The following is a 115,343-nucleotide window of genomic DNA, read 5'->3' as shown; positions in this document are numbered from 1 at the left end:
GGTCCCGCGCGGGCCGACGGACGCCCCCCGCCGGTGGACGGCGGGCGGGTGGTGGGGGAGTGGCCGCGGTGGTGCACCGCCGCGGCCACTCCCGCGCCCCCGAGGACGCGGGGGACGACGGTACCGTTCCGCACGGTCGGCACCTTGAGGGGGACCGGGCTCCCCCTCCCCGACGGAAACCCGGATGCGGGTGCCGGACGGGCACCCCTAGGCTGCGCTCGCGGGGAGCGCCACGCGCCGTATCGACCGTCAGCGGATCGGAGACACCCGGGAATGACCAGTCGACTGTTCGCGATCTGCTTCAACGCGACCCGGCCGCGGGACCTGGCGCGGTTCTGGTCCGGCGTCCTGGGCCGGGAGCTGACCCACGGTCCGGACGGCGATGTCGCGCTCCTGCCCCCGGACTCCGCCGGGTTCCGCATCCGCTTCCTGCCGGGCCAGGAGCCGAAGGCCGGCCGGAACCGGGCGCACTTCGACCTCACGAGCGCCTCCCACGAGGATCAGCGGCGGACGGTGGCCAGGGCGCTCGAACTCGGTGGGAGACACATCGATGTGGGCCAACTCCCGGAAGACGGCCATGTGGTGCTCGCCGATCCGGACGGCAACGAGTTCTGTGTGATCGAGCCCGGCAACAAGTTCCTCGCCGGCACCGGCTTCATCGGAGCGCTGGCCTGCGACGGTACGGAGGAGGTCGGTCGCTTCTGGAGCGAGGCGCTGCGGTGGCCGCTGGTCTGGGACCAGGACCAGGAGACCGCGATCCAGTCGCCGGACGGCGGCACGAAGATCACCTGGGGTGGTCCTCCGGTGGCGCCGAAGACGGGCACGAACAGGCTCCACTTCGAGCTGTCGCTCCCCGCCGACGCCGACTGGGAGGCGGAGACGGACCGTCTGATCTCACTCGGTGCGAAGCGCACCGGCATCGGCCCGGGCGACAGCGGCCGGGAACTGATGCTCGACCCCGACGGCAACGAGTTCTTCGTGCGAAGGCCCCGGTAGCGGTTCTTCCGACGGGTGGGCCGTCGCCGGGTGGGTGGTGAGTCCGGGTGGACTGTCGCCGGGCGCGCGGTGGCTCCGGCCGGCCCGGACCGACCCGGCCGAAGAACACCGGCGCCGAACCCGGCCGAGGCCGCCGGCGGCTTTGGCCGAGACGCTCCCGGCGGGTTCAGGACAGGCGGCCCACGTGGGCCAGGGCCTGCTTGAGGAGCGCGCCGTGACCGCCCGGCATCTCGTCGAGGACGACGGACGTCGACGCCTCCTCCGGGCTGAACCAGACCAGGTCGAGGGCATCCTGCCGGGGACGGCAGTCACCGGTGACCGGGACGATGTAGGCCAGCGACACCGCGTGCTGGCGCGGGTCGTGGAACGGCGTGATCCCCTGCGTCGGGAAGTACTCGGCGACGGTGAAGGGCTGCAGCGAGGTGGGGATGCGGGGCAGTGCCACCGGTCCGAGGTCCTTCTCCAGATGACGCAGCAGGGCGTCGCGCACCCGCTCGTGGTGCAGCACGCGGCCGGAGACGAGGGTGCGGCTGACCGTTCCGTCCGGCCCGATGCGCAGCAGCAGCCCGATGCTGGTGACTTCGCCGTTGTCGTCGACGCGCACCGGAACGGCCTCGACGTACAGGATCGGCATACGGGCCCGCGCCATCTCGAGCTCGTCGCTGGTCAGCCAGCCGGGCGTGGTCTCGGTCATGTCAGACATTGGCTGATCATACTTTCAACCCCTTCGGATTTGGGTGCTCCGCCCGACGCGACACGGGGAACGATGTCTCCTCCGTGGAGCGGTCGTCCGTACCGTCGCGAGGGCTTGTCCCGGGTGAATGCATGAATCACCATGGCGCGTGATGAGTAATGAATTGAACCAGGATCTCGTGGTCGGCCTGGACGCGGGAGGCACTCGTACCCGCGCCGTACTGGCGTCCGCCGCGACCGGAGGCACCCTGGGCGAGGCCGCGGCGGGACCGGGCAACGCCCTGACGGTTCCGCTGCCGCAGCTCACCGACCATCTCGCCGAGGCCATCGGGCGGTCGGTTCCGGAGCGGGCACGCGGCAGGGTCGTGGCCGTGGTCGGAGGCTTCGCGGGTGCCGCGGGTGCCGGTGGTTCCGCGGACTTCGCGGACTTCGCCGACAGGGACCCGGGGCGGCTGAACGCCCTCGCGGCCCTGACCGAGGCGCTGCGGCGGCTGGGCATCGCGGCGCGGACGGTCGGTGTGAGCAGCGACATCGAGGCGGCCTTCGCCTCCGCGCCGGGAGCGCCCGCCGACGGACTGGCCCTGGTCGCCGGCACCGGAGCGGGCGCGACCCGTATCGTCGGTCGCCGCTGCGCGACCACGGTGGACGGTGACGGCTGGCTGCTCGGTGACGAGGGCAGCGGGTTCTGGATCGGACGCGGAGCGGTGCGCGCGGCCCTGCGCATGGCGGACGGGCGCGGCGGCCCCACGACGCTGGCCCGGGCGGTCGGCCTGGCCCTGGGGCTTCCCCCCGATCTCCTGGAGGGGGCCGAAGGGGTCGCAGGGGCTGAGCGGGCCGCCGAGGTCGGAGAGGTCGGAGAGGCCGGAAAGGCCGGCGGAGCCGTGGGGGTCGGGCGGCCCGAGGGCGTCGCCGCACGGTGGTCCGGGGCGCGGCGCGAGGCCTACCGCATGCGGCTGCTGCCCACCGTGATGGCACAGCCACCGGTCGCACTCGCCCGGCTCGCTCCGCTGGTGGCCGAGGCGGCTCGCGACAAGGACCCGGTCGCGGAGGCGATCCTGCGCGAGGCGGTGGACCATCTGGCGGCGGCTGTCCGCGCGTTGGGTCCCCGCCCGGGTGAACGGATCGTCGTCACGGGCGGGTTGCTCGGCCCCGACGGTCCGCTGACATCACCACTGACCCGGCGGCTGGAGGACATGGGGCTGACGGTCGACCGGGTGGCGGACGGCTGCCGGGGCGCGGTGGCCCTGGCCCGGCTCGGCCACGCCGGCCCGCGACACCCTGCCGGGACCGCCTGACCGCCCGCCCCCCCGACCGTCTTTCCGACGGACCGCGCGCGGCCCCGGCAGGGACACGCGGGCCGGACGCCCGCGGACGCGCGGCGCCGGAGAGCTCAGCGGGTGCGGCGGGACGTGACCGCGTGCTGTCCGGCGATGTGACCGGTCAACGTCAGCGAAGCACTGGCCCGTGTGTACGACAGCTGCGCGACCCGTACGTACAGGCAGTCGATGAGCACCAGCACGGAGTGGCGGGCACCGATGCTGCCGGTGCGGAAGCTGGTCTCGGACGAGGCGGAGATCAGTCGGACGTCCGCGGCGCGGGCGAGCGGCGAGCGCGGGTCCGCGGTGATCGCCACGGTGGTCGCGCCGCGCTCGCCGGCGAGTTCGAAGGGCTCGATGGTCTCGCGGGTCGACCCGGAGTGCGAGATGCCGATGGCGACGTCGGCCGGGGTGAGCAGGGCCGCGGAGGTGGCCGCGGCGTGCACCTCGTTCCAGCCGCGCACCGCGCAGCCGATGCGGAAGAGACGGACCTCGGTCTCCAGTGCCACCGCGCCGCTTCCGCCGACGCCGTACACGTCGACACGGCGGGCGCGCGCCACCGCCTGGGCCGCGCGCTCCAGCGCGTCGAGGTCGATCCGGTCGATGGTCTGCTGGACCGCGCGCAGGTCCGCGCTGCCGACCACGGCGACGACCCGTTCGAGGTCGTCGTCGGGGGAGATGTCCGAGCCGATCTCGGCGGTGCCCCAGTCCGAGACCTCGCCGCGGCCGCGCTCCCTGGCCAGCGCGATCAGCAGGTGCTGGTAGGAGTCGAGCCCGACGGCCCGGCAGAACCGGGTGACGGTCGCCTGCGAGGTGCCGGTACGGCGGCCCAGTTCGGCGGCCGAGCAGTGGGTGACGGCGGCCGGGTCCTCGAGGATCAGCTCGCCGACCTTTCGCAACGAGCCGGTCAGTCGCGGCAGTTCGGTGCGGATCAGTGCGGTGACATCCGTCGGGGGCAGTCCGTTGCCGGCGCCGGTCCGTTCCATGCTCTACCCGATCTCCTCGGCTCTGCGTACGTCCCGGCACCTTCGGGACGCTTCGGGCCGTGAATGTATCAGCCATCATCCGGTCGACGGCTTGAATCGCTGGACCGAGGGGGCTCGAGAGGAGGTAGGGTTCATTCATTCATGGGTGATGGATGGAAGTGGTGGTTCGATCCACCGGTGAGGAGTGCCACGTGTCCGCAGGGTCCGTCAGCGCCGACAGCTTCGCGCGCGAGAGCCGTGCCGTCCTCGACGGCATCACCGCGTCCGCCCGCGACGACGTGCGGCGTGCCGCCGGACTGATCGCGGACTGCGTACGCGCGGACGGCGTCGTCCAGGCGTTCGGCACCGGGCACTCCCAGGCCCTCGTGCTCGAAATCGCGGGCCGCGCCGGGGGATTGGTGCCGACCAACCGGTTGAGCATCGCCGATCTGGTGCTGTACGGCGGGGAGCGGCCCGAGGTCCTCGCCGACCCGCTCCTGGAGCGCGAGTCCGGTGTCGCCGCCCGGATCTACGCCCTCGTGGAGCCGCGGCCCGAGGACCTCTTCGTCATCGTCTCCAACTCGGGCGTGAACAACGTGGTCGTGGAGATGGCCCTGCACGCCAAGGAGCGGGGGCACCGCGTCCTGGCCGTCACCTCGCTGGCCCACACCCGGGCGGTGCCGGCCTCGCACCCGAGCGGACGGAAGCTGGCCGACGTCGCCGACGTGGTCCTGGACAACGCCGCGCCGCGGGGCGACGCGCTGCTCGAACTCCCGGGCGGTGGCGCCGTCTGCGCGCTGTCCACGCTGACCGGGGTGATGCTCGTGCAGATGGCCGTCGCGGAGTCCGCCGCGCTTCTGCTCGCCGCCGGTGTCAGGCCACCGGTCTACGTGTCGGCGAACGTCCCCGGGGGCTTCGAGGGCAACCTCGTGCTGGAGGAACGCTACGCGGGACGCATCCGCCGCACCGCGAGCTGAGTCGCGCCGCCGCATTCCGCGTCCCGCACCCGAACGGGCCCCTCGGCAGGGGGAATTCGCATCAGTAGGGAAGGATTCGCCCCGAAGGTGTCCGCCGGTCGATCTCCATCTTGACCTCGCGGCCGGAGGTGGGGCGGCGGACGGTACGAATGCGGATCTGGCGGTTCATTGCGCCTCCTTGGACTCGTACGACCGGCTTCCGCGCCGCCCGGCTCGGGCGCCGCGGAGTCATCTGCCCCAGCCCTGGAGGAACAGGCGCGTGCCTCAGGGTCACCGCCGGGAAAGAGGGTCTCTCCCGGCCGGCACGGCCCGGTGCGTCGCCGTGCTCTTCGGAGTTACCCCGTTCCGCGTTCGCATATTCCGTCGTCATGCCTCCGGCGAACTCGGTTGCCACGGCCCGCTGGTCGCGGGGACCCGGGCAGCGCGCTCCGGCACGACCCGAAGGCAGCGAAGGAATCGGCGGACGGACGGGTGTGAGGGCAGACGGGGGGAAGGGGAGGACGGTGGAAGGGGTGGACTGGTGAACGAAGACGCCGCCGGGCGTACTTCGCTCTCGGCCGGCTGATCCACGCGGGTGCGCGTCCGTCCTGGACGGCAGGTCCGTCGCGGTGGATCCGCCGACTCCGGGCCTCCGCGACCGGTTTCGCGGACTCGGACCGGCCGGGGCCCGGTTCACGGGCTCCCACGGCTGGGTCGCGGCCGGTGAGGTGCACGGTTACGGGCACACCCGGAGCGCTGACGCGTCGCTCGTCGGGCGGGCCGACCGTGACGACCTCCATCGTGGCGGTGCCGGCCGGTCCGGCCGTGCGCCGCCCCTCGCGTCCATCCTCCGCCCGTCCGGGCCGCGCCGCCATCCGGGCCGGGGGCGCCCCCGCCGAGGGTTAACCCTCGAATGCTCCGGTCATGCATGACATGGCTGCGTCAAGCTGCCATCCTTCCTCCACCTGCCGGACGGGCCCCCACGGCCTGCGCAGGGGCCCCGCACCGCACTGCTCAGCTCGTCCCGGGCAGCACATCCCGTCTGCCCGGGCTGTCACCGGTCGTCCCCGCGGCCGCAGCAGTAGGAGTACGAGTGAGACGAATTCCCCGTCAGGCGGCCGCAGCCGGAGCACTCGCGGCCACCGCCGCGTTGCTGGCCGTCGGCATACAGACGGTTCCGGCGGTCGCCAAGGCCGCCGCCCCCCACCCCAGCCCGTTGCGCAGCGGAGGGCTGGAGGCGAAGCTCACCCCCGCCCAGCACGCGGCCCTGCTGAAGAGCGCGGCGCAGCGGACCACGGCGACCGCCGGCACCCTCGGCCTCGGGGCCAAGGAGAAGCTGGTCGTCAGGGACGTCGTCAAGGACCAGGACGGCACGGTGCACACCCGTTACGAGCGCACCTACGCCGGGCTGCCGGTGCTGGGCGGTGACGTGGTCGTGCACACCCCGCCGGCCTCGCTGGCCGCCGGCACGGTCAGCAGCACCTTCAACAACAAGCGCGTCATCAAGGTCGCCTCGACCGCCGCGACCTTCAGCAAGTCGGCCGCCGCCGGCAAGGCACTGAAGGCCGCCAGGTCCCTGGCCGCCGAGAAGGCCACCACCGACAGCGCGCGCAAGGTGATCTGGGCCGGCAACGGCACCCCGAAGCTTGCCTGGGAGACCGTGATCGGGGGACTCCAGGACGACGGCACCCCGAGCCAGTTGCACGTCATCACCGACGCCACCACCGGCAACGAGCTCTACCGCTACCAGGCCGTCAAGACCGGTACCGGCAACACCCAGTACAGCGGCACCGTCACCCTGAACACCAACCTGTCCGGGTCGACCTACCAGCTGTACGACACCACGCGCGGTGGCCACAAGACGTACAGCCTCAACAACGGCACGTCGGGCACGGGCACGCTGATGACCGACGCCGACGACACGTGGGGCACCGGTTCGGGGTCCAACACCCAGACCGCCGGCGCCGACGCCGCCTACGGCGCCCAGATGACCTGGGACTTCTACAAGAACACGTTCGGCCGCAGCGGCATCAAGAACGACGGCGTCGCCGCCTACTCGCGCGTCCACTACAGCACGGCGTACGTCAACGCCTTCTGGGACGACAGCTGCTTCTGCATGACGTACGGCGACGGCTCGGGCAGCACCCACGCGCTCACCTCGCTGGACGTGGCCGGCCACGAGATGAGCCACGGTGTCACCTCCAACACCGCGGGCCTCAACTACACCGGCGAGTCCGGCGGCCTCAACGAGGCGACCTCCGACATCTTCGGAACCGGCGTCGAGTTCTACGCCAACAACGCCTCCGACCCCGGTGACTACCTCATCGGCGAGAAGATCAACATCAACGGCGACGGCACGCCGCTGCGTTACATGGACAAGCCGAGCAAGGACGGCGGTTCCGCGGACAGTTGGTACTCCGGTGTCGGCAACCTGGACGTGCACTACTCCTCGGGTCCGGCGAACCACATGTTCTACCTGCTCTCGGAGGGCAGCGGCACCAAGGTGATCAACGGTGTCACCTACAACAGCACCACGTCCGACGGTGTCGCCGTCGCGGGCATCGGCCGGGCCGCCGCGCTGCAGATCTGGTACAAGGCGCTGACGACGTACATGACGTCCAGCACCAACTACGCCGGGGCCCGTACCGCCGCGCTCAACGCCGCGACCGCGCTGTACGGCGCCAACTCCACCCAGTACGCGGGGGTGGCGAACGCCTTCGCGGGCATCGCCGTCGGCGGACACGTCACCCCGCCGTCGAACGGTGTGACCGTCACCAACCCGGGCAGTCAGTCCTCCACCGTCGGCACCGCGGTGAGCCTGCAGGTCTCCGCGAGCAGCACCAACAGCGGTTCGCTGAGCTACGCCGCGACCGGTCTGCCCACCGGCCTGTCGATCAACAGCTCCACCGGCGCGATCACCGGGACACCGACCACGGCCGGCACCTACAGCACCACTGTCACGGTCACGGACAGCACCGGCGCGACCGGCTCGGCGTCCTTCACCTGGACGGTGTCCTCGGGCGGCGGGGGCACCTGCTCCTCGGCGCAGCTGCTCGGCAACCCGGGCTTCGAGTCGGGCAACACCACCTGGACCGCCTCCAGCGGCGTCATCACGAACGACACCGGTGAGGCCGCGCACGCCGGTTCCTACAAGGCCTGGCTCGACGGCTACGGCTCCACCCACACCGACACCCTCTCCCAGTCGGTGACGATCCCCGCCGGCTGCAAGGCCTCCTTCACCTTCTACCTGCACATCGACACCGCGGAGACCACCACCAGCACCGCCTACGACAAGCTGACGGTCACCGCCGGATCGACGACCCTGGCGTCGTACTCGAACCTCAACAAGGCCACCGGGTACGCGCAGAAGACCTTCGACCTGTCCTCGTTCGCCGGCTCCACCGTCACGCTGAAGTTCAGCGGCGTGGAGGACTCCTCGCTCCAGACCAGCTTCGTCGTCGACGACACCGCCGTCACGACCAGCTGACCGGCACCGTCCGACCGATCCGGCACCAGCGCTGACGTGGGCCACCCCTCCGGGTGGCCCACGTTCGTGCACCCGCCCCGCGTTCCCCGCCGGGGCGCGGGAGGGTCGCGGGTTCCGCGGGCCCGTGCTTTCCAAGGCACGGGCGGCGGGCTATAGTCAAAAACTAGCGGTGCTAATTAATGGTTGATCTCGTCGTCCCGGTGTCCGTCAGGAGTCCTGTCGTGCGTCCTGTCCACTTCGCGGCGGCCCGCCGCACCCCCCTCGGCAAACTGCGCGGCGCCCTGTCCGGGGTACGGCCCGACGACCTCGCCGCGACCGTGATCCGCGGTCTGCTCGCCGACGTGCCCGCGCTCGATCCGGCCCGGATCGACGACGTGTACTGGGGTGCCGCCAACCAGGCGGGCGAGGACAACCGCAACGTCGCCCGCATGGCCGTTCTCCTCGCCGGCCTGCCCGAGACCGTGCCCGGCGCGACCGTCAACCGGCTGTGCGCCTCGGGCCTCGAAGCCGTCACCACGGCGGCCCGCGCCATCGCCGCCGGCGAGGCCGACATCGTGCTCGCGGGCGGCTCCGAGTCCATGAGCCGGGCCCCCTTCGTCCTGCCCCGCCCCGACGAGGCACTGCCGCACCGCATCGAGACCGTCGACACCCGGCTCGGCTGGCGGCTGGTCAACCCGGCGATGAGGGAACTGCACGGACTCCTGTCGATGGGGGAGACCGCCGAGGAGGTCGCCTCCCGGTACGGGATCTCCCGCGAGCGCCAGGACGCGTTCGCGCTGCGCAGCCACCAACGTGCCGCGGACGCCCGCAAGAACGGCCACTTCGACGGTGAACTGCTCCCCGTCGAACGTCCCGACGGCGTGCTCGTCGACACCGACGAATGCGTACGCGAGGACACCTCGCTGGAGAAGCTGTCCCGCCTCAAGCCGGTCTTCCGCACGGGCGGCACGGTCACCGCGGGCAACGCGTCGCCCATGAACGACGGAGCGGCCGGACTGCTCCTGGTCGGCGAAGAGGCACTGAACGATCTCGGCCTCGAGTCACTGGGCCGGTATGTCGCCGGCGCCTCGGCGGGCGTCGACCCGGACGTCATGGGCATCGGGCCGGTCCCCGCCACGAACAAGGCCCTGGCCCGGGTCGGCTGGAGCGTCGGCGACCTCGACGAGGCCGAGTTCAACGAGGCGTTCGCGGCCCAGGCCCTCGCCTGCGTGGACCGGCTCGGCATCGACCCGGAGCGGGTGAACCCCACCGGCGGCGCCATCGCGCTCGGCCACCCCCTCGGATGCTCCGGCGCCCGGATCCTCACCACCCTGCTGCACCGGATGCGCCGCACCGGCTCCGGGCGCGGCCTGGCCACGATGTGCGTCGGAGTCGGCCAGGGCAGCGCGATCCTGGTCGAGCGGTCCTGACCCCGTCCGTACGAGCGCCCGCCGCCCCCGGCACCGTGACCGGGGGTGACCCGGCCCGCGCGGTGATCACCTGACGGGACGCTCCTTACGGGGACGAGATGCGTGGGCATAGCATCGGTCCCCGCATGAACACGATGACGCTCTGGCACATATCCGGCTGGGAATTCGCCGCCCTCGCCGCCGCGGCACTGCTCGTCGGCTTCTCGAAGACCGCCGTCAGCGGAGCCAACACGGTCAGCCTGGCGATCTTCGCCGCCGTGCTGCCCGCCCGCGCCTCGACCGGCGTGCTGCTCCCCCTCCTCATCGTCGGGGACGTGCTGGCCGTACTGACCTACCGGCGGCACGCCCACTGGCCCACGCTGTGGCGGCTGTTCCCGGCGGTCGCCGCCGGGGTCGTCCTCGGCACGCTGTTCCTGGTGTGGGCAGACGACGGGATGGTAAGGACCTCGATCGGCGCGATCCTGCTGCTGATGGCGGCGGTGACGCTCTGGCGCCGCCGGGCCGCCACGCGGGAGGACGATCCGGAGGCGGTCGTGACCCGGTCCGGCCGGATCAAGGCACGCTCCTACGGCGTGCTCGGCGGGTTCACCACGATGGTCGCCAACGCGGGCGGCCCCGTGATGTCGATGTACCTGCTGTCCGCGGGCTTCCGCAAACTCGGCTTCCTCGGCACCTCGGCCTTCTTCTTCCTGATCGTCAACACGTCCAAGGTGCCCTTCAGCGTGGGCCTCGGACTCATCGACGGACACTCCCTGCTCCTCGACGCGGCGCTCGCGGTCTTCGTCGTACCCGGCGCGTTCCTCGGCAGGTGGGCCGTGCACCGCATCAACCAGCTGCTCTTCGAACGGCTCGTGATCGCGGCGACGGTGGTGGGCGGGGTGCAGCTGCTGCTGCGCTGACCACCTCTCGTAGGCTCGACGCCATGTCCCCCCACGTCCTGGTCCTCGGCGGCACCACCGAGGCACGCCGGCTCGCCGCCGAACTGGCGGGCCGCCCCGGCGTGCGGGTGACCACGTCCCTCGCGGGGCGCGTGTCCAGGCCGGGCGCGCTCGCTGGGGACGTACGCGTCGGCGGGTTCGGCGGCGCGGACGGGCTGGCCCGGTGGCTGCGCGAGCAGCGGGTGGACGCCGTCGTCGACGCCACGCACCCCTTCGCCACCGGCATCACCGAGAACGCCGCCCGGGCCGCCGCCGCCACCGGAGTTCCGGCGGTCGTCCTGCGCCGCCCCGGCTGGCGGCCCGGCCCCGACGACCGGTGGCACTTCGCCACCTCCCTCACCGAGGCCGCCGCGCTCCTCCCGCCGCTGGGCAGGCGGGTCTTCCTCACCACCGGGCGCCTCGGTCTCGGGGCCTTCGCGCATCTCGCCGGACTCCATTTCCTCGCCCGGTCGGTGGAGGCGCCGGAGCCGCCGCTGCCACCGGACACCGAGGTGCTCCTCGCCCGCGGCCCGTTCACGGTGGACGGCGAACGGACCCTGCTGCGCGCACACCGCGTCGACGTCCTGGTGACGAAGGACAGCGGGGGCGAGGCGACGGCCGCCAAGCTCACCGCCGCTCGCGCACTGGGCCTGCCCGTGGTCGTCGTGCGACGGCCGCCGCTCCCGGACGGCGTGGCCGCGGTACCGGATGTGGTGTCGGCCCTGGCCCGCCTGGACTTCGGCGTCCTCTGACGCGGGGCGCGGACCGACTCGACGACCTGAGCGGGCGCGCGGCCCACTACCAGGGGCGCGGACCCCGGGTGCGTACGCGACGAGCCGCTCGGCGACATGTGACGGAGGACCTGCCCGGGGGCGCGTACGGGACGACTCGTCCGACGACATGCCCCGCCGGGCGGTCTGTGGGTGCGGCACGCCCCGCGCGACGGTCTCCGCGCGGTGGTAGCGCGTACGGGGCGATTCCGCGCGGCGCTACCCACGAGCCGGGCGTCTCGGTCCGGCGGCACGTACGTGCGGGACGCCCCGCCCGCGGCACGGACCTGTCGTGCGTGCCTGGCCGTACGGGCCCGCGGCACGGGCCCGCGGTACGGGAGCTGTCGTGCCTGCCTGCCGTACGGGCCGGGCGTGCGCGGCCTTTCCTCGGACGCCCGCGCTTGCCCGCGCGGCGGCGCGGCGGCGCGGCGGAGGCGTGCCCTACCCCCGCGGCCGCCTGCGCAGCAGATACGTGTCCATGATCCAGCCCTTGCGCTCGCGCGCCTCGGCCCGCAGCCGTTCGATCCGGGGCGCCGCCTCCGCTATCGGGCCGGAGGCGAGGATCTCGTCGGGTGTGCCGATGTACGCGCCCCAGTAGATGTCGATGTCCTCGTCGGCGTACCGGCGGAAGGCCTGGTGGGCGTCGAGCATGACGACCACGTCGTCGACACCTTCGGGAAAGGCCTCCGCCAGACGCCTGCCCGTCGTGATCTGGACGGGCCCGGCCACCCGGTTGAGCCCCGTGCGGTGCCGGGCGACGAGCGCGGAGACGCTGCTGATGCCGGGCACGACGTCGTACGTGAACGCCACCGCGCCCCGGTCCAGGATCTCCTCCAGGATCCCGAGCGTGCTGTCGTACAACGCGGGATCGCCCCAGACCAGGAACGCGCCGCTCTCGTCCTCGCCCAGCTCCTCGGCGATGAGCCGCTGGTAGATGTCCGCGCGGGCGCTGCGCCAGTCCCCGACGGCGGGGGAGTAGGCGGCGCCGTCGGCGGCCCGGTCACGGTCCGGGTCGCGTGCCTCCACCAGGCGGTACGCCCCGTCGGACAGATGGGCGTCGAGGATGTCACGGCGCAGCTGGACGAGGTCCGACTTCGCCTCGCCCTTGCCCAGGACGAAGAACACGTCCGTGCTCCGCAGCGCCTTGACCGCCTGGAGGGTGAGCTGGTCGGGGTCGCCCGCGCCGATGCCGATGACATGAATCTTTCGCACCCCCCGAGTCTGCCGCACGCCACCGTCCGGGGACGCACCGCGTCCGCCCGGGGTCCGCGCACCGGCCGGACCGAGACGCCGGACGGTTCCTCAGCGGGTGCTCCCGCGCAGCCGGGGCGCCCAGTCCCCGGCACTGACCGCGGCACCGTCACTCTCCACGACGGAAGCCAGCTCCCTTGCCCACGAGGCGAGTTCGACGAGATCGAGCTCATGGGGACGGGCTCGGCCGGTCGCACCGGACCGCCACTCGTCGACGGCTTTGGCCCCGCGCCGCAGCAGCCGGGCACCGCCCGTCGCGTTGCCGCGGGCCGCGTGCGTGAGGCCCACCGCGAGCTGGGCCAGGCCCCGCCAGAGCGTGCGCTCGTCCTCGGGGCCCGCCTTCCAGGCGTCCTCGAAGACCTCGTGCGCGTGGAAGGGCCGCCCCGCGTCCAGCAGCGCCTGCGCCTCGGTCACCGTGCTCCCGGGATCACGCACGACGCCCTCCGGCTGACGTTCGACGCCGTCGGCGCCGTACGGCAGAGGGCGGCCCAGCCCGTCCCGTGGCCGGGCGTTGCGCGCCCTGCCCTCGGTGTCCCGATCCCGCCCGGTGTTCCGCCGATTTCCGGATGTCCCGCTCATACCCCGATTGTCGCTCGCTCCGTGCCCTCTTCGGAGCAGCCCCCGCTGTGGGGTAAAGTTCTGTTCGCACGATCCTGCGGGGCATCGCGGGGGAAACGCATCGGGACGTGGCGCAGCTTGGTAGCGCACTTGACTGGGGGTCAAGGGGTCGCAGGTTCAAATCCTGTCGTCCCGACGGTGCGAAGGGTCTTCACGGGCGACAGCCTGTGAGGGCCCTTTTTCATGCGTCCGGGACGAGGGGAGCCGGTGAGTTCCCGTTCCGCGAGAGCCTCGGGCGGCGGGACGCTTCGAGCGTGGTCGAAAGAAGTTCCCTGTCCGGAGCCGGACTTGCAAGGTTGCCCTGCGGGACCGGCGGGACGCGCGGCCCCGTCCGGTGAGCACACCGGGACTCCACCACGGGGAAGGACAGCATGACCATGAGGATGAGGACCAGGGCGTCGGTCACGGCGGGTGTCGGGGCGTTCGCCGCCGGACTGCTGCTGACCGGCGCGGCCGGGGCGCAGGCCGCGGCGGCGGGACTGCCGTACGCCGTCACACCCTACGTGAACGTCAATGTACGCTCCGGCCCGTCGAGCCAGACCGGTATCACCGGGCACGTCACCGCGGGGGACCCGCGCGGTGCGTCCTGCTGGACCCACGGCGAGACCATCCGCGACAACGGCTATGTCAACGACGTGTGGGTGCGGCTGGCCGAAGGCTATGTGAGTGCCGTGTACCTCAAGGGCGACCAGTACGGCGGCCTGCCCGCGTCGGCCACCTGCTGACCGGACGCGGGGCCCGGCTCCGTCCGGAGCCGGGCCCCGCGCCATGCCGGACCGGGTCACGGCTCCCCGTCCCGGCCCGCCGACCCCCATCCGACCGACCCCGGTCCGCCCCCACACCGTTCCGAGCCGCTGCCGCTGCCGCTGCCGCTGCCGCTGCCGCTGCCGCTGCCTCGGCATTCGCATTCGCTGGACGCACGCCACGCTCCAGGATCTTCCGGGCCCGGGTGACGGGCCCTACCTGGACGTTCGCGGACGGCCCCCTCCCCGCCGCCACCTGAGAGCCGGCCGGCACGGACGCACGCGGCCGGGCCGGCGTGCCGCGCCCCCGCGGGCATCGTGCGCACCCCTGGGCGCTCACGCGGGGCGCACATCTGCCTCGGCCGCGCGTCCGCCGGCCGACTCCGCCGGCCCTGCGCCTTGATCCGGCCGGTGTCCACACCCGCGCCGGCGCCCGGCCTCTTCCCCCCCGGCGCACCTCCCCGACGTCAGGTGTCCGCGCGTACCGCCGGAACACCACCGGCGACGCGCCCACCGAACCCCTGCGTGGGGCCGGGCCGTTGCGTGGGAGGGTGTCGTGGGTGTTCATGTGCGCCGGGGCGACACTTCGGAGAGGCTCCCGCTCGCGAGCGGCTCAAGGTGCCTGAGGATCTCTCACCGGGTAGAGATCGCACCTGGGCCACGGGTTGGGAGTCGCGGATCAGAATGATGGTGGGATGCCACAGGGCGCGAGCCCTGCGAGCGAGGGCTCCGGCCTGCCGGAGCACGGTGGTGGTGCTCCGGGGGTCCCCGGCGACCGCACCGGACCGGACGCTCGGTCGGCACACCTCGGACATTCCTCCCCGGCCGGCGGACGGGGCACGCGCGTCGCACGCGGCCCCGCTCCCCATGGCGCGCACGGCCCCGCCCGGAGCCTCTGGCGTGTCCCCGCTCCTCGTGTCGCGCACCGGCCGGCCCGCGATGCCGTCCGGCCGCTCGCCACCCGCGTCGCGTGCCCACGACAACCTGCGCCATACGACCCGGAGTGCCCCAATGATCACACCCCCGCGCGCGGTGCGCGATCGCATCCTCTCCCTGTCGCCCACGGAACTGCCCTCCTACGTATCCGACTTGGCGGCACTGCGCGCCCACGCCGCGTCCGTCAGAGCCGCTCTGCCCGACCGCGTCGAGATGTACTACGCGGTCCAGGCCAACGGGGAACCGGAGATCCTGGCCGAACTCGGCCCGTACGTCGACGGTTACAAGGTCTCCTCCGGAGTCGAACTGGACCACGTCGCCGAGTCGGGCGTGGACCGCCCGCGGGACTTCGGCGGCACGGAGAAGACCCCGACGGAGCTGGCGGACGCGCTGGAGCGGGGCGTGACCCGCTTCCACGTCGAGAGCGAGTACGAGCTGTACATGCTGGCCGGGCTGGCCCAGCGGCACGCTCCGGGCCGTCGGGTCGCGGTGCTGCCGCGGTTCGACCTCCCGGTGCCCGGCGGCCTTCTCACGGAGGACGGCGGCGCGTGCGCCACCACCTCCGGCCTGGACCCCGCCCGGGCCGACATCATCGTCGGGCTGCTCACCGACGGCAGCTATCCGAGCCTCGAACTGCGCGGTGTCCACGCGCACTTGGCGAACGGCGTGCACGCCGGGGAACACCTGGCGCTGGCCGAGTCCGTCGTCGCCTGGACCGTGGAACTGGCCGCCCGGAACGGACTTCGGCTCGCCGAGGTGGACATCGGGGGCGGCATGGCGGTGGACTACGACCGCCCGGAACGCCGCTTCGACTGGGACGCCTACGGCAAGGGTCTCGCCCGACTCGCCGCAGCCCACCCGGAGTTGACGCTGCGGATCGAGCCCGGCCGTGCGCTGACCGCGTACTGCGGCTGGTACGCGAGCGAGGTGCTGGACGTCGAGCACGGTTCCAGCGAGGACTTCGCCGTCATCCGCGGCGGCGCCGTCCACCTGCGCACCCCCGCCACCGGGCGGCACGATCAGCCCTGGTCCGTTCTCGAAGTGGAGCCGTGGCCGTATTCCTGGCCGCGGCCCGTGGTGCGCCGGGAGCGCGCCACCCTCACCGGCCAGCTGAACACGTCGCAGGACGTCCTGGTCCGCGGCGTCCGGGCGCAGGGCCTGCGAGCCGGTGACCGGGTGGTGTTCTCCCTCGCGGGCGCCTACATCTCGCCTGCCCCGCACCGGGCCCACGACCGCTATCCGGAGCCCCGCTTCCACTTCCTGGACGCGGGCGCGGACGGCGACCGGTCGCGATGACCGCGCGAGGGAACACCAGGAGTTGCCGTCCGGAGCGAGGCGGCGCATCCTCGGACACGCCTGGCAGGATCGTGTGCCGGACCAGGAGAGTGGCATGACCGTCGAACCGACCGACCGCAAGACCGACCTCGGGACCGATGCCCGGGCCGACCTCAGGGCCGGCTTCGGGACTGACCCCGGAACCGGCCTCGAGGCGGACTTCAGGGCCATGGGGGCCGGCTTCGGGGCCGGTGTCACCGATGCCGTGCCCGCGGCCGGGGAGAGCCCGGCCCAGACGTTCACCGAGGCCTACGATCCCCTCCCGGCAAGGGAGTTCGGCGTCCCGGCCCCCTTCCCGCGGGCCCGCTTCGACCTCGTACGGGAGCAGGTATGAGCGCCATGGACACCCCGCTCGACTTCTCGTACGAGACCCGGCCGGGCCGGGTCGTCTTCCGGCCCGGCGCCGCCGTGTCCGCGACCCCCGGCGAGGTCGCCCGGCTCGGTCTGCACAGGGTGCTGGTGGTCTGCGGCGGCCGGGGCGAGACCGCCGCCCGGGCGGTCGCCGACGCGCTGGGCGGTCAGTGCGCGGGGGTGCACGCCGAGGCCCGGATGCACGTACCCGCCGAGGTCGCCACCCGAGCGGTCGAGGTGGCCCGCGAGATACGCGCCGACGGCTGTGTGGCGGTCGGCGGCGGCTCGGCGATCGGCCTCGGCAAGGCGATCGCGCTGCGCACCGGACTGCCGCTGATCGCCGTGCCGTCCACCTACTCGGGCTCCGAGATGACCCCGGTGTGGGGCCTGACCGAGGACGGCGCCAAGCGCACCGGCCGTGACCTCGCCGTCCAGCCCCGAAGCGTCGTCTACGACCCCGAGCTCACCCTCGGACTTCCCGTCCCCCTCTCTGTGACCAGCGGTTTCAACGCCCTCGCGCACGCCGTCGAAGCGCTGTACGCGCCGGACACCTCGCCTCTCGTCCAGCTCATGGCCGAGGAGGGAGTCCGGGCGATGACAGGTGTCCTGCCGACCGTGGCCGCCGCCCCCGGGGACCTCGACGCGCGGAGCCGCGCCCTGTACGCGGCGTGGCTGTGCGGTGCCTGCCTCGGCGCCACCACCATGGGCCTGCACCACAAGCTGTGCCATGTCCTCGGCGGCACCTTCGACCTGCCGCACGCCGAGACGCACACCGTCGTCCTGCCCTACGTCCTCGCCTACAACGCGTCCGCCGCGCCCCGGGCGATCGCCACCCTGTCCCGGGCGCTCGGTACGGACGACGTCCCACGCGCCCTGCGGGAACTCGCGCGAGGCCTGGGCGCGCCGCACACTCTCGCCGAACTCGGCCTGAAAGAAGCCGACTTGGCGGTGGCCGCGGCACAGGCCGCCGGCCAGGCGTACCCGAACCCGCGCGAGGTCACCCCGCACGGCGTGCTGGGCCTGCTGACGGCGGCGTACGAGGGCTGGGAACCACGCGTCGGCTCCTGAGGCCTGAGGCCTGAGGCGCGGCGCGAGAGTCCCGCCCGCGTCGCGACGCCCGGCACGGCCGCCGGGTGGACGAGGGGTGGACGACGGGACGTGCGCGACACGCTCCAGGAGGCATCGCTCCGCCCGCGACCCCACGACCCCACGACCCCACGACTCCACGTCGACGCACGCGCCCCGCCCACCGCCTTGTCCGGGCCTCGCGCGCCTTCTCGCACAGGCCCCGCGCGCCTCCTCGCGCGGTCCGGGCGCCCCCTGCCCGGGACGCACGCGCGGGCCGGGCTATCCTTGCGCCGAACCGGACACGGGGTGCCCCGCACGAGGGCTGAGATCACACCCGTCGAACCTGAACCAGTTAGGACTGGCGGAGGGATGTCTCATGTCGTTGCCGTATGCCCGTGGTGAAGTGGCCGTCGGAGGTCCGCAGGGCGTTTTCGACGGGCGGATGCCCGAGGCCCCGGGGGACCTGCGCGTCGAGGCGCGCGGCATCGCCCCGGTGCCGGAGGACCACCGTTACGGCGGCCCCGGCCGCCTGTTCACCGTGTGGTTCGCCCCCAATCTGACGATGACCGGGGTCTTCACCGGCACCGTCGGCGTCGCGCTCGGTCTGGACTTCTCCACCGCGCTGACCGCCGTCGTGCTGGGCACCCTGCTGGGCGCGGTGCCGACGGCGTACCTCGGCACCTGGGGCAGTCAGACCGGCGCCGGTCAACTGCCGCTCGCCCGGCTCGCGTTCGGACGGGCCGTGCTGGTGCCGGGCGCGCTGCAGTGGCTGTCCTCGATCGCCTGGGACGCGCTGATCGGTCTGTTCGGCGGGGACGCGCTGGCCCAGCTCTGCGGCTGGCCGTTCTGGCTGGGCGTGCTCGTCATGATGGGTGCCCAGGGAGCGCTCGGCGCCCTCGGGTACGAGGTGATCCACCGGCTGCAGACCGTGATGACCTTCGCCCTCGCCGCCGCCTTCGCCGCGCTGACGGTGAAGCTCCTGAACGGCACCCACCCCGCTGCCGCCGCCTCCGCGCACGGTGCCGACCGCGCCGGGGCGTTCGTCCTGACCTGCACCATCGCCCTCAGCCTGGCGCTCTCCTGGGCCCCTTACGCCAGCGACTTCAGCCGCTATCTGCCGCGCACGGCATCCCGGCCGCGCATGTTCTGGTGCACGCTCGCCGGAATCAGCGTGTCCTTCGTGGCCGTCCAGGCGCTCGGCCTGTGGGGCGCCTCCGTCTTCACCGACCAGACCGCCCGCGGCGTCGACACCCTGCTCGGCGGCGGTGTCCTCGGCGCGTTCGGACTGCTCGCCGTGGCCCTGGCCGCGCTGAGCAGCAACGCCATGAACGACTACAGCGGGTCGCTCGCCCTGCAGACCATGGGCGTACGCCTGCCGCGCCCGGCCGCCGCCGCGCTGGCGGCCGTCCTCGGCTTCCCGCTCGTGCTGTGGATGCACGCCGCCGACACCACGACCCGGTTCCAGAACGTGCTGCTGCTCGTCGGTTACTGGATTCCCGGGTTCGTGGCGATCGTCGCCGTCGACTGGCTCGTCCGGGCCAGGGCGCGCGTCGGCGCGCCGGTCGACCTGTCCGCCGAGAGCGCCCGTCCGCAGCCGTGGTGGCCCGCGCTGGTGGCGTTCGTCGGCGCCTTCGCGGCGGCGGTCCCGTTCATGAGCACCAGCCTGTACGTCGGTCCGGTCGCCCGGGCCCTGCACGGAGCGGACCTCGCCTACGGGGTGGCGTTCCTCGCGGCCCTCGTGGTGTACGCCCCACTGCGGCTGCGCCGCTGACGACGTCCGCCACCGGGCACGGCGCCACGGGCCCTGTCGCCGTGCGTAGGCGCTCACCCGTCTCGTCCCGCCGTTCTCGCGTCATCCGCCTCGTCCCATCCGTCTCGTCCCGTACGGAGCGAACCCGCCATGTCCTCGAACACTCCCGCCGTCCCGCCCCGCGTCCTGACCGTCGCCGGATCGGACTCGGGCGGCGGCGCCGGCATCCAGGCCGACCTGAAGACCATGCTGGCGCTCGGCGCGCACGGGATGAGCGTGCTGACCGCGGTCACCGCGCAGAACTCGCTCGGCGTGCAGGGAGCCTGGGAGCTTCCGGCGGAGGCGGTGCGCGCGCAGTTCCGCAGCGTCGTGGACGACATCGGGGTGCAGGCGGTGAAGACCGGCATGCTCGGCTCATCGCTGCTCGTCGAGACCGTCGCCGAGCTGCTGTCGGACGTCGCCGCGCCCGTGGTGGTGGATCCGGTGAGCGTCTCCAAGCACGGTGACCGGCTGCTGGCCGACGACGCGCTGGACGCCGTACGGACCGCGCTGCTGCCGGTCGCGACGGTGGCGACGCCGAACCTCGACGAGACCGCCGAACTCACCGGGATCGAGGTGACGGGGGAGCGGGACATGCGCCGGGCCGCGGAACGGCTGCTGTCCTACGGCCCCCGCTGGGTCCTCGTGAAGGGCGGCCATCTGCCCGGCGAGGCCGTCGACCTGCTGACCGACGGCACCGAACAGCTCTGGCTGCGGGCGCCGCGCCACGACAACCGGCACACCCACGGCACCGGCTGCACCCTGGCCTCGGCCATCGCGGTGGAGCTGGCGCGGGGGAGCGCGGTGCCGGAGGCGGTGCGGCGGGCGAAGGAGTACGTCACGGGTGCGATCGCGGCGGGCTTCCCGCTCGGCTCCGGACTCGGACCGGTGGACCACGGGTGGCGCTGGCGGGCGGGGCGCTGAACCCCCCCCTCGGGGGCCGGGGTCCCACCCGGTCGGGGTCTCCGCCGATCCGGGGTCCCAGTCGGTCCGGGGCCCTACCCGATTCAGGGCTCATGCGGTCCGTTGCCGTCCGGGGCCGGGGCGCCACGAGTCCGTGGTCGTACGGAGCCCGTGGCCACGGAGCCTGTGGCCACGGAGTCCGTGGTCCTATCGGGTTCCCACGGTGCGCAGTGTCGCCAGGACCAGTGCGCGGGCGACGGCCACCGTCTCCGCGAGGGACACGTGCTCGTCGGGGCCGTGGGCCAGACGGACGTCCCCGGGACCGTACTGGAGGGTCGGGATGCCCGCCCCGGCGTAGAGCCGCAGGTCGCTCCCGTAGGGGGCGCCCCGCTCCCGGGCCGCGGGCGCTCCGGTGACGTCGGCGTGCGCGCTGCCGACCGTCTCGCGCAGTGGATGGCCGGCCGGGAGCCGGCCGCTGGCGAACTGGCCACCGGGCCACGAGACGACCGCGGGATGTCCGCGCAACCACGGATCGGCCGCGCACGCCCGCGCCACACAGCGTTCGAACGCGGCGCGTGCCTCGGCCGGGTCCTCGCCGAGCCGCAGCCCGAGCCGTCCGTCGGCGACCAGCAGCCCCGGCACGCTGCTGGCCCAGTCCCCGGCCTGGAGCATCCCGACGGAGACGGTGTACGGGAAGGGGTATTCGGCCATCAGGGGATCAGGCGTCTCGCTGCGGACGGCCTCCAGCCGGGCCAGCGCGGCGGCGATCGGCGCGTAGGCGTCGATGGCGCTCACCCCGGCGTCACGGGTGCCGGCGTGCGTGGACCGGCCCGGCACGGTGATACGGAAGGTCAGGGCGCCGGCGTTCGCGGTGACCAGCGTGCCGCCGGTCGGCTCGCTGATGACGCAGGCGTCGCCGGTGTGGCCACGGCGCAGGGTCCCGAAGGCCCCGATCCCGCCGTCCTCCTCGCCGACCACGAAGTGGCCCGCGACGCTGCCGCGCAGCCGTACCCCGCACGCCCGGATCGCGGCGAGCGCCGCGACGTTGGCGACGACACCGGCCTTCATGTCACAGGCGCCCCGGCCGTGCACGACGTCCCCGCGGACACTCGGTACGAACGGGGCGCCCGCCCACTGCGCGAGGTCGCCGGGCGGCACGACGTCCACATGACCCTGGAGGATCATCGTCGGACCGTCCTCGTCGCCGGGCAGCGTCGCGACGAGCCCCCACGCCTCGTCGCGCGGCACCTCCATGCCGGGGAAGCCGGGCTCGGCGCGCAGCGCGGGCAGATCCATCGACCAGAGGTCGATGTCCAGGCCCGACCGGCCGAGGTCCCGCGCCAGACGGTGCTGCAGCTCGGACTCGGCCGCGCTTCCCGTCACGCTCGGCACGGCCAGGGTGTCGAGCAGCATCGTGGCGACGGCCGTCTCGTCGACGGCCTCCAGGGCGGCGGATTCCTCGGCACTGAGCACTGCGCGCATGCCACACGCTCCTTTCGCGGGTGGATGACGAGGGGGGCGTGAGGATGCTACGAACAGCCCCGGTACGCAAACAATCGCCGTTCGTTTCCTTCTGGGATCGATTTCTTGTGAAGAATGTCCCTGCGTGGTGATTTCTTGCGCGGAGAAAGGGTGTGCGGCATGGCCATGGACGCCATCGACGAGGCCATCGTGCAGTGCGTGCTGCGCGACGCGCGCAGTACCTACGCGGAGATCGGCCGCGCCGCCGGGCTCTCGGCGCCCGCGGCGAAGCGGCGCCTGGACCGACTGGTGGCCGACGGCACGGTCCGCGGTTTCACCGCGCTCGTCGACACCCAGGCGCTGGGCTGGCGGACCGAGGCCTTCGCCGAGGTGTACTGCAAGGGCAACCCGACCCCCGCGGAACTGCGGCGCGACCTGGAGGCCGTACCCGAGGTGGTCGAGGCCTACACGGTCTCCGGGGCCGCGGACGCGATCGTGCACCTGATGGCCCTGGACATCCCGCACCTGGAACGCGCCATCCAGCGGGTGCGCGAGGCCAGGGTCATCGAGCGGACGGAGAGCGTGATCGTGCTGTCCGGGCTGATCAACCGGCCGCGCGTCTGACCGGCGGTGCCGGGCCGCCCGGCACGGTCGCGCATTAAATCGAACACGTGATTGAATTCGGCGCATGGCGTACCCACACTCCTCCGACGGGCCGGCGACGGCGCGCGGTGAACGAACGAGACATCGGGCCGGGATGCAGGCCGGGGCCGGAGAGGCGAGGCTGGAATCATGTCCGAACCGCTGCCAGTGATCGTGTCCCCGCCGGCGCCGACGGGTGGCCGCCGGGTCCGTGTGCACGGAGAGAGCCTCGGGTTGGCCTACAACCTGGACGACCTGTCCGAGTTCCTGCGGCGTGCGGGGCTCGACGTCGACCCGCTGACCATCGCGGTGTCCCCGCTCATCGACTGGCGGGGGATCGGCCCGGAGTACTGGGGGCCCGAGACCGGGAGGTGAGGGCGGCCGGAGGGGCGCGGCTCCCTCTCCGGCCGGAGCGTGACCGGCGCGCCCGTTCGGTACGAATGTGTGATGCCGCGTCAAGTGTGCTTGTGCGCGGGTGAGTTGGGGAGAGCGTCGCGACCGCCTTCGAGGGGGCGGCGTGGCGCACATCACCCTTGAGGGGTGCGGAAGGTGAAGCGCGCCTTCGGGTCTTCATGGCATGCTCACATCCAGTTACTCGCTGGTAACTTCTTGCCGCCCCCACCCCCTCAGGACTGATCTTGCGTATCCGCAAGCGGCCCTTGCGTGCCGTCATGCCCGCGCTCGCCGCATCCGCCCTCCTCCTCGCCACCGGCTGCTCCGCGGGCTCCGGCCCGCGCGCCTCCTCCGCCCCCGGACGTGTCCCGGAGGCCACGGCCTCCACCGCCGAGTCCGCGCACGGCGGCGGCCCCCTCGCCGTCGCCGCCGGACCCGCGGCCACCTCGACGGCGGTCGCGCGGCCCGGTACGGCCGGCGGCGAGGCCCACAAGTCCGCGCTCACGGTGACGTCGTACGACAGCCGTACCCGACGCGCCGTCATATCCCCAGCGCACAAGGGGAATCCGTCCGCGTCGCCCGCTCCAGGAGGGACGCCGGCGCCGGGCCGTACCGCCGTCGGTGACGTCATCGCCAGCGCCCCCGCGCCCGGCGCTCCCGACGGACTGCTCGCCGAGGTCACCGAGGTGATCGGCGAGAAGCCCGACGGCACCGAGGTCCGGACCGCGCCGACGACGCTGGACGCGCTGCTCGGCGACGGTGAGGCGAAGGGCACCGTCCCCGTCGATCCCGCCTCCTTCGACGTCGAGCGGCTGCTGCCCGGCGTCAAGGTCTCCTGGGCGCGGACCGGAGACGTGCACGCGGGCCCCGAGGGCGCGAAGGTCCCCCTCGGCAGCCTGCGGGTCGACGTCGCCACGCAGGTCGCCACGGCCGAGGGCGCGCCGGCCTCCGCGGCGGCGACCCTGTCCGGCTTCGTCCAGGTCAAGCCCGAGGTCGACTTCTCCTACGGCGGCAGGTCCACCGCGGCGGGCCCCGGAACCGCCCACCTCGGTGTCCTCGGCGACTGGACCTCGCGGTGGGCGCTCAAGGGACGCGCCGCCGCCTCCGCCCAGCCCGTCCGGCTGCCGTTCGCGAAGCTGCACGCCGACCCCGTCCTCCAGGTGGGCCCGGTCCCCGTCGTCGTGAACCTCGACCTGACCTGCTACTTCCAGATCAGCGGCGACGGCAGGGTCACCGTCGACATCGAGCAGGACCTCAAGGGCGACTTCGACGCGGGCGGTACCTACGACGCGGCCACGGGCTGGACCCCGGTCGACGAGTCGCACATGGCGAGCACCCCGGTGCGCGCCCGGGTCACGACCGACGGAGGGGTGAAGGCCGCCCTCGGCGCACAGGCCACGGTCGGTCTGTACGGAGCCGTGGGCGTCACCGCCGACCTGGCTCCCTATCTGCGCGGCGAGGCCGCGGGCACCGTCGACGTCACCTCCCCGTCCCACTCCGGCACGAAGGCCGACGTCGGGACGACGGGTACCTGGAGTGTCTACGGCGGGCTCGATCTGAGCGGGACCCTGCGGATCCAGCTGTCCGTCTTCGGCACCCCGGTCCTCCAGCGGGGTATTCCGCTGGGCACGCTGCACCGGGAGTGGAGGCTCGCCGGCAGCCCGGTGTGACAACCGCTGTCTCGGTGGCCCGCCGTCTCGGTGGCCCGTGACCGGTGGCGCGTGGCCGGTGGTCCGTGGCCTGCGGGGCACGGGGGCGGGTGGTGCGTGGCCTGCGGGGCACGGGGGCGGTGGTGCGTGGGACCCGGGGCGGCGGTCCGTGGGTGGTGGTCCGTGCGCCCGGGCGACGAATCGCCGGCCGCCGCGCGCCGCGGCCGGCCCGGACGTACCGCCCCGCCGACCGTCGCGTGTGCGGGGCCGCCCCCGCACGTGCGGTAGGGTTTACCTGCACGATCACGCGGGATCACCGCGGGTGAACAGCATCGGGACGTGGCGCAGCTTGGTAGCGCACTTGACTGGGGGTCAAGGGGTCGCAGGTTCAAATCCTGTCGTCCCGACGGTGCGAAGGGTCTTCACGGACGATGGTCCGTGAGGGCCCTTCTTCGTGTACGCGGGCCCTCCCCGGGAGTCGGACGAAGCGGCGTGTCGCGCGTCGCACCGCTCGGTAGGCTGCCGGGCATGCGGATCTCGGTCTCCTCGGACATGGACGAACCCGTTGCCCGTTCCCTGGTCGCGGAGCTGCGCGGCCGAGGCCACGAGGTCACGACGCACGGGGCACTGCACCCCGGCCGGGACCCGCGATGGGCGGTGTGCTCGGAGGCGGCCGCCCGCGAGGTGGCCGAGGGGACCGCGGACCAGGCGGTCGTGTGCTGCTGGACCGGCACGGGCGCGTCGATCGCCGCGAACAAGGTGGCGGGCGTCCGGGCAGCCCTGTGCACGGACGCGTACACGGCGGACGGCGCACGCCGTTGGAACGACGCGAACGTACTGGCGCTGAGCCTGCGCCTGACATCCGGACCGTTGCTCAAGGAGATCCTCGACGCCTGGTTCGCCGCCTCGGCCGGCGAGGACGCCGACGACCGGGAGAACGTGGCGCACATCCGACGGCTCGACCTCGGCGGAACGGGTCCCTGACCCACCCGGCCGAACCCCCGGACACACGGGAGGCGGGGCGGCCCGCAATCCCCTCCGCCCCGCCCTCCCGAGGGTCCCGGGCCCTCGCGAGTGTCGCGGGCCCTCGCGGGTATCGCGGATCCCCGCCGTCGTCAGCGCCGGTCCAGCAGCGTCGCGAGCACCTCCCGCAGCGTCGCGCCGGGATCGGCCACCGGGCCCTCGGACCGCCAGGCGACGAACCCGTCGGGGCGGACCAGCACCGCACCGTCCGCGGTGACGCCGTGCACCTGGGCCCAGTCCGTGCCGTCCGCGGGGGACAGCTCCGCGCCGGGTCCGCCGCCGATCCGGTACGAGTCGAGGGGCACCGACAGCCGCGCCGCGACGTCCTTCGCCGCCGCGTGCCAGCCGGCGCCGCCGTCCGCCGAGCTCAGGAGCACCAGGGACCGCTCGTACAGGTCGAGGGTGGAGATCCGGTCGCCGGAACGCTCCAGCCACATGTGCGGTGACCGGCTGCCCGGCTCGCCCTTCAGCCGCATCCCGTCCGGCACGATCGGCAGCGTCGGATCGGCGCCCAGGACCGCGCCGCGCGGATAGCGGTAGCTCAGCGCCACGTTGAGGATGCCGCGGCCGGGACCGCCTTGACCGCCCGAACCGTTCGGGCCGCCTGAACCATTCGGACGGCCGGGACCGTTCGGGCGGCCGGAACCGCTCGGACGGCCGGGATCCCCGGGATCCCCGGGACCGCCGGGACCCCCGGGACCGCCGGCCCCAGGGGCGGGCGTGTATCCGGGGTGGCTGTGCTCGACCGAACGTGACGAGGCGCGCGCGCTCGTCGCCTCCGCGACCGGACGGCGCTCCGCGTCGTAGGACTCCAGCAGCCCGCGGCCCGCCCAGCCGCCCAGAACCGCGGCCAGCTTCCAGGCGAGGTTGTGCGCGTCCTGGATACCGGTGTTGGAGCCGAACGCCCCGGTGGGGGACATCTCGTGGGCCGAGTCACCCGCGAGGAGCACCCGTCCGTCCAGGTACCGCTCGGCGACCCGTTCGGCCGCGTGCCAGGCGGCCCGGCCGGTGATCTCCACGTCGAGACCCCGTACGCCGGTGGCCCGCCGGATGTGCTCCGCGCACCGCTCGTCGGTGAACTCCTCCAGCGTCTCCCCGCGTTCGGGATGCCAGGGAGCGTGGAACACCCAGTGCTCCTTGTTGTCGACCGGCAGCAGCGCCCCGTCGGCCTCCGGGCCGTTCAGGTAGCAGACGATGAAGCGCCGGTCGCCGACGGCGTCCGCGAGGCGCCGGGAGGTGAAGGTGACGCTCACGTTGTGGAACAGGTCGCCCGGGCCGCTCTGCCCGATGCCGAGCTGCTCGCGGACGGGGCTGCGCGGGCCGTCCGCGGCCACGAGATAGTCGGCCCTGACCGTGCTGTGCTCGCCCGTCGCACGGCTCTTGAGCCGCGCGGTCACCCCCTCGGCGTCCTGCTCGAACGACAGCAGTTCCGTGGAGTACCGCAGATCTCCGCCCAGCTCCCGGGCGCACTCCAGCAGCACCGGCTCCAGGTCGTTCTGGCTGCACAGACACCACTTGCCCGGGCTGAAACGCGCCAGCCCGCCGCCGGGGTCGATGTCCTTGAGCAGCCATTCGCCCGCTTCGCCCACCAGGGTCGGTGCCTGCAGGATGCCGTGGTTCTCCGCCAGGACGGACGCGGCCCGCTCGATGCGCCGCTGCACCCCGGCCACCCTGAACAGCTCCATCGTACGAACGTTGTTGCCGCGCCCGCGCGGATGGATCGACGTACCCGAGTGACGCTCGACGAGCAGGTGCGGAACACCGAGGCGCCCGAGGAACAGCGAGGTGGACAGGCCCACCAGTGAGCCGCCGACGACGAGGACCGGCGTCCGGTGACCGACCTCGCCGGCCTCTTTCCATGGGTTCATTGATTGCCTCCAGCGTCACCCGCGAGGTGAGTCAGGAATGGGATGCAGGTTCCATGCCCTTTGAGGACCTGATCGCGCGCCCGGGGCACCCGGATGACACGCAGTTCACTCGTCCGCCCCGTGGGGCTCGCGCGTATCGGACGTCCCGTCAACGATCGGCTCATGGCGACCCCGGCCTTTCGGTCACGGCGGTCGTTCCCGACCTTCCGTGAAGAATGAGGAGAGGTGTGCCGGATGACCAGCTCGGGACGTATCTCGCAATCGGCGTTCGACGGTTCCAGGCTGCGGGTGATCCTGCTGCTCGATCTGTACGAAGGAGCCCAGCAGGAGTTCCTCGACGCCTACGAACACATGTGCAACCAGGTCGCGTCCGTCCCCGGTCACATCAGCGACCAGCTCTGCCAGTCGATCGAGAACCCCTCGCAGTGGCTCATCACCAGTGAGTGGGAGAGCGCCCCGCCCTTCCTCGCCTGGGTGAACAGCGAGGAACACGTCGAGACCGTCAGGCCGATGCACAGCTGCGTCCGGGACACCCGGTCGATGCGCTACAGCGTCCTGCGGGAGACCCACCCCAACCAGCAGCAGGCGGCGCCCAAGGCCGCCAAGGCCGTCAAGGCGGCCCAGCAGGTGCAGGCCCGCGTGGGCGAGGGGGTGGCTCGCCACGCCCTCACCTTCACCGTCAAGCCGGGCTCGGAGTCGAAGGTCGCCGAGATCCTGGCCGGGTACGAGGCGCCCCAGGCCCGGGTCGACGACACCACGCGCCTGCGCCGCACCTCGCTCTTCATGCACGGCAACCGCGTCGTGCGAGCGGTCGAGGTGGAGGGCGACCTCCTCGTGGCCCTGCGTCACGTGGCACGCCAGCCCGGGGTACGGGCGGTCGAGGAGGCCATCAACCCGTACCTGGAGCAGGACCGGAACCTGGGCGACGAGGACTCGGCACGGGTCTTCTTCACCCGCGCGGCCCTGCCGGCCGTGCACCACGTGGTGGCGGACCGGCCGGAACCCGCCGGCCTGCGCCGGCACGCGCTGTACTACCCGGCCAAGCGCGGCCAGGGGATGGAGCTCGCCCGGCTGCTCTCCCATCAGGACGAGGCCGCGGCCGCCGACCCCAACGGGACGGTCTACGGGAGCACCGTCTTCCAGCGCGACGACATCGTGGTGCGCCTGATCGACATCACGGGCGAAGTCGACGCCGACCCCCTCGCGTCGCTCGGCATCGAGGGCGCCGGCAAGGCCGGAGAGCTCGAGCGGCTGCTCGACGGTCCCGCGATCGGCGTCGAGGGCTCCCTGGAGACGGAACGCAACGCCAACCGTCTCCTGTCGCACGCCGACATGATGCCCGTCACCGACCGCACCGCGGCGCACTCCTGACGGACGGCCGCGGTCCCCAGGCCCGCGGCCGCCCCACCGCACGCCACTTCCACAGTCGGAGGTATCAAGAATGATCCAGAAGCATCCACGCATCGTGGACCTGAGCGAGACGGAACCCAACCGCAGGCGCGGAGGCGACATCCGGGCCATGCTCACCCCCGCCACCGCGGGTTCCACCAGTGGGTTCATGGGCCTGGCCATCATCCAGCCCGGTGAGCGCATCGGCGAGCACTACCACCCGTACTCCGAGGAGTTCGTGTACGTCGTCGCCGGCGCGCTCGAGGTGGACCTGGACGGCGAGGCGCACGCGCTCCGGCCGGACCAGGGACTCCTGATCCCGATCAACATGCGCCACCGCTTCCGCAACGTCGGTGACACCGAGGCCCGCATGGTCTTCCACCTGGGCCCGCTCGCGCCCCGCCCGAGCCTCGGTCACGTCGACACGGAGGTGACCGACGGCCACGGGCCCACGCCTGAGTTCGTCGCCGCCGGGACGGACCTGTCCGCGCCTGACCACGGACGGCCGTCCGAGCGAAGTGGGGCCATAAAGTGACCCGGCGGGTGGCCGTCACCGGTATCGGTGTGGTCGCTCCGGGCGGCACCGGAGCGACGGCGTTCTGGGACCTCCTCGCCAACGGCCGTACCGCGACCCGCGGCATCACGCTGTTCGACCCGGCGGGCCTGCGCTCGCGCATAGCCGCCGAATGCGACTTCGACCCCCTCGCCCACGGTCTCGACCCGGAGCTGAGCCGGCACGCGGACCGGTACATCCAGTTCGCCGCGGTCGCGGCCGACGAGGCCGTACGCGACTCGGGACTCGACACCGACAGGGAGGACCCCTGGCGTGTCGGTGTCTCGCTCGGCAGCGCCGTCGGCGGTACCACCCGCCTGGAACACGACTACGTCAAGGTCAGCGCGGGCGGTCGACGGTGGGACGTGGACCACCGCGAGGCCGATCCACAACTGCACCTGGCGTTCTCGCCCAGCACGCTCGCCTCGGTGGTCGCCGAGCGGTTCGGCGCACAGGGCCCGGTGCAGACCGTCTCCACCGGCTGCACCTCCGGACTCGACGCCGTCGGCTACGCCTTCCACACGATCGAGGAGGGCAGGGCGGACGTCTGCATCGCCGGGGCGTCCGACTCACCCATATCCCCGATCACCATGGCCTGCTTCGACGCCATCAAGGCGACGTCGCCCGACAACGACGACCCGGAACACGCCTCCCGGCCCTTCGACGCCCATCGCAACGGCTTCGTCATGGGCGAGGGCGCGGCGGTACTCGTCCTGGAGGAGTACGAGCACGCCCGGGCCCGCGGGGCGCACATCTACTGCGAGATCGGCGGCTACGCCACCTACGGCAACGCCTACCACATGACCGGTCTGACCAGCGAGGGCCGCGAGATGGCCCGGGCGATCGACACCACGCTCGACCAGGCGCGACTCGATCCGACACTGATCGACTACGTCAACGCCCACGGCTCGGGCACCCGGCAGAACGACCGCCACGAGACCGCCGCGGTCAAGCGGTCGCTGGGCGCCCACGCGTACAAGACGCCCATGAGCTCCATCAAGTCCATGGTGGGGCACTCGCTGGGCGCGATCGGCGCGATCGAGGTCGTCGCCTGCGTCCTCGCCCTGAAGCACCAGGTCGTGCCGCCCACCGCGAACTACGAAACTCCCGACCCCGAGTGCGACCTGGACTACGTTCCGCGCACCGCACGCCCCCGGAAGCTGAACAACGTGCTCTCCGTGGGCAGCGGATTCGGCGGTTTCCAGTCCGCGGTGCTCCTGACCGGGCCGGGTGGGAGGAACCCATGACCAGTCTGCGCACCCAGCGCCCCCGGCACGCGGCCATCACCGGAATCGGTGTGATCGCGCCCAACGGAATGCGAGCCGACGCGTACTGGAAGTCCATCAGGGAGGGGGTCGGCGTTCTGGACCGGATCACCCGCGAGGGATGCGAGCACCTGCCGCTCCGCATCGCGGGCGAGGTCCGTTCCTTCGACGCCGCCTCCCTCATCGAGGAGCGCTTCCTCGTCCAGACGGACCGCTTCAGTCACTTCGCCATGGCCGCGACCGTCCTCGCCCTGGACGACGCCGGCCTCGGCCACGGGGACCCCGCGGAGCCGTACAACATCGGCGTGGTCACCGCGGCCGGCTCCGGAGGCGGCGAGTTCGGACAGCGGGAACTCCAGAAACTGTGGGGCCAGGGATCCCGGTACGTCGGCCCGTACCAGTCCATCGCCTGGTTCTACGCCGCCAGCACCGGCCAGATCTCCATCCGGGGCGGCTTCAAGGGGCCGTGCGGAGTGGTCGCGAGCGACGAGGCGGGCGGCCTGGACTCCGTCGCGCACGCCGCCCGCGGGGTACGGCGCGGCACCGGCACGGTTCTCGCCGGGTCCGCCGAGGCCCCCCTCGCCCCGTACTCGATGGTGTGCCAGCTCGGCTACCCCGAGATCAGCACCGTCGACGACCCCGAGCGCGCCTACCGGCCCTTCACCGAGGGGGCCTGCGGGTTCGCGCCCGCGGAGGGCGGCGCGATGCTCGTCGTGGAGGAGGCGGACCGTGCCCGCGACCGCGGTGCCGCGATCCGGGCCACCGTGGCAGGACACGGCGCCACCTTCACCGGGGCCTCCCGCTGGGAGCGGTCCCGGGAGGGACTCGCCCAGGCCATCCGGGTCGCCCTCGACGAGGCGGGCTGCGCCCCGCAGGAGATCGACGTCGTGTTCGCCGACGCCCTGGGCGTACCGGAGGCGGACCGCGCCGAAGCCCTGGCCATCGCCGACGCCCTGGGGGCGCACGGCACCCGGGTGCCCGTCACGGCGCCCAAGACCGGGATCGGGCGTGCCTACTGCGCGGCACCCGTGCTGGACACCGCGGCCGCGGTGCTCGCCATGGAGAACGGCCAGGTGCCCCCCACCCCCAACGTGTTCGACATCTGCCACGACCTCGACCTGGTGATGTCCAGCGCTCGCCCCGCCGAGCTGAACACGGCCCTGGTCCTCAGCCGGGGACTCATGGGATCCAACGCGGCGCTGGTCGTGCGCCGCGGCGGCGACTCCGCCCGATAGGACCGGGCGGGAAGGAGAACACAGATGATCATCGAAGTGACCGTCGACGAACTGGCCAAGCTGATGAAGAAGGCCGCCGGGGTCACCGTCGACCCCCAGCAGCTGCACCACGCGTCGGACTCCCCGTTCGGCACCCTCGGCCTCGACTCGCTGGGCCTGCTCGGCATCGTCGGCGAGCTGGAGAACCGGTACAGCAAGCCGCTGCCGCCCGACGCGGAGCGTTGCAAGACGCCCCGCGAGTTCCTCGACCTCGTCAACAGCACCCTCAAGACTGGAGCCTGAAGTGGCAGGACACACCGAGAACAGCATCACCATCGACGCCCCTCTCGATCTGGTCTGGGACATGACCAACGACATCGAGAACTGGCCTCAGCTGTTCAGCGAGTACGCGTCCCTGGAGGTGCTGTCCCGTGACGGCGACACCACGAGCTTCCGCCTGACCATGCACCCGGACGAGAACGGGAAGGTCTGGAGCTGGGTGTCGGAGCGGACCGTGGACCGCGTCGCGCGGACCGTACGGGCCCGCCGCGTCGAGACCGGCCCCTTCGCCCACATGGACATCCGGTGGGAGTACAAGGAGACCCCGGACGGCACCCACATGCACTGGGTGCAGGACTTCGCGATGAAGCCCGAGGCCCCGGTCGACGACGCCTGGATGACGGACAACATCAACCGCAACTCCCGCGTCCAGATGGCCCTGATCCGGGACCGCATCGAGCAGGTCGCCCGCGACCGCCGCAACGCGCCCGCCGTACCGGGCTGATCACCGGACCACCAGGAAGGACCCCCGATGCATCACGCCCTGATCGTCGCCAGGATGGCGCCCGACTCGGCACCCGCGATCGCCGACGTGTTCGCCGCCTCCGACCGCGGTGAACTGCCGCACCTGATCGGCGTCAACAGGCGCAGCCTCTTCCAGTTCGGTGACGTGTACATGCACCTCATCGAGTCCGACAAGGACCCCGCGCCCGCCATCGCGAAGGTGGTCGGGCACCCGGAGTTCCGCAGCGTCAGCGAGGAACTGTCGGCGTACGTCAGCGCGTACGACCCGCAGACGTGGCGCAGCCCCAAGGACGCCATGGCGCGCTGCTTCTACCGCTGGGAGCGCGCCGCCGCCTCCTGACCGGGCGCCGGGACACAACCCGAGGCCGCCGGATCCGCGTTCGCGGAGCCGGCGGCCTCGGGTTTGCGGGGCCGGCCGGTTCGGGGCCGGCCCGGGGCGCCTCGACGGGTCAGGCCGGGACGGTGCACTCGAACGCGTGGAGATACGCGTTGACCGGGCGGACCTCGCCGATGACCAGGCCGGCGGCCGTCAGCCGGTCGGCCATGCTCCGCCGGGTGTGCTTCGCGCCGCCGACGTTGAGGAGCAGCAGCAGGTCCATGGAGGTCGTGAACTTCATCGACGGGGTGTCGTCCACGAGGTTCTCGATGACGACGACACGGGCACCGGGCCGCGCCGCCTTCCGGACGTTCGCCAGCGCCCGACGGGTGCTGTCGTCGTCCCACTCCAGGATGTTCTTGATGATGTACACGTCCGCCTGGACCGGGATGTCCTCGCGGCAGTCACCGGGCACGATGCGCACCCGGTCGGCCAGCGAACCGCCCTCGCGCAGGCGCGCGTCGGCGTTCTCCACCACGCCCGGCAGGTCGAGCAGGGTGCCGTGCATCCCGGGGTGCTTCTCCAGCAGGCTGGCCACGACCTGGCCCTGACCGCCTCCGATGTCGGCGACCGAGGACACCCCGCCGAGGTCGAGCAGGGCCGCGACGTCCCGCGCCGACTGCTCGCTGGACGTCGTCATGGCCCGGTTGAAGACGTAGGCGGACTCGGGCGCCTCCTCGTTGAGGTACTCGAAGAACTCCCTTTCGTACACGTCCTCGAAGACGTTGCGGCCGGAGCGCACCGCCTCGTCGAGCTTGGGCCAGACGTTCCACGTCCAGGGCTCGGTGCACCACAGGGCGATGTAGCGCAGGCTGTGCGGATCGTCCTCGCGCAGCAGCCGGGACATCTCCGTGTGGGCGAAGGCGCCGTCCGGTTGCTCCACGAAGACGCCCTGGCAGGACAGGGCGCGCAGCAGCCGGCGCAGGGTCTGCGGCTGGGTCTTGACCGCCGCCGCCAGATCCTCGACGCTCATCGGCGTCTCTTCCAGGGCGTCGGCCACGCCCAGGCGGGCGGCGGCGCGTACGGCCGCGGCGCACGCCGCTCCGAAGACGAGTTCCCTCAGCCGCATGGGCGGCGGGGGAGCCTGTTCGGCAGTCGTCATCTGGTGCCTCGCTTCTTCTGTCGTGCCGGGTGAGGGGTGGGGGAGTGAGGGTCGGTCAGCACTTGCCGGCGGGCTCGGAGACCTGGCAGAGGTTGTGGCGGAAGACGTTGCCCGTGCCGGCGGCGTCCCGGTCGGCCAGGTCGGCCGGGCCGTTGCCCAGCACCAGGTTGTCGCGGATCTCGTCGCCGCGGTTGGCGGCGCCGACGAAGCTCTTGAACAGCACGATGCCGCCCGACATGGGGGAGGTGCCCACGTTGTCCAGGACCTTGTTCCCCGTCACGAGGGTGTCCTCGGTGCCGGTGAGGACGATGCCCGAGCCCTGCAGGGTGGGCAGCCGGGGCGTCTTGGGGCAGGACCTGTTGTTGGCGTGGACGTAGTTCCCGCTCACGGTCAGTGCCCCGGCGTGCGGCTTGTTCTCGTCGCCCACGACGAACACGGCGGCGCAGTTGCCGGTCGCCTCGTTGTGGTCGACGGTGAGGTTGCGCAGACGGCGCACGGTGACACCGATCCGGTTGCCGATCAGCCGGTTGTGACTGATGACCGTCCCCCGGGTGTCCCGGGCGCCCTCCTCGGTGGCGACCGTGTTGGCGACGAACAGGCCGGCGTCGCCGTTGCCCCGGGCGGTGTTGTGCCGGAACACCGCGCGGACGGACTTCTCGGCGGCGATCCCCCACTGGCCGTTGTCCTCGGCGCTCACACCATGGACGGTCAGCCGGTCGGTGCCCGACGCCCACAGGCCCTGCTTGGCGAAACCTCTGAGGGTCAGCGCGCGCACGGTGACGCCGGTGAGGGGAGCGCTGTCCGTCCCGGTCACGCAGATGCCGTTGCCGGCCTTGGCGCAGGTGCCGCGGGCCGGGGCAGGGCCCGGCTCGATGACGGTACGGCCGGCGCCGGAGCCCCGTACCGTGAGGTCCGGCACGGCGACGCGGACGCTCTCGTGGTAGGTGCCGGGGGAGATGAGGACGGTGTCCCCCGCAAGCGCGGCGTCCACGGCCTTCTGGATGGACTCACCGGGGCTCACTCGATGCACCACGCGGTGGTCGGCCGACGGGGCGGCACCCAGCCCCGACGCCATGACGGCCGCGGTGCACGCGAGGTAGGCCATCTGTCGTTTGGTCATGGGCCGAAGCTATGAGCGGGGGTTCCGGCCCGCCACCGCTGATCACCCAGGTGGGCAGCCCTTGTCGCCCTTGGGTGTGCGCCGGTGTGTCGGTCGGCCGCGCGGAGGCTCTGAGGGGGTATCAGGACGGCGGAAGAGCCGTGCCGGGCACACGGCGTTCGGCACGTGGGAGCCGTCGTACGACGCTTGCCGGACGATGTCCGTCGTACGACGCCCGCCGGACGGCGTTCGCCCCATGACGTCCGGCTCACGGTGTCCGACACACGGTGTCCGACGCACGGCGTCCCGTCCGGGATCACCGGGATCACCGGGACGCGGGAACACGGCCGCCCCGGCCGGAGGATCCGGCCGGGGCGGCGCAGTCGTGGCCCGTCGGGGCCCGACGGTGTGTCAGGCGAGGGTCGCGAGCGACTCGTTCCAGGTGGTGGACGGACGCATGACCTTCGCGGCCTTGGCGGGGTCGGGCTGGTAGTAGCCACCGATGTCCACGGGCTTGCCCTGGACGGCGAGCAGTTCGTCGACGATCGTCCGCTCCTGCGCGGTGAGCGTCTCGGCGAGCGGCGCGAACGCCTTGGCGAGATCGGCGTCGTCGGTCTGTGCGGCCAGCTCCTGCGCCCAGTAGAGGCCCAGGTAGAAGTGGCTGCCGCGGTTGTCGATGCCGCCGACGCGACGGGTCGGCGACTTGTCCTCGTTGAGGAAGGTCGCCGTCGCGCGGTCGAGGGTGTCGGCGAGCACCTGGGCGCGGGCGTTGCCCGTGGTGGTGGCGAGGTGCTCGAAGCTGGCCGCGAGCGCGAAGAACTCGCCCAGGCTGTCCCAGCGCAGGTAGTCCTCCTTGACCAGCTGCTGGACGTGCTTCGGGGCGGAGCCGCCCGCGCCCGTCTCGAAGAGGCCGCCGCCCGCCATCAGCGGGACGACCGACAGCATCTTGGCGCTGGTGCCCAGCTCCAGGATCGGGAAGAGGTCGGTGAGGTAGTCGCGCAGCACGTTGCCGGTGACGGAGATGGTGTTCTCGCCGCGGCGGATGCGCTCCACGGACAGCTTGGTCGCCTCGACGGGGGACAGGACGCGGATGTCCAGGCCCTCGGTGTCGTGCTCCGGCAGGTACCGCTCGACCTTCTCGATGAGGACGGCGTCGTGCGCGCGGGTCTCGTCCAGCCAGAACACGGCCGGGTCGCCGGTGGCGCGGGCGCGGGTGACGGCCAGCTTCACCCAGTCCTTGATCGGGGCGTCCTTGGTCTGGCAGGCGCGGAAGATGTCGCCGGCGGAGACCGTCTGCTCCAGGACGACGTTGCCGGCCTGGTCGAGGAGGCGGACCGTACCGGTGGTCGGCACCTCGAAGGTCTTGTCGTGGCTGCCGTACTCCTCGGCCTTCTGCGCCATCAGACCGACGTTCGGCACCGAGCCCATGGTGGACGGGTCGAAGGCGCCGTTGGCGCGGCAGTCGTCGATGACGACCTGGTAGACGCCGGAGTAGCTGCTGTCCGGCAGGACCGCGAGGGTGTCGGCCTCCTGGCCGTCCGGGCCCCACATGTGGCCGGAGGTGCGGATCATGGCCGGCATCGAGGCGTCGACGATGACGTCGGACGGCACGTGCAGGTTGGTGATGCCCTTGTTGGAGTCGACCATCGCGAGCTCCGGGCCCTCGGCGAGCTCGGCGTCGAAGGAGGCCTTGATCTCGGCGCCCTCGGGCAGGGACTCCAGGCCCTTGTAGATGCCGCCGAGACCGTCGTTCGGGGTCAGGCCGGCGGCGGCGAACGTCTCGCCGTACCGCGCGAACGTCTTCGGGAAGAAGGCGCGCACCACGTGACCGAAGACGATCGGGTCGGAGACCTTCATCATCGTGGCCTTGAGGTGCACCGAGAACAGCACGCCCTCGGCCTTGGCGCGGGCGATCTGCTCGGTGAGGAACTCACGCAGCGGCGCGACGTGCATGACGGACGCGTCCACGACCTCGCCCGCGAGGACGGGCACGGACTCGCGCAGCACCGTGGTGGAGCCGTCGTCGCCGACCAGCTCGATCTTCAGCGCGCCGGCCTCGGTGATCACCGCGGACTTCTCGGTGGAGCGGAAGTCGTCGACGCCCATGGTGGCGACGTTCGTCTTCGAGTCGGACGTCCACTTGCCCATGCGGTGCGGGTGCGTCTTGGCGTAGTTCTTGACCGAGGCGGGGGCGCGGCGGTCGGAGTTGCCCTCGCGCAGCACCGGGTTCACGGCGGAACCCTTGACCTTGTCGTAACGGGCGCGGATGTCGCGCTCCTCGTCCGACTTCGGGTCGTCCGGGTAGGCCGGCAGCGCGTAGCCCTGCGCCTGCAGCTCGGCGACCGCGGCCTTGAGCTGCGGGATGGACGCCGAGACGTTCGGCAGCTTGATGATGTTGGCCCCGGGCGTCTTCGCCAGGTCGCCGAGCTCGGCGAGGGCGTCGGGGACGCGCCGGCTCTCCTCCAGGAACTCGGGGAAGAGCGCGAGGATGCGCCCGGCCAGCGAGATGTCACGGGTCTCCACAGTGACACCCGCCTGCGCGGCGTACGCCTGGACCACCGGCAGGAACGAATACGTCGCCAGGGCCGGGGCCTCGTCAGTGTGGGTGTAGATGATGGTCGAGTCAGTCACCGGGTGCTCCGCTCCACGTCTGCAACATTGCTCGACATCAAGATATCTCGTGAGCGACCCCGACTCGACAGGGGTCCGCATCCGACCGTGGCCGACCACGGGCGACCGCGGACGATCGGGCCGGCCCGGGAGCGCGATTCGGTGCCCACGGGTTCCGGTGTCACGGGGCCCGGTGCCCCAAGGGATACCGGTGCCCCGAGGGATCCAGGCGTCCACCGTGATCCCGGCGTCCACCGGGATCTCGCACTCCACGGGGACCCCGGCCGTACGGTTCGAAGGCACCCCGACCCGAGAACCCGCCGGCCGAACCGTCCCGACCGGAGGGTGGCCCGAGGCCGACCGGGGGGTGGCCCGTGCCGACCGGGGGTGGCCCGAGCCGGCCGGAGGACCCCCGGTCGGCTCGGGCCATCGGACGGTCACCCTCGGGCCCGGTCCCGTCCCGCGCCCGTGTGTCCGGCCGGCGGCCCCGCTCCGCGCCCGTACGCGCGGCCGTCGGCCGGGACCACGTCGACGCGACCGGCCGCCGGCACCACCGATGCCGTACGCCGTGGCGCCCGCGGCTCCTCGCATGCGTCTCCCCGGGAGGTGCTGGAGGATCGCGCCCGTCAGCGTCACGGGACTAGAGCCGCGCCGGCCCGTCCACCCGGCTCCGGCTCTGCGACGACGCCTCCCGCTGGTGCGGTATGCCCGACTCCAGGAGCTCCGCGCCACCGGGCTGGAGGGCGACGGTGCGGGCGGGCGACGGGATGCGGATGCCCTCGTCGCGGTAGCGCTTGTGCAGGCGCTTGATGAACTCGTGCTTGATCCGGTACTGGTCGCTGAACTCGCCGACGCCGAGGATCACGGTCAGTCCGATGCGGGAGTCGCCGAAGGTGTGGAAGCGGACCGCGGGCTCGTGGTCCGGGACGGCGCCGGTGATTCCGGTCATCACCTCGGTGACGACCTCGTTGGTGACGCGCTCGACGTGCTCCAGGTCGCTGTCGTACCCGACGCCGACCTGCACGGTCAGCGTCATCCGCTGCTCGGGCCGGGTGAAGTTGGTCATGTTGGTGCCCGACAGCTGGGCGTTGGGGATGATGACCAGGTTGTTGGAGAGCTGACGGACCGTGGTGTTGCGCCAGTTGATGTCGACGACGTACCCCTCCTCGCCGCTGCTCAGCCGGATGTAGTCACCCGGCTGGATCGTCTTCGAGGCGAGGATGTGCACGCCCGCGAAGAGGTTCGCGAGCGTGTCCTGGAGCGCCAGGGCGACGGCGAGTCCGCCCACGCCCAGAGCGGTGAGCAGGGGCGCTATGGAGATGCCCAGGGTCTGCAGGACGACCAGGAAGCCGATCGCCAGCACCACGACCCGGGTGATGTTCACGAAGATGGTGGCCGATCCGGCGACGCCCGAGCGGGACTGGGTCACCGAGCGGACCAGTCCGGCGATCAGCCGGGCCGCGGTGACCGTCGAGACCAGGATGAGCAGCACGGTCAGCGAGCGGTTGACCGTACGGCCGACCGGCGCGGCCAGCGGCAGCACCGCGGCGGCCGACGCGACCCCGCCGGCGATCGCCGCCCAGGGCACCAGAGCCCGCAACGCGTCCACGACGACGTCGTCGCCGCTCCAGCGGGTGCGCTCGGCGTGCTTGCCCAGCCATCGCAGCAGTATCCGCAACAGGAATGCCGCCAGCAGCCCGGCGGCCAGGGCTATTCCGGCGATCATCAGGTCGTCCAGAGTGACCGAACGCTTCATCGACGACCTCCTCGGAGACCGGGACCGGGGTGAGGGCCCGCGGGCCGTATGCGCTGTGTCGTCACTTGCCACCTGCTCGAATCCGGGAACGCGCGATCACGCCCCGACGGCGGTTCGGCGTCCGGGGCGACCGCTCATCCTGCCGTACCCGGGGGTAGGTCCGTCACGGGGTCCACGCACCCGGGCGACGGCCGTCCTTCCGTCACCGGGCCCCCGCGCGGCGGCTCTTGACGCAACCGGACGTCCTCGCGCGGTCCTCGCCGGCTTCACGTCCCGCTGAACGAACCGTGCCGCCCGGCTCCCGACGCGAAGCGGGCGGCGCCCTCCATGCTGTCGGCCAACACGCCCATGCCGTGCCGTAGTTCACCACGCATGGCGGTCTTCTCCACCAGGCCCTCCTGGTCGAGGACCGAGGCGCGGTCGCTGCGCAGGCAGGACTGGGGGAAGTCGGCGATCCCGGCGGCCAGTTCCTCGGCGGCGGCACGGGAGCCGCCGGTCGGTACGAGGCGGTTGGCGAGCCCCATCTCGTACGCCTCGGAGGCGGGGACCGGGCGGCCGGTGAGGATCATGTCCAGCGCGCGGCTGGTGCCGATGAGGCGGGGCAGGCGCACGGTGCCGCCGTCGATGAGCGGAACACCCCAGCGGCGACAGAACACACCGAAGACCGCGTCCTCCTCCGCGACCCGCAGATCGCACCAGAGCGCCAGTTCCAGACCCCCGGCCACGGCATGCCCCGCGACCGCCGCGATCACCGGCTTGGACAGCCGCATCCGGGTCGGGCCCATCGGCCCGTCACCGTCCTCGGCCACCCGGTTGCCGTCCTCGGTACCGATCGCCTTGAGGTCCGCGCCCGCGCAGAACGTGCCGCCCTCGCCCCAGAGCACTGCCACCCGGGCCGTGTCGTCGGCTTCGAACTCCCGGAACGCGTCGGCGAGTTCGACGGCCGTCGGGCCGTCCACCGCGTTGCGTGCGGCGGGGCGGGAAAGAACGACCGTGGTGACGTACCCCTGGCGTTCGGTCCGGACCGGCATGCCGCTGACCCCTTCTCCCGGCTGACGTGCGTCTTCTCCCGACTGACGTACGTCCGAGGCTACTCCGTGCCGTTCGCGTGCCGTCCGGGGACCGCTCAGATCACCTTCAGACGCACCAGCGCCCCCAGGGTCAGTGCTCCGGGCAGCAACGGCAGCCACACGGTGATGATCCGGAACGCCAGGACGACCGCCGTGGCCACCGCCACCGGACCGCCCGCCGCCACCAGCGCGACGACGAGCGCCGCCTCCACCGAGCCGATCCCGCCCGGGGTGGGAACCACCGCCACCGCGGCGGTCGCGGCCAGGTACGCCAGCGCCATGTGCAGCGGCGGCACCGGCAGGTTCATCGCCTGTCCCACCGCGGTCAGACCGGCGGCCTGCAGCAGCGGGAAGGCGAGCGAGCCGCCCCACAGCGCACACGCGCGCGCCGGACGGGAGTGCACCGAGCGCGCCTCCCCGAGCGCGGTGCGCAGGAACGACAGCACCGCCACGCGCACCCGTCGTACGCACAGCAGCACCGTCACCGCGACGCACAGCAGCGCGCCCGCGCCGAGCAGCAGGGGGCCCGTAGTCCCGTCCGGGAGAAGGCCTCCGAGCCGCAGCGCTCCGGGGAACGCGACGAGCAGGCCGGCCAGCAGGGCCAGGCGGGCGACCGACTCGGCGAGCATGTACAGCGCGAGCGCCGCGGAGGAGCGGGCGAGCGGAACACCGCACACCGTCATGAAACGCAGATTGACCGCGCCGGCGCCCAGCCCCGTCGGCAGCAGGTGATTGGCGGCACCCGCCGCGAACTGGGTGGCGAGCAGCCGGCGCGCGGGCAGCCGCTCCACGACCGCGCCCTGCCGGGTGACGGCCGCGGCGACCCAGGTCAGACAGGTCGCGACGACCGCCGCGAGCAGCCACGGCCACTCGGCGGCCCGCAGATGGCCGAAGCCCTCCACGAGCACGGAGCGGTGGCGCACGCCGACCACCAGCACGAGGGCGAGCGGGATCAGGCACAGGACCGACCGGAGGGGGAGGCGCCGGGAGAGTCCCTTGAGGGGGCTCCGCGGGGGCGTCTGGGGAAAACGGACCGCTGTCACACTCGGAGAGGTTTTCCACACCGCACCAACGGGAGGTTGCGGGCGCTGGTCCGGCGGCTGACACGCCGGGCAAGGTGCGGGAGGAGGCGGGGTCGTCGTGGATTCCGTCATGGATGCCGTCATGAGTTCCCTGGGTCGTTCCTTCGTGCGCGTGGACTTCTTCCGCAAGACATTGACCTCAACGAAGCTTGAGGTCCTACGGTCACTTCCATGAGCATGGAGACCACAGCCTGGACACAGCTGCACAGCGTGATGAACGCGCAGCAGGAGAGCCGCCCCTTCGCCCGCGCCACCCTGCGCCGCATCGCGGCCTTCGCCCGCCCGCACCGCCGCCGTATCGGCCAGTTCGTCGTACTGAGCGTGATCACCGCGCTGCTGGCCGTCGCGACGCCGGTGCTCGCGGGGCGCGTCGTGGACGCCATCGTGTCCGGCGGCGACGAGGGCACCGTCGTCCGCCTTGCCGTGCTCATCGCGCTCATCGCGTTCGCCGAGGCGGGGCTCGGGATTCTCAGCCGCTGGCTGTCGGCGACGCTGGGCGAGGGACTCATCCTGGATCTGCGGGCGGCTGTGTTCGATCATGTACAGCGCATGCCGGTCGCGTTCTTCACACGTACCCGTACGGGCGCGCTCGTCAGTCGACTCAACAACGACGTGATCGGCGCCCAGCGCGCCTTCAGCAACACCCTCTCCGGAGTGGTCGGCAACATCGTCACCCTGCTGCTCACCCTCGCCGTCATGCTGACCCTGTCCTGGCAGATCACGCTGCTCGCACTGGTGCTGCTGCCGGTGTTCGTGGTGCCCGCGCGGCGCATGGGCGGCCGGATGGCCAGGATGCAGCGTGAGGCCGCGCATCTGAACGCGGCCATGGGCACCCGGATGACCGAGCGGTTCTCCGCACCCGGAGCCACCCTCGTCAAGCTCTTCGGACGGCCCGAGGACGAGTCCGCCGAGTTCGCGGCGCGCGCCGCGCGGGTCCGGGACATCGGGGTGCGTACGGCGATGGCGCAGTCGGCGTTCATCACGGCCCTGACGATGGTCTCCGCCCTGGCGCTGGCCCTCGTGTACGGGCTCGGCGGCTGGTACGCGCTGCGCGGCACCCTGGAACCGGGCGCCGTCGTCTCGCTCGCGCTGCTGCTGACCCGGCTGTACGCGCCCCTCACCTCGCTCGCCGGGGCGCGTGTCGAAGTCATGAGCGCCCTGGTGAGCTTCGAACGGGTCTTCGAGGTGCTCGACCTCAAGCCGCTCATCGAGGAGAAGCCGGACGCCCGGGAGGTCCCGGACGGTCCCGCCTCCGTGGAGTTCGACGACGTCACCTTCGCCTACCCGGCCGCGGACAAGGTCTCCCTCGCCTCCCTGGAGGAGGTCGCCGCCCTCGACACCCGGGCCGGCGCGGAGGTCCTGCGCGGCGTCTCCTTCCGCGCCGAACCCGGTCAGACCGTCGCGCTCGTCGGCTCCTCCGGAGCGGGCAAGTCGACCATCGCCCAACTGCTGCCGCGGCTCTACGACACCGACGGGGGCACCGTGCGCATCGGCGGCGTCGACGTCCGCGACCTGAGCGCCGCCTCGATGCGCCGGACCCTCGGCATGGTCACCCAGGACGGCCACCTCTTCCACGACTCGGTACGCGACAACCTGCTGCTGGCCCGCCCCGCCGCGACGGAGCAGGAACTGTGGGACGTACTGCGGCGCGCCCGTCTGGAGGAGCTGGTGCGCTCCCTGCCCGACGGCCTCGACACCGTGGTCGGCGAGCGCGGCTACCGGCTCTCCGGCGGCGAACGCCAGCGGATGACCATCGCCCGGCTGCTGCTCGCCCGCCAGCGCGTCGTCATCCTCGACGAGGCCACCGCGCACCTGGACAACACCTCGGAGGCGGCGGTGCAGGAAGCGCTCGCCGAGGCACTGGCCGGGCGCACGGCCCTGGTGATCGCCCACCGGCTGTCCACGGTGCGCGCCGCCGACGTGATCCTGGTCGTCGAGGCGGGACGGATCGTGGAGCGCGGCACCCACGAGGAGCTGCTGGCGGCGGAGGGGCGGTACGCGGAGCTGTACCGGACCCAGTTCGACGAGCCGCGGCCCGAAAGCGCCCACGAGCGGAGCCTCGGGCTGATGATGGACTGAAGCACCAGCGGTGCGGCCGGTGGCCCACCGTCCCCGCGCGGACACCCGTCGCGTTCCCGGCCGCACCGGCGCGAAAGCCACACCGCAGGACAATGGTGGAGCACTCGGGACCGTCGCTTCGACGTAAGGGGAATCCTCATGGGTCAGATCGGATCGATCGGCCTGATTCTGCATCCCAGGCGCAATCCGGGGCCGGTCATCGAATCCGTCGTGGACTGGGCCCGTACGAACCGGACCGAGGTGCTGGGGCTGCCGGACGAGGTGGGGCGCATCGCGTGCAGCGCCGTGGCCGTGTCGGCCGAAGCACTGGTGGCCAAGGCCGGTCTGATCGTGAGTCTCGGCGGTGACGGAACCATGCTCCGCGCCATGCGGCTGCTCTCCGGCTCCGCCACCCCGGTGCTCGGCGTCAATCTGGGCCGGCTGGGATTCCTCGCCGAGATCGACGTCGAGGACCTGGCACCGGCTCTCGACCGCATCGACAGCGGCCGCTTCACCACCGAGGCCCGCATGGCCGTACGGACCCGCCTGCCGGACGGGCGCGACTTCCGGGCCTTCAACGACATCGCGGTCGTACGGGTGCCGGGCCACGGTATGGCCGCCATCTCCATCAGCCTCCAGGGGGACGAGTTCATCCGTTACGCCGCCGACGCGCTCGTGGTCGCCACGTCGACCGGATCGACGGCGTACAGCTTCGCCGCGGGCGGCCCGATCCTCTCGCCCAGGGTGGAGGCCATCCTCGTCGTACCGGCCAGCGCGCACTCCTCGTTCGACAGGGCGCTGGTCCTGCCGGCGGACGAGGACGTCACGCTCGAACTGCTGCCGACGACAGGGCGGTTGGCGGTCGAGGTCGACGGCGAGGTGGTCGGATACCTCGACGCGGGCGACCGGATCACCGTGGCGGCCTGCCCCGCGGCCGCTCAGGTGGTGCGTCTCGGCGGCACCACGTTCTACCAGCGGGCGCGCAGGAAGCTCGGCATCAGGGGAAGCATCGAAGCGGGCCGCCCCCATCCCGACGACCACGCCGATTTCGGACTCCACGCCGATATCCCGGAGCGGTGACGCACCGGGACGTCGTGGCGTGCCGTGCCGGTGTACGCGGCCGTGCGGATCTGGCTCCCGGGCCGCCGGGCGGCGCGGTCCCCGGGGATCAGGCTTCCGGGCCGCCCGGCGGCGCGGTCCCCGCGGCGCCGCGGACCGAGGGTCCGGCCGGCCGGGCTCTCCGGCCCTCGTCGCCGTCGGGAGCGCCGGCAACCGGCGGCGCAGACCGCTGTCGGGGGCGGCGCCGGACCGGTGCCGGGCCGGCGCGGGGGGCCGGTGTCAGGCCGTCCGGCCCGCCCCGGTGAGCGCCGCCCTCTCCCGCGCGGCGCGCACGGCCGCCGACAGCGAGGCGATGTCGTAGGCGCCGTGATGACGGCGGCCGTTGACGAAGAACGTCGGCGTACCGGAAACGCCGCTGAGATCGGCGGACTCCAGATCCGCCGCGATGTGGGAGGAACCCGCACCGGCCCGCAGGTCGGCGCGGAAGCGGTCGATGTCGAGGCCGATCGCCTCGCCGTAGTGGAGCAGGTCCTTGGGCAGCAGGTCCCCCTGGTGTTCCAGCAGCAGGTCGTGCATCTCCCAGTAGCCGTCCTGGAGCGCCGCGGCCTCGGCCGCCTCGGCGGCCAGCTGCGCGTTGGGGTGCACGTCGTGCAGCGGCAGATGCCGCCATACGTACCGTACGTCCCCGAAGTCGGCGAGCAGCTCGCGCACCACGGGCTCGGCCAGCCCGCAGTACGGGCACTCGAAATCCCCGTACTCGACCAGCGTCACGGGCGCGTCCAGCGGGCCGCGTACATGGTCGCGCCGCACGTCGACGGAGTCGCTGAGATCCACGATGCTCTGGCCCGTACCGAGCAGGGCCCGCGAGCGCGCACGCTTCGGCAGGGCCCCGATCACCCGGGTGACCAGCCAGGTGACGAGGAACGAGCAGGCCACCGCGGCCAGGATCCCGACCTTCGCCTGCGCCAGTTCGTCACCGTCGAAAGCGAGGGTCGCGATGAGCAGCGAGACGGTGAACCCGACCCCGGCCAGCGTGCCGCCCGCGGTGACGGCGCCCCAGCCGGCCGGCGGCTTGAGGCGTCCGCGGCTGACGCGTGTGGTCAGGAGGGCGGCCCCGATGATGCCGAGCGGTTTGCCGAGGACGTAGCCGAAGAGGATGCCGAGCGTGATCGGCGAGGTGAAGGCGTGGGCCAGCTCGTCGCCGCTGACCGTGATGCCGGCGTTGGCGAGGGCGAACAGCGGCACGATCACATAGCTCGTCCAGGGGTGGAACATCCGCTGGAGCCGCTCGTTGGGGGAGAGTGTCGAGGCCAGCCCTTTGCGCACCGTGCGCTCCAGTTCCGGCGTCGGCTGCTCGCGGAAGCGCCTGAACAGCCTGCTCGCGTGTTCCAGGTCGCTGCGTTCGGCCGGCCGGGCGTAGGTCAGCAGGCCCATCGCGAGCCCCGTCACGACCGGGTCCACCCCCGACTTCAGGAGCGCCACCCAGATGGCCACGCCCAGCACCGCGTACAGGGCCGGGATCCGCATCCCCAGGGTGCGTCGCACCAGCAGGAGGACGGCGAACAGGCCCAGCGCCGTCAGCAGCGCGGGTACCGAGACGGCCTTGCTGTAGGCGAAGGCGATGACGGCCAGGGCCACGAAGTCGTCCACGACGGAGACGCTGAGGATGAAGACCCGCAGACTGCCGGGCAGCCGCGTACCGAAGATGGCGAGCATGCCCAGCGCGAAGGCCGTGTCCGTCGACATGGCGGTGCCCCACCCCTGCGCGGAGGCGTGGCCCGCGTTGACGGCCAGGTAGACCGCGACGGGCACGGCCATGCCGCTGAGCCCCGCCAGCACCGGCAGCGTGACCCGCCGGCGCTCCCGTAGTTCGCCCATGTCGAACTCGCGGCGGGCCTCCAGGCCCACGACGAAGAAGAACAGCGTCATCAGGCCGCTGTTCACCCACTCGCGCAGGCCGAGGGCGACCTCACCCGATCCGACGCGGACCGACAGCCCGGTGTGCCAGAAGGACGCGTACGAGCCGGGTCCGATGTTGGCCCAGGCGAGCGCCAGGAGCGCCGCGGTGAGCAGTACGGCCGCGCTGCCGGTCTCGGTCCGCAGGAAGTCCCGCAGCGGACCGTGGGCGGTCTTGCCGCACTCGGTCTGCCCCGACAGGAAGGAGCTCTCAGGTGGCTCAGGTGGCACAGTCACTCCGCGATTCTCGCTCCGCACGCCGACACGCACCCGGCGAAGCGATGGCAGGGCGCCTCCGCGCCCCGCCGCGTTCCCCGGTGCATCCCTGGTAACTCCACGGGGACGGTTCCTCTTCCTGCCGGGGTGCGGCGAGGGCGCCTTTCGGGTGTCTCCGGGGGACGGTCCGGTGCGTTCCGGGTGCCTCGGAGGGACGGCGCGGACGCGTTGCCGGGGTCGCGCGGGCGTGTGCCGGACGCCTTCCCGGTGTTTCCCGGGCGGCCGTCGCCCTTACGAGGATGTGTGGTGCCGGGGCTGTCCTGTCTGCGCCGTGCGTCCTGTCGGTCCTGTCCGCCCTGCCCGGCCGGTCCGCTCGGTCCGCTCGGCCCACTCGGTCGTTTCCGTCCGCTTCGCTCGTTCCGTCCGCTCCGTCCGCGAAGGGCCTGTCGTGCGGTGGGCGGTCGATCCCTCGGGGGAGTGTCCTCGGTGGGACGGCGTCCGCCGCGCAGGGCCGAGGCGAGCGCGGAGACCAGTGCCATGCCCGCGGCCACGCCGAAAACGGGCAGGGCGAGCAGTCCGAGGAAGGAGACCGCGACGACGATCAGGCCGGCCGTGGAGAACGCACGGGCGCCGAACCGGTCCGACAGGCAACCGGACAGACGGCCCGCGACCAGGAAGCCCAGGGTCAGCGGCAGCATAGATGCCGGCCCACAACGGGGTGTCCTCGAACGCGTAACCGTGCAGGGGCGGCCAGACGCCCTGAAGGCAGATGATGAACATGAACTGCAGCCCGCCGCGTGCGATCGCGGCCGGCAGCGCAACGACAGGTGAAACAGGGCCTGTTGTGTCCCGGGACCGATAAGCCCGTTTGCCGGAGGGTCGGTTGGCCAGGACGGTCGCCGTACGGTCCCGCTGCTCACGGCCGGAGATTATCGCGTGCCCAAATCCGGCCGGGCGGCTACCGTGAAGGCGTCCAGGTGCGAAGGCAACGGCTACTTCTCCTGTCAAGAGGGAGACGCGGGTTCGAATCCCGTCATCGGCTGGGGCCGGTGTCGTCTAGCGGCCGAAGACACCGACGTCGCCGTCGCCGACCTCGATCTCCGGACATTCGGACAGGGGCCGCCCGCCACGGGGGAGTCGCGGGCGGCCCTGCCGTGTCCGGCCCGCCTCGCATCGGCTTTCCGGCGGTGAACCGTCCCCGCCCCGGTCCGAGAGGCCACGCGCAGAGCGCGCCAGTCGGCAGCATGTGTCCGTGAGGGGGCGCGCGTCCGATTCGCGGTCGGGAGAAGGCGCTCCTTTTCGGTCCGAAGAGGTGCTTCGTCCCGCGGTCCGAGAGTTTGCGGGAGTCCCGTCCCCTTGCCACCATGGGATGAGGGCAGTAGCTGCCGGTGGGGTGCATCCTGGCGAATCTGCCCGGATCTCGAGGCCGTCAGCCTGGAGTGGAGCTCACCGTGTCTCTGAAGAACGTTCTGCCCGCCCACATCGGATTCGGCTCGGCCCCCATGGGAAACATGTTCCGTGCCGTACCCGACGAAGAGGCCCTCGCGACGATGAACGCCGCCTGGGACGAAGGAATCCGCTACTACGACACGGCGCCGCTCTACGGTGCGGGCCTCGCCGAGATCCGCGTGGGCGAACTGCTGTCGCGGAAACCCAGGGACGAATTCGTCCTGTCCACGAAAGTGGGCCGCGTCATCCTCGACGAGCTGGAGACGGGGAACCGTGACCTCGGCGAGAAGGGCGATCTGTTCGCGAACGGGCGCAAGAACAAGATCGTCCACGAGTGGACCGCGGAGGCCACCGAGCGTTCCGTCGAGGGCAGCCTGAAACGCCTGGGCGTCGACCGGATCGACATCCTCTGGGTGCACGACATCGCGCAGGACTTCCACGGTGACCTGTGGGTGAGCAAATTCGAGGAAGCGCGTACCGGAGCGTTCCGGGTGCTGTCCCGGCTGCGCGACGAAGGTGTCATCAAGGCCTGGGGCCTCGGGGTCAACCGCACCGAGCCCGTCGAGATGACATTGGCCCTGGACGAGCCCCGGCCGGACGGGTTCCTGCTCGCCGGCCGGTACTCCCTCCTCGACCACGAACACGCGCTGCAGCGACTGCTCCCGATGGCCGCGGAACAGGGCGTCGACATGGTGGTCGGCGGTCCCTACAGCTCCGGAATCCTGGCCGGTGGAACCCACTTCGAGTACGTGGAAGCGCCACCGGACATCGTCGACCGGGTGAAGCGCATCAAGGCACTCGCCGACCGGTACGGAGTCGGCGTCAAAGCGGCCGCCCTGCAGTTCTCCCTGGCGCACCCCGCCAGCGCCGCCGTCATTCCCGGCGCGACGAAACCGAGCCGCATCGCGGAGGACCTGGCCGCTCTGCGGGAGCAGGTTCCCGTCGACTTCTGGCGAGAGCTGCGCGAGGCGGATCTGGTGAGCCCGAAGGCTCCTCTGCCCGGCGGAGTGTGAGTCGCATCCGCCGGCCTGCGCGCCGGAACGGCCCCTCGGGCTGACGCACGGAGGAAGATCATGGCATCAACATCGGTGAGCCGGGTCGTACCGGCCTCCCCGGAGCGCGTCTGGGAACTGATCGGCGGGTTCGACTCGCTGCCGGACTGGCTGCCCTACATCCCCTCGAGCGTGTCGGAGGAGGGCGGGCGTGTCAGAAGGCTCGCCAATCCGGACGGAGACGCGATCGTCGAGCGGTTGATCGAGTTCGACGAGGTGGAGCGGCACTACAGTTACGCGATCGTCCAAGCTCCCTTCCCGGTTGTCGGATACCTGGCGACGCTGCGCGTGTACAGCGTCGAGGGCGATCCGTCGAGTGCCGAGGTGCAGTGGTCGGGGCGCTTCACTCCCGAGGGAGCCACCGACGCCGAGACCGTCGAGCTCTTCACGGGCATCTTCAGCGACGGCCTGGAAGCGCTGAACACGGCACTGAGCTGAGGACGACACCACACCTGGCGTGGCGTCGCGGGGTCAGTGGCCGCGGAACGCCTCCTCCAGCCACCACGCCCCGCGGTCACGCACCACCTTGGCGTCGACGAGCAGGGGCGCGGACCGTGGCCCGGCGACCCAGTCCTCGACGGCCTTCAGGTCGGCGGGCGTGCGTACGGTCACCGCCTCGAAGCCGTGGCCGCGCGCCACCGCGGCGATGTCCGTCGGGGGGAACTCGACCGTGTCGAGCGGATGTCCGGCGGGTCCGAAGTGGTGCACCTCCGCCCCGTAGGCGTCGTCGTTGTAGACGACGACCACCATCGGCAGCCCGAGCCGGCGCACCGTGTCGAACTCGGCCGCGCCCATCAGCGCGCCCCCGTCGCCCAGCGCGGCCACGGGAAGCCGGTCGGGCCGCGCCAGCGCCGCGCCGATCGTGGTCGCCAGGCCGAGACCGACGGACTGGAACGCCTGCGTGAAGCAGAAGCCGTAATGGTCCGGAACCGACAGGTACATGCTCGGGTAGCCCATGAAGTTGCCGGAGTCGACGCCGACGACACGCTCGTCGGGCAGGATGTCGTCGAGCGCGATGCTGAGGGTCCGCGGGTCGATCCGCTCGCGGCCACCGGTGTCCTCGTACGGCACGTCGCGCCAGCGCACGCGGGCGGCGACGGCCGCGGCGAGGTCGGCGGTCCGGTAGCCCCGCCGGGGCGCGCCCGCCGTCTCCAGCGCGCGTCGCGCGGTGAGTTCCACGTCACCGGTGACGCCGAGACTCACGTCCCGGTGCACCCCCAGCGCCGACGCGTCGTCGTCGACCTGCACGACCGTGGTCCGGGGACCGATCAGCCGGCCGTGCCGCGTCGTCCACATGTTCAGCGCGCAGCCCCAGCCCACGATGACGTCCGCTCCCTGGATCAGCTCGGCCGCCAGGGGCGAGGAGAATCCTCCGGACACGTCGAGGGACCACGGGTCGCCGTGGAAGAGGCCGCGCGCGACGGCCGACGTCGCGAGCAGCGCGCCGTAGCGCTCGGCGAGCGCCGCGAGGGCGTCGCGGCAGCCGGGCGGGCGCGCTCCCCGGCCCGCGACGAAGACCGGCCGGCGGGCTCCTTCGAGCGCCCGGGTCAGAGCCGTCACGTCGGCGGCGGACGGCTCGACGGCGGCCGGGGCGATCGGCGGCGCGGTCACGGGCGGGGGACCCTCGGGCACGTCCAGGAGCTGCACCGGCAAGGGGACGTTGAGCAGGACGGTGCGTCGTTCGTGCAGGGCTCGGCGCACCGCGTCGCCGGCCTGCCCGGCCGCGTCCCGGGCCGAGGTGATCCGCGCCGTGACCGCGCCCACGGCATGCGCCAACGCGTCCTGGTCGACGTGGAAGTTGGACGTCGGCTCGGTCACCTCGGCCGCCAGCACGATCAGTGGCGTACGGCTCTTCGCCGCCTCGGCGATCCCCGTGACCGCGTTCGTCAGGCCGCATCCCTGATGCACGGTCAGCGCGGCCACGGTGCCGCTCATCCTCGCGTAGGCGTCGGCCATCGTCGCCGCGCCGCCCTCGTGGCGTGCGGCGACGAACCGGGAGCCGGCCGCCACCATGGCGTTGGTCAGGTGGAAGTTGCCCGATCCGACCACGCCGAAGACATGGCCGACCCCGGCCGCCGTCAGGGCGCGTCCGACGGCTTCCGCGACCTTCATGAGCGCTCGACCAGGGCGAGGACCCGCGCCGGCGCACCGGACCCCGTCACGATGGGCAGCGGTCCCGCGACGACGACGGATCCGGTGGCCGGCAGTGCGGCCAGGTTCCGCAACTGGGTCAGGCCGTACTTGTCGCTGCCCATGAGGTAGGAGTGGCACGGGAAGGCCGGGTCGAAGCCGTGGGCGCGTCCCGCGTCGGTGCCCACCGTCTCGACGCCGAGACCGATCACCGGCGACTCCTGCGCGACCCACCGCGCGCATTCCGGGGACAGGCCCGGGGTGTGCGGGCCGTTCTCGTCCGCGTTGAGGAAGGCTTCCTGCGACTGCGACCGGGCGTCCCAGCCGGTGCGCAGCAACAGCCAACCGCCGTCGGGCAGCGGCCCGTTATCGGCCTCCCAGGCCTTCACATGCTCCACCTCGACGAGGAAGCCGGGGTCCCGCTCCGCTTCGGCGGTGAAGTCCAGCACGGCCGCCGGCGCGATCAGCCGACGGACCGGCACCGACGCCACGTCGGCGAGTTCCCTCCCGGTGACCCAGTGGTTCGGCGCGTCGAAGTGTGTGCCGGTGTGCTCACCACTGCGGAAGTTGTTCCAGTACCAGGCCGGGCCCCGGTCGTCGTACCTGCTGATCTCCTGGAGCTCGAACCCCGCCGTCTGACCGAACTCGGGCGGCAGTTGGATCACCGGCGTGGACGACGACAGCGGGGAGGTGAGGTCGACGATCTCGATCGACCCACCCCGCAACCCGGACAACAGCGCGGCGAGGACGGACGGCTCGGACATGAGGCCTCCTGGTAAGGCGGTGAACCTGTCGACTTCATCCGTACCACCGGGGGCACCCGGACACGCGGACCCGAACCGACGGCGCCGGGCGCGGAGACGAAGCACTGCCGCACCGGGCCGGGCGACGGCCGCCCGGTTCCACGTCCGGGCTGCGGACCGGTACGCCGGCTCGCCGGTCGCCTCAGCCGCCGTGGGACCGACCGCCGGTGCCGCCCTCCCGCACCCCCGGATGCTTCCGCCATCGGTTGCGCGTAGAGAAACGCTGCCCGCGCCTTCGAGTCGTTGTAGGGTGGAGAAACCGCCCTTGACCTGCAAAAACGCAGGCAGGGAGCCTAGTTCCAGGAGTGCCTTCATGCAGCGCACCATGTTCAAGTCCAAGATCCACCGTGCCACGGTCACCCAGGCCGACCTGCACTACGTCGGGTCCGTGACCATCGACGCCGATCTGCTCGACGCCGCGGATCTGCTGCCCGGTGAGCTCGTGCACATCGTCGACATCACCAACGGCGCGCGTCTGGAGACGTACGTCATCGAGGGCGAGCGCGGCTCCGGTGTGGTCGGGATCAACGGTGCGGCGGCACATCTCGTGCATCCCGGTGATCTGGTGATCATCATCAGTTACGCTCAGGTCTCCGACGCCGAGGCGCGGGCACTGCGGCCGCGGGTCGTGCACGTGGACCGCGACAACCGCATCGTGGGCCTGGGCGCCGACCCGTCCGAGCCGGTGCCGGGCTCGGACCAGGAGCGCAGCCCCCAGGCGGTCACCGCCTGAGCCCCGGCCGAGGAAGTCCGGGGGCGTCCGAGGCCGTCGGTCCGACCGACGGGCCCGCGGGCAGGGGTCGAGGAACCCGGACCCGAGGAGTACCCATGAGCGACATCGAGATCCGCGACGACCGGCCGGCCGGCCGTCTGGAGGCCCTCGCCGGGGACGAGGTGGTGGGCCACATCGAGTACTTCGTCCTCGAAGCCCCCGCACGCGCCCTCGTCCCCGTGCACACCCTCGTGGAACCCGCGCACGAGGGAAAGGGCATCGCGGGCTCCCTCGCCCGTGAGCTGTACGGCATCGCCGCCCGCGAGGGCATCGTGGTCGCGCCGCTGTGCCCGTACGTCGTGAAGTGGGCGGCACGTCACCCCGAGGAGGCTCCGGCGGCCGCCCAGGAACTGCTGGACGCGGCGGTGGTGTGGCTCAAGGCGCACCCCGGACGCTTCTGATGCCGCGTGTGCCTGTGACGCCGCTGGTGACTCCGGTACCGGCCACGGGCGGTGTGCTCGCCCTGCTGCACACCTCGCCCGTGCACGTTCCGGTGTTCGACGCGCTGCGCGACGAGGACCATCCGGACCTGGAACTGCGCCACACGGTGGACGAGGAGCTGTTGGCCCGGGCCCGTGCCGAGGGCCCGGACGCGGTCGCGGGCGAGGTGCGGGCGGCGCTCGGCCGGGCCGTCGCGGACGGGGCCGACGCCGTGCTGTGCACGTGCTCGACCATCGGCGGCATCGCCGAGCGCGCGGAGGCCGGTGTGCCCGTGCTGCGGGTGGACCGCCCGATGGCCGCCGCCGCGGTGGCGACCGGTCCGCGTGTCGTCGTGGTGGCGGCGCTGGAGAGCACCCTGGCGCCGACCCTCGCCCTCGTCGAGGACGAGGCCCGCGCCGCCGGCCGGCCCGTGACGGTCAGTGCCCTGCTCGCCGACGGCGCGTGGGCCCGCTTCGAGGCGGGTGACCGGGACGGCTTCGCCGCCGCGGTCGCGGCGGCCGCGGACTCGGTCACCGGCGCCGACGCGATCGTCCTCGCCCAGGCCTCCATGGCACCGGCGCAGGGGCTGACCACGACCTCGGTTCCGGTCCTGTCGAGTCCCCGGCCCGGACTCGCGGCCGGGGCGGCCGCGGCACGCCTCGCAACCCGCGCTCGGACCCGCCCAGCCCGCACGCTCCGGTAGCCGACCCGCGCGCGGAAGCAGCCGGTCCGCACGTAGAACACGTAGAACACGTAGAACGTGGAAGCAGTCGGTCCGTGACACGGGGCCGGCCCGTCCGCGCGTCCGACCGCCCGGCCCGCATCCCTCGCGCGACGGGGTGAGTGGGCGTGCGGGGGCCGGGTACGCGTGGGACAAGTCCAGAGCCGACGTACCGACAGGTACGTACCGACTGGCACGTACCGACTGGCTGGAGGACACGATGACGCATCCGTATCCCGAACCGGTGAAGCCGGGTCCCACTCCCGGGCCGGGGCCCGGCCGCCCGCAGCCCTTCCCGGACCCGAACCCCTTCCCCGACCCGGCACCCGACCCGGCGCCCGACCCGGGTCCCGGTCCCACCCCGGAACCCGCTCCGCGGCCGTCCCCGGTTCCGCCGCCACCGGGACCCGAGCCGGTACCGCCGGGGCCCGAGCCGGTGCCGCAGCCCGAACCGGGACCGCCCCTGTCGTGATCAGCCCGGCGGACGGTGATCCGACGGGTGGGGACACGGGTGGGGACACCCGGCGATCCGCATGACGAGGCCGTCACACCCCCGAACCCGGGGTGTGACGGCCTCGGTGATGCGGACGCCTACGCCTCGACCTCCGAGCGGTCGTCACCCCACAGCGTGTGGAACGAGCCCTCCCGGTCCGTACGCCGGTAGGTGTGCGCCCCGAAGAAGTCGCGCTGTCCCTGGGTCAGCGCGGCGGGCAGCCGTTCGGCGCGCAGCGCGTCGTAGTAGGCGAGGGCCGCAGAGAAACCGGGCGTCGGCACACCCTGGCGGGTGGCGGCCACCAGCACCTCGCGCCAGTCGTCCTGGGCCGCCGCGATCTCCTGCGCGAACGTGTCGTCGGACAGCAGGCTCGGCAGGTCCGGCCGGGTGTCGTACGCGGCACGGATGCGGTCCAGGAACGCCGCCCGGATGATGCAGCCGCCGCGCCAGATGGAGGCGACCGCGCCGAGGTCGATGTTCCAGTCGTACTCGTCGCTGCCCGCGGTGATCTCGTGGAAGCCCTGCGTGTACGACACGATCTTCGAGGCGTACAGCGCCTGTTCGACCCGGTCGGCGAACGCGGCGGCGTCGACCTCGTCGAGCTGCTGCGCCGTGGGGCCCGCGAGCCCGCGCGAGGCCGCCCGCAGATCGGCGTGGCCGGACAGCGAGCGCGCGAAGACCGCCTCCGCGATGCCGGAGACCGGGACGCCCAGGTCGAGCGCGATCTGCACGGTCCAGCGGCCCGTGCCCTTCTGCTCGGCGCGGTCCTCGACCACGTCCACGAACGGCTTGCCCGTCGCCGCGTCCACGTGCGACAGGACCTCCGCCGTGATCTCGATCAGGTAGGAGTCGAGCCGGCCGGTGTTCCAGGTGCGGAAGATGTCGGCGATCTGCGAGGGGGAGTACCCGGCGACGTCGCGCAGCAGCTGGTAGGCCTCGCCGATCAGCTGCATGTCGGCGTACTCGATGCCGTTGTGGACCATCTTCACGAAGTGTCCGGCGCCGTCGGGGCCGACGTGCGTCACGCAGGGGGCGCCGTCCGCGGCCTTCGCGGAGATCTTCTCCAGCATGGGACCGAGCGACTCGTACGACTCCGGTGAGCCGCCGGGCATGATGCTCGGCCCGTTCAGCGCGCCCTCCTCGCCGCCGGAGACGCCGGTACCGACGAAGTGGATGCCCTGTCCGCGCAGCTCGCGCTCACGTCGCCGGGTGTCCGCGAAGTGCGCGTTCCCGCCGTCGATGATCATGTCGCCGGGCTCCAGGAGCGGGGCGAACTCCTGGATCACCGCGTCGGTCGGCTCACCGGCCTTCACCATGATCACCAGACGTCGCGGCCGCTCCAGCGCCGCCACGAACTCCTTCGCCGTCTCCGCGGCCACGAAGCTGCCCTCGTGGCCGAACTCCTCCACCAGCGCGTTCGTCTTGGCCACGGTGCGGTTGTGCACGGCGACCGTGTAGCCGTTGCGTGCGAAGTTGCGGGCGAGGTTGCGCCCCATGACCGCGAGACCCGTGACGCCGATCTGGGCTGAAGTGCTCATACGGTTGGCTCCTAAAAGGTCCTGTAAGAGGTCCTGTATTCGGTAGTGCCGGTCGTGCTCGTCAGTATCGCCTCTGGCCGTCTTCGCCTCTGGCCATCCTGACGCGTCGGGGATGTGTACGCAGAACAACCCCCCGGTACCTCAGCCGTCGACGCGGTGAGACGGGGGAGATCCCCACACGAGAGATATCACCCGCTGTTTCCGAACGCCGCGCACGCCGCTCTGCCGCGAGTGGCGGTCTCGCGGAGGAGGGCGTCCACGGGCCTTCGGCCCACCCCGTCACCGGACGCCTCCCGGACCTTGGCCCCCGGTCGTCGGAGACCTCCCGGGGCCTTCGGCCGCCCGCCGGGCCGCCCGATCCCGGCCCGTCGGCCACCGGCCGGCCCCCCGGTCGCAGCACGGCCGATTGCCGTCTTGTCCTGGCCTGTTCGCAGCGTTTACTTTTGCCGCTCCTGACGCATGTCGAGGGGGCTCCCACATGGCCGTACGCGGCCGGCACCGCCGGTATCAGCCGAACAGGATCAACCGCGCCTCACTCACCGTCACGGCGGGCGGCGCGGGAATGGCTCTCCCGCTCATCGCCACCGGCGTGGCGCACGCGGCCGACGTGGACACCTGGAACAAGGTCGCCGCCTGCGAGTCCAGCGGCGACTGGAGCATCAACACCGGCAACGGCTACTACGGGGGACTGCAGTTCACCCAGTCCACCTGGGAGGCGTACGGCGGCCAGGCGTACGCGCACCGCGCGGATCAGGCCACCGAGGACCAGCAGATCGCCATCGCCGAGAAGGTGCTGAAGGGGCAGGGGCCCGGGGCCTGGCCGGTCTGCTCGGTGCGCGCGGGCCTCACGCGCGGCGGCGGCACCCCCGCCGTCGACCCGTCCGGCGGTTCCTCGCGGACGGCCACGGCGAGCACCTCACCGCAGACGGTCAAGCGTTCGGTCCGTGACGTGCGGCCGCAGACCACGCCCCAGTCGCACGCGGGCACGGCCGAGATGTACACCGTGGTCCACGGCGACACGCTCTCCGGCATCGCGGGCTCCCGGCACGTCGAGGGCGGATGGCAGCGGCTGTACGACGCGAACCGCGCGACCGTCGGCTCCGACCCGGACCTGATCCTCCCCGGCCAGCGACTCGACCTGCGCGGCACGTCGCAGGCGCCCGCACACAACCGGACCGCGCCCGCGCCCGCGAAGAAGCCCGCGGCGGACAAGCGCACCCCGCACAGAGAGACCCCGCACAAGGCAACCCCGGAGCGCTCCACCAAGAAGCACACGCTGGTCGCCCCCGTGAACGCCGCGACAGGGACGCAGTACCACGCCGCCGGCGCGTCCTGGTCGAAGGGCTACCACACGGGCGTCGACTTCCCGGTGCCCACCGGCACTTCGGTGAAGGCGGTCGCCGCGGGCCATGTGGTCAGCGCCGGCTGGGGAGGCTCGTTCGGCTACCAGGTGGTCATCCGGCACGCCGACGGCCGCTACACGCAGTACGGCCATCTCTCGGCGATCTCCGTGAAGGACGGCCAGAGCGTGGGAGAGGGGCAGCGGATCGGCCGCTCCGGGTCCACGGGCAACAGCACGGGCCCGCATCTGCACTTCGAGGTGCGGACGGGGCCCGGCTTCGGTACGGACGTCGACCCGCTGGCCTATCTGCGGGCGGGCGGCGTCAGGATCTGACACGGGTGCGCCGGGGCTCCGAGAGTGGCGTCGTCGGTAGGTACGGCGCGTACAGGGGGCCGAAACAAGCCAGTTCGCCGGAGGACGCGTCCCGCGGTGACGCGTCGTCCGGGGACGGCGCCGTCACCGACGTCGGTACACGGGGTACGAGGACGTCCTCGCCGTGCCCCGCGGCGATCGCGGTCCCACGGAGCCCGGCGGCGCCCTCGCGGGCCGGAGGGACGGGCTGGTCGGGAAGAACCGCGAGCAGCAGCAACTCCTCGACGGGACCGGGTGTCGTGGCCACCGCGCGGGCCGTGCCGTCGTCCGGACCGGAACCGGAGCAGGGCCCCGTGTCCTCGGCCGGCCCGGCCGTGGCGTCCTCGGCGGGCCGCCCGGTGCTGCCGATCTGCTCCGTGGTGAGGAGGATCAGGCCGCCCGCGGCGACGATCCCGCAGGCCAGCGCGAGCACGGTGCCCGTCTCGCCGTAGCGGAACGTCTCACCGAACATCGTGATGCCGACGGCCGCGGCGACGACGGGGTTCACGACCGTCAGCGTGGCCAGCGGCGCGGCGAGGCCGCCGCCGCGGTAGGCGGCCTGCGACAGCAGCATCCCGGCCGTCGCGAAGGCGCCGATGAGGGCGAGGCTCGGCAGGTCGGCGAGCGAGACGTGGTGCGCCCAGTCCACCGCGACCGTCTTGGTGAACACCGAGGACATGCTGAACGCCGTGCCGGACCCCACCGCGAGCAGCACGCTGCGCACGGCCGGGTTCCGGTGCGCCGCGCGGCCCGCCACCATGAACGCCACCACCGCGCCGCCGGCCACCACGGCCAGCGCGGTGCGCTGGGTGGTGCTCAGGGACTGCGCGTCGGCCGAGCCGACCAGCGCGAGCAGCACCGCGAGACCCACCGTGGCCATGATCGCGCCCCGCCAGGCGGTCGCCCCGGCCCGGCGGCCGACGAAGACCGCCGCCATGGGCAGGGCGAACACGATGGTCAGCGCGCCCAGCGGCTGCACCAGGCTCAGGGGCCCGTAGGCGAGTGCCACCACGTGCAGTACGCCGCCGAGGCCGGTCAGGGCGACGGCCGCCCACCAGCCGGGACGACGCAGCGGGGCGTACGTCTGGTCGGGAGAGGTCAGCGCTACCTGCTCCTGCACGATCGCGCCGCCCGCGTACGCAACGGCGGAGACGAACGAGAGCAGGACGGACAGCGCGAGCGCGCTCATGAGTCCCTCCTCGGCGTGCGGCGTGGGCGCGGTGCCCGGTGCGGCGAACGGTCGGCCTTCATGGTGACTACGATCCCTCGTTCGGCCCTTCACGTCGTCGTACCTGAGCAGGCAATGAGTACTACTGCCGATGGAGTACGACACGCGCCTTGTCCTCCCCTGGGTGGGCGACACGAGGGGGAACCCCGCCGGTGGAATCCCCTAGGGGGCTTGGTACTACTGCTGTTCGTGGACCTCGATCCCGATCTCGCGGCGCTCGACGCGCTCGGCGGCTTCTTCGTACTACGCACCGGCGTGCCGCCGCGCGGGCCGCTGCCGACCCTCGCGCGCGCGTACGCGGCGCCGGAAGTCGATCATCCCGGGGAGGTTTACGGAGATCCGATGATTTTCCGTGTGCGGAAGGTCGCGGAGGGTCTGCGGGCCCCGGAGCCCCGGATCGCGGTGTCGGTGGCGCAGCAGGCGCTGGCCGCCCGTCTCTGGTCGGTCGCGCTGGGCGCCGCCGCGTTCTACGGGCAGTTGCCCGACCTCGATCCGGAACTGCTGCGCTGGGACCCGGACGGCAGCGCCCCGGACGACCTGTGGCTGTCCGAGGTGCGCGCCCTGCCCGTGAGCGCGATCGGGACGGTCGTGCGGGAGGGTCATCTCGACCCGCTGGAGGCCGCCCTGCGGTCCCGGTACCGTGTCTCGCGGGGCCTGCTGCGAGGAAACGCGGGCTCGGCCCTGGCGGGCGCCTGGCGGCAGTTGGACCGCTGGGCCCGCACGCACGGCCGCCCGGACGTGGCCGAGCGGGCCCGCGTCCTGGCCGTCGGCCTCCTCGCGGGGCCCGGTCTGGCCGGCACCCTCGCCCCCGGCACGCTCCGCCGCCGCAGCTGCTGCCTCTACTACCGCCTTCCCGGCGGCGGTCTCTGCGGCGACTGCTGCTTCGACCGCCCGCCGGACCCGACCGCCGGCCGCCGGGGAACAACGTCCCGTTCCTGAGGACCGTGGTCTTCCGCGGGCGCTCCTTGTGGGTGACCATGAGGGAAACCGACCGGAACGACGGGGGGTTCTGTGTGCGAGTGGGACTGCTGACCCGGGAGTATCCGCCCGACGTGTACGGCGGCGCGGGCGTCCATGTCGAGTTCCTCGCCCGGGAGTTGCGGGCCCTCACGGAACTGGACGTGCACTGCTGGGGCGAGGGCGCCGCGAGCGGCGTCGTGCGCCACCGGCCCTGGTCCTCGCTCGACGGCGCCAACGACGCCCTGCGCACCTTCTCGGTCGACCTCGCGATCGCGGCCGCCCTCGAAGGCCGCGAACTCGTCCACTCGCACACCTGGTACGCGAACCTCGCCGGTCACTTCGGCAAGCTGCTGCACGGCATCCCGCACGTCATGACCGCCCACTCCCTGGAGCCGCTGCGCCCCTGGAAGGCGGAGCAACTGGGCGGTGGTTACGCCCTCTCCAGCTGGGCCGAGCGCACCGCCATCGAGTCCGCCGACGCCGTCATCGCCGTCTCCGGCGCCATGCGCGAGGACATCCTGGCCTGCTATCCGGCCCTGGACCCGGCGAAGGTGCGGGTCGTGCACAACGGCATCGACACCTCCCTCTACCGGCCCGATCACGGCACGGACGTCCTCGACCGCGTCGGCGTCGACACGGGCCGCCCCTACGTGCTGTTCGTCGGCCGCATCACCCGGCAGAAGGGCGTGCCCCAACTCCTGCGCGCGGTGCGGGACATCGACCCCGCGGTGCAGGTGGTGCTGTGCGCCGGCGCCCCCGACACCCCGGAGATCGGCCGGGAGTTCCGTGATCTCTTCCAGGAGCTGAGCGGTGTCCGTGAGGGAGTGCACTGGATCCCGCAGATGCTGCCGCGTCCGGATGTCATCCAACTCCTCACCCACGCGGCCGTGTTCGTCTGTCCCTCGGTCTACGAGCCGCTCGGCATCGTCAACCTGGAGGCGATGGCCTGCGGAACGGCCGTGGTCGCGTCCCGGGTCGGCGGTATCCCCGAGGTCGTCGAGGACGGGGTGACGGGCGTACTGGTGACGGTCGACGAGGACTTCGAGGCCGCTCTGGCGCGCGCCCTCGACTCGGTTCTCGCCGATCCTCCGGCCGCCCGGCGGATGGGCGAGGCCGGACAGGAGCGCGCGGTGCGGGAGTTCGGCTGGGACGCGGTGGCGCGAAGGACCGTCCAGTTGTACGAGGAAGTCCTCAAAGCGGGGTAACCATCTCAGAGGCGTACTTCGGCAACAGGGCCCTGTCCGGAAACCGGGCGCGGCCCGAGCGGGCGTAGAGGGGCGGCGGCATGCGGCGATCGGGACACCCCCTGGGCGAGTGGAGCCGGGACCTGGGGGAGGGGCCTTCCGTACTGGGAATCGTACTGGCGGGGGGAGAGGGCAAGCGTCTGATGCCCCTCACCGCGGACCGCGCGAAACCCGCGGTCACCTTCGGCGGTACCTACCGCCTCGTGGACTTCGTGCTCTCCAATCTCGTCAACGCGGACATCCTGCGCATCTGCGTCCTGACGCAGTACAAGTCGCACTCGCTGGACCGGCACGTGACGACGACCTGGCGGATGTCGAGCCTGCTCGGCAACTACGTCACGCCGGTCCCCGCGCAGCAGCGGCTCGGCCCGCGCTGGTACCTGGGCAGCGCGGACGCGATCCTGCAGTCCCTCAACCTCGTGTACGACGAACGGCCCGACTACATCGCGGTGTTCGGCGCGGACCACGTCTACCGGATGGACCCGCGGCAGATGCTCGCCCAGCACATCGAGAGCGGCGCGGGGGTGACGGTGGCCGGGATACGGGTGCCACGCGCCGAGTCCTCGTCGTTCGGTGTCATCACCCCCGGATCCGACGGCCAGACGGTGCGGGGCTTCCTGGAGAAGCCCGCCGACCCGCCGGGACTGCCGGACGACCCGGGGTGCGTCTTCGCCTCGATGGGCAACTACATCTTCACCACCAAGGCCTTGGTGGAGGCGCTCCAGCGGGATGCCGAGGACGAGCACTCGGTGCACGACATGGGCGGGTCGATCCTGCCGATGCTCACCGAGCGCGGCGAGGCGCGGCTCTACGACTTCAGCGAGAACCACGTGCCGGGGGAGACCACCCGGGACCAGGGGTACTGGCGCGACGTCGGGACGCTCGACGCGTACTACGACGCCCACATGGACCTCATCGCCGAACGCCCGGCCTTCAACCTCTACAACCGCCGGTGGCCCGTCTACACCCACTCCGGTCAGCTCTCCCCGGCGCGGTTCAGCGCCGGGGGCATCGCGAGCGAGTCGATCGTCAGCGCGGGCTGTCTGATCCGGGGGCAGGTCTCGCGGTCGGTGCTCTCGCCGGGGGTCCTCGTCGATCCGGGCGCCGTCGTCCAGGGCTCGGTCCTGCACGACAACGTCCGCATAGGTCGTGGCGCGGTGGTGCGCGGCGCGGTCCTCGACAAGAACGTCGAGGTGCCCCCGGGCGCGACGATCGGCGTCAATCCCGAGCGGGACGCGGAGCTCTACACGGTCTCCGGGAGCGGGGTGATCGCGCTCGGGAAGGGCCGGCTCGTGTCGTAGGCCGGGCCGCCGCACCCCGCCGCACCCCGACGCGAACCGGACGACCCCGACGCGAACCGGACGACCCCGATGACCCGGACGACCCCGACGACCACCCGGGCCGGACCGGGCCGGGCCGGCCGGGCGAGGCGCGGGGACGTCCGGAAATCCGACGGATTCTCGTACGGCCGTACGGTTTTGACCGCCCGTACGGCCGTGCGCGGCGAGCGCTTCGCATGGGCGTGCGGATGGCTTCCCCGCCGCCGCGCGCTCTCTCCGTGCCACGCGTTCACTCTCGGCGCTGAGCCGTCCGGCTTGGGTTCTGAGGGGCCTCCGGGGCCCCTGGGCCCGAACTGAACTCAAGTGCCCCTTGTGTCCGACCCCACTTTCAGGGGCCGGGCTTAATCTGCTGTTAACTGTGCGTAGCTTGATCGTACTTGACCGTAATCGCCTCTCGGGGTTTGACTGCTTGCTCAACCGTCGTCGACGCGAGAGCAATCCCTTGACTTCCGATCTCCTGGCACCACTCGACCTGGCGTTCTGGAACATCGAGTCCGACCAGCACCCGATGCACCTCGGTGCCCTCGGTGTCTTCACGGCGCATTCGCCCACCGCGGGAGCGCACGCCGCGGACCTGCTCGCGGCCCGCGCGGCCGGGGTCCCCGGGCTGCGCATGCGGATCCGCGACGTCTGGCAGCCTCTCGTCTATCCGCCGACCTTCGGAAGCGCGACCCGGGAACCCGCGCCCCACTTCGACCCGCTCGACCACGTCCGGCTGCACGCGCCGGCCACGGACTTCCACACGGCGGCGGGACGGCTCATGGAGCGCCCGCTGATGCGCGGCCGGCCGCCCTGGGAGGCACACGTCCTGCCCGGCGAGGACGGCACCTCGTTCGCCGTCTTCTTCAAGTTCCACCACGCCCTGGCCGACGGACTGCGGGCGCTGATGCTCGCCGCGGCCCTCATGGACCCGGTGGACATGCCGGAACCCCGTCCGCGGCCCGCGGAGCCGCCACGGGCCCTCTTCCCGGACGTCCGCAAGCTGCCGGGCCTTGTCCGCGGCACCCTCTCCGACGTGGGCAGGGCCCTGGACATCGGCACCTCGGTCGCCCGCGCCACCCTCGGCGTCCGCTCCTCACCCGCGCTGACCTCGCGGCCCACCGGCACCCGCCGCATCGCGGGCGTGTCCCTGGACCTGGACGACGTGCACCGCGTGCGCAAGAGCGTCGGCGGCACCGTCAACGACGTCCTGATCGCTGTCGTGGCGGGCGCCCTGCGCACCTGGCTCGACGAACGCGGCGACGGCAGCGAGGGCGTGGCGCCCCGCGCCCTGATCCCCGTCTCCCGGCGCCGCCCGCGCACCGCGCACCCACAGGGCAACCGGCTCTCCGGCTACCTGATACGGCTTCCGGTCGACGACCCGGACCCGGTCGGCAGGCTCCGCGCGGTCCGTACGGCCATGGACCGCAACAAGGACGCGGGCCCCAACCGGGGAGCGGGTGCCGTGGCGCTGCTCGCCGACCACGTGCCGCCGCTCGGCCACCGGCTCGGCGGCCCCGTCGTGGGCCAGGCGGCCCGGTTGCTCTTCGACATCCTGGTCACCAGCGTGCCGCTGCCCAGCCTCGGCCTGAAGCTCGGCGGCTGCCCGCTCGCCGAGGTCTATCCGCTCGCGCCGCTGGCCCGCGGCCAGGCACTGGCGGTGGCGGTCTCGACGTTCCGCGGACGGGTCCACTACGGGCTCGTCGCCGACGCGGAGGCCGTGCCGGACCTGCACCGGCTGGCCCGCGCGCTGACCGAGGAGGTGGAGACGCTGATCATCGCCTGCGGCTCCTGAGCGGCCGGTGATCACCGCGGGTTTGGCGCCTTGCCCCCTTGCTCCGTAAAATTCCGCCTTCGAAGGCGAACGCGGTACGAGCGCGGCGCGAAACCCCAGGAAGCGGCAACGGCGATGACGGTGACAGAGGACGGCCAGGCGGCTCTCGCCGTGGACACGGCAGAGGACGACCGGGCGGCTTCCGCCGTCGACGCGGCGGCGGAGGCGTACGGCCCCGGCATCGACCCGGAGCGGCTGGCCGTCTGCCTCGGCGTGCTCGACGAGCTCGACAGGATCGACGTCGACCACCCCGACGCCATCGCCGTGCGCCGCGCCACCGCGGGCGTCTACCGCACGGTGAAGCAGCGCCGCCGCCAGGACCGCAGGGCCGCCAAGACCGCCCACGACAAGGCTGTCACCGAGTCCACCGCGACCGGTTCCGCCCAGCGGATCGACGACGAGACCGAGGGCATCCTGCCCTCGTCCGTCACCGGGGCCGGCGAGATCGCGGGGATACTCCAGCGCCCGCGCTCCTGCTACATCTGCAAGAAGCGGTACGTCGAGGTCGACTACTTCTACCACCAGCTCTGCCAGGACTGCGCGGCCGAGAACCGCGCCCGCCGCGACGCCCGCACCGACCTCACCGGCAAGCGCGCGCTGCTCACCGGCGGCCGCGCCAAGATCGGCATGTACATCGCGCTGCGGCTGTTGCGTGACGGTGCCCACACCACCATCACCACACGGTTCCCGAACGACGCGATCCGGCGCTTCAAGGCCATGCCCGACAGCGACGAGTGGATCGGGCGGCTGAAGATCGTCGGCATAGACCTGCGCGACCCGGCCCAGGTCGTCGCGCTCGCCGACTCCGTCGCCGCCGCGGGCCCCCTCGACATCCTGATCAACAACGCGGCCCAGACGGTACGCCGCTCGCCCCAGGCCTACGGTGAGCTGCTCGCCGCCGAGTCCGGGCCGCTGCCCGCCGGTGAACTGCCGCCCGCCGAGGTGATCGGCACCTTCGGCTCCGGCGCGGTGGCCGCGCTCCCGGTCCCCGGCGGCGGCGCGCTGAGCGCGCAGGACGTCACGGACCTCGCGCTGGTGTCCGGATCCGCGTCCCTGGAGCGGATCGCGGCCGGAACGGCCATCGACGCCGGCGGGCTCGTGCCCGACCTGCACGACACCAACAGCTGGATCCAGGCCGTCGAGGAGGTCACGCCGGTCGAGCTGCTGGAGGTCCAGCTCTGCAACTCCACCGCGCCGTTCATCCTGATCAGCCGTCTGCGCGCCGCGATGGCGGCCGCGCGGGCCGGGCGGACGTACATCGTGAACGTCTCCGCGATGGAGGGCGTCTTCAACCGCGGCTACAAGGGCGCCGGCCACCCGCACACGAACATGGCCAAGGCCGCTCTGAACATGCTCACGCGCACCAGCGCCCAGGAGATGTTCGAGAAGGACCGCATCCTGATGACGGCCGTCGACACCGGCTGGATCACCGACGAGCGTCCGCACCCCGACAAGATGCGCCTCGCCGACGCGGGTTTCCACGCCCCCCTCGACCTGGTCGACGGCGCGGCCCGTGTGTACGACCCGATCGTGCGCGGCGAGCAGGGCGAGGACCTCTACGGGGTCTTCATGAAGGACTACGCGCCCGGCAAGTGGTAGTCCGGCCCGCGTACGGGCCACGGGTGTGCGTGCGCCGTGGCTGAAGCCGCCCCGGACCGTTCCCGTCGAAGGGATCGACGGCCACCTCCGACGCCTTCCGGCCGACGGATCCGGGGGAGGCGCCGCCGCGACGACGGGGCCAGGGGCGGCGCGGCCCGTGGTGAGCGGCGAGGGCGCGAGGGCTGACGCCGGCGTCGTCCCGCCGCGTCGGCCGGATCGCCGCCGCGCACACGGGGTCACCGTCCGCCGTCCGGCGCGCGGGCGCGCAGACGGTCGTGCGGGGCGTGGCCGGCCCCGTGCGCGGCCCGCACCCGGGTCCCTCCGTCGACCAGCAGATCGGCGCCGGTGATCCACTCGGCGGCGTCGGAGGCCAGCCACACCACCGCTCGCGCGACGTCCTCGGGCCGGCCGATCCGGCCCAGCGGGAGTCCGGCGCCGAGTTCGTCCTCGGCGTCCTCCCAGACGAAGCGGGCCATCTCGGTGCGGACCAGTCCGGGGGAGACGGAGTTGACCCGGACCCTCGGGGCCAGTTCGCCCGCGAGCTGCCGGGTGAGGTGCAGCAGGGCCGCCTTGCTGGTGCCGTACGCGCCCACGTGCGGCCCCACGTGGTCCGCGCCCTCCGTGCACACGTTCACGATCGCGCCGCCGTGCTCGCCCATCCAGCCGTGCCAGGCGTACTGCGCCAACCGCAGCGCGGCCTCGACGTTGACGGTGAACGCCGCACCCCAGCGGTCCGGGTCGACGTCCATGAGCGGGCCGTACGGCTGGTTGGTCGCCGCGTTGTTCACCACGAGGTCGATGCGCCCGAACTCGCGCAGCGTCAGCTCGGTCACGGCTCGCAGATGCGCCGGATCGGCGACCGACCCCGCGAGCGCGACCCCGCCGAGCCGCTCGGCCGCCCGGCCCACCGAGGCCGCGTCCCGCGCGGTCACACACACCCGTGCGCCCGCCCGGGAGAGCTCCTCGGCGACGGCCAGCCCGATCCCGCGCGAGGCTCCGGTGACGATGGCGGTCCTGCCCCGCAGCCCGTTGGGTGACGTCATCCGCGTACCGTCTCATGACGGACCGTCAGTCGACAGCCCCGAGCCGGGAGTTCTGCGCCGCCACCAGTTCCACCACCGTGCGCCAGTCCTCCAGCACCCCGGCGTGGAGTCCGGCCGCCCGGCCCGCGTCGCAGGCCTGACGCAGGCTCAGCGCGTCGTCGGCGTCGTACGGGTCCTGCCGGCCGGCGGAGTGGAGGCGTCCCAGACGGGAGACGCGGTGGCCGAGCAGCGGCCCCACCAGGTGCGGCGGCAACTGGGCGTGCGCGGTGGCGTCGCCGGGGCGCAGCAGCCGGCCGATGCCGTGGACCAGGCCCGCCACCTGAAGTTCCTTGTCGGCCGGATGGCTCCGGCGCAGCAGGGCGGCGGTCTGCAGCGCGTGGTCGTGCACATCGACCGGTCCGCCGCCGCCGTCCGCGGCGTGCCGGGTGCCCCGGCCGGCGTGCAGCAGATCCATCAGCTCTTCGACGCTGCGCAGCTCCATGCGTCGGTCCTTCCGCGAGAAAAGCCGTTGCCGGGCGCCAGCACAGCATGGCCGGCTTGCGAACCGGCCAACGGCACCTGAACTGCGCGCCGTGTTCAGCGGTGGCCGTGCGGGTGGTCATGGGCCCCGTGGCCCGGCCGCTCCTCGGCCTCCGGTGACCCGCCCATCGCCCGCAGCATCGTGGGGCCGCCGGTGCGCAGGAAGCGCCACACCAGCGCCGCCGCGAGCAGCAGGAAGGCGATGTTGAGCCAGGTCGTGTAGTCCCAGGAGACGCCCTCCATGGGAATACGGGCGTCGGCCTGGTCGGGGACGAGCCCGAGACCGCTGAAGAGGATCTCCACGACATACCCGGCGACCACCATGGCCCCGTAGAAGGTGACCAGCAGGAATGCCGTCATCCGGGGGCCGTAGTACTTCCGGTAGATGTTCAGGATCGGCAGGATCAGCAGGTCGGCGAAGATGAACGCGACCACGCCCCCGAAGCTGATGCCGCCCTTCCACAGCACGACGGCCAGCGGCACGTTCCCGATCGAGCACACGAAGGAGGCGATCGCCACGACCGGCCCGATCAGGGGCCCGACCAGTTTGGCCGCGAGCGGATGACCGTCCAGGAAGAAGGAGCGCCAGAAGGAGTCGGGCACCCAGGCGGCGATGGCACCCGCGATCAGCAGCCCGCCCACCAGGTCGCGCAGGATCGCCGCCCACTCCATGACGAACACATGTGCGACCGAAGTGAAGCCGGAGCCCGAGAACAGGCGGCGTCCGAACGAGCCCTCTCCCCGCGCCGTCATGTCCATCGCCGCGTGACCCTCCATCGATCCGGCGAGCCCCCGCTCGGCCTGCTCCCGGGCCTGGCTCAGCAGCCGCTCGCGCAGGAGGATCCGGAAGAGCACGGCCAGCACCACGATCATGACCGGCCCGCCGACGAACTCGGCGACGGTGAACTGCCAGCCCATCAACAGGGCGAGGATCACGCCGAGTTCGACCACGAGATTGGTGGAGGCGATCTCGAACGCCATCGCCGCGGTGAAGTTCGCGCCCTTGCGGAACAGTGAGCGGGCGAGCGCCACGGCCGCGTACGAGCAGGACGAGGACGCCACGCCGAGCCCGGCGGCCAGTGCGAGCGTCCGCGGCCGGTCGTCACCGAGCAGCCGCGCGACCGTCGCGCGCCGCACCACCGCCTGGACCACGGCGGACAGGGCGAATCCCAGGATCAGTGCCCAGGTGATCTCCCAGGTCATCGACCCGGCGATGGACAGCGCGTGCAGGATCGCGTGCATCGGCTTGGCTCTCTCCCAGTGGGCGGCTTCCGGGGGTGTCCGCGCGACTGTACCCCCTGGGGGTATGAATCGCGGAGTATTTCCGGGGGTCGGCGGGGTGTGGGGCTGAAGCTGCGGATTCGCTCCGGGGTGGCGGTGCGTGTGATTGCTACGCCGAACGGGTGACGTGAACGGTGGATACGTCCCTAAATAGGCGCAGATCAGAGCTCGGGGAACGCCGATCGACGCGAGACGGTTACCTCTTGTTTCCAGCCCCATAGAGCGGGCACCCGCTCATTTGGTTACCCTGTACCGACGGACAGCCTGAAGGGGTCCCACCCACACCCATGGTCCGTCCCGGGACAGCCGGTCACCACGGCCTGATCTCACACGAGTTACCGGCGCCACCGCGTCCCTAACTGCCTTCGACTCAGACCCGAGCGGGCGTCAGGCGGCCGGAAACAGACTGGCCCCTGTACGTCCCGAGGGTGACCCGACACATAAGGAGTGCGCGGTGACACCGGAGAAGACGAATAGCGATCAGCGCCCCAAGGAACGCACGGAGCGTGTGGGCCGCCGGCCCGAGAAGAAGCTGGGAAGCCTCGACGTGTGGGCCAGGTCCGCGCCGATCCGCCTCGCGGGTTACGAGGACGACCTCGCCGAGCCCCACATCCTGCCCAGCGTGGACTGACCGACCCGGCGCGAAACCCCTCGCGACAGCTGACGGCATGGGCGTGCCAGACTCACGTCCATGCTGATCAGAGAAGCCGCGGCCGACGACTGGCCGCGGATCTGGCCCTTCTGGCACCGGATCGTCGCCGCGGGCGAGACCTACACCTGGGACCCCGACACCCCGGCCGACGCGGCCCGGGACCTGTGGATGGCGCCGGGAAAGCGCGTGTACGTCGCCGAGGACGCGGGCACGGTCGTCGGCTCGGCCTTCGTCACCCCGAACTACGGCGGTCCCGCCGACCGTATCGCCAACGCCGGATTCATGGTCGACCCCGACCACGCGGGACGCGGCATCGGCCGCGCGCTCGCCGGGCACGTCCTCACCGCCGCCAGGGCCGACGGCTACCGGGGCATGGTCTTCAACGCCGTCGTCGAGACCAACCCCGCCGTCACGCTGTGGACCTCTCTCGGATTCACCGTCCTGGCCACCGTGCCGGACGCCTACGAGCACCCCCGGCACGGGCGGGTCGGACTGCACATCATGTACCGCGCGCTCTGACGAGCGGGCGCCGGCGGCCGTGTCCGCCCCTTCCCGCCGGGCGACCGGTCCGGCCCGGCCTCAGTCCAGCGGCGCCGTCCGCCTCCAGGGCCGCAGCTCTTCCAACTGCCCCGCGAGTTCGAGCAGTTCCAGCTCGGAACCGGGCCGTCCGACCAACTGCACGGCGCACGGGGCGCCGCCCGGCAGGGTCCCGAACGGCACCGCCATCGCGGGCCACCCGGTGAGGTTCCAGGGCGGGGTCAGCGGCGAGTAGTTCGTGTTGGCCAGCAGGTTCCGCAGCCACCCCCGCTCGTGCCAGGCCACGGCGGCCGGGCCCCGCCGGGCCAGCGCGGGGGTCAGCAGCACGTCGTGCTCCTCGAAGAACGGCGCCAGACGCGCGCGCAGCTGCTCGCGGCGCTCACCCGTGCGTACCCCGGCCACGAGACGGCGCCCCACGGCGGCGTGCGCGCGCGTGCGGCGGGTGAGCCGACGCGGGTCGAGGTCGGCGGCGTCGACCGCGGTCCCCGCCGTCCAGTGCGCGAGCGAGGTGGTGCCCAGCCAGAGCGGGTACGGAGGGTCGGAGGGCCGGACCTCGTGCCCCGCTCCGGCCAGCAGCCCGGCCGCCTCCCGGGCCGCCGCCGCGTACACGCGGCCGACGGTCACGCCGGCCAGGGGGCTGCGCAGGGAGACCGCCACCCTCCGGACGAGGTTTCCGGAGGGCCGTACCGCCTCGGTGTCCGCCAGGACCGCCAGCATCAGCCGGGCGTCCGCCACGGTGGTCGCGAGCGGCCCGTTCTCCGACATGCCGAACCAGTCACCGTGGCCGATGCCGGCGGGGACCGTGCCGTGGCCGGGCTTCAGCCCGACCAGGCCGCAGTTGGCCGCCGGGATGCGCAACGACCCCATCCCGTCATTGCCCAGCGCGAGGGGCACCATCCCGGCGGCGACGGCGGCCGCGCTGCCGCCCGAGGAACCGCCCGCCGTGCGCGAGGTGTCCCACGGGTTGCGGGCGATGCCGAACACGCTGTCCGAGGTGCCGAAGACGCAGAGCTCGGGCACGTTCGTCAGACCCACCACCACGGCGCCCGCCGCGCGCAGCCGCGCCACGGTGACGTGGTCCTCCTCGGCGGCGGTGTCCGGGGTCGCGGCGGAGCCCTGCCGGCAGGACTCGCCGCGTACCGGCAGATTGTCCTTGACCGCCACGGGCACGCCCGCGAGGGGGAGTCCGGCCAGGTCCGGACGCGCGGCGAGCGCGTCGGCCTCCGCGAGGGCCGCTTCGGACCGTACGACCCGGAAGGCGCCGACACGGGCGTCGAGGCGCTCGACGCGGGCGAGGTGCTCGGCCACCACCTCGCGAGGGGTGATCCGCTTCTCGCGGACGGCCGCGGCGATCTCGGTGGCGGTCCGGCCGGCCCAACTGGTCACGGGTTCTCCTCGGGGGCAGGGAACTACTGGCGAGTACGAGAAGCACTGTGCCGGGACGCGGGGCCTCGCGTCGAGGGCCGCCGCGCCGGGACATTCACCCCGGCTCTCCTGGGCTTTTCGCCGGGAGGTCGTCCGGCGGTCCGGACGCACTGCCAGGTCATCCGACGACTCCCGCAACTTTTCTCCTTTCAGGCCTCGTTGACAGTCATCGGAACCCGTCTCATCATCAGACATCCGATGAATTGGAGCCGCTCATGAGTACGTATCCAAGACGTCAGGTTCTGGGAGCCACCGCGGCCGTCGCCGCCGCGACGGCTCTTCCGCTCACCGCCGCGACCGGGGCGCGGGCCGCCGAACCCGCCGAAGGGCGGGCGCCGCAGTGGGTTCCCGTCCCCGACCCGCTCCCCGTACCGCTCGACGCACACTTCGACAACGACGGCGTCGACCGCGCGGACGCCACCGGCGGCGACTTCGACGGTTCGGGCTACACCTTCCCCGGCGAGGAACTCCCCGAGGGCCCGGTCGAGGTGGACGGCATCCCTTTCCTCTTCCCGTCCTCCGCGGCGGGCGCCAGGAACAACGTGGTCGCCCTCGGCCAGCGCGTCGACCTTCCCCGGGGCCGCTATCTCTCGGCCCTGTTCCTCACGGCGTGCAGCTACGGCGACGCCTCCGGCACGGCCACCGTGCACTACGCCGACGGTTCGACGACGACCGCCGGACTCGGCGGCGCGGACTGGTACGCGACGGGCGGCTCGCTGTCCGTCCCGTACCGCTACCGGCCGGACGGCGGCAAGGACGAGCACGGCGTCGGGATCGGTACGGCCGAGGTCTGGATCGACCCGCGGCGCGAGGCGGTCGCCCTCACCCTGCCGACCACCCGGCCGGCCAAGGAGAACCAGGCCTCGCTGCACGTCTTCGCCCTCTCCCTCCAACCGGTCGCCCAGGGACGCGCGCTGGCCCTGCGGGACGCGCGCTCCACCTTCTCGCTGCTGGAGTCGACCGGCGCGCAGAGCGTGGAGGCCACCGTCGTCAACGCGGGAACCGTGGCCGTCCTCGCGGGCGACCGGGTGAGGGTCGGCGTCGAGGTGCCCGGGGCCCGCACCGTCGAGCCCGCGCGGGTGACCCGCCTCGACCCCGGCGAGCAGGCGCGGGTCCGCGTCGGCATCCGCAACCGCGTGGGCACGGCACCCGGCACCGCGCGCGAGGGAACGGTGGTCGTCGAAGGCGGTGGCCGGCAGGCGGCCGCCGCCCGCCGCACCCTGACCCTCGGGGTGCCCGACTACCGCCCCACCGAGGAGTCCCTCGCCGGCCACCAGGCCCCGTACTGGTTCCACCGCGCCAAGTTCGGCATCTTCATCCACTGGGGCGTCTACTCGGTGCCCGCCTGGTCACCGGTGGGCGAACAGTACGCCGAGTGGTACTGGAGCAACCTCCAGAACCCGGACAACGCGGTGTACGCCTACCACCGGGAGAAGTACGGGGAGGACTTCGCCTACGACGACTTCATCCCCATGTTCACGGCCCACCGGTTCGATCCGCGCGCCTGGGTGGAGTTGTTCCGGGACGCCGGCGCCCAGTACCACGTCCTCACCTCGAAACACCACGAGGGATTCGCCCTGTGGGACACGCGGGTGTCCGACCGCAGCGCCGTGAAGGCGGGTCCGCGACGCGACCTGGTCCGCGAACTCTTCGACGCCTCACGCAGGTTCACGCCCGAACTGCACCGCGGCCTGTACTTCTCCATGCCCGAGTGGTTCAACCCCGACAACCCCTGGTCGGGCCACGCCCCGCGCAATCCGTACACCCAGGAACCCGTCCCGTACACCGGATACACCGCGGGCAAGGACTATGTGAGGGACTATCAGGCCGCGCAGATGGTGGAGCTGATCCACGGCTACGACCCGTCCGTCATCTGGTGCGACATCGGTGGCGCCAACGACAGCCTGAACGTGCTCGCCGAATACTTCAACCACGGCAAGAACCGGCCGAAGCCCTACGAGGTGGCCGTCAACAACCGTGCGGGCATCGGCTTCCACGACTTCACGACCCCCGAGTACACGACGTACGAGAACACCGTCGTCGCCAAGTGGGAGTCCAGCCGGGGCCTCGACCCGTTCAGCTACGGCTACAACCGGGCGACGCCCGACGCGGCGTACATGACCGCCGAGGAGGTGGTCCGCAGCCTGGTCGACATCGTCTCCAAGAACGGCAACCTCCTGCTCGACATCGGGCCGCGCGCCGACGGCACCATCCCGGAGATCATGCAGACCCGGCTGCGCGAGACCGGACGGTGGCTGAAGGTCAACGGCGAGGCGATCTACGACACGACGTACTGGTCGCGGATGGCGCAGCTCGGTGAGGACCTGCGGTTCACCGTGCGGCAGAACGAGGCCTTCTACATCCACTCGCTGACCGCGCCCGGCGCCACACTCACCGTCGAGGCGCCGGTGCCGGTCCGCGGCGGCGACCGGGTGACCCTGCTGGGCCACGACCGGCCGCTCAACTGGACGGTGCGTAAGGGTGCGTTGGTCATCGACGTGCCGGAGGCGGCCCGCAGGTCCGGCCGGTACGTCTGGGTGTTCAAGGTGGAGTGGCGCGACTGACGCCCGTGCGATCACGGACATCGTGACCACGGTCGTGGTGCGCGGACGGGTCCCGCGGCGCGGGGTGGGTCCGGCCCAGGGCGGCGCCGCGGCCGTGACTTCCACGGCGCCGCACGCGCACGGTTCGCGCGCTGCCGCCGCCGACGACGCGCGCGGACCCCGGACCGGGCGCGAGCCGGCCCCGGGACTCCGGGACCCCCCGGGACTCCGGACTCCGGACTCCGGACCCCGGAACCCGGAACCCCGGAACCCCGGAGGACCGGAACCCCGGAGGACCGGACCCCGGAGGACCGGAGGGCGGTCACCCGGCCGACCCGGGCCTGCGGGAACATCCCCCGGTAGGCCGCCGGCCTGACCGGGCGGTACCGCTGATGGCCGGTACCGCCGCGCTCGGGGCGGGCGAGCCGGCAGGGCGCCGGCATCGAGGAGGGCCGGAGCCCTTCCTCCACGAGCGGCGTCCCGACCGACGCGGCCTACCGTCGGCCGGTGGCCCCGCCGACGGACCTACGGTCCGCAGATGGCCCGATCGTCCGGCCTCACCTCAGGTGCCGGGTGAAGAACCGGGCCGCAGCCTCCCCGGCGGACTCCGGGACGCCGGCGTGGCCGCCCATGTTGGCGTTCAGGGTCTTCTCCTTGGAGCCGAAGGCGTCGAACAGGTCCAGGGCCGACTGCCGGTCGTTCCCCTCGTCGTCCCACTGCAGCAGGACGTGCAGGGGGACGGTGACCTGCCGGGCCTCCTCGAACATGACGCGGGGTACGAAACTCCCGGCGAACAGGACGGCGGCCGAGATGCGCGGCTCGACCACCGCCAGCCGCGTCCCGATGGAGATCACTCCGCCCGAGTACCCGACCGGGCCACCGATCTCGGGCAACGACAGGACGGCGTCCAGGGTGTCCCGCCATTCCGGGACCGCCTTCTCGACCAGCGGGAGGACGAGGGCGTCGATGATCTCGTCGCCGACCGGCTCGCCGGCCTTCATCGCCCGGTGCAGGTCGGCGCGGGCCTGTTCGAGGGCGGGCCAGCGGGGCCGGTCACCGCTCCCGGGGAGCTCGACGGTGACCGAGGCGAAGCCGTCCGCGGCCGAGTGCCGGGCTCGGGCCGCCAGTCGGGGGTGCATCCTCCGTAGTCCGCCGGGGTGGCCGAGCAGGATCAGCGGCGCCGGCGCGGACGAGGACGGGGGCGTCCACAGGACGCCGGGGATCTCGCCGAGGGTGAATTCGCGTTCGAGGACGCCGTCGTCGAAACGCTGTTCCGAAGTGAATCGCATGGTCGTGCCTTTCGGGAGTGCGCGTGATCGGCGCTCCCGGACGACCTATCGCCCGACCGTGACCCCGGAGGGGAGCACCCATGTCGATACTGTGTCCACGGGTACCACCTCCTCGTTCTCTCGCACGGCCTACGGAAAAGTAGCAGGGGCCGCCGCGGGCCGCCAACGGGTTTTTTCTGCGGAAGGCCGGTCGCCGGAGGGCACGGAGTCATTCGTCCGACGGCGTTCCGGCGGGCCTGGGTGAATCCCGGTGAAACCGCCGGGTGCCGACCGGCCGTACTCGTCCTCGTCGGCAACCGCCGTACCGACGCGTCCGGAGGCCGTGCCCCCTGTGTCAGAGGCCGGCGGCCGGTCCCGTGCTCTCGCGCCCGATCAGCCGCGGCACCGGCACCTGGACCGTGCGCGCCGGGCCGCCGTCCAGCAGCGCGGTCAGTTCCCGCGCGGCCGTGCGCCCGAACTCCAGGGTGTCGCGGGAGAGCGCGGACAGCCACGGTCTGACCATGCGGCACAGCGCCGAGTCCTCCCAGGCCACGACGGACACGTCACGCGGTACCAGGAAGCCCAGTTCGGTCGCGGCGGCGACCCCGGCGACGGCCATCACGTCGTTGTCGTACACCAGCGCGGTCGGCGGCGCGCCGCTCTCCAGCACCCGGCGGGTGACGGCAGCACCCTCGGAGTCCGAGTAGTCCGTGGTCAGTGACCGCACCTCGGACAGACCCCGGCGCTCCGCCTCCGCACGCAGGGTGCGGATGCGCCGCTCGGTGTGGGCGAGCCCCGGCAGGCCCGCGATGTGCGCGATCCGGCGGTGCCCGAGCGCGTACAACTCGCCCACCACCGTGGCCATCGCACCCGCGTCGTCCGCCCAGACGGTGGACATCCCGGGGTGCCCCGCGTCCGGCACACCGCCGATCACCACCGCGGGCAGGCCCAGTTCCTCCAGCAGGTCGGGACGTGGATCGTCGGTCCGCGGATCGACGACCAGGACCCCGTCCACGCGGTGCTCGGCCCACCAGCGCCGGTAGACCGCGCACTCGTCGCCCACGTCCTCCACCACCTGGAAGAGCAGCCCGAGGTGCCGCTCGGCCAGCACCTCCTGGATGCCGGAGATCAGTTGCAGGAAGAACGAGTCCACGCCCAGGGTGTCGGCGGGGCGGGCCACGACCAGCCCCACCGTGGCCGCGCCCTCGCCGGACAGCGCGCGGGCCGCCGTGCTCGGCCGCCAGCCCAGCTGTTCGGCGACCCGGCGCACCCGGTCACGGGTGATCTCGGAGACCCCGGGCCGGTCGTTGAGAGCGAAGGAGACCGCGCTCTCCGAGACCCCCGCGCGCCGCGCTATGTCCTTCATCGTCGGCCGGCGCGCGGGTGACCGCTTGGCTGGCAACCTTGCTCCCCGTTCTGCTGGGACTGTGCACTAATGCGCTTGAGTTGAGTCAATCTAAAGCGCATTAGTGATCCGTCGCAAGAGGCCGACCATACGTCTCTGACCAGCCATGTTCCCTCACTAAAGAGTTTAGCTGGGTCAAATCCATTGACTGCTCGGGCGAGTTGCATGCAAGGTCTGCCCCGGCACCGTTCTCCCCCCACCGCAGAGGAGCCCCATCCGTGCGCATCTCCCGCAGAGTTCTCGCCGCCGCCGCTGCCGTCGCCGTCGTCCTGCCGCTGAGTGCCTGCGGCTCCGGGAACGACGGCGGTGGCTCGACGGACGCCTCGGGCAAGGTCGAGGGCGACATCACCTTCCAGACCTGGAACCTGAGGGCCAACTTCAAGGAGTACTTCGAGGGCGTGATCGCGGACTTCGAGAAGAAGTACCCGGACACCCATGTGAAGTGGGTCGACCAGCCCGCGGAGGGCTACGCCGACAAGATCAGCGCGGACGCGGCCGGCGGTACCCTGCCCGACGTCGTCAACGTCTCCCCGGACCTGGTCGCCCCGCTCGCCAAGGCGGGCCTCGCGCTGGACCTCGACAAGTCGGCCGCCCAGTACAGGAAGGAGTACCTGGACGGTGCCTGGGCCGGCCACCAGGTACCCGGCATGACCGGGACCTACGCCTTCCCGTGGTACCTCAACACCGGGCCGCTCTTCTACAACAAGTCGCTGTTCGAGAAGGCCGGACTCGACGCGTCCAAGCCGCCGACGACCTACGACGACCTGTTCGCCGACGCGCTGCGGCTGGCCCAGAAGACCGACGGCAAGGTGGCCACGCTCGCCAACGTGCCCACCGTCGAGGACTTCGGGCGTTACGGCGTCGAGCTGATGAACAAGGAAGGCACCTCCTTCGCCTTCAACGACGCCAAGGGCATAGAGCTCCTGACCAAGTACAAGGAGTTGTACGACGCCAAGGCGCTCGACCCGCAGGCGCTCACCGCGACCCCGGAGTCGTCCGGCAAGAAGTTCCTCACCGGCGCCGTCGCCATGAACCCGGGCAGCGCCCTGGACCTCGGCAACTTCAAGAAGCAGGCGCCGAGCCTCTACCGGAACATCGGCATCACGGACCAGATCACCAGCACCGGCAAGGTGAACATGTACGTCATGGGCGTCATGGTCAACTCGCGCACCAAGCACACCCCGGCGTCGGTCGCCTTCGCGCACTTCGTCACCGACGCGCAGAACCAGATGTCGTTCGCCAAGAAGGTGGCGATCTTCCCGAGCACCGCGGGCTCACTCGACGACCCGTACTTCACCAAGGAGGACGGGAGCGACGAGACACGGGTGCGGATCGCCGCCGCCAAGTCCCTGAAGAACGCGGTCAATTACACGCCGGTCCTCTTCAGCGAGCAGATGAAGACCGCGCTGCGCAACGAGGTCGCCAAGGCGCTCCAGGGCAAGGAGAGCCCCAAGACGGCCCTTGACAACGCTGTCAAGGCCTGCGACCGGCTGCTCCAGCAGCAGGGCTGATCCGGCATGGCGAGTTCCTCGACCGTATCCGGCGACGTGCGGCGCGGCGCGCGGACGCCCAGCGCGGCCCCCCGGGTCCGACGCCGGCTTCCGGCCGGCCCCTGGCTGTTCGCCGCACCGGGACTGCTGATCACGGGTGTCTTCATCCTCTATCCGTTCGTCTCGACGGTGGTCAACTCCTTCACCGACCGCCGCACCCTGATCCCCGGCACGTTCGTGGGCCTCGCCAACTACCGGGAGCTGCTGCACGACGACATGTTCTGGATCGGGCTGCGCAACAGCACGCTGTACGTCGTCGGGGTGGTCCCCGCGCTCGTCCTGCTGCCGTTGCTGCTCGCCCTGCTGGTGCAGAAGAACATCCCCGGCATCACCTTCTTCCGGTCCGCCTTCTACACGCCGGTCGTCGCCTCCATCGTCGTGGTCGGCCTGATCTGGGTGTGGCTGCTGGACGAACGCGGCCTGGTGAACTCGCTGCTGGAGACGGTCGGCGTCGGCAGGGCCGGCTTCCTCAGCGACCAGTGGCTGCTCCTGCTGAGCGCCATGGCCGTCACGGTCTGGAAGGGCCTCGGCTACTACATGATCATTTATCTGGCCGCGCTCGCCAACGTACCGCGCGAGCTGCACGAGGCGGCGTCGGTCGACGGCGCGGGGGCGGTACGCCGCTTCCTCACCGTCACCGTGCCCGCCGTCCGCTCCACCATGGTGCTGGTCGGCGCGCTCTCCTCGGTCGCCGCCTTCAAGGTGTTCTCCGAGGTGTACCTGATGGCGGGCCCGGACGGCGGACCGGCGGGCGAGGACACCACCCTCGTCATGCTGGTCCAGCGCACCGGCACCGGACTGACCGGCCGGGTGGGCTACGCCTCCGCCCTCTCCGTCGTCGTCTTCGTCGTCACCGTCGCGCTGATGCTGCTTGTGCTGCGGGCCGACCGGAAGGAGGACGCGTGACCGTGCTGGAGAAGGTACGACCCGCCGGCGCTCCGGCACCGGAGCGCCGGCCCCGCCCCCGCGTCACCGACGAGCACGGCCGTCGCGTCCGGGTGTGGGAACTCGTCCTGCGGTACCTGCTGCTGCTCGCCGTCCTCGCCCTGACCGTCGGCCCGTTCCTGTGGCAGCTGTCCACCTCGCTCAAGGGGCCGAGCGAGGACATCTTCCAGTCGCCGCCTGCGCTCCTGCCCGGCCACCCGACACTGCACAACTACCAGCGGGTCGCCGACACCATCCCCGTCTGGGACTACGCGGTGAACTCGCTCAAGGTCGCGGGCGCCAACGTCGTGACGAACTGTGCCGGCTCGGCCCTCGCCGGCTACGCCCTGGCCCGGCTGCGCTACCGCGGCCGCAAGGCGGCGACGCTCGTCTTCATCCTCGCGATGCTGGTCCCCGTGGAGGGCATCATCATCGCCCAGTTCACCACCATGCGTGAACTCGGCCTGAACAACACGCTCATCGGCGTCGTCCTGCCCGGCTGCGTCGGCGCGATGAACGTCCTGCTGATGCGCAACGCCTTCCTCAACCTCCCCTACGAGATCGAGGAGGCGGCCTACATCGACGGCGCGAACGTCTGGCAGCGGTTCCTGCGGATCGCGCTGCCGTCGGTGAAGGGCACCCTCGCCGTCGTCGCGATCTTCGCCTTCATGGGCGCCTGGGACGACTTCCTGTGGCCCCTCATCGTGCTCAGCGATCCCTCCAAGTTCACCCTGACCATCGGACTCAACTACCTGCACGGCACGTTCGCCAACGACGAGCGGCTCGTCGCCGCGGGCACGATCATCGCCGTGGCCCCCCTGATCGCGCTCTTCGCCTGTCTCCAGCGGTACTTCTTCCGCGGTGTGGGCGAGGGCGCCGTCAAGGGCTGAACCCGTCCGTCCTTCGATCTCGCAAGGATCCCGCATGTCCTCTGCCGTGCGCTTCGGCGTCAACTACACCCCGAGCGAAGGGTGGTTCCACCACTGGCTCGACTTCGACCTCGACTCCGTCCGCGCCGACCTCGACTCGATCGCCGCGCTCGGCCTCGACCACATCCGGGTCTTCCCGCTGTGGCCCTACTTCCAGCCCAACCGCACCCTGATCCGGCCGCGCGCCGTCGAACAGCTCGTGGCGCTCGCCGACGCCGCCGCCGAACGCGGGCTCGACGTCAACGTCGACGGACTGCAGGGGCACCTGTCGAGCTTCGACTTCCTGCCCGCGTGGACGCAGACCTGGCACCGGCGGAACATCTTCACCGACCCGCGGGTGGTCGAGGCGGAGGCGGAGTACCTGCGCACCCTGGCCGCCGCCCTCGCCGACCGGCCGAACTTCCTCGGCATGACGATCGGCAACGAGGTCAACCAGTTCGCCGCCGGGCCGCATCCCGACCCGGACCGCATCACGCCCGAGCAGGCCGGAGCGTGGCTGACCCGCCTGCTCGCGGCCTGCGAGGAGGGCGCTCCGGGCAAGCCGCACCTGCACGCCTCCTACGACGCCGCCTGGTACCAGGACGACCAGCCGTTCACGCCCGAGCACTCGGCCCGGCTCGGTGCCCTCACCGCCGTCCACTCCTGGGTGTTCAACGGCACGGCCCAACGGCACGGACGCCGGGGCGTCGCCACCGAGCACCACGCCGCCTACCTGGTCGAGCTGTCCAAGGCCTGGGCCGACGACCCGGGCCGCCCGGTGTGGCTCCAGGAGGTCGGCGCGCCCGCCCCGCTGATCGAGGCCGAGCACGCGGCCGCCTTCACCGAGGCGACCGTCACGAACGCACTCGACTGCCCCGACCTGTGGGGCATCACCTGGTGGTGCTCGCACGACGTCAGCCGCGACCTGGCCGACTTCCCCGAACTCGAATACGGCCTCGGCCTGTTGACCAACGACCGGCGGCCCAAGCCGGCCGCGCGGACCATCGCCCGGATCGCCGGCGAGGGACGGACACACCGGCCGTCCGCGCGCACGACCGCGCTCGTCGTCGACACCGCTCACGGCCGATCCGTCTGCGCCCCCGGCGGCCCGGTCTTCGAGGCCTTCGCCCGGCTGACCGCCGACGGCGCCCGTCCCACCACCGTTCTCGCGAGCCGCGCCGACGACAAGGACCACCTCGCGGCCCGTGGCATCACCGAAGTCGTCACACCCGATCAGGTCACCGAGTAGCCCGTCCCCACCCGTCCCCACGACGACACGGAGCACACAGTGAACCTCAGCAGACGCGCCCTTCTGCTCGCCGCGGGCGCCGCGGCGCTCACCCCCGCACTGCCCGGCGTCCCCGGGCGCGCGGCCGCCGCCGGGCGCGACCTCCAGCCGTACGTCTCCTACTGGTACCCGGACTCGCTGCCCCCGGGCACCCCCGGCGCCGGCATCACCTGGCGCAGTCTGAAGACATGGAGCGCCGCCGGCGACACGGACCTGGCGTTCAACGCGGCCTCCGTGCCGCTCGCCGCGCGCTTCACCCCGACCCCCGCGAACACCACCGCCCGCGCCGGCCAGGCCCGTGTCCAGTCCCTCGTCTCCTTCGGCCCGACGTCGGGCAACCCCGCCCAGGGCGCGGCCGACGCCGACTACTACGCCCTCACCCACTGGGCCTACCTCGACGAACTGGTCTTCTGGGGAGGCTCGTCCGGCGAGGGACTGATCCTCGCGCCGAACGCCCCGATCGTGGACGCGGCCCACCGGCACGGCGTGCCCGTCCTCGGCAACGTCTTCCTGCCACCCGTCGCCTACGGCGGCCGTATCCAGTGGACCCGCGACCTGGTGCAGAAGGACGCCACCGGGCACTATCCGCTCGCGGCCCAACTGGTCGCGGTGGCGGCCGCCCACGGCTTCGACGGCTGGTTCGTCAACGCCGAGACCAGCGGCGGCGACACCGCGCTCGCCACCGCCGTGCTCGGCTTCCTGGAGGAGCTCAAGGCGCTCGGCGCCGCCGAGGGACAGCGCGTCACCTGGTACGACGCGATGACCGTGACCGGCTCCGTCGGCTGGCAGGGAGCCCTCAACAACCAGAACAAGACGTTCTTCCAGGCCGCCGACTCCCTCTTCGTCGACTTCCGCTGGTCGTCGAGCAGTCTGGCCTCCTCCGCCACGACCGCCCGGCAACTCGGCCGCAGTCCGTACGAGTTGTGGGCGGGCGTCGACGTCGAGGCCAACGGCACCAACGCGTCCGTCAACTGGGACGCCATCGTGCCCGCCGACAAGGCGCACGTGACCTCGGTCGGCTTCTACCGGCCCGAGTGGACCCGCAACCACCTGCCCGCGGGCCGCACCCCCGGCGACTTCCACCACGCCGACGACCTGTTCTGGACCGGCTCCTCCCTCGACCCCTCCCAGCCGGCCACGAGCGCCGGCTGGCGTGCCCCGGCACTCTCCGTCGCCGACCGCTCCACCGTCGGCTCGCTGCCGTTCGCGAGCGCCTTCAACACCGGCCACGGCCTCAGGTGGTACGAGGAGGGGGAGGTGACGTCGGACACCGCGTGGAACCACCTGGGTCTCCAGGACCGGCTGCCCTCCCGCCGCTGGGTGGTGCGCACCGCCGGCCACCGCCCCACCGTCGCCTTCGACTTCGCCGACGCCTGGCGGGGCGGCAGCAGCCTCCTGGTCACCGGCGCCCTCGACGCGCCGACGACGCTGGACCTGTACGCGACCCGGCTGCCGCTCGGCGCGGACACCGTGGTCGAGCTGACCCACCGCACGGACGCGGGCAGCACCTCTCTGGAGCTGGCCGTCGCCACCGCGGAGCCGGGCGCCGCGGGCGGAGCACCCCCGTACACCTACATCTCCGTACCCACCACCGGGGGCGACGGCTGGCAGACGTCCACCGTGCGGCTGACCGGACTGTCGGGCACCGTGCACGCGCTCGGCGTCCGGCTGGCCGCGAGCACCGGTCCCGTGAGCTGGCGGCTGGGCGGGCTCGCGGTGCGGGACACCACGGTGACCCCCGACGCCCCCACCGACCTGCGCGTCACCGACGCAGACGGCGGCAACCTGCGCTTCGCCTGGCAGGGCGCCACCGGCGACGTACGCCACTACGAGCTCCACCGGACGCTGCCCGACGGCACCCGTCGCTTCCTCGGCGGCACCTGCCAGACCGCGTTCTACGCGGGCGGTCTCACCGCCGAGCAGGGCGAGGCCGCCGCAGGATTCGAACTGCGCGCGGTGGGGGAGCTGTTCACCGTCTCGACCCCGGCCACGACCACCCACACCTGGTGACCCGCACCCCTCACCCCACGGAGCTCTCCCATGCATGACGACCGCACCCTGGTCGAAGCCCGCCTCAAGCGAGTCCTCGACGAGCGCATCCGACCCGCCGTGTACCCCGAGTCCGTACCGCTGGAAGTGGCGGTGTGGCACGCGCCGGGCGAGCCGGTCCCGGTCGCCGAGGGGCTCGCGGCCGTGCCGGAGACGATCGAGGTGGGCGCGCGCTGGGGCGCTCCGTGGGGCACCAGCTGGTTCCGGGTCACCGGGACCGTCCCCGAGGCCTGGGCCGGCCGGACCGTCGAGGCCGTCCTCGACCTCGGATTCGACGAGAACATGCCCGGATTCCAGTGCGAGGGGCTCGTCTACCGTCCCGACGGCACCCCGGTGAAGGGCCTCAACCCGCGTAACCAGTGGGTGCGCGTCGCCGCGCCGGCCGAGGGCGGTGAGGAGGTCCGGCTGCACATCGAGGCCGCCTCCAACCCGGTGATCCTCGACTACCACCCCTTCCGGCCCACCCACCTCGGCGACAAGGACACGGCGGGCGGCGAGCCGCAGTACACGCTCACCCGGATGGACCTCGCGGTCCTCGACGAGACGGTGTGGGAGCTGGTGCTCGACCTGGAGGTGCTCGGCGAACTGATGGCCGAGCTGCCGGTGGAGTCCGCGCGGCGCTGGGACATCCTGCGCGCGGTGGAACGGGCGCTGGACGCCGTCGACCTCCAGGACGTGGGCGGCACCGCCGCCGCGGCCCGCTCCCGGCTGGCGGGCGTGCTCGCGGAACCCGCCGTGCCCTCCGCGCACCGGATCAGCGCCGTCGGGCACGCGCACATCGACTCGGCCTGGCTGTGGCCGCTGCGCGAGACGGTCCGCAAGGTGGCGCGCACGACCTCCAACATGACCGCGCTCATCGAGGACGAACCCGACTTCGTCTTCGCCATGTCCCAGGCCCAGCAGTGGGCCTGGGTGAAGGAGCACCGCCCCGAGGTGTGGGCGCGGGTGAAGAAGGCCGTCGCGGACGGCCGGTTCGTCCCGGCCGGAGGCATGTGGGTCGAGTCGGACACCAACATGCCCGGTTCGGAGGCGATGGCCCGTCAGTTCGTGCACGGCAAGAGGTTCTTCCTCGACGAGTTCGGCATCGAGAACGACGAGGCCTGGCTGCCCGACACCTTCGGCTTCGCCGCCGGACTCCCGCAGATCATCAAGGCCGCGGGCTCCAAGTGGCTGCTCACGCAGAAGATCTCCTGGTCACAGACCAACAAGTTCCCGCACCACACCTTCCGTTGGGAGGGCATCGACGGCACCCGCATCTTCACCCACTTCCCGCCCGTCGACACCTACAACTGCTCCATGCGGGGCAGCGAGATCGCCCACGCGGCCAGGAACTTCAAGGACAAGGGCGTCGCCCGGCACTCCCTCGCGCCCACCGGCTGGGGCGACGGGGGCGGCGGCACCACCCGCGAGATGGTCGCCAAGGCGGCCCGGCTCAAGAACCTCGAAGGCTCCGCCACCGTGGTGTGGGAGACCCCCGCGGAGTTCTTCGCGAAGGCCGAGGCCGAACACCCCGAAGCGCCCGTCTGGGTCGGCGAGCTGTACCTCGAACTGCACCGCGCGACCCTCACCAGCCAGGCGAGGACCAAGCAGGGCAACCGACGCAGCGAGCACCTGCTGCGCGAGGCCGAACTGTGGGCGGCGACCGCGGCGGTGCGGACCGGGTTCCGCTACCCGTACGAGGAGCTGGACCGCGTCTGGAAGACGGTGCTGCTCCACCAGTTCCACGACATCCTGCCCGGCTCGTCCATCGCCTGGGTGCACCGGGAGGCCCGGCGGACCTACGAGCGGGTCGCCGCGGAACTCGACGGCATCATCGGCGCGGCACAGCGCGCGCTGGCCGGTGAAGGGACCACCCGGCTCGTGTTCAACTCCGCCCCGCACACCCGCGACGGGGTCCCGGCGGGCGCGGCCCGCCCGGCAGCCGACCCCGGCGAGGTCTCGCTCACCCCGCGGGCGGACGGCGGACACGTCCTCGACAACGGTCTGCTGCGGGTGGAGATCGACGCCGGGGGACTGGTCGTCTCGGCGTACGACATCGAGGCCGGCCGCGAGACGGTCGCACCGGACCGGGCCGCGAACCTGCTCCAGATCCACCCCGACTTCCCGAACATGTGGGACGCCTGGGACGTCGACGAGTTCTACCGCAACACGGTCACCGACCTGGTCGACGCCGACGAGGTCGGACCGGGCGACGACGGCGTCTCGGTCCGGGTCGTCCGGTCCTTCGGCGCGTCGCGGGTCACCCAGGTGCTGTCGCTGGCGCCCGGGGAGCGGCGGCTCGGCATCGACACCGAGGTGGACTGGCACGAGACCGAGAAGTTCCTGAAGCTCGCCTTCCCGCTCGACGTGCACGCCGAACGGTACGCGTCCGAGACCCAGTTCGGGCACTTCCACCGGCCCACCCACACCAACACCTCATGGGAGGCGGCCAAGTTCGAGGCGTGCAACCACCGGTTCGTGCACGTCGAGGAACCGGGCTGGGGGGTGGCGATCGTCAACGACTCCACGTACGGACACGACGTGACCCGGACCGTGCGCGACAGCGACTCCGGTACGACCACCACCGTGCGGGTGTCCCTGCTGCGCGCCCCGCGCTTCCCGGACCCGGAGACGGACCAGGGCGTCCACCGCTTCCGGCACGCACTGGTGCCCGGTGCCGCGATCGGGGACGCGGTGCGCGAGGGATGGCGGATCAACCTGCCCGAGCGGCATCTGACGGGGGCGCGCGAGGTCGTGCCGCTGGTGGGCGTCGAGCAGGACGCGGTCGTGGTGACCGCGGTCAAGCTCGCCGACGACGGCAGCGGTGACGTGGTCGTTCGCTTCCACGAGTCCCGCGGCGGCCGGACCCGGGCCACGCTCACCGCCGGCTTCGCGACCGAGGCCGTCACGGTGACCGATCTGCTGGAGCGGCCCCTCGCGGACGCCGCGCCGCCGGAGCACGACGGCGACCGGATCACCCTGTCGCTGCGCCCCTTCGAGCTGGTGACGTTGCGGCTGAAGCGGGCCTGAGCACCGTACGGGCCGCGGACCCGGCTACTGCGTGAGCTGGGTCCGCAGCCACTGTTCCACCTCGCCCACGTGCGCGGCGGCGGCCGCTCTGGCCGCCTCCGGGTCGTGGGCCAGCAGCGCGCGGTGGATCGCGGCGTGTTCGCGGCGGGTGCGCTCGAAGGCGCCCTCCTCCTGGTAGCCGCGCCAGACCCGGGCGCGGAAGGTGCGCGAGGACAGCCCCTCCAGGATGGCCGCCATGGTCTCGTTGCCCGCCGCGGCCGCGATCTCCCGGTGGAAGGCCAGGTCGTGGGCGAGGATCTCCTCCGGGTCGTCGGTCGCGTTCATCGCCGCGAGGTGTTTCTCCACCTCGGCGAGCTGGTCGGGGGTGATCCGCGCGGCGGCCAGTGCCGTCGCCGTCGACTCCAGGATCCGGCGCACCTCCAGCAGTTCCACCAGCCGCGGCCCGCGCGAGAGGTCGGCCACCACACCGAAGGTCTCCAGGAGGTCCCCGGCCTCCAGTCGCGTGACGTAGATGCCGGAGCCGTGCCTGGCCTCCAGGACCCCGAGGACCGTGAGCGCGCGGATCGCCTCGCGCATCGAGCTGCGGGACATGCCCAGCTGGGCGGCGAGATCGCGCTCCGTCGGCAGCCGCTGTCCGGGCTCGAGGCGGCCCTCTTTGATCATCTCCTTGATCCGCTCGATGGCGCGCTGGGTCACGGTGCCCTTCTGGGGGGCGCCCTCCGTCCCGTGGGACAGGGTCTCGTCCACGCCGCTTCCTCCTGTTGCCGGGTGCGCCGCAGTCTAACCACCGATGTGGTCGGACCACTACGGCCGGAAACCGGGAAAAGTTGGCTCCGCAGGGTGTTGCGGACCCAAAGTGGTCTGATAAATATTCGTCCCGGCTGGAAGAGGGACTCCGGCCACGCGTCCTGCTCGATCTCGCTCAATGAGGAGCCGTCAGATGGCCGGCAGAACAGTGCGGAACAGGCGAATCCCGTCGCGGGCAGTGAGTGCGGCGGCTGTGGTCGCCTGCGCGACCCTCGTGCTCGCGGCGTGCGGCAGCACCAAGGACGACGTCGCCTCCGGCGGCGGGGGAGGCGACGGCAGTGGCAAGGTCGGAGTGATCCTGCCCCTGCTGACCTCGCCGTTCTGGCAGTCCTACAACGACTACGTACCCAAGATGGCGAAGTCCGAGGGCGTCGACGCCCTCAAGACCGTCAACTCCAACAGCGATCCGTCCCAGCAGATCACCGACATCAACAACCAGCTCAACCAGGGCGTGAAGGGGCTCGTGGTGGCCCCGCTGGACAGCGCCGCGATCGTCGCCGGTCTCGACCAGGCCGACCGCAAGGGCGTCCCCGTGGTCGCCGTCGACGTGGCCCCCGACAAGGGGAAGGTCGCCATGGTCGTCCGCGCCGACAACGTCGCGTACGGCGAGAAGGCCTGCGAGTACCTGGGCAAGCAGATCGGTTCGGGCAAGGTCGTGCAGATCATGGGCGACCTGGCCTCGGTCAACGGCCGTGACCGCTCCGAGGCGTTCCGCTCCTGCGTGAAGAAGAACTACCCGAAGCTCAAGGTCCTGGAGATCCCCGCCAAGTGGGAGTCCGACACCGCGGCCTCCAAGCTGGACACGCTGCTGAACGCCAACCCCGACATCAAGGGCATCTACATGCAGGCGGGCGGTGTCTACCTCGCGCCCACACTGCAGACCCTGAAGTCGAAGGGGATGCTGAAGAAGGCGGGTCAGGCCGGCCACATCGCGATCGTCTCGAACGACGGCATCCCGCAGGAGTTCGACGCCATCCGCAAGGGCGAGATCGACGCCACCGTCTCCCAGCCCGCCGACGCCTACGCCAAGTACGGCATGTACTACATCAAGGCGGCCATGCAGGGCAAGACGTTCAAGACCGGACCGACCGACCACGACTCCAAGATCGTCGAGCTGCCCGGCGGCATCCTGGAGGACCAGCTGCCCGCGCCGCTGGTCACCAAGGACAACGTCGACGACCCCGAGCTCTGGGGCAACACGGTCAAATGAGTACACCACTGGTGGAGGCGCGCGGGGTCGCCAAGCGGTACGGCCCCACCGTCGCCCTCCAAGACGGCCGGCTCACCGTCCTGCCGGGCGAGTCCCATGCCCTCGTAGGGCGCAACGGCGCGGGCAAGTCCACCCTCGTCACGATCCTCACCGGTCTGCAGGCCCCCGACGAGGGCACGGTCAGCTTCGACGGCGAACCCGCGCCCCCGCTCACCGACCGCGACGCCTGGCGCCGCAAGGTGGCCTGCGTCTACCAGAAACCCACCGTCGTACCGGAGTTGACGGTCGCGGAGAACCTCTTCATCAACCGGCAGCCGACCGGACGCGGCGGACTGATCAGCTGGCGCAGACTGCGGTCCGAGGCGGCCGACGTCCTGGCCACCTGGGACGTACGGGTCGATCCGGAGGCCCGCACCGCCGACCTCAAGGTCGAGGACCGTCAAATGGTCGAGATCGCACGGGCGTTGAGCTTCGGCGCCCGGTTCATCGTCCTCGACGAACCCACGGCCCAGCTCGACAACCGGGAGATCGAACGGCTCTTCACCCGGATGCGCGCGCTCCAGGAGTCCGGCGTCACCTTCCTGTTCATCTCGCACCACCTCCAGGAGGTGTACGAGGTGTGCCAGACGGTCACCGTGCTGCGCGACGCCCGCTGGATCACCACCGCGCCGGTCGCCGAACTTCCGCGTCCGGCGCTGGTGGAGGCCATGGCCGGCGAGGCGATCGCCGAACGGGCGGCCGTCCGGGACACCGCGCCCGACGACGCGCCCGTCGTACTGCGCACCGAGGGGCTCACCTCGGACGCGTACGACGCCATCGACCTCACCGTCCGCCGGGGCGAGGTCGTCGGGCTCGCCGGGTCCAGCGCGAGCGGCAAGATCGAGCTGGCCGAGTCGCTCGCCGGCCTGTACCGGCCGACGGGCGGGACGGCCCGACTCGACGGGGAGCGACTCCCGTTCGGCGACGTGCAGGCCGCGCTCAGGGCAGGCGTCGGCTGCGTGCCGCGCGACCGGCACGAGCAGGGACTCGTCTCCGGCATGACCATCGGCGACAACGCCACCATGAGCGTCCTGAACCGGCTCGGCCGTTACGGCTTCATCGCCACCGACCGCAGACGCGAGTTCGCCGACGAACTGATCGACCGCCTCGACATCCACGCCGAAGGGCCCGACCAGCCCGTCTCCGACCTGTCCGGCGGCAACGCGCAGAAGGTCGTGATGGCCCGCGCCCTCGCCTCCGACCCGCGGCTGCTCATCCTCATCAACCCCACCGCGGGCGTCGACGTGAAGTCCAAGGAGTCGCTGCTGTCCCGTGTGGACAGCGCCCGCGACGACGGCACCGCCGTGCTCGTGGTCTCCGACGAACTCGACGACCTGCGCCGCTGCGACCGCGTCCTCGTCCTCTTCCACGGCCGTGTCGTCGCCGAGCACCCGGCCGGCTGGCACGACCACGAGCTGATCGCCTCCATCGAAGGAGTGGACCATGGCTACGGCATCTCCCCGGGGGGTCAACCCCGGACCCCCGGCCGAGGAGAGCGAGGCCCCGGTGGCTGAGACGAAGGCCCCGCCGTTCGCCGCCGCACGACTGGGCGACGGGCGTGCCACCAAGACCGTACTGCTCCGACGCGCACGCGAACTCGCGCTCGTTCCCGCCCTGTTGCTGCTCATGGTGCTGGGCGCGATCGTCAACGACTCCTTCCTCACCGAGCGGAACCTCATCTCCATCCTCGGTGCCTCCGCGGCCCTCGCGATGGTCGTCCTCGCCGAGTCGCTCATCCTGATCACCGGCAAGATCGACCTGTCGCTGGAGTCGGTCGTCGGAATCGCGCCCGCCGTCGGCGCGCTGCTGGTCCTGCCCGCCGCCCAGTCCGGCTGGGGCACGGAATGGCCGGCCGGGATCGCCCTCCTGGGGGTCCTCGTGGTGGGCGGCGTCATCGGGGCCTTCAACGGCGTCCTCGTGGTGAAGCTGAAGCTCAACGCCTTCATCGTCACCCTCGCGATGCTGATCGTCCTGCGCGGCCTGCTGGTCGGCGCGACCAAGGGCAAGACGCTGTTCGGCATGCCCGACGCGTTCTTCTCCCTGGCCACCTCCACCTTCCTGCGCGTTCCGCTCTCCGTGTGGCTGGCCGCCGTCGCCTTCGGCGTCGCCGGGCTGATCCTCAAGTACCACCGGATCGGCCGCGCCCTGTACGCGATCGGCGGCAACACGGACGCCGCCCGCGCGGCCGGCATCCGTGTCGACCGGGTACTGCTCGGGGTGTCGGTCGTCGCGGGCGTCCTCGCCTCGGTCGGCGGGATCATGCAGACCGGTTACGTCGGCGCGATCAGCGCCAACCAGGGCAACAACATGATCTTCACGGTGATGGCGGCCGCGGTCATCGGCGGCATCAGCCTCGACGGCGGCAGGGGCACCATGTTCGGCGCCCTCACCGGCGTCCTGCTGCTGGGCGTCGTCCAGAACCTGCTCACCCTCGCGCAGGTGCCGTCCTTCTGGATCCAGGCGATCTACGGCGGAATCATCCTGGTCGCCCTGATGATCGCCCGTGTGACCACCGGACGTGCCCAGGACTGACCGCCCCTTCGCTCTCGTACGGACCCCTCCGTACCCCCTGTCCCGGACCGAAAGGCCTCCCGTGTCCCCAACTGCCGCTCGCATCACCGCGGTCGACACCTACGACGTCCGTTTCCCCACCTCGCGCGAGCTCGACGGCTCGGACGCGATGAACCCGGACCCCGACTACTCGGCTGCCTACGTCGTGCTGCGCGGCGACACGGCCGACTGTCCCGAGGGGCACGGATTCACCTTCACCATCGGACGGGGCAACGACGTCCAGGTCGCGGCGATCGAGGCGCTGCGCGGACATGTGGTGGGACGGTCCGTCGAGGAGCTGTGCGCCGATCCGGGCTCCCTCGCCCGGGACTTGATCGGTGACAGCCAACTGCGCTGGCTGGGGCCCGAGAAGGGCGTGATGCACATGGCGATCGGGGCCGTCGTCAACGCCGTGTGGGACCTGGCCGCCAAGCGCGCCGGCAAGCCGCTGTGGCAACTGCTCGCCGACGCCGAACCGGAGTGGCTGGTACGCCAGGTCGACTTCCGCTACCTCACCGACGCCCTCACCCCGGACGAGGCGCTGGAGCTGCTGCGGCGCGGCAGACAGGGAGCCGCCGAGCGCGCCACGGCCCTCCGGGAGAACGGGTTCCCCGCCTACACCACCTCGCCCGGCTGGCTCGGCTACAGCGACGAGAAGCTCACCCGGCTGGCCGCCGAGGCGGTCACCGACGGCTTCACCCAGATCAAGCTGAAGGTCGGTGCCGACCTGACGGACGACGTACGGCGCTGCCGGGTCGCCCGCTCTGTCGTCGGCCCCGGCATCCGCATCGCGATCGACGCCAACCAGCGCTGGAACGTGGACGAGGCCATCGACTGGACCAGGGCCCTCGCCGAGTTCGACCCGTACTGGATCGAGGAGCCCACCAGTCCCGACGACGTCCTCGGGCACGCCGCCGTCCGCAAGGCGGTCGCCCCCGTCAAGGTCGCCACCGGCGAACACGTCCACAACCGCATCGTCTTCAAGCAGCTCCTCCAGGCCGGCGCCATCGACATCCTGCAGATCGACGCGGCCCGGGTCGCCGGCGTCAACGAGAACCTCGCCATCCTGCTGCTCGCGGCCAAGTTCGGGGTGCCCGTCTGCCCGCACGCCGGTGGTGTGGGACTGTGCGAACTCGTCCAGCACCTCTCGATGTTCGACTTCGTCGCGCTCTCCGGCACCACCGACGACCGGGTCATCGAATACGTCGACCATCTGCACGACCACTTCCTCGACCCGGTGGTGATCCGGCAGGGTCACTACACGGCACCCACCGCGCCGGGCTTCTCCGCCACCATGCGTCCGGAGTCCATCGCGGAGTTCACCTACCCCGGCGGCACCTTCTGGGCCGCCGACCTCGCACGGCAGGAATCCGACACTCAGAAGGGGGAAGCGGCGTGACCGCGGACTTCGAAGGTCTCAAGGCGCTGGTGACCGGAGGCGCGTCCGGCATCGGCCGCGCCACCGCCGAGCTGCTCGCGGCCCGCGGCGCCCAGGTCGCCGTCCTCGACCTCGACCTCTCGGGGGTCGAGAAGCCGCTGCTCGGCCACCGCGCCGACGTCACCGACGACGTGTCCGTCCGGGCGGCGGTGGCCGCGGCGGTCGCCGACCTCGGGGGACTCGACGTCCTGGTCAACAACGCGGGGATCGGCGCGCAGGGCACCGTCGAGGACAACGAGGACGCCGAGTGGCACCGGGTCCTGGACGTCAACGTCCTCGGCATGGTGCGGACGGCCCGCGCGGCCCTGCCGCATCTGCGGAAGTCGGCGCACGCGGCGATCGTGAACACCTGCTCCATCGCCGCCACCGCCGGACTGCCGCAGCGTGCCGTGTACTCCGCGTCGAAGGGTGCCGTCCTCTCCCTCACCCTCGCGATGGCCGCCGACCACGTCCGCGAGGGCATCCGGGTGAACTGCGTGAACCCCGGTACGGCCGACACGCCGTGGGTCGGCCGGCTCCTCGACGCCGCCGACGACCCGGCCGCCGAGCGCGCCGCCCTGGAGGCCCGCCAGCCCTCCGGACGTCTCGTCTCGGCCGCCGAGGTCGCGGGCGCCATCGCCTACTTGGCCAGCCCGCTGTCCGGCGCCACCACCGGCACCGCGCTCGCCGTCGACGGCGGCATGCAGGGCCTGCGGCTGCGACCGGAGGGCCGATGAGAACCCTCGGGAGAAGCGGCGTCGAGGTCAGCGCCCTGTCCTTCGGCGCCGCGGGCATCGGCAACCTGTTCACGCCGGTGAGCGACGAGCAGGCGCACGAGGCCGTGGACGCGGCCTGGGACGGCGGCATCCGCTCCTTCGACACCGCGGCGCACTACGGCCTCGGCCTCTCCGAACGGCGACTCGGGGCGGCCCTGCGCGAGCGGCCGCGTCACGCGTACACCCTCTCCACCAAGGTGGGCCGCCTCCTGGAGCCCACCGGCACGGGCGGAGACGACCTGGCGAACGGCTTCGCGGTGCCCGCCACGCACCGCCGGGTCTGGGACTTCAGCGCCGACGGAGTACGACGCGCCCTGGAGACCGGCCTCGAACGGCTCGGCCTCGACCGCGTGGACGTCGTCTACCTCCACGACCCCGACGACCACGCCGAACAGGCCTTCCACGAGGGCTACCCGGCGCTGGAGAAGCTCCGTTCGGAAGGCGTGGTGGGCGCGATCGGCGCGGGCATGAACCAGGCCGGGATGCTCACCCGCTTCGTCCGCGAGACGGACGTCGACGTCGTACTCTGCGCCGGACGCTACACCCTGCTCGACCACCGGGCGCTGACCGAACTGCTGCCCGCGGCCCTGGAACGCGGTACCTCGGTCGTCATCGGGGGCGCCTTCAACTCGGGCCTGCTGGCCGACCCGCGGCCGGGAGCGACGTACGACTACGCGGCCGTGCCGGGGGAGACCCTGGAGCGGGCCCTGCGGCTCAAGGACGTCGCACAACGGCACGGCACCACCCTGCGCGCCGCCGCGCTCGCCTTCCCCGCCGCCCACCCGGCCGTCGTGAGCGTACTCGTCGGCGCCCGCTCGGCACACGAAGTCCTCGACTGTGTGCAGCAGTTCGCCACACCGGTGCCCGCCGCGTTCTGGCGGGAACTGCGGGAGACGGGACTGCTGCCCGAGGAAGCCCCCGTACCCGTACAGGACCCGTCATGAGAATCGCCCTGCACACCAAGGTGCGCGCCGACCGCGTCGACGCCTACGAGGCCGCCCACCGGAAGGTCCCCGCGGAACTCACCGCGGCCATCCGGGCGGCCGGAGCCACCTCCTGGACGATCTGGCGCAGCGGCACCGACCTGTTCCACGTCCTGGAGTGCGAGGACTACGGCCGGCTGCTCGCCGAACTGGAGGGACTGCCGGTCAACATCGCCTGGCAGGCGCGGATGGCCGAACTCCTCGACGTCGTGCACGACTACTCCGACGAGGGCGCCGCGGCGGGGCTGCCGGTCGTGTGGGAGCTGCCGTGAGGGTGGACGCGCACCACCACGTGTGGGACCTCTCCGTCCGGGACCAGGACTGGATCACCGGCCCCGGACTCCGGCCGCTGCGCAGGAACTTCACGGTCGGCGACCTCCGGCCCGAGGCGGCCGCCGCCGGGATCGGACGGACGGTCCTGGTCCAGACCGTCACCGTGGCCGAGGAGACCCCCGAATTCCTCGGCCTCGCCCGGGAGAACGAGCTGATCGGCGGAGTGGTCGGCTGGACCGACCTGACCCGGCCGGACGTCGCCGACGAGCTGGCCCGGCTGCGGGAACTGCCGGGCGGCCGGTACCTCAAGGGCATCCGTCACCAGGTGCAGGGCGAGCCGGAACCCGACTGGCTGCTGCGGCCGGACGTGCGGCGCGGGCTGGCGGCCGTGGCCGAGGCCGGCCTGGTCTACGACCTGGTCGTGCTGCCCCACCAACTGCCCGGCTGTGTCCGCGCCGCTCTGGACCACCCCGGACTCACCTTCGTCCTCGACCACTTGGGGAAGCCGCCGATCGCCGACGGCGGCCTGGAACCATGGGCGGGTCAGGTGCGGGCGCTGGCCGCGCTGCCCAACACGGTCGGCAAGCTCTCCGGCCTGGTCACCGAGGCCGACCTCGCGCGGTGGACGGTCGACGACCTGCGCCCGTACGCCGAGACCGCCCTGGCGGCCTTCGGCCCCGGCCGTCTGATGTTCGGCTCGGACTGGCCGGTGTGCACGCTGGCCGCCTCGTACGCCCAAGTGGTCGCGGTGAGCGCCGAGTTGACCGATGTGCTCGACGAAGGGGAGCGTGCCGACGTGTTCGGGGGTACGGCCCTGCGCGTCTACCGGCTCTGACCGCCCCGCTCCAGCCGCGTCGGCGGCAGGAACTCCCGCACATGGGTCCGGTGCCAGCACGCGCCCGTCTCCCGCAGCTCGCGCCAGGTCGTGTAGCGGTACCGGTACAGGCGGGCCCGGACGTAGCGGGGCGGCGCGCCCGCCGGGAACGGGGAACGGCGCAGCAGCCGCAAGGTGTCGGGGTCGTTCTCCAGCAGCCGTTCGACCAGACCGGTGAACCAGGGACCGGCGTAGGCGGGGGAGAGCGCCGCGAACCACATCATCCAGTCCAGCCGCAGATGGTACGGCGCGAACTGGCGCGGCCAGTGGCCCGGATCGCCGGGCTTGCCCCTGAACTCGTACTCCCGCCAGTCCGAGTCCGCGCGCGGCACGTCGTCCGAGGTGCCCTCGACGACCACCTCGTGGCGCACCCGGCTGACGCTGCCGAACGCGCCGTAGGTGTTGACCAGGCGCAACGGGTCGAAGGAGCGGTTCATGACCTGGCGCCGGGAGACCATGTTGCGGGCGGGGCGGTAGCCGAGGACCAGCAGGCCGGCGGCGACGGAGAGGACCACGATCTCGTACCAGAGGGGCGGCCCCGGCATCCGTGGGGGAGCGGCCGGGAACTCGACGGCGCTCAGGGCCAGCACGATCGTGATCCAGTTCAGCCAGGAGAAGTTGCCCGACAGCACCAGCCAGAGCTGGGTCAGCACCATCAGTGACGCGGCGGCCGTCGCGACCGGCTGCGGGGTGAACAGCAGTACGGGGACGACGAGCTGGGTGACATGGTTCGCGGCCACCTCCACCCGGTGCACGGGCTTGGGGAGGTGGTGGAAGAACCAGCTCAGCGGTCCAGGCATCGGCTGGGTCTCGTGGTGGTAGTCCAGGCACGTCAGCTTCCGCCAGCAGGCGTCGCCGCGCATCTTGATCAGACCGGCGCCGAACTCCACCCGGAACAGCACCCAGCGCAGCAGGAAGAGGACCACGACCGGGGGAGCGACCTCGTCGTTGCCGAGGAAGACGGCGAGGAAGCCGACCTCCAGGAGCAGCGACTCCCAGCCGAACGCGTACCAGGTCTGGCCGACGTTGACGATCGACAGGTACAGCACCCACGGGACGAGCCACAGCACCATGCCGCCCCAGAGCGGGAGGTGCCGGTCGAGACCCGCGACCAAGGCCGCGGACACCGCGCAGCCCGACCAGGACCAGACCGCGAAGAAGCGGTCCGAGTAGTACAGGTGGAACACGCTCGGGGAGTGGCGGAACGGCACCCGCGCCACGTAGCGGGGCACGGGCAGCATCCCGCGCTCCCCGATCAGCGCGCGGAACTGCCGCGCCGCGCCGAGGAACGCGACGAGATACACCACGGCCAGCGCCCGCTGGAAGACCAGCCGGCTCAGCCAGTAGTCGGGGACGGTGAACCACTCCACGGCGAGTCGCTCCTCTCCCCTCCATTGTGACGCTGGGTGATCGTCTGCGCTTGCGTGAGCCGAGCGGGCGACGCAGACAATGGTCATCGACCTGTCCGGGATGAATGGGAGAACGCGGTGCGCATACCCACCCGAACCTTCGTCACGGCCTGCGCGGTCTCGGCGGCCCTCCTCGTCGCCGGGTGCGGCGGCAACGGCGACGGGAACGACGAGAACACGGCGTCCGACGCCTCCGACGGCGAGATCCTCCTCCAGCCGCTCGCCGCCCGGGGGCCCGACCCCTTCACGGAGTCGACGGTCACCGCCACCGCCGTCTCCCCGCCGCGCGTCACCCGAACGCCCCAATCGACGGCGGGGAACTCCCCGGCATCCGGTGACACCACGACCACGGCGCACCCGGCGCGTTTCCCGGGCGGTACACCGGGTCTGTACGGCGGCACCCGGTCGGCCGGCAGTTGCGACACCGGCCGGCAGGCCGGACTGCTGGCCGCCGACCCCCGCAGGACACAGGCCTTCGCACGGGCCGCGGGTATCGCACGGACCGCCGTCCCGGAGTTCGTGCGCGGGCTGACGTCGGTCGTCCTGCGCGCCGACACCCGGGTCACCGACCACGGCTACCGGGACGGCCGGGTGACCGGATTCCAGTCCGTGCTGCAGACGGGCACCGCCGTCCTCGTCGACGACCGGGGCGCGCCCCGGCTCCGCTGCGCCGGCGGCACCCCGCTGAACCCGCCGGTCGTCCCCCGCGGGGCCGCGGCCACCCGGGGACAGTCCTGGTCCTCCTTCCGGCCCGGCGAGGTCATCGAGGTGACGCCCGCGCCCGCGGCACTCGGCAGCGTCACGATCATCGACCTCGACGGCAGCACCTGGATCGAGCGGCGGCTCGGCGACGACGGGCACCGCGACGTCGTCGTCCGGCCGCCCGAGGCCGGCGCGCCCGCCATCGGGCCGTCCGGTGACGCGCCGACCGGTCCGCGGGTCCCGCCGTCCGCCTCCGGCCCCTCGGACCCCGGCGACCCGCCGAGCGGGGCGGGCCGCTCGCCCGGGGACCCCGAGGCCGACTGCGTGACGCCGACCGTGACCGTCCCGCCCGGCCCGACCGGGAGCGCCCCGGACGAGGTCCCGCCCGCGCAGACTCCGGTGGCCGCGCCCCCGGACTGCCCCACGGCCACCGTCACCGCGTCGCCGCCCCCGACCGCGGGCGAGTCCCCCGCGGTCCCGCCGGACGAGGGCACCGTCCCCGGGCCCGGCGAATCGGACGGGGAGACCGGCCCCGACACCCTCCCGGACCTCCCCGGCCTGCCCGACGGCGGTGGTCCGATGCCCGGCGAGTCACCCGGCGGGGGCACCGTGTTCGACGCCCCGACCGACGTCTTCGACAGCTGAGCGGACGGGAAGCCGCCAGGACGGCGGACCCCGGTCCCTCTCCGCGGAGGGCCCGGAAGCGGGCTCTCCAGAAGTCGAATAATCCGGCAAATCCTGACAAGGTGGCCCCATGGTTGATCGGGGAGCTAGCGCCCTGCCTCTCCCGGACGACTGGCCCGCCCACCCGGATCCGATCCTGGCGCTCAACCGCATGGGCAGCTTCGACTGGGACCTGGACAACGGCCTGTTCCACATGGACGCCCAGGCCCACGAGATCTTCGACCTGCGCCCCGGCGAGTTCGACGGGTCCCCCGAGGGCCTGTCGGCCCGGATACCCCCGGCGGAGGGCATACGCCTCGACACCGTGGTGTCCCAGGCCATCAAGGACGGCAGCGAGAACTACGGCGCCTACTTCCGCGTCCGCCGCCGTGACGGCTCCCTGCGCTGGACACACACCCAGGGCTGCATCCGGCGCGACGGGACCGGCAGGCCGCGCCGGATCATCGGCATCGTGCGCGACGCCACGCAGGAACTCAGCGAGGGCGCGGCGCGCCACGAACTCGCCGCCCAGGACGAGGCCCGCCGCCAGCAGACCAACGTCGTGCAGATCACCACCGCGGCGCTGGCCCACGCCCGTACCGTCCAGGACGTCATCGACATCCTCAAGGACACGCACGGCCTCACCCATCTGGGGGCGACGAGCATGGTGATGGGGCTGGTCGAGGCAGGCCGCATCCGGCTCGTCGCCGAGGGCCCCGCGGGCAGTTTCGTACCCGGCACCCTGATCACCCGGATCGACGAGCAGTACCCGATGAGCGAGGTCGTGCGCACCCTCGCTCCGCGTTTCATCGAGTCACCCGAGGACTTCGCCGAGTCGTACCCGCTGCTGTGGCCGCACATCACCGACCTGGAGATCACCTCGGCCGCCTACCTGCCGCTGATCGCGCAGGCCCGCCCCATCGGCTCCCTCGGTCTCCTCTACAACGACCGGTACGGCTTCTCCGCCGAGGAGCGCAACGTCCTCGTCGCCCTCGGCAGCAGCATCGCCCAGAGCCTGCAGCGGGCCATGTTCTACGAGCAGGAGAAGGACCTCGCCCAGGGACTCCAGCAGGCCATGCTGCCGCGCTGCATCCCCAGCGTGCCCGGCGCCGACACGGCCGTCCGCTACCGCTCCGCCTCCCTCGGCCGGGACGTCGGCGGCGACTGGTACGACCTGATCCCGCTGCCGGGCGGCCGGGTCGGCGCCGTCATCGGCGACGTCCAGGGCCACGACACGCACGCGGCGGCCGTCATGGGCCAGTTGCGCATCGTGCTGCGCGCCTACGCCGCCGAGGGACACACCCCCGCCACCGTGATGGCCCGCGCCTCCGTCTTCCTGCACGAACTCGACACCGAACGCTTCGCGACCTGCCTGTACGCGGAGGCCGACCTGTCGACCGGAGTCGTCCAGCTGGTGCGGGCCGGCCACATCGACCCGCTGGTCCGGCGGACCGACGGGACCTGCCGCCGGCTGTCCCTCGAAGGAGGCCTGCCGCTCGGTCTGTCCGCCCTGTTCGGACGCCTCGAATACCCGGTCGAGACGGTCGAACTCGATCCGGGTCAGACCCTGATGCTGTGCACCGACGGCCTCGTGGAGCAGCCCGGCGTCGACCTCGACGACGGGATGCACACCCTGATGGAGCTGATCCGGTCGGGACCCGAGGACGTGCACGATCTCGCCGACCGGCTCATCGACGTGGCCGAGGAACGCGGCGGCGAGGACGACGTGGCCCTGCTGCTCCTGCGCCGCCGCGGTCCCGGCCCCCGGCAGTCCGGTGGCCGGCTCCAGCAGCACGTCGCGCCCGGCGACTCCGAGGCCCTGACCGAGGCGCGCCGCATGATCCGGGCGGCGGTCCGCGCCTGGGGCGCCGCCGAACGCGCCGACGAGATCGAACTCGTCGCCGACGAACTGATCACCAACGCCCTCATGCACACCGAGGGCCCCGCGATCGTCACCCTGAGGGTCCTCAGCGGACCCGACCGCAGGCTCCGCGTGGAGGTCGAGGACTCCTCCAGCGCGCTGCCGCGCCGCCGGGAGGCGGGCGTGTCCGGTGTCTCCGGCCGGGGTCTGCTGCTCGTCGACCGGCTCGCCGACGTCTGGGGCGTGGAGGCCCGGGGCGGCGGCAAGTGCGTGTGGTGCGAGTTCCTGGTCCCGGGGCGGGAGTGATCTACGGGACGGGACGAGACTGGTCTACGGGGCGGGGCGGGGCGGGGCGGTCCGGCTCGGTGCCGTCCTGTGCGGTGTGCGGCCGGTGGTCCGGGTGGTGGTGTCGGTGCCGGGTGGCACTCTGGACGCATGCCGGAACTGCCAGAGGTCGAGGCGCTCAAGGACTTCCTGGCCGACCATCTCGTCGGCCGCGAGGTCGTGCGCGTCCTGCCCGTCGCCATCAGTGTCCTGAAGACCTACGACCCGCCCGTCACCGCCTTCGAGGGTCGTGAGGTCACCGCCGTGCGCCGGCGGGGCAAGTTCCTCGACATCGAGGCCGACGGACTGCACTTCGTGACGCACCTGGCCCGCGCGGGCTGGCTGCAGTGGCGGGACCCGTTGCCCGACGGCCCGCCCAGACCGGGCAAGGGCCCACTGGCGCTGCGTGTCGCCCTGGAGAACGGGGAGGGCTTCGACCTCACCGAGGCGGGCACCCAGAAGAGACTCGCGGTCCACGTGGTCCGGGACCCGCAGGAGATCCCGGGCGTGGCGCGCCTGGGCCCCGACCCACTCGCGGCCGACTTCGACGAGGCACGGTTCGCGGGGCTGATCGAGGGGGAGCGGCGCCGCCTCAAGGGAGCCCTCCGGGACCAGAGCCTGATCGCGGGCGTGGGGAACGCGTACAGCGACGAGATCCTGCACGCCGCCAGGATGTCCCCCTTCAAGCTCGCCTCCTCGCTGACGCCCGAGGAGACCGGCCGCCTGTACGAGGCGCTGCGTGGCACGCTCACCGAGGCGGTGGAGCGCTCCCGCGGGCTGGCCGCGGGCCGTCTCAAGAGGGAGAAGAAGAGCGGGCTGCGGGTGCACGGCAGGACGGGCGAGCCCTGTCCGGTGTGCGGCGACACCATCCGCGAGGTGTCCTTCAGCGATTCCTCGCTGCAGTACTGCCCGACCTGTCAGACGGGCGGCAGGCCGCTGGCCGACCGCCGGATGTCCCGCCTGCTCAAGTAGCGTCCGCTCAGGGCGACTTGACCGTCACCAGGTGCTTGCCGTCCGCTGTGCGCACCTCGAACCGGCTGATGTCCTGGGCGGTCATCGAGGCGCCGCCCGTCATGCTGGTGGGGGCCCCTTCGCGCTCGGGCACCATCCAGCTCGTGACCGTCTGCTCCGACCCGTCCTTGCCGACGGCGACGAGCTGGCAGGGCCGCGGGCCCCCGGAGTCCTTGACCTCGACGTCGACCTCGCTGCCCCAGACCCGGTCCTGGGTCGTGACCCGGGCCCAGACGCCGGTGTCCGCGTCGGTCGCGGCGGCCTGGTTGGACGCGGAGTCACCGGACGCCGAGCCGTGCGACGTCACCATCGCGATCGTGGGTCCGCCGGCCGCGAGGACCACGGCGGCGGCCACCGCGTACAGCCAGCGCCGGTGGCCGGCCCGGCGGCGGCCCGCCACCTCGCCGAGCAGCGTGTCCAGCAGCCGGGGGCCGGGTGCCGCGAACGGGTGCACGGAGCGCGGTGTGGCCCGCCGGTACAGCATCATCTGCCGTGCGGCGGGTCGGAACTCACTCACGTGCGCCGCGCACTGGGGGCACTCCATGAGGTGATCCTCGAAGCGGAAGGCATCCGCCTCGTCCAGCACGCCGAGCGCGTAGGCGCCGACGTCACGATGCCGTTCCAGGGACCTCATACCGAATACCGAATCCTCGTGGCGATCGAGCGGGGTGGGGGTGGTGTTGCTGTTGCCCACCGGTACGGACCAGACCGCCGAATCACTCAAGCTCGTCCGGAATCGCGGCGAAGACGTTCGGAGCGGGCGCGCCCGCGGATTGGTGCGCGCCCGGAAAAGTTGCCGGGCACGCATCCGCGGGACGGCTGCCCGGAGATCGTAGGAAGGTTTCTCGCAGGAGGGAGGGGCTGTTCGAAGGGTGCGTCAGGAAGATCGGAGGGAGGGTGCGGTCCGAGGAGGTCGGATGGTGCGGTCGGAAGGGAGCGAGGGTTCGGAGGGATCGAACGGTGCCGCCGGAAGAGAGACACCGGAGGGTCCGGTCGGTAGAGGGAAGAAGTCGGAGGGCACGGTCGGAAGAGGGGGGTCGGAGGGTGTGGTCAGAAGAGATGGATCGCCAGGTGCCCCAGCGGCAGGCCCAGCTGCCAGGCCGGTGTCCACACCTTGGGGCCGTCGTCCTCGCCGGGGATCGGACCTCCGCCGGGTACGGCGTCCAGGTCGGGGGCGAGCAGTTCGGTCTCCTCCAGCCAGCGCCAGGCCGCCGCGGCCAGTTCCAGGTCCGGGGCGGGCCCGCCGCACTCGGCCGTCTCGGCCCTGAGCCGGGCCATGTGCTCGCGCACCCAGTCCTGCCACGGCTGGTCGTAGGCGGTCAGCGAGAGCCAGGTCTCCAGTTGGGAGACGACCCGGATGCCCGAGAGCTCGCCGTCGCTGTCGGAGAGAAAGATGGTCAGGGCCAGGGCGTCACGCCCGGCGCGGAACTCGAAGGACGTGGGCGGCATCAGGTCGCCGGTCCGCAACAACTCGTCGGCGATGTACTCGGCGTACAACCAGGCCATGGGGACGGTGAGTTCCCCACCGCCGGTGCCGTCCGTGCTCTCTTGACCTCTGTGCAGCATCCCTTCCTGCCTTCCTCCGGTGCGTGCGCGTCGCCCGACCCGGGCTCTCGGTCGGAACACGGATGAGGACAAGCGGAATACTCAACCATGGTCCTTGGCAGGCACTTTGCGGAGGCTTGACCCGGGACTCGGTTTCACCGCAGGTCGGCCGCGTATCCCGGAAGAACCCGGCGCAGGGCGCGCAACGCGTAGTAGGCCCGCGACTTCACGGTACCGGGCGGAATTCCGAGCGCGGCGGCGGCCTCCGCCACACTCGCCCCCTGGAAGTACACCTGCACCAGGACTTCACGGTGCTCGGGAGTGAGAGTCTTCACAGCCTCCCGCACATCGAGCGTCGCCGCCGACCTTTCGGCGTGATCGGCGCACACCCGCGCGTTGTCCAGCACCGCGTCACCCACCTCGGGGGGCCGAGCCTGACGGGCCCGCCGCGCGTCGATCGCGAGCCGTCGTCCCACGGTGAGCAGCCAGGGGCGTACGGAGGCGAAGTCGTCGGCGCGCAGCGCCTCGGGGTGCTGCCAGGCCCGTACGAACGTCTCCTGGAGCAGATCCTCGGCGCGCTGCCGGTCGCCGTCGGACAGGCGCAGCAACAGAGCGAAGAGGGGCCGTCCGTGCTCGCGCTGGAGCGCGAGCAACTCGTGCTCGGCGGTCGTCTTGGTGGTGGTTCCGGCCGTCATGGCCTGTATGCCAGCGGTTGTCGCCCCACTCGGACAGGGGCGGGGCACGGGTCTGCGGTGGGCGGTCGATGCAGTCGGTGAACGGCGCGGCGAACGGTTCAGCGGGCCCCTCGCACGACCTGCTCCGCGCGCGCCCCTCCCGCCAACGGGCGTGTCGGCGACGGGCGGACGGGCCGTCGGCCTCGCGGCTCCCCAGATTTCCGGGCCGCCTTCCGTCGAGGCGGGCCGCCCGCGGACGGGACCGACGACGGGCGCGCGGCCCCGACCCGCTAGGGGACGACGGTGACCGGCCAGCGTCCGGCCTTCACCAGCCGGATCGCCACCGATCCGACGATGCGGTGCCCCGCCTGCTCGGAGGCGCCGACCACCACGGCGTCCGCGGTGAGTTCGTCCGCCGCCTTCACCAGGCCGTTGTACGGGTCGCCGCGGAAGGTGTGGAACTCCCAGCGCACCGCGAATATGTCCTTGACCCGTCCGGCGGCCTCACGGATCTGCGCGATGAGGTCCTCGGCGATCCGGTCCGTCGTCTCCGCGACCGGTGCCCCGAAGGCCGCTCCCGCGGCCATGACGGGCTGGATGTAGACGACGGCGAGCAGCGCGTGCTGCCGTCTGGCCAGACCGCCCGCGTACGCCGCCGCGCGCAGCGAGGAGTCGGAGCCGTCCACGCCGACGACGATGACCTTGGGACCGTCCGTGCCACGCTCGAACCGGTGCGAGGGTTGCTGTTCCGCCACATCGCCGAGGCTATCGGAAGCCGCAGGTCGGGGAGGCGGATGGGGCGTGTGGAAACCAGGGGGACGGCGTGTCGGCCGCACCGGCGCGGGGGCACGGTGCGCGCGCCGGTGCCGGGCCGGCTGCCGGACGGCGTCCGTTCCGCACCGGCGTAACGGGGTTCACGGGACGGCGTACCCGGGCCGGCGTACCGGTGTGTCCCGCGCCCGACTCGCGGGGCGAGGGGCGAGGGGCGTACGCCCCGGGCGGCGCCCGCGCGCCGAACACGCCGCAGGACCGGCAGCGCGCCGCCCGACCGGCACCGGGCAGCCCGAACGGCGTCGTGACGTACGACCGGCGTCGTGACGTAAGACGGACGCCGTTGCTCATGGCCGGCAGGGCGCCGCCCGACCGGCGTCGTGACTCACGACCGACACGGCGCCGCAAGACCGGCATCGGCCGTACGACAGTGGCCGGGCCCGACGACAGCCGCCGGGCCCTACGACGGGCACCGTGCCGATCGACGGGCACCCTGCCGCCCGGCAAGGCGAGGCCGCCCGGCAAGGCGAGGCCGCCCGGCAAGGCGAGGCCGCTCGACGGGCGGGCCTGCCCGTCGCTTCCTAGAGTCGGAACCATGAGTGCCACCGTCGAGGCCCGCGGACCGAAGGGCGCCAAAGGTCCCGTACGGCCGTCCCGGGACGGTTTCCTCAGCAGGGTGCCCGACGGCTACGGGGCCTTCTTCGGTGTCCTGAGCGCGCTCTGTGTCGTGCTGGCCTTCATCGAGCCGCTGCGCCGTCTGCTGCGCCCCGTGGTGGACTTCCTCGACCAGGTGATCGTCCCGGTCAGCGCGAACCTCGCGTACGCGGCCTTCCTCTTCCTGCTCGCCGCCGCGACCGCCGCCCGTAAGAAGGTCGCCTGGTGGCTGGTCGTCGTCTACCTCGGCCTGTTGGTCCTGTCCGACGTCGTCGGCCTCGCGATGGGTCTCTACGCCGCGTCGCTGCCGTCCTTCGCGGTCTGCGGCGTCGCCCTGGTGCTCCTGGTCGTGGCGCGCCGCGAGTTCTACGCGGACTCGCGGCGCGGCGCCGTGTGGCGGGCGCTGGCCGTCCTGGTCGCCGGGCTCGTCGCGGCGATCCTGCTCGGCTGGGGCCTGGTCGAGCTGTTCCCCGGCACCCTGCCGCGCGGCGACCGGCTGACGTGGGCGGCCGGCCGGGTGTGCGGAGGACTGGTCTCCGCCGACTCGTTCGGCGGACGCCCACCCCATCCGGTCTACTTCTTCCTCGGCCTCTTCGGGGCCGTCGCCCTGCTCAACGCCGCCGCCACCCTCTTCCGCTCCCAGCGCCTTGAGGCGGCCCTGCACGGTGACGAGGAGTCCCGGATCCGCTCGCTGCTGCGGGCCTACGGCGCCGACGACTCCCTCGGCTACTTCGCCACCCGCCGTGACAAGGCCGTCGTCTTCTCGCCCAGTGGCAAAGCCGCCGTCACCTACCGGGTCGAGGCCGGGGTCTGCCTCGCCAGCGGCGACCCGGTCGGCGACCGCGAGGCCTGGCCGCACGCCATCGACGCCTGGCTGGACCTGGCCCGCCGCTACGCCTGGGTGCCCGCCGTCATGGGCGCCTCCGAGGACGGCGCCAAGGCCTTCGTGCGGGCCGGGCTCGGGGCGCTGGAACTCGGTGACGAGGCGATCCTGCACGTCGCCGGCTTCGACCTGGACGGCCGTGACATGCGGGCCACCCGTCAGGCCGTCAACCGTGTGCGCCGCACCGGGGCCACCTGCCGGGTACGCCGCCATTCCACCCTCACCGACGCGGAGATGGAGGAAGTCGTCGACCGGGCCGACGCCTGGCGCGACACCGAGACGGAGCGGGGCTTCTCGATGGCCCTGGACCGGCTCGGCGACCCCGCGGACGGAGACTGCCTCCTCGTCGAGGCGATGGACCGTGACGGCAGACTCCTGGCGCTGCTCTCCTTCGTGCCCTGGGGCGGCGACGGCATCTCGCTCGACCTGATGCGTCGTGACCGCGGAGCCCCCAACGGCGTCATGGAGTACATGGTCGCCGAGATGTGCGCGGTGGCCGGGAAGTTCGGCGTACGCCGTGTCTCGCTCAACTTCGCGGTGTTCCGGTCGGTCTTCGAGGAGGGCGCCCGTGTCGGTGCCGGGCCGGTGCTGCGGCTGTGGCGCAAGCTGCTGCTGTTCTTCTCCCGGTGGTGGCAGCTGGAGGCGCTGTACCGGTCCAACGCCAAGTACCACCCGGAGTGGTACCCCCGTTTCCTCTGCTACGGGGACGCGGGCTCCCTCGCCCGTATCGGCATGGCGTCCGGCATCGCCGAGGGCTTCGTCTCCGTGCCGTCCCTGCGCACACTGTGGGGCAAGGGACGTACGAAGGCCGAGACCGCGCCCGTGGTCACCGGGGCCCCGCCCGCACCGCGGGCCCCGGGACCCGGCGGAGGGGAGACGGCCGAGGCCCCCGATCCGACGGCCGGCCTGCCCGAACAGGTCCGCGTCCGGCACCGCACGCTCGAACGGCTCCGCGCGGCGGGCGTCGACCCTTACCCGGTGGGCACCGCGCCGCGGACCCACACCCTCGCCGAGGTCCGCGCGGGAGTGCCGGTGACCGTGGCCGGGCGGGTCGTCCTCGTACGGGACTTCGGCGGCCTGGTCTTCGCCGTCCTGCGCGACTGGTCCGGCGACCTGCAGATCGCCCTCACCCGCTCCGGATCAGGACCCGCCCTCGACCGGTTCCGCGCGGACGTCGACATCGGCGACCACCTCACCGCCGACGGCGTCTCCGGGGCCAGCGACAGGGGTACCCTCACCGTCTTCGTGACCGACTGGCGGCTCACCGGCAAGTGCCTGCGCCCGCTGCCCGACAAGCACCGGGGCCTGACCGACCCGGAGGCGAAGGTGCGCCGCCGCCATGTCGACCTGGTGTCGAGCCCCGAGGCGCGTCAGGTCGTCCGGGTCCGCTCCACCGCCGTGCAGGCGCTGCGCCAGGGGCTGCTGGACCGCGGCTACCTGGAGGTCGAGACGCCGATGCTCCAGCGGGTCCACGGCGGCGCCAACGCCCGCCCGTTCACGACCCACATCAACGCCTACGACCTGGACCTCTATCTCCGCATCGCCCCCGAGCTGTACCTCAAGCGGCTGTGCGTCGGCGGCCTGGAGAAGGTCTTCGAGATGGGCCGCACCTTCCGCAACGAGGGCGTCTCCCACAAGCACAACCCCGAGTTCACGATGCTGGAGGCGTATCAGGCGTTCGCCGACTACGACGTCATGCTCGACCTCGCCCGTGAGCTGATCCAGGGCGCGGCGATCGCCGCGTTCGGGGCGGCCGTCGCCCGCAGGGACGGCACCGAGCACGACATCTCCGGCCCGTGGCCCGTCAGAACGGTGTACGGCGCCCTCGGTGAGGCACTGGGGGAGGAGGTCGGCGCCGACACCCCGCTGAAGGCGCTGCACGGGCTGTGCGACCGCGCGGGCGTGCCGTACCGGGCGGACGACGGCCGCGGCGACGTCGTACTGGAGATGTACGAACGGCTGGTGGAGGCGAAGACCCGACTGCCCACGTTCTACAAGGACTTCCCGACCGACGTCTCCCCGCTCACCCGACAGCACCGCACCGACCCGCGCCTCGCCGAACGGTGGGACCTCGTCGCCTTCGGTACCGAACTGGGCACCGCCTACTCCGAGTTGACCGATCCGGTGGAGCAGCGCCGTCGGCTGACGGCGCAGTCGCTGTTGGCCGCCGGGGGTGATCCCGAGGCGATGGAGCTCGACGAGGACTTCCTCGACGCGCTCGAGTACGCCATGCCGCCCACCGGCGGGCTCGGCATCGGCGTCGACCGGACGGTCATGTTCCTCACCGGTCTCACGATCCGCGAGACCCTGCCCTTCCCTCTGGTGCGTCGTCGCTGAACTGGTCCCATCGGGTGCTTTAGCGGGTCCGCGCCGGTGTTGCTCAGCCGGCCCCCCCGCTCGTTGGGCGACTGATGGGTCATGGACATGGACCAGTTGCTCACACGACGCCGGGCATTGATCGCCGGCGCCGCCGTCCTGGGGACGGCGGGGGCGACGGGCACGGCCCGCGTCCTCACCGCGGAACCGGCCGGGAGCCAGGTGCGCCCGCCGGCCGGGGGCCCGCGGGCCCGCGCGGCCCTCAAGTCGTCCGCCCACCGTCTGCCGCCCATGACCGAGGACGGCCGGCCGAGGAGCCGACCCCTGCGTCCCTCCGTCCGGCGCGAGCCCCTCCTGCACGTGTCCGGACGCGGCCGTACCATGGTGCTGACCTTCGACGACGGCCCCGATCCGCGGTACACGCCGAGCATCCTGAAGACCCTGCGCGAGTACGACGTGCGGGCGATGTTCTTCGTCTGCGGGAAGATGGCCGCGGCCGGCAAGAACCTGCTGGCTGAGATGGCCGACGACGGGCACGTCGTCGGCAACCACACCTGGACGCACCCCTTGCTGACGGAGCTCCGGCGCCCGCAGATCCGCTCCGAGATCGAGCGCACCTGTGACGTCATCGAGGACGCGTACGGCGCGCGGCCCCTGTGGTTCCGCGCGCCCTACGGTGCCTGGAACCGGGCGGTCTTCCAGATCGGCGCCGACCTGGGCATGGAGCCGGTGGCGTGGACGGTCGACTCCCTCGACTGGACCACCCCGGGCACCGGCACCATCGTCCGCCGGGTGGAGCACGGCGCCGCCCCTGGCGTCATCGTGCTCTCCCACGACGCGGGCGGCGACCGCTCCCAGACCGTTCGGGCGCTGCGCGACTACCTGCCCCAACTGCTGGACCGGGGCTACCACTTCACCGTGCCGCGACGGCGCTACGCCTGATCCCGGCGCCGTCGGCCCGCTGTCCGGCGACCGCCGACCGACGGAACGGGTCGGTCCGGGTCAGTCCGGGTCAGGCCGGGTCAGGCCGAGATGCGGGGCCGGCGGCGGACCGGCCGGAGCCCCGCGTTCGGCGTCGGTCCTGCGGTGAACTCCGTTCGCGGCGCGGGTGGTTCGGCCCGGCCGGGGTTCACGGGCGGTACCGGAAAGCGTCGGGAGGACTTCCGCGCCGCGTTCAGCGGACGCCGGCGAGACGCGCGAACACGACGACGTTGCCGTCGTAGCCGTACTCCTGGGAGAACCCTCCCCCGCAGGTGATGACGCGCAATTCCGGCGTGCCCCTGCTGCCGTACACGCGGTCGCCGGGGAAGGCGTTCTTCTGGAACACCTGGATGTCGTAGACCTCGAATGTCGCGGTCTTCCCGTCCTTGCGCAGGACCTCTACCCGGTTTCCCTTCTTGAGGGCCCCGAGTCCGTAGAAGACGGCGGGGCCCCGCGCGTTGTCCACATGGCCCACGACGACGGCGGTGCCCTTCTCGCCGGGCGAGACCGCGCCGGTGAACCACCCCGCGAGGTTCGGGTCGTCGGGCGGAGGCGCGCCGACCCAGCCGTCCGTGTCGAGACCGACCGGCACGACCGGTGCGTCGACCCGGATCGCCGGGATCCGCACCCGGTCCACCACGGAGTACGGCAAGGGGGAGGGCGCCTTCGCGAGGCCGTCCGCGGGGGTCCGGTCGTCCGCCGCCGCTGCCGGCGCGGGCTGCGGAGGGCCCACGTCGAACTCGCCGGAACCATTGCGGATCAGTGCGAGGCCGGTCAGCAGAACAAGCGCCATCACGCCCCAGGGGACCCGCTTCCTCTGCCGCTCCTCCTTTTCGGCCCATGCGGACGAAGACATTCGCCATCTCCTCTCGACACGGCCGTCACCGCGTCCGTCGCGCATTTGAGAAAGCTAAGTGGAGCATGCCCGGGAGCTGACGGGGCACGGGCAGGTGGACGGGGGAGCGCCATGGTGGTGCGCCATCCGGGTTGCCGAGTGCAGGATATTTCTGGCAGTCCGTGACCTGCGGCAATATCTGATTATGTGTAAGTCATTCGGCGTGTCTTCTCACCGGGACGGACCATTCTCGAAATGCGGCCCCCCGCACGGCATCTGAGGGTCTGACGGGGAGGCGCTTTCTCGCCGATCGACCGGGGACGGGTCCCGGGGCGCCTTCCGCGGAGGATCACATGCGTACCATCCGTGCTCTGGCGGTCTCAGCCGCCGCGGTCGCCGCGCTGGGGTTCGCCGCCCCCGCGGCCATGGCCTGGAGCGAAGCGGGTCACGCCGAACGGGGAGCCGGTGAACGCCTCGCCGAGAGCGGGCGAGCCTACGACGACGCGGACCCGGGCGACCACGGACGCTTCGATGACGACGGCCCCTGGGACGACGAGGGCGCGGAGGACGACTGGGGCAGGGGGAACGGCGTGAGCCGGCGGGACGAAGGGCCGAGGAACGTCAGGGCCAGGCCCGGTGTCGTCGTCCAGGGCGGCCCGTTGACCGTCGCGGTCGACGGCGACTCGTGCCGCGCGGGCGGCGGCACGGTCTCGTCACGGGCGTTCGGCACCACCCGGCTGCGACGCGCGGGCGGTGGCACGGCCACGGCGCGGGTCTTCGTCGACCGGGGCGTGCGACCGGGGTCGTACGACATCACCGCCCGCTGCGACGACCGGACCCTGACCCGGCCGGCCGCCTTCACCGTCATCGGCGGGGTCAGCGGTGGTCTCGGTGGCGCTGCCTCCACCGGAGCGACGCCCACCGACATCGCCATCGGCAGCGGGCTGGTGGCCGCCGCCGTCCTCGGCGGCGCGGTGCTGTGGCTGCGCCGAAGGCCCGGGCGGCGGATCTGACGAGGCGCGCGGGACCGGGGGACCGGTGACGTGACGCGGAGGAACCCCGTGGGCCGCACGGGGGACTTCGCGCGCGGCCGGGGGACGGGTGCACCAGGTGGCCCGTCCCCCGGCCGCGCGGTCGCTATCGGGACTTCCCGTGCGGTCCCGTCACCCCGGAAGGTGGGGGAACAGTGTCAGGAACGGCTCGGCCGAGGCCGCGATGCCCCGGCTGTAGGGCGCGTCGAAGTCCCAGATCAGGAAGAGCAGGAAGGCGATCAGGGCCGAGAAGAGCCCGGCCAGGATCAGTTCCCGCCGGGTGCGCCGGATCTGCAGCGCGAAGACCATCCCGATCGTGACGACGGCACCGGTGATCAGCCCGAACCACACCACGCCCGGCATGGTCGCCCCGGTCGACTCCGCCCGTGAGTTGCGCGCGGTGTCGGCCGCGGTCACCTGGTCGACGAGCGGCTGGTAGGCCTGGGCCTCGAAGTCCGTCTTCGGCTGGTAGTCGGTGACGTCCGCGCGGATGCGGTCGAAGAGCCGGCCGCCCTCGGCGGTCACCCGCCCGTGGTCCGCCATGGTCTTCCACTCGGTGGTGACGACCTGCTTGACGTACGCGTCCACGTCCCCGCGGATGCGGTCCCGTACGTCCGGCGGGTAGACCCGGACCCGCTCCGAGATCTCGTGCAGGGCCTGGGCCTCGGTCTGTACATGATCCTGGGCGGCGCTGCGCGCCTCCCAGACGCCGGCGATGGCCAGCCCCAGGACGATGGCGTAGACCACGCCGATCATCATGGTCATGTACTCGATCACGTCCGGGGTCTCGGACGGATCCTCGTCCTCGGGGGCGCGCCGGTTGCGCAGCAGCGCCACGACGAGGACCACGAGGCACGCGGCCGCCATCGCGAGGACGAGAACAAGCCAATCCGACAAAGTTGTCTCCAAGGGTCAGCGCGGGCGCAGCGCCGCGACGGCGAGCACCGCGGGCACGGTGACGAGCAGGGTGAGCGAGACCAGGGACGGTCCGCTGCGGACCGCGTGCTTGTGCGCCGGGGCGCGGTACACCGGGTAGCTCACCGGGGTGGGCGACGGCTGAGGACGGGCCCTGTGCGTCGGTGTGGGCGTCGGAGGGGGCGGTGGTGGTGGCGCGGGCCTCGGCGCCGGTGCCACGGCGACGGGCCGGGGAGCCGGCGGAGGGGGTGGCGGGGGCGGTGGTGGTGGGGTCGGCCTGGGTCTGGGTGGTGGAGGCGGCGGTGGCGGCGGCGGTGGAGGTGGTTTCGGGGTGGGTGTCGGCGTGGGCGTCGGCGTGGGTGTCGGCGTGGGCGGTGCGGGGCTGACGGTGCAGAGCCCGTCGCCGGCGACCGCCACGGCCTCCGTGCCGTCCGGGCCGACGGAGGCGTACGCGCAGGCGTCCGCGACCGCGGACGAGACCGGCGCACCGCCGAGGATCCAGGTCAGCGTCAGCAGCGCCAGTACCCGTATGACGAGGGCGGACGGGGTCCGCTGTGGTGCATGCACGACCGAGATCATGAGGCGTGCCGCCCCCACGCGCGCGCGAGTGGTGGGGTATTGCCCCGAACGGAGGACTTGTGGACCGGGGCGGTTTGACGGTCGCGCGGGAGCGGGCGGCCGGACGGGCGCAGGTGTGCGAGAGCAAGGGAACGGATGTGCCGCGGACAGCCGTCCGGGTTCCGGCTGCGGGCGCTGTCACAGCGTTCCGAAAGTTTTTTGTGGGCCGGTTGAACACAACCGCCACTCCCGCCCGTACCTAGGGCCATGCGCGGCGCTGCAGGGCGCTGCAACCCTTATGCGAACAGTGGGAGTTACCCAATGAAGACCTCCTGGCGGAGCGCCTCCCTCGTAGCGACAGCTGCGGCCGTGCTGGCGCTCACGACGGCGTGCGGTCAGGATTCGGGCACCCAGTCGACGGGCAGCCAGAACGTCGGCGCCGCCGCGGCCGCCAATGGATACGGCCAGGCCAGCAGCACCGCGACCCCGAACGGCTACGGCGCCGACCAGCAGGGCGCGGCGGCCCAGGCGGAGTCCGCCGGGCAGCTCGCCGTCGCGGAGAGCACGACGCTCGGCAAGGTGCTGACCGACAGCGCCGGATTCACCCTGTACCGCTTCGAGAAGGACACCGCCGAGCCGCCGAAGTCGAACTGTGACGGCGACTGCGCGAAGGCCTGGCCCGCCGTTCCCGCCGACGGCGCCACGGCCGCCACCGGGGTGGACAAGGCCCTGCTCGGCGAGGTCACCCGCAAGGACGGCACCAAGCAGCTGACCATCGGCGGCTGGCCCATGTACCGGTTCGCGAAGGACACGAAGGCCGGCGACACCAACGGCCAGGGCGTCGGCGGCATTTGGTACGCGTCCGCCCCCGACGGCAAGAAGGCCACGCTGGCCGCCCTGCCGGGCCTGTCGACCCGCAAGGACCCCAAGCTCGGCGAGATCGTCGTCGACAAGAACGGCATGACGGTCTACCGCTTCATGAAGGACCAGGCCTGGCCGGTCTCCAAGTCCGCCTGTGTCGGCGCCTGCCTGGAGAAGTGGCCCGCCGTCGCTCCGGTCAAGGCCGCCGACACCAAGGGCGTCCAGAAGAAGGGCCTGATGGGCTTCACCCGCCCCGACGGCGCCAAGCAGATGACCGTCAACTGCTGGCCCATCTACACCTTCTCCGGTGACACGAAGGCCGGGGACACCAACGGTCAGGGCGTGGGCGGCACGTGGTACGCCGTCGCCCCCGACGGAAAGCCGGTCGGCGCGCAGAAGTAGAGGATCACCTCCCCAGGGTTGGTCGTCTCGTCCGCAGAGCAACGGAACGCGGAAGGGAGAGTGGATCAGAACTGGCAAGAGTGTCGGACGAACAGAGCACAGCGCGCGACCCCGGTCCGCCCCCTCCGCACCGCACGGAGGGGGCGGACCTTTCGCCGTGCGCGCCCGCACCGGCCGGAGGCCCCGGGACCGGAGAATTTTCCACACCGGGGATACCCGTCACCGGGAACGGCATGGCGACGCTTCGTGACTCCCGGGAACTTTTTGGAATGCTTCGCATCGATTTCGCGGTGACACCCGACGGCGTGTCCGAAGGCCCCGCACAGCGGCAGATTCGGCACATGCCGTAGGCAGTGCCGGTGAACGGACGGTCAATTTCCGTTTTGACTCGCCCGTTTGGCGGGCGATCAGTAGCCTCAGCTCGAACACCGGATCGCCTACGCCGTCGACTACGCCTTGGAGAGATAGATGGAGCGTCCCGCCTGGGCCCCACGCAGCATTGACATCTCGGTGCCGAGCGTGTCCCGTATCTATGACTACTACCTGGGCGGTTCGCACAACTTCGAGGTCGACCGGGAAGCCGCCCGCAAGGCGATGGAGTTCATGCCCGGACTGCCCAAGGTCATGCAGGCGAACCGGGCGTTCATGCGCCGCGCCGTGCGCTTCGCGGCGGACGAGGGCATCTCGCAGTTCCTCGACATCGGCTCCGGCATCCCGACCTTCGGCAACGTCCACGAGGTCGCCCGGGCGGCCCGTCCCGGTGCGCACGTCGTGTACGTCGACCACGATCCGGTCGCCGTCGCGCACAGCGAGGCCGTCCTGCGGGACGTCGAGGACACGGACGTGGTCGCGGCCGATCTGCTCAAGCCCCAGGAGATCCTGGCGAGCGCCGAGGTGCAGCGGCTGATCGACCTGAACCGGCCGGTCGCCCTGCTGCTCGTTGCCATACTTCACTTCGTGGAGGACGCGGACGACCCGTACGCTGCGGTGGCCGAACTGCGTGACGCGCTCGCGCCGGGCAGCCTGCTCGTGGTCACGCACGCCGCGTACGAGGGAATCCCGCTCCCGGCGGAGCGGGCCGAGGGCGCGGTCGACGTGTACAAGGACATCCGCAACCCGCTGATCATGCGCTCGCGCGAGGAGATCGCGCGGTTCTTCGAGGGGTACGACATGGTGGAACCCGGACTGGTGCCGATGCCGATGTGGCGGCCCGA

The 115,343-nt window shown here is 72.2% G+C and carries 93 protein-coding genes, 2 tRNA genes, 2 pseudogenes and 1 riboswitch (1 of these 98 running past the window's edge); of the genes and pseudogenes, 65 read left to right on the top strand and 32 right to left on the bottom strand.

Going from position 1 to position 115,343, the window contains the following annotated elements; all coding sequences use genetic code 11:
* Positions 1 to 273 precede the first annotated feature (273 nt).
* Positions 274 to 996 carry a VOC family protein gene (locus GFH48_RS07800; RefSeq protein ID WP_153287561.1) on the top strand — a complete coding sequence of 241 codons (723 nt, stop codon included), beginning with the start codon at positions 274 to 276 and terminating at the stop codon, positions 994 to 996.
* A gap of 166 nt (positions 997 to 1,162) precedes the next feature.
* Here the strand turns inward: GFH48_RS07800 and GFH48_RS07795 are convergent, their stop codons facing one another.
* The gene (locus GFH48_RS07795) at positions 1,163 to 1,690 is read right to left on the bottom strand and encodes an NUDIX hydrolase family protein (RefSeq protein ID WP_194280834.1); all 528 of its coding nucleotides are present in this window, start codon (positions 1,688 to 1,690) and stop codon (positions 1,163 to 1,165) included.
* A 151-nt stretch (positions 1,691 to 1,841) separates the two neighbouring features.
* Here GFH48_RS07795 and GFH48_RS07790 point away from each other — a divergent pair, with 151 nt between their 5' ends.
* Entirely contained in the window at positions 1,842 to 2,984 is a 1,143-nt protein-coding gene (locus GFH48_RS07790) for an N-acetylglucosamine kinase (protein WP_153287559.1), read from the top strand.
* Between the two features lie 95 nt (positions 2,985 to 3,079).
* On the opposite strand, the gene GFH48_RS07785 is transcribed toward GFH48_RS07790, so the two are convergent.
* Entirely contained in the window at positions 3,080 to 3,964 is an 885-nt protein-coding gene (locus GFH48_RS07785; RefSeq protein ID WP_153292776.1) for a MurR/RpiR family transcriptional regulator, read from the bottom strand.
* Between the two features lie 218 nt (positions 3,965 to 4,182).
* On the opposite strand from GFH48_RS07785, the gene GFH48_RS07780 reads away from it, so the two are divergent.
* The 5 genes from GFH48_RS07780 to GFH48_RS07760 all read left to right on the top strand — a co-directional run bounded on the left by GFH48_RS07780 (position 4,183) and on the right by GFH48_RS07760 (position 11,491).
* Positions 4,183 to 4,947: a sugar isomerase domain-containing protein gene (locus GFH48_RS07780; RefSeq protein WP_153287558.1), complete on the top strand. Its 765-nt coding sequence runs from the start codon at positions 4,183 to 4,185 to the stop codon at positions 4,945 to 4,947.
* 1,072 nt (positions 4,948 to 6,019) lie between these two features.
* Entirely contained in the window at positions 6,020 to 8,413 is a 2,394-nt protein-coding gene (locus GFH48_RS07775; protein ID WP_153287557.1) for a M4 family metallopeptidase, read from the top strand.
* 221 nt (positions 8,414 to 8,634) lie between these two features.
* A complete protein-coding gene (locus GFH48_RS07770; protein ID WP_153287556.1) occupies positions 8,635 to 9,822 on the top strand; it encodes a thiolase family protein in 1,188 nt (395 codons plus the stop codon).
* A 125-nt stretch (positions 9,823 to 9,947) separates the two neighbouring features.
* Complete coding sequence (locus GFH48_RS07765; RefSeq protein WP_153287555.1) at positions 9,948 to 10,721, top strand: sulfite exporter TauE/SafE family protein; 774 nt, start codon at positions 9,948 to 9,950, stop codon at positions 10,719 to 10,721.
* A 23-nt stretch (positions 10,722 to 10,744) separates the two neighbouring features.
* Entirely contained in the window at positions 10,745 to 11,491 is a 747-nt protein-coding gene (locus GFH48_RS07760; RefSeq protein ID WP_153287554.1) for a cobalt-precorrin-6A reductase, read from the top strand.
* Between the two features lie 459 nt (positions 11,492 to 11,950).
* On the opposite strand, the gene cobF is transcribed toward GFH48_RS07760, so the two are convergent.
* Positions 11,951 to 12,721, bottom strand: a complete 771-nt coding sequence (cobF, locus tag GFH48_RS07755; protein WP_153287553.1) for a precorrin-6A synthase (deacetylating) — start codon at positions 12,719 to 12,721, stop codon at positions 11,951 to 11,953.
* Between the two features lie 90 nt (positions 12,722 to 12,811).
* Positions 12,812 to 13,339, bottom strand: coding sequence for a DUF309 domain-containing protein (locus GFH48_RS07750; RefSeq protein WP_153287552.1), 528 nt, complete (start codon positions 13,337 to 13,339; stop codon positions 12,812 to 12,814).
* Positions 13,340 to 13,440: 101 nt separating this feature from the next.
* Here GFH48_RS07750 and GFH48_RS07745 point away from each other — a divergent pair.
* From GFH48_RS07745 to thiD, 7 genes are all read left to right on the top strand, one after another.
* A tRNA-Pro gene (locus GFH48_RS07745) sits at positions 13,441 to 13,514 on the top strand.
* Between the two features lie 235 nt (positions 13,515 to 13,749).
* Positions 13,750 to 14,103 carry an SH3 domain-containing protein gene (locus tag GFH48_RS07740; protein ID WP_153287551.1) on the top strand — a complete coding sequence of 118 codons (354 nt, stop codon included), beginning with the start codon at positions 13,750 to 13,752 and terminating at the stop codon, positions 14,101 to 14,103.
* Positions 14,104 to 15,132: 1,029 nt separating this feature from the next.
* The gene (locus GFH48_RS07735; protein WP_153287550.1) at positions 15,133 to 16,353 is read left to right on the top strand and encodes a type III PLP-dependent enzyme domain-containing protein; all 1,221 of its coding nucleotides are present in this window, start codon (positions 15,133 to 15,135) and stop codon (positions 16,351 to 16,353) included.
* A 94-nt stretch (positions 16,354 to 16,447) separates the two neighbouring features.
* A complete protein-coding gene (locus tag GFH48_RS07730) occupies positions 16,448 to 16,726 on the top strand; it encodes a hypothetical protein (protein WP_153287549.1) in 279 nt (92 codons plus the stop codon).
* Between the two features lie 5 nt (positions 16,727 to 16,731).
* Positions 16,732 to 17,811: a maleylacetate reductase gene (locus GFH48_RS07725; RefSeq protein WP_153292775.1), complete on the top strand. Its 1,080-nt coding sequence runs from the start codon at positions 16,732 to 16,734 to the stop codon at positions 17,809 to 17,811.
* A gap of 292 nt (positions 17,812 to 18,103) precedes the next feature.
* Positions 18,104 to 18,198: riboswitch (TPP riboswitch) on the top strand.
* Complete coding sequence (locus tag GFH48_RS07720; RefSeq protein ID WP_153287548.1) at positions 18,188 to 19,582, top strand: purine-cytosine permease family protein; 1,395 nt, start codon at positions 18,188 to 18,190, stop codon at positions 19,580 to 19,582. It overlaps the preceding riboswitch by 11 nt.
* Before the next feature lie 129 nt (positions 19,583 to 19,711).
* Positions 19,712 to 20,524, top strand: coding sequence for a bifunctional hydroxymethylpyrimidine kinase/phosphomethylpyrimidine kinase (gene thiD, locus GFH48_RS07715; RefSeq protein WP_153287547.1), 813 nt, complete (start codon positions 19,712 to 19,714; stop codon positions 20,522 to 20,524).
* Between the two features lie 186 nt (positions 20,525 to 20,710).
* Here thiD and GFH48_RS07710 read toward each other — a convergent pair whose 3' ends face one another.
* The gene (locus GFH48_RS07710; RefSeq protein WP_153287546.1) at positions 20,711 to 21,985 is read right to left on the bottom strand and encodes an ArgE/DapE family deacylase; all 1,275 of its coding nucleotides are present in this window, start codon (positions 21,983 to 21,985) and stop codon (positions 20,711 to 20,713) included.
* 159 nt (positions 21,986 to 22,144) lie between these two features.
* Here GFH48_RS07710 and GFH48_RS07705 point away from each other — a divergent pair, with 159 nt between their 5' ends.
* The 5 genes from GFH48_RS07705 (at position 22,145) to GFH48_RS07685 (ending at position 25,632) form a co-directional block, all read left to right on the top strand.
* Positions 22,145 to 22,588, top strand: a complete 444-nt coding sequence (locus GFH48_RS07705; RefSeq protein WP_381915552.1) for an Lrp/AsnC family transcriptional regulator — start codon at positions 22,145 to 22,147, stop codon at positions 22,586 to 22,588.
* A 168-nt stretch (positions 22,589 to 22,756) separates the two neighbouring features.
* Positions 22,757 to 22,981 carry a hypothetical protein gene (locus tag GFH48_RS07700; RefSeq protein ID WP_194280526.1) on the top strand — a complete coding sequence of 75 codons (225 nt, stop codon included), beginning with the start codon at positions 22,757 to 22,759 and terminating at the stop codon, positions 22,979 to 22,981.
* A 269-nt stretch (positions 22,982 to 23,250) separates the two neighbouring features.
* Positions 23,251 to 24,669: a hypothetical protein gene (locus GFH48_RS07695; protein ID WP_407698702.1), complete on the top strand. Its 1,419-nt coding sequence runs from the start codon at positions 23,251 to 23,253 to the stop codon at positions 24,667 to 24,669.
* Between the two features lie 312 nt (positions 24,670 to 24,981).
* A tRNA-Pro gene (locus tag GFH48_RS07690) sits at positions 24,982 to 25,055 on the top strand.
* Between the two features lie 121 nt (positions 25,056 to 25,176).
* Positions 25,177 to 25,632 carry an RpiB/LacA/LacB family sugar-phosphate isomerase gene (locus GFH48_RS07685; RefSeq protein ID WP_153287544.1) on the top strand — a complete coding sequence of 152 codons (456 nt, stop codon included), beginning with the start codon at positions 25,177 to 25,179 and terminating at the stop codon, positions 25,630 to 25,632.
* A gap of 131 nt (positions 25,633 to 25,763) precedes the next feature.
* On the opposite strand, the gene GFH48_RS07680 is transcribed toward GFH48_RS07685, so the two are convergent.
* Positions 25,764 to 27,539: an FAD-dependent oxidoreductase gene (locus GFH48_RS07680; protein WP_153287543.1), complete on the bottom strand. Its 1,776-nt coding sequence runs from the start codon at positions 27,537 to 27,539 to the stop codon at positions 25,764 to 25,766.
* Between the two features lie 234 nt (positions 27,540 to 27,773).
* On the opposite strand from GFH48_RS07680, the gene GFH48_RS07675 reads away from it, so the two are divergent.
* From GFH48_RS07675 to GFH48_RS07645, 7 genes are all read left to right on the top strand, one after another.
* Positions 27,774 to 28,910: a SchA/CurD-like domain-containing protein gene (locus GFH48_RS07675; RefSeq protein WP_153287542.1), complete on the top strand. Its 1,137-nt coding sequence runs from the start codon at positions 27,774 to 27,776 to the stop codon at positions 28,908 to 28,910.
* Positions 28,911 to 28,980: 70 nt separating this feature from the next.
* Complete coding sequence (locus tag GFH48_RS07670) at positions 28,981 to 29,463, top strand: cupin domain-containing protein (protein ID WP_153287541.1); 483 nt, start codon at positions 28,981 to 28,983, stop codon at positions 29,461 to 29,463.
* On the top strand, positions 29,460 to 30,728 hold the full coding sequence (locus GFH48_RS07665) for a beta-ketoacyl-[acyl-carrier-protein] synthase family protein (protein ID WP_153287540.1): 1,269 nt from the start codon (positions 29,460 to 29,462) through the stop codon (positions 30,726 to 30,728). Before GFH48_RS07670 ends, GFH48_RS07665 begins: the two co-directional genes overlap by 4 nt.
* On the top strand, positions 30,725 to 31,981 hold the full coding sequence (locus tag GFH48_RS07660) for a ketosynthase chain-length factor (RefSeq protein WP_153287539.1): 1,257 nt from the start codon (positions 30,725 to 30,727) through the stop codon (positions 31,979 to 31,981). Before GFH48_RS07665 ends, GFH48_RS07660 begins: the two co-directional genes overlap by 4 nt.
* A 24-nt stretch (positions 31,982 to 32,005) precedes the next feature.
* A complete protein-coding gene (locus GFH48_RS07655; protein ID WP_153287538.1) occupies positions 32,006 to 32,263 on the top strand; it encodes a phosphopantetheine-binding protein in 258 nt (85 codons plus the stop codon).
* Between the two features lies 1 nt (position 32,264).
* Entirely contained in the window at positions 32,265 to 32,744 is a 480-nt protein-coding gene (locus tag GFH48_RS07650) for an SRPBCC family protein (RefSeq protein ID WP_153287537.1), read from the top strand.
* Positions 32,745 to 32,771: 27 nt separating this feature from the next.
* Positions 32,772 to 33,104, top strand: coding sequence for a TcmI family type II polyketide cyclase (locus tag GFH48_RS07645; protein ID WP_153287536.1), 333 nt, complete (start codon positions 32,772 to 32,774; stop codon positions 33,102 to 33,104).
* Positions 33,105 to 33,213: 109 nt separating this feature from the next.
* Here the strand turns inward: GFH48_RS07645 and GFH48_RS07640 are convergent, their stop codons facing one another.
* The 6 genes from GFH48_RS07640 to GFH48_RS07615 form a co-directional block, all read right to left on the bottom strand.
* Positions 33,214 to 34,242 (bottom strand): methyltransferase, encoded by a 1,029-nt coding sequence (locus GFH48_RS07640; protein ID WP_153287535.1) that lies wholly within the window; start codon positions 34,240 to 34,242, stop codon positions 33,214 to 33,216.
* A 55-nt stretch (positions 34,243 to 34,297) separates the two neighbouring features.
* Positions 34,298 to 35,362, bottom strand: coding sequence for a right-handed parallel beta-helix repeat-containing protein (locus GFH48_RS07635; RefSeq protein ID WP_153287534.1), 1,065 nt, complete (start codon positions 35,360 to 35,362; stop codon positions 34,298 to 34,300).
* A 390-nt stretch (positions 35,363 to 35,752) separates the two neighbouring features.
* Positions 35,753 to 37,972 (bottom strand): NADP-dependent isocitrate dehydrogenase, encoded by a 2,220-nt coding sequence (locus tag GFH48_RS07630; protein ID WP_153287533.1) that lies wholly within the window; start codon positions 37,970 to 37,972, stop codon positions 35,753 to 35,755.
* Between the two features lie 619 nt (positions 37,973 to 38,591).
* On the bottom strand, positions 38,592 to 39,707 hold the full coding sequence (locus GFH48_RS07625) for a mechanosensitive ion channel family protein (protein ID WP_153287532.1): 1,116 nt from the start codon (positions 39,705 to 39,707) through the stop codon (positions 38,592 to 38,594).
* 266 nt (positions 39,708 to 39,973) lie between these two features.
* On the bottom strand, positions 39,974 to 40,738 hold the full coding sequence (locus tag GFH48_RS07620) for a crotonase/enoyl-CoA hydratase family protein (RefSeq protein WP_153287531.1): 765 nt from the start codon (positions 40,736 to 40,738) through the stop codon (positions 39,974 to 39,976).
* Positions 40,739 to 40,833: 95 nt separating this feature from the next.
* Positions 40,834 to 41,820 (bottom strand): lysylphosphatidylglycerol synthase transmembrane domain-containing protein, encoded by a 987-nt coding sequence (locus GFH48_RS07615; RefSeq protein ID WP_228120440.1) that lies wholly within the window; start codon positions 41,818 to 41,820, stop codon positions 40,834 to 40,836.
* A gap of 216 nt (positions 41,821 to 42,036) precedes the next feature.
* Between GFH48_RS07615 and GFH48_RS07610 the strand changes: the two genes are divergently transcribed.
* Entirely contained in the window at positions 42,037 to 43,938 is a 1,902-nt protein-coding gene (locus GFH48_RS07610) for an ABC transporter ATP-binding protein (RefSeq protein WP_194280832.1), read from the top strand.
* A 138-nt stretch (positions 43,939 to 44,076) separates the two neighbouring features.
* Complete coding sequence (locus GFH48_RS07605) at positions 44,077 to 44,997, top strand: NAD(+)/NADH kinase (protein ID WP_153287528.1); 921 nt, start codon at positions 44,077 to 44,079, stop codon at positions 44,995 to 44,997.
* Positions 44,998 to 45,255: 258 nt separating this feature from the next.
* On the opposite strand, the gene nhaA is transcribed toward GFH48_RS07605, so the two are convergent.
* Positions 45,256 to 47,169, bottom strand: a complete 1,914-nt coding sequence (gene nhaA / locus GFH48_RS07600) for a Na+/H+ antiporter NhaA (protein WP_153287527.1) — start codon at positions 47,167 to 47,169, stop codon at positions 45,256 to 45,258.
* Between the two features lie 1,430 nt (positions 47,170 to 48,599).
* Between nhaA and GFH48_RS07595 the strand changes: the two genes are divergently transcribed.
* Together GFH48_RS07595 and GFH48_RS07590 are read left to right on the top strand one after the other, a co-directional pair.
* A complete protein-coding gene (locus GFH48_RS07595; RefSeq protein WP_153287526.1) occupies positions 48,600 to 49,610 on the top strand; it encodes an aldo/keto reductase in 1,011 nt (336 codons plus the stop codon).
* Between the two features lie 60 nt (positions 49,611 to 49,670).
* Positions 49,671 to 50,087, top strand: coding sequence for an SRPBCC family protein (locus GFH48_RS07590; RefSeq protein ID WP_153287525.1), 417 nt, complete (start codon positions 49,671 to 49,673; stop codon positions 50,085 to 50,087).
* A 33-nt stretch (positions 50,088 to 50,120) separates the two neighbouring features.
* Here the strand turns inward: GFH48_RS07590 and GFH48_RS07585 are convergent, their stop codons facing one another.
* Both GFH48_RS07585 and GFH48_RS07580 read right to left on the bottom strand, forming a co-directional pair.
* Positions 50,121 to 51,761, bottom strand: a complete 1,641-nt coding sequence (locus tag GFH48_RS07585; protein ID WP_153287524.1) for a thiamine pyrophosphate-binding protein — start codon at positions 51,759 to 51,761, stop codon at positions 50,121 to 50,123.
* On the bottom strand, positions 51,758 to 52,543 hold the full coding sequence (locus GFH48_RS07580; RefSeq protein WP_153287523.1) for a cyclase family protein: 786 nt from the start codon (positions 52,541 to 52,543) through the stop codon (positions 51,758 to 51,760). The genes GFH48_RS07585 and GFH48_RS07580 overlap by 4 nt, the downstream gene beginning before the upstream one ends.
* Before the next feature lie 352 nt (positions 52,544 to 52,895).
* Here GFH48_RS07580 and panD point away from each other — a divergent pair, with 352 nt between their 5' ends.
* From panD to GFH48_RS07565, 3 genes are all read left to right on the top strand, one after another.
* On the top strand, positions 52,896 to 53,315 hold the full coding sequence (gene panD / locus GFH48_RS07575; protein ID WP_153287522.1) for an aspartate 1-decarboxylase: 420 nt from the start codon (positions 52,896 to 52,898) through the stop codon (positions 53,313 to 53,315).
* 95 nt (positions 53,316 to 53,410) lie between these two features.
* Positions 53,411 to 53,755, top strand: a complete 345-nt coding sequence (locus GFH48_RS07570; RefSeq protein WP_153287521.1) for a GNAT family N-acetyltransferase — start codon at positions 53,411 to 53,413, stop codon at positions 53,753 to 53,755.
* A 53-nt stretch (positions 53,756 to 53,808) separates the two neighbouring features.
* Positions 53,809 to 54,477 (top strand): aspartate/glutamate racemase family protein, encoded by a 669-nt coding sequence (locus tag GFH48_RS07565; protein WP_153292772.1) that lies wholly within the window; start codon positions 53,809 to 53,811, stop codon positions 54,475 to 54,477.
* 609 nt (positions 54,478 to 55,086) lie between these two features.
* Here GFH48_RS07565 and gndA read toward each other — a convergent pair.
* Complete coding sequence (gndA, locus tag GFH48_RS07560) at positions 55,087 to 56,526, bottom strand: NADP-dependent phosphogluconate dehydrogenase (protein WP_153287520.1); 1,440 nt, start codon at positions 56,524 to 56,526, stop codon at positions 55,087 to 55,089.
* 478 nt (positions 56,527 to 57,004) lie between these two features.
* On the opposite strand from gndA, the pseudogene GFH48_RS40090 reads away from it, so the two are divergent.
* Both GFH48_RS40090 and GFH48_RS40085 read left to right on the top strand, forming a co-directional pair.
* Positions 57,005 to 57,295, top strand: a pseudogene (locus GFH48_RS40090) (transglycosylase family protein); the annotation flags it as partial.
* A 174-nt stretch (positions 57,296 to 57,469) separates the two neighbouring features.
* Positions 57,470 to 58,201 (top strand): annotated as a pseudogene (locus tag GFH48_RS40085) (M23 family metallopeptidase); the annotation flags it as partial.
* Here the strand turns inward: GFH48_RS40085 and GFH48_RS07550 are convergent.
* Entirely contained in the window at positions 58,191 to 59,408 is a 1,218-nt protein-coding gene (locus tag GFH48_RS07550; protein ID WP_194280525.1) for a DMT family transporter, read from the bottom strand. The pseudogene GFH48_RS40085 and the gene GFH48_RS07550 overlap by 11 nt on opposite strands.
* Positions 59,409 to 59,618: 210 nt before the next feature.
* On the opposite strand from GFH48_RS07550, the gene GFH48_RS07545 reads away from it, so the two are divergent.
* From GFH48_RS07545 to GFH48_RS07525, 5 genes are all read left to right on the top strand, one after another.
* The gene (locus GFH48_RS07545) at positions 59,619 to 60,386 is read left to right on the top strand and encodes a (2Fe-2S)-binding protein (protein WP_228120437.1); all 768 of its coding nucleotides are present in this window, start codon (positions 59,619 to 59,621) and stop codon (positions 60,384 to 60,386) included.
* A gap of 74 nt (positions 60,387 to 60,460) precedes the next feature.
* Positions 60,461 to 61,612 (top strand): glycogen synthase, encoded by a 1,152-nt coding sequence (gene glgA / locus GFH48_RS07540; protein WP_153292769.1) that lies wholly within the window; start codon positions 60,461 to 60,463, stop codon positions 61,610 to 61,612.
* Between the two features lie 80 nt (positions 61,613 to 61,692).
* On the top strand, positions 61,693 to 62,952 hold the full coding sequence (gene glgC, locus GFH48_RS07535) for a glucose-1-phosphate adenylyltransferase (protein WP_153287518.1): 1,260 nt from the start codon (positions 61,693 to 61,695) through the stop codon (positions 62,950 to 62,952).
* Between the two features lie 481 nt (positions 62,953 to 63,433).
* Positions 63,434 to 64,765, top strand: coding sequence for a wax ester/triacylglycerol synthase family O-acyltransferase (locus tag GFH48_RS07530; protein WP_153287517.1), 1,332 nt, complete (start codon positions 63,434 to 63,436; stop codon positions 64,763 to 64,765).
* Between the two features lie 114 nt (positions 64,766 to 64,879).
* Positions 64,880 to 66,403 carry an SDR family NAD(P)-dependent oxidoreductase gene (locus GFH48_RS07525; protein ID WP_228120435.1) on the top strand — a complete coding sequence of 508 codons (1,524 nt, stop codon included), beginning with the start codon at positions 64,880 to 64,882 and terminating at the stop codon, positions 66,401 to 66,403.
* 236 nt (positions 66,404 to 66,639) lie between these two features.
* On the opposite strand, the gene GFH48_RS07520 is transcribed toward GFH48_RS07525, so the two are convergent.
* The 3 genes from GFH48_RS07520 to GFH48_RS07510 all read right to left on the bottom strand — a co-directional run bounded on the left by GFH48_RS07520 (position 66,640) and on the right by GFH48_RS07510 (position 69,207).
* On the bottom strand, positions 66,640 to 67,446 hold the full coding sequence (locus GFH48_RS07520; protein WP_153287516.1) for an SDR family oxidoreductase: 807 nt from the start codon (positions 67,444 to 67,446) through the stop codon (positions 66,640 to 66,642).
* 25 nt (positions 67,447 to 67,471) lie between these two features.
* Positions 67,472 to 67,927, bottom strand: coding sequence for an inositol oxygenase family protein (locus GFH48_RS07515; RefSeq protein WP_153287515.1), 456 nt, complete (start codon positions 67,925 to 67,927; stop codon positions 67,472 to 67,474).
* A 95-nt stretch (positions 67,928 to 68,022) separates the two neighbouring features.
* A complete protein-coding gene (locus GFH48_RS07510; protein WP_153287514.1) occupies positions 68,023 to 69,207 on the bottom strand; it encodes a permease in 1,185 nt (394 codons plus the stop codon).
* A gap of 493 nt (positions 69,208 to 69,700) precedes the next feature.
* Here GFH48_RS07510 and GFH48_RS38490 point away from each other — a divergent pair, with 493 nt between their 5' ends.
* Together GFH48_RS38490 and GFH48_RS07505 are read left to right on the top strand one after the other, a co-directional pair.
* Complete coding sequence (locus tag GFH48_RS38490; protein WP_194280523.1) at positions 69,701 to 69,877, top strand: hypothetical protein; 177 nt, start codon at positions 69,701 to 69,703, stop codon at positions 69,875 to 69,877.
* A gap of 60 nt (positions 69,878 to 69,937) precedes the next feature.
* Positions 69,938 to 70,417 (top strand): GNAT family N-acetyltransferase, encoded by a 480-nt coding sequence (locus GFH48_RS07505; RefSeq protein ID WP_153287513.1) that lies wholly within the window; start codon positions 69,938 to 69,940, stop codon positions 70,415 to 70,417.
* Between the two features lie 60 nt (positions 70,418 to 70,477).
* On the opposite strand, the gene GFH48_RS07500 is transcribed toward GFH48_RS07505, so the two are convergent.
* The gene (locus GFH48_RS07500) at positions 70,478 to 71,821 is read right to left on the bottom strand and encodes an amidase (protein WP_153287512.1); all 1,344 of its coding nucleotides are present in this window, start codon (positions 71,819 to 71,821) and stop codon (positions 70,478 to 70,480) included.
* A 254-nt stretch (positions 71,822 to 72,075) separates the two neighbouring features.
* Here GFH48_RS07500 and GFH48_RS07495 point away from each other — a divergent pair, with 254 nt between their 5' ends.
* Positions 72,076 to 74,424 carry an alpha-L-fucosidase gene (locus GFH48_RS07495; RefSeq protein ID WP_153287511.1) on the top strand — a complete coding sequence of 783 codons (2,349 nt, stop codon included), beginning with the start codon at positions 72,076 to 72,078 and terminating at the stop codon, positions 74,422 to 74,424.
* Between the two features lie 536 nt (positions 74,425 to 74,960).
* On the opposite strand, the gene GFH48_RS07490 is transcribed toward GFH48_RS07495, so the two are convergent.
* Positions 74,961 to 75,692 (bottom strand): dienelactone hydrolase family protein, encoded by a 732-nt coding sequence (locus tag GFH48_RS07490; protein WP_153287510.1) that lies wholly within the window; start codon positions 75,690 to 75,692, stop codon positions 74,961 to 74,963.
* Positions 75,693 to 76,026: 334 nt separating this feature from the next.
* Positions 76,027 to 77,073 (bottom strand): LacI family DNA-binding transcriptional regulator, encoded by a 1,047-nt coding sequence (locus GFH48_RS07485; protein ID WP_153287509.1) that lies wholly within the window; start codon positions 77,071 to 77,073, stop codon positions 76,027 to 76,029.
* 221 nt (positions 77,074 to 77,294) lie between these two features.
* Here GFH48_RS07485 and GFH48_RS07480 point away from each other — a divergent pair, with 221 nt between their 5' ends.
* Genes GFH48_RS07480 through GFH48_RS07455 form a run of 6 tightly spaced genes read left to right on the top strand, consistent with a single transcriptional unit; the run spans position 77,295 to position 86,804 of the window.
* The gene (locus tag GFH48_RS07480) at positions 77,295 to 78,587 is read left to right on the top strand and encodes an ABC transporter substrate-binding protein (protein WP_153287508.1); all 1,293 of its coding nucleotides are present in this window, start codon (positions 77,295 to 77,297) and stop codon (positions 78,585 to 78,587) included.
* A gap of 6 nt (positions 78,588 to 78,593) precedes the next feature.
* Positions 78,594 to 79,532: a carbohydrate ABC transporter permease gene (locus GFH48_RS07475; RefSeq protein WP_153287507.1), complete on the top strand. Its 939-nt coding sequence runs from the start codon at positions 78,594 to 78,596 to the stop codon at positions 79,530 to 79,532.
* Positions 79,529 to 80,440 (top strand): carbohydrate ABC transporter permease, encoded by a 912-nt coding sequence (locus tag GFH48_RS07470; protein WP_153287506.1) that lies wholly within the window; start codon positions 79,529 to 79,531, stop codon positions 80,438 to 80,440. Before GFH48_RS07475 ends, GFH48_RS07470 begins: the two co-directional genes overlap by 4 nt.
* Before the next feature lie 34 nt (positions 80,441 to 80,474).
* Positions 80,475 to 81,707, top strand: coding sequence for a glycoside hydrolase 5 family protein (locus tag GFH48_RS07465; RefSeq protein ID WP_153287505.1), 1,233 nt, complete (start codon positions 80,475 to 80,477; stop codon positions 81,705 to 81,707).
* A gap of 39 nt (positions 81,708 to 81,746) precedes the next feature.
* Positions 81,747 to 83,756: an endo-beta-N-acetylglucosaminidase gene (locus tag GFH48_RS07460; protein ID WP_153287504.1), complete on the top strand. Its 2,010-nt coding sequence runs from the start codon at positions 81,747 to 81,749 to the stop codon at positions 83,754 to 83,756.
* Positions 83,757 to 83,786: 30 nt separating this feature from the next.
* A complete protein-coding gene (locus tag GFH48_RS07455) occupies positions 83,787 to 86,804 on the top strand; it encodes an alpha-mannosidase (protein ID WP_153287503.1) in 3,018 nt (1,005 codons plus the stop codon).
* Positions 86,805 to 86,828: 24 nt separating this feature from the next.
* Here the strand turns inward: GFH48_RS07455 and GFH48_RS07450 are convergent, their stop codons facing one another.
* A complete protein-coding gene (locus GFH48_RS07450; RefSeq protein ID WP_194280522.1) occupies positions 86,829 to 87,551 on the bottom strand; it encodes a FadR/GntR family transcriptional regulator in 723 nt (240 codons plus the stop codon).
* A 193-nt stretch (positions 87,552 to 87,744) separates the two neighbouring features.
* Between GFH48_RS07450 and GFH48_RS07445 the strand changes: the two genes are divergently transcribed.
* The 8 genes from GFH48_RS07445 to GFH48_RS07410 all read left to right on the top strand — a co-directional run bounded on the left by GFH48_RS07445 (position 87,745) and on the right by GFH48_RS07410 (position 95,694).
* Positions 87,745 to 88,821, top strand: a complete 1,077-nt coding sequence (locus GFH48_RS07445) for a sugar ABC transporter substrate-binding protein (protein WP_153287502.1) — start codon at positions 87,745 to 87,747, stop codon at positions 88,819 to 88,821.
* Positions 88,818 to 90,374: a sugar ABC transporter ATP-binding protein gene (locus GFH48_RS07440; RefSeq protein WP_153287501.1), complete on the top strand. Its 1,557-nt coding sequence runs from the start codon at positions 88,818 to 88,820 to the stop codon at positions 90,372 to 90,374. Before GFH48_RS07445 ends, GFH48_RS07440 begins: the two co-directional genes overlap by 4 nt.
* Positions 90,367 to 91,392 carry an ABC transporter permease gene (locus tag GFH48_RS07435; protein ID WP_153292766.1) on the top strand — a complete coding sequence of 342 codons (1,026 nt, stop codon included), beginning with the start codon at positions 90,367 to 90,369 and terminating at the stop codon, positions 91,390 to 91,392. The genes GFH48_RS07440 and GFH48_RS07435 overlap by 8 nt, the downstream gene beginning before the upstream one ends.
* A 61-nt stretch (positions 91,393 to 91,453) precedes the next feature.
* On the top strand, positions 91,454 to 92,809 hold the full coding sequence (locus GFH48_RS07430) for an L-fuconate dehydratase (RefSeq protein WP_153287500.1): 1,356 nt from the start codon (positions 91,454 to 91,456) through the stop codon (positions 92,807 to 92,809).
* Positions 92,806 to 93,564, top strand: a complete 759-nt coding sequence (locus GFH48_RS07425) for an SDR family NAD(P)-dependent oxidoreductase (protein ID WP_153287499.1) — start codon at positions 92,806 to 92,808, stop codon at positions 93,562 to 93,564. The genes GFH48_RS07430 and GFH48_RS07425 overlap by 4 nt, the downstream gene beginning before the upstream one ends.
* Positions 93,561 to 94,547: an aldo/keto reductase gene (locus GFH48_RS07420; RefSeq protein WP_153287498.1), complete on the top strand. Its 987-nt coding sequence runs from the start codon at positions 93,561 to 93,563 to the stop codon at positions 94,545 to 94,547. Before GFH48_RS07425 ends, GFH48_RS07420 begins: the two co-directional genes overlap by 4 nt.
* A complete protein-coding gene (locus GFH48_RS07415; protein ID WP_153287497.1) occupies positions 94,544 to 94,858 on the top strand; it encodes an L-rhamnose mutarotase in 315 nt (104 codons plus the stop codon). The genes GFH48_RS07420 and GFH48_RS07415 overlap by 4 nt, the downstream gene beginning before the upstream one ends.
* Entirely contained in the window at positions 94,855 to 95,694 is an 840-nt protein-coding gene (locus tag GFH48_RS07410; RefSeq protein ID WP_153287496.1) for an amidohydrolase family protein, read from the top strand. Before GFH48_RS07415 ends, GFH48_RS07410 begins: the two co-directional genes overlap by 4 nt.
* Here the strand turns inward: GFH48_RS07410 and GFH48_RS07405 are convergent.
* On the bottom strand, positions 95,682 to 97,103 hold the full coding sequence (locus GFH48_RS07405; RefSeq protein WP_153287495.1) for a lipase maturation factor family protein: 1,422 nt from the start codon (positions 97,101 to 97,103) through the stop codon (positions 95,682 to 95,684). The two genes, GFH48_RS07410 and GFH48_RS07405, sit on opposite strands and share 13 nt — an antisense overlap.
* 117 nt (positions 97,104 to 97,220) lie before the next feature.
* Here GFH48_RS07405 and GFH48_RS07400 point away from each other — a divergent pair, with 117 nt between their 5' ends.
* The 3 genes from GFH48_RS07400 (at position 97,221) to GFH48_RS07390 (ending at position 101,664) form a co-directional block, all read left to right on the top strand.
* Complete coding sequence (locus GFH48_RS07400; RefSeq protein WP_153287494.1) at positions 97,221 to 98,489, top strand: DUF6777 domain-containing protein; 1,269 nt, start codon at positions 97,221 to 97,223, stop codon at positions 98,487 to 98,489.
* 109 nt (positions 98,490 to 98,598) lie between these two features.
* On the top strand, positions 98,599 to 100,674 hold the full coding sequence (locus GFH48_RS07395) for a SpoIIE family protein phosphatase (RefSeq protein ID WP_153287493.1): 2,076 nt from the start codon (positions 98,599 to 98,601) through the stop codon (positions 100,672 to 100,674).
* Positions 100,675 to 100,803: 129 nt separating this feature from the next.
* The gene (locus GFH48_RS07390; protein WP_153287492.1) at positions 100,804 to 101,664 is read left to right on the top strand and encodes an Fpg/Nei family DNA glycosylase; all 861 of its coding nucleotides are present in this window, start codon (positions 100,804 to 100,806) and stop codon (positions 101,662 to 101,664) included.
* A 7-nt stretch (positions 101,665 to 101,671) separates the two neighbouring features.
* Here the strand turns inward: GFH48_RS07390 and GFH48_RS07385 are convergent, their stop codons facing one another.
* From GFH48_RS07385 to GFH48_RS07370, 4 genes are all read right to left on the bottom strand, one after another.
* Positions 101,672 to 102,337, bottom strand: a complete 666-nt coding sequence (locus GFH48_RS07385) for a zf-HC2 domain-containing protein (protein WP_153287491.1) — start codon at positions 102,335 to 102,337, stop codon at positions 101,672 to 101,674.
* Between the two features lie 416 nt (positions 102,338 to 102,753).
* Positions 102,754 to 103,269 (bottom strand): hypothetical protein, encoded by a 516-nt coding sequence (locus GFH48_RS07380; RefSeq protein ID WP_153287490.1) that lies wholly within the window; start codon positions 103,267 to 103,269, stop codon positions 102,754 to 102,756.
* A gap of 134 nt (positions 103,270 to 103,403) precedes the next feature.
* Complete coding sequence (locus tag GFH48_RS07375) at positions 103,404 to 103,943, bottom strand: sigma-70 family RNA polymerase sigma factor (protein WP_153287489.1); 540 nt, start codon at positions 103,941 to 103,943, stop codon at positions 103,404 to 103,406.
* Positions 103,944 to 104,212: 269 nt separating this feature from the next.
* Positions 104,213 to 104,677 (bottom strand): universal stress protein, encoded by a 465-nt coding sequence (locus GFH48_RS07370; RefSeq protein ID WP_153287488.1) that lies wholly within the window; start codon positions 104,675 to 104,677, stop codon positions 104,213 to 104,215.
* A 611-nt stretch (positions 104,678 to 105,288) separates the two neighbouring features.
* Here GFH48_RS07370 and lysX point away from each other — a divergent pair.
* Both lysX and GFH48_RS07360 read left to right on the top strand, forming a co-directional pair.
* Positions 105,289 to 108,567, top strand: a complete 3,279-nt coding sequence (gene lysX, locus GFH48_RS07365; RefSeq protein WP_153287487.1) for a bifunctional lysylphosphatidylglycerol synthetase/lysine--tRNA ligase LysX — start codon at positions 105,289 to 105,291, stop codon at positions 108,565 to 108,567.
* A gap of 81 nt (positions 108,568 to 108,648) precedes the next feature.
* Positions 108,649 to 109,488 carry a polysaccharide deacetylase family protein gene (locus GFH48_RS07360; protein WP_153287486.1) on the top strand — a complete coding sequence of 280 codons (840 nt, stop codon included), beginning with the start codon at positions 108,649 to 108,651 and terminating at the stop codon, positions 109,486 to 109,488.
* Positions 109,489 to 109,720: 232 nt separating this feature from the next.
* Here GFH48_RS07360 and GFH48_RS07355 read toward each other — a convergent pair whose 3' ends face one another.
* The gene (locus GFH48_RS07355; RefSeq protein WP_153287485.1) at positions 109,721 to 110,383 is read right to left on the bottom strand and encodes a class F sortase; all 663 of its coding nucleotides are present in this window, start codon (positions 110,381 to 110,383) and stop codon (positions 109,721 to 109,723) included.
* A gap of 332 nt (positions 110,384 to 110,715) precedes the next feature.
* Between GFH48_RS07355 and GFH48_RS39025 the strand changes: the two genes are divergently transcribed.
* Positions 110,716 to 111,375 (top strand): hypothetical protein, encoded by a 660-nt coding sequence (locus GFH48_RS39025; RefSeq protein ID WP_228120434.1) that lies wholly within the window; start codon positions 110,716 to 110,718, stop codon positions 111,373 to 111,375.
* A 150-nt stretch (positions 111,376 to 111,525) separates the two neighbouring features.
* Here GFH48_RS39025 and GFH48_RS07345 read toward each other — a convergent pair whose 3' ends face one another.
* Together GFH48_RS07345 and GFH48_RS39690 are read right to left on the bottom strand one after the other, a co-directional pair.
* On the bottom strand, positions 111,526 to 112,290 hold the full coding sequence (locus GFH48_RS07345) for a bestrophin-like domain (protein WP_194280521.1): 765 nt from the start codon (positions 112,288 to 112,290) through the stop codon (positions 111,526 to 111,528).
* A gap of 15 nt (positions 112,291 to 112,305) precedes the next feature.
* The gene (locus GFH48_RS39690) at positions 112,306 to 112,434 is read right to left on the bottom strand and encodes a hypothetical protein (RefSeq protein WP_261994579.1); all 129 of its coding nucleotides are present in this window, start codon (positions 112,432 to 112,434) and stop codon (positions 112,306 to 112,308) included.
* Between the two features lie 753 nt (positions 112,435 to 113,187).
* Here GFH48_RS39690 and GFH48_RS07335 point away from each other — a divergent pair.
* Entirely contained in the window at positions 113,188 to 114,129 is a 942-nt protein-coding gene (locus tag GFH48_RS07335; RefSeq protein WP_153287483.1) for an SCO0930 family lipoprotein, read from the top strand.
* Between the two features lie 468 nt (positions 114,130 to 114,597).
* Positions 114,598 to 115,343 carry the 5' portion of an SAM-dependent methyltransferase gene (locus GFH48_RS07330; protein ID WP_153287482.1) on the top strand. 67 nt of this gene lie beyond the right edge of the window, so 746 of the gene's 813 nt are visible here — the first part of the coding sequence; it begins with the start codon at positions 114,598 to 114,600; the stop codon falls past the right edge of the window.

This window comes from Streptomyces fagopyri, from assembly GCF_009498275.1.
GTDB classification, from domain to species: domain Bacteria; phylum Actinomycetota; class Actinomycetes; order Streptomycetales; family Streptomycetaceae; genus Streptomyces; species Streptomyces fagopyri.
The sequence above is the reverse complement of the archived record's forward strand: the minus strand, read 5'-3'. Positions and strand labels throughout refer to the sequence as shown.

Excerpts from the sequence above, each read along its gene's own strand:
- GFH48_RS07800 (WP_153287561.1), top strand. The coding sequence starts at position 274 with ATGACCAGTCGACTGTTCGCGATCTGCTTCAACGCGACCCGGCCGCGG.
- GFH48_RS07795 (WP_194280834.1), bottom strand. The coding sequence starts at position 1,690 with ATGACCGAGACCACGCCCGGCTGGCTGACCAGCGACGAGCTCGAGATG.
- GFH48_RS07790 (WP_153287559.1), top strand. The coding sequence starts at position 1,842 with ATGAGTAATGAATTGAACCAGGATCTCGTGGTCGGCCTGGACGCGGGA.
- GFH48_RS07765 (WP_153287555.1), top strand. The coding sequence starts at position 9,948 with ATGAACACGATGACGCTCTGGCACATATCCGGCTGGGAATTCGCCGCC.
- GFH48_RS07760 (WP_153287554.1), top strand. The coding sequence starts at position 10,745 with ATGTCCCCCCACGTCCTGGTCCTCGGCGGCACCACCGAGGCACGCCGG.
- GFH48_RS07750 (WP_153287552.1), bottom strand. The coding sequence starts at position 13,339 with ATGAGCGGGACATCCGGAAATCGGCGGAACACCGGGCGGGATCGGGAC.
- GFH48_RS07740 (WP_153287551.1), top strand. The coding sequence starts at position 13,750 with ATGACCATGAGGATGAGGACCAGGGCGTCGGTCACGGCGGGTGTCGGG.
- GFH48_RS07735 (WP_153287550.1), top strand. The coding sequence starts at position 15,133 with ATGATCACACCCCCGCGCGCGGTGCGCGATCGCATCCTCTCCCTGTCG.
- GFH48_RS07730 (WP_153287549.1), top strand. The coding sequence starts at position 16,448 with ATGACCGTCGAACCGACCGACCGCAAGACCGACCTCGGGACCGATGCC.
- GFH48_RS07725 (WP_153292775.1), top strand. The coding sequence starts at position 16,732 with ATGGACACCCCGCTCGACTTCTCGTACGAGACCCGGCCGGGCCGGGTC.
- GFH48_RS07720 (WP_153287548.1), top strand. The coding sequence starts at position 18,188 with ATGTCGTTGCCGTATGCCCGTGGTGAAGTGGCCGTCGGAGGTCCGCAG.
- thiD (WP_153287547.1), top strand. The coding sequence starts at position 19,712 with ATGTCCTCGAACACTCCCGCCGTCCCGCCCCGCGTCCTGACCGTCGCC.
- GFH48_RS07710 (WP_153287546.1), bottom strand. The coding sequence starts at position 21,985 with ATGCGCGCAGTGCTCAGTGCCGAGGAATCCGCCGCCCTGGAGGCCGTC.
- GFH48_RS07705 (WP_381915552.1), top strand. The coding sequence starts at position 22,145 with ATGGCCATGGACGCCATCGACGAGGCCATCGTGCAGTGCGTGCTGCGC.
- GFH48_RS07700 (WP_194280526.1), top strand. The coding sequence starts at position 22,757 with ATGTCCGAACCGCTGCCAGTGATCGTGTCCCCGCCGGCGCCGACGGGT.
- GFH48_RS07685 (WP_153287544.1), top strand. The coding sequence starts at position 25,177 with ATGCGGATCTCGGTCTCCTCGGACATGGACGAACCCGTTGCCCGTTCC.
- GFH48_RS07680 (WP_153287543.1), bottom strand. The coding sequence starts at position 27,539 with ATGAACCCATGGAAAGAGGCCGGCGAGGTCGGTCACCGGACGCCGGTC.
- GFH48_RS07675 (WP_153287542.1), top strand. The coding sequence starts at position 27,774 with ATGACCAGCTCGGGACGTATCTCGCAATCGGCGTTCGACGGTTCCAGG.
- GFH48_RS07670 (WP_153287541.1), top strand. The coding sequence starts at position 28,981 with ATGATCCAGAAGCATCCACGCATCGTGGACCTGAGCGAGACGGAACCC.
- GFH48_RS07660 (WP_153287539.1), top strand. The coding sequence starts at position 30,725 with ATGACCAGTCTGCGCACCCAGCGCCCCCGGCACGCGGCCATCACCGGA.
- GFH48_RS07655 (WP_153287538.1), top strand. The coding sequence starts at position 32,006 with ATGATCATCGAAGTGACCGTCGACGAACTGGCCAAGCTGATGAAGAAG.
- GFH48_RS07645 (WP_153287536.1), top strand. The coding sequence starts at position 32,772 with ATGCATCACGCCCTGATCGTCGCCAGGATGGCGCCCGACTCGGCACCC.
- GFH48_RS07640 (WP_153287535.1), bottom strand. The coding sequence starts at position 34,242 with ATGACGACTGCCGAACAGGCTCCCCCGCCGCCCATGCGGCTGAGGGAA.
- GFH48_RS07635 (WP_153287534.1), bottom strand. The coding sequence starts at position 35,362 with ATGACCAAACGACAGATGGCCTACCTCGCGTGCACCGCGGCCGTCATG.
- GFH48_RS07625 (WP_153287532.1), bottom strand. The coding sequence starts at position 39,707 with ATGAAGCGTTCGGTCACTCTGGACGACCTGATGATCGCCGGAATAGCC.
- GFH48_RS07620 (WP_153287531.1), bottom strand. The coding sequence starts at position 40,738 with ATGCCGGTCCGGACCGAACGCCAGGGGTACGTCACCACGGTCGTTCTT.
- GFH48_RS07610 (WP_194280832.1), top strand. The coding sequence starts at position 42,037 with ATGGAGACCACAGCCTGGACACAGCTGCACAGCGTGATGAACGCGCAG.
- GFH48_RS07605 (WP_153287528.1), top strand. The coding sequence starts at position 44,077 with ATGGGTCAGATCGGATCGATCGGCCTGATTCTGCATCCCAGGCGCAAT.
- GFH48_RS07590 (WP_153287525.1), top strand. The coding sequence starts at position 49,671 with ATGGCATCAACATCGGTGAGCCGGGTCGTACCGGCCTCCCCGGAGCGC.
- GFH48_RS07585 (WP_153287524.1), bottom strand. The coding sequence starts at position 51,761 with ATGAAGGTCGCGGAAGCCGTCGGACGCGCCCTGACGGCGGCCGGGGTC.
- GFH48_RS07580 (WP_153287523.1), bottom strand. The coding sequence starts at position 52,543 with ATGTCCGAGCCGTCCGTCCTCGCCGCGCTGTTGTCCGGGTTGCGGGGT.
- panD (WP_153287522.1), top strand. The coding sequence starts at position 52,896 with ATGCAGCGCACCATGTTCAAGTCCAAGATCCACCGTGCCACGGTCACC.
- GFH48_RS07570 (WP_153287521.1), top strand. The coding sequence starts at position 53,411 with ATGAGCGACATCGAGATCCGCGACGACCGGCCGGCCGGCCGTCTGGAG.
- gndA (WP_153287520.1), bottom strand. The coding sequence starts at position 56,526 with ATGAGCACTTCAGCCCAGATCGGCGTCACGGGTCTCGCGGTCATGGGG.
- GFH48_RS07550 (WP_194280525.1), bottom strand. The coding sequence starts at position 59,408 with ATGAGCGCGCTCGCGCTGTCCGTCCTGCTCTCGTTCGTCTCCGCCGTT.
- glgC (WP_153287518.1), top strand. The coding sequence starts at position 61,693 with ATGCGGCGATCGGGACACCCCCTGGGCGAGTGGAGCCGGGACCTGGGG.
- GFH48_RS07525 (WP_228120435.1), top strand. The coding sequence starts at position 64,880 with ATGACGGTGACAGAGGACGGCCAGGCGGCTCTCGCCGTGGACACGGCA.
- GFH48_RS07520 (WP_153287516.1), bottom strand. The coding sequence starts at position 67,446 with ATGACGTCACCCAACGGGCTGCGGGGCAGGACCGCCATCGTCACCGGA.
- GFH48_RS07515 (WP_153287515.1), bottom strand. The coding sequence starts at position 67,927 with ATGGAGCTGCGCAGCGTCGAAGAGCTGATGGATCTGCTGCACGCCGGC.
- GFH48_RS07510 (WP_153287514.1), bottom strand. The coding sequence starts at position 69,207 with ATGCACGCGATCCTGCACGCGCTGTCCATCGCCGGGTCGATGACCTGG.
- GFH48_RS07505 (WP_153287513.1), top strand. The coding sequence starts at position 69,938 with ATGCTGATCAGAGAAGCCGCGGCCGACGACTGGCCGCGGATCTGGCCC.
- GFH48_RS07495 (WP_153287511.1), top strand. The coding sequence starts at position 72,076 with ATGAGTACGTATCCAAGACGTCAGGTTCTGGGAGCCACCGCGGCCGTC.
- GFH48_RS07490 (WP_153287510.1), bottom strand. The coding sequence starts at position 75,692 with ATGCGATTCACTTCGGAACAGCGTTTCGACGACGGCGTCCTCGAACGC.
- GFH48_RS07475 (WP_153287507.1), top strand. The coding sequence starts at position 78,594 with ATGGCGAGTTCCTCGACCGTATCCGGCGACGTGCGGCGCGGCGCGCGG.
- GFH48_RS07465 (WP_153287505.1), top strand. The coding sequence starts at position 80,475 with ATGTCCTCTGCCGTGCGCTTCGGCGTCAACTACACCCCGAGCGAAGGG.
- GFH48_RS07455 (WP_153287503.1), top strand. The coding sequence starts at position 83,787 with ATGCATGACGACCGCACCCTGGTCGAAGCCCGCCTCAAGCGAGTCCTC.
- GFH48_RS07445 (WP_153287502.1), top strand. The coding sequence starts at position 87,745 with ATGGCCGGCAGAACAGTGCGGAACAGGCGAATCCCGTCGCGGGCAGTG.
- GFH48_RS07440 (WP_153287501.1), top strand. The coding sequence starts at position 88,818 with ATGAGTACACCACTGGTGGAGGCGCGCGGGGTCGCCAAGCGGTACGGC.
- GFH48_RS07420 (WP_153287498.1), top strand. The coding sequence starts at position 93,561 with ATGAGAACCCTCGGGAGAAGCGGCGTCGAGGTCAGCGCCCTGTCCTTC.
- GFH48_RS07415 (WP_153287497.1), top strand. The coding sequence starts at position 94,544 with ATGAGAATCGCCCTGCACACCAAGGTGCGCGCCGACCGCGTCGACGCC.
- GFH48_RS07395 (WP_153287493.1), top strand. The coding sequence starts at position 98,599 with ATGGTTGATCGGGGAGCTAGCGCCCTGCCTCTCCCGGACGACTGGCCC.
- GFH48_RS07390 (WP_153287492.1), top strand. The coding sequence starts at position 100,804 with ATGCCGGAACTGCCAGAGGTCGAGGCGCTCAAGGACTTCCTGGCCGAC.
- GFH48_RS07385 (WP_153287491.1), bottom strand. The coding sequence starts at position 102,337 with ATGAGGTCCCTGGAACGGCATCGTGACGTCGGCGCCTACGCGCTCGGC.
- GFH48_RS07380 (WP_153287490.1), bottom strand. The coding sequence starts at position 103,269 with ATGCTGCACAGAGGTCAAGAGAGCACGGACGGCACCGGCGGTGGGGAA.
- GFH48_RS07375 (WP_153287489.1), bottom strand. The coding sequence starts at position 103,943 with ATGACGGCCGGAACCACCACCAAGACGACCGCCGAGCACGAGTTGCTC.
- lysX (WP_153287487.1), top strand. The coding sequence starts at position 105,289 with ATGAGTGCCACCGTCGAGGCCCGCGGACCGAAGGGCGCCAAAGGTCCC.
- GFH48_RS07360 (WP_153287486.1), top strand. The coding sequence starts at position 108,649 with ATGGACATGGACCAGTTGCTCACACGACGCCGGGCATTGATCGCCGGC.
- GFH48_RS07355 (WP_153287485.1), bottom strand. The coding sequence starts at position 110,383 with ATGTCTTCGTCCGCATGGGCCGAAAAGGAGGAGCGGCAGAGGAAGCGG.
- GFH48_RS39025 (WP_228120434.1), top strand. The coding sequence starts at position 110,716 with ATGCGTACCATCCGTGCTCTGGCGGTCTCAGCCGCCGCGGTCGCCGCG.
- GFH48_RS07335 (WP_153287483.1), top strand. The coding sequence starts at position 113,188 with ATGAAGACCTCCTGGCGGAGCGCCTCCCTCGTAGCGACAGCTGCGGCC.